Source organism: Streptomyces sp. HNM0574, from assembly GCF_012726235.1.
Taxonomy (GTDB): Bacteria; Actinomycetota; Actinomycetes; order Streptomycetales; family Streptomycetaceae; genus Streptomyces.
In genome coordinates this window covers 288,358-402,737 of the sequence record NZ_JAASAH010000003.1, presented here as the reverse complement: position 1 = coordinate 402,737, position 114,380 = coordinate 288,358, and the positions used below count along the sequence as shown (strand labels likewise).

Genomic DNA, 114,380 nt, shown 5'->3' with positions numbered 1-114,380 from the left:
GCCCGTCCCGTCCCCGGCGGCTGAAACGTCACATCGCCGCGCCAGCAGCGACGTTGATCGTCGCCGCCGCGGAACCGTCACCGGGCCGCAGATCTGATCGTGCGACGGAACAGCTCCCTCTCCGGGGGGAGTTGTCGCACGGCTGCCCGGACGGGCCGGTCCTTGCCGACGCCTCCGGCGCGGCCGCCCGAACCGGGCCGACGGGGTGAACTCGACCTGCCGCACGCGCTGTTGGCGAGCCTTCGCCCGTCAGCGCTCCTCGTTGCCCGTCGAGAGGCGTATCGAGACGGTGTTCCCCGAGCCGCCGTCCTCCGTCGTACGCCAGCCCTCCTCCGAACGGGCCGAACTCCAGACGCGGTTGCGGTACGACACCTCGGCTATGCCGAGCTCCGAGGCGTGCGCCACCGACCAGTGCGCCAACTCCCAGCCGCGCTGCTGCGGTTGGGCCGGCAGCAGCACCTCGGCCGTCGGCTTGCTCCGGCGGCCGCTGCCGCCGCCCGTGCCGAGCGCGGTGCCGTCCCCGTCGCCGCTCGCCAGGACGTCGCTGCCGAACTCCCGCTCCAGGCGCTCGCGCACCTTCGCCGGGTCGCCCGCCTTGACCGGCTGGCCCTCCTGGCCGGTGGTGCAGGTGAAGGCGGCGCCGCGGCGGCCGGTCAGCGCCGCGGTGAGCAGCGAGGCGTTCGCCTCGTGCTTCGCGTACGCCTGCGGGAAGCCGCTGCGCTGCACGCGCTGCGCGGCGACCGTCAGCGGCAGCCGCGAATAGCCCGGGATCTCGACGAGGTGGTCGTAGAACTTGCCCGTCGCGTACACCGGGTCGAGGATCTGGGCCTCCGTGCCCCAGCCCTGGGAGGGGCGCTGCTGGAAGAGGCCGACCGAATCCCGGTCGCCGTGCTCGATGTTCCGCAGCGCCGACTCCTGCATCGCCGTCGCCAGGGCTATCGTCACGGCCCGTTCCGGCAGCTTGCGCTGCGAGGCGACGGCGGTGATCGTCGCCGCGTTGGACGCCTGCTGGGGTTCGATCTCGTAGTCCTCGGCGTCCTCGCCGTCGGCCCGGATCACGCAGCGCGGCGGGCCGGAACTGCTCGTGACGTACTGCGTCACGGCGTAACCGGCGATGCCGAGCAGGACGGCGAACGCGGCGAACCGCAGAGTCCTCGCGCGGCCGGCGCGGGGAGCGGTGCCGGGGGCGTTGTCGGGTGAGGATCGGGACACGGGCACAAAGGTAGCCGGTGGGAATGACGGCCGGGTGCCCCCTCGGTGCCGGCCTGTGGACAACCGGCTGCGGAGCGCGTGCGGGCACCCTCACGGGTGTCCGTGGTGTCCACAGAAGCGAGGTTTTCCACAGGTCTGGCGGCTGAGGCCGGCGGCCGCCGCCGTGGCCGTAGGCTGGGTGGCATGCCGCACCATGGACTCGACCTCGAACTGGACGCCGCCCGGCTCACCGCGCAGCTCGTCGACTTCCCCTCGGAGAGCGGGAAGGAGGAGCGGCTCGCCGACGCCGTGGAGGCCGCGCTCCGCGCCCTCCCGCACCTCACCGTCGACCGGTACGGCAACAACGTCGTCGCGCGCACGAACCTCGGCCGCGGCGAACGCGTGATCCTCGCCGGCCACATCGACACCGTGCCCATCGCCGACAACGTCCCCTCCCGCCTCGACGAGGACGGCGTGCTGTGGGGCTGCGGCACGAGCGACATGAAGGCCGGCGTCGCGGTCCAGCTGCGCATCGCCGCGACGGTGCCCGAGCCCAACCGCGACATCACCTTCGTCTTCTACGACAACGAAGAGGTCGCCGCGCACCTGAACGGCCTCGGCCACGTCGCCGAGGCCCATCCCGACTGGCTGGCGGGCGACTTCGCCGTTCTCCTGGAGCCCTCCTCCGGCCAGGTCGAGGGCGGCTGCCAGGGCTCGCTCCGGGTCCTGCTGCGGACGACGGGCCAGCGCGCGCACTCCGCCCGCGCCTGGATGGGGGCCAACGCGGTGCACGCGGCGGCGCCGATCCTGGAGCGCCTCGCCTCGTACCAGCCGAGGAAGGCGGTCATCGACGGACTGGAGTACCGCGAGGGCCTGAACGCCGTCCGCGTCGAGGCCGGCGTCGCGAACAACGTCATCCCCGACGAGTGCACCGTCACCGTCAACTACCGCTACGCGCCCGACAAGAGCGAGGAGGAGGCCCTGGCACACGTCCGCGAGGTCTTCGCCGGATGCGGCGACTGGGAACTGACCGTCGACGACAGCTGCGGCCCGGCCCGCCCCGGCCTCTCGCACCCGGCGGCCAAGGCGTTCATCGACGCGGTGGGCGGCGAACCGCAGCCCAAGTTCGGCTGGACGGACGTCTCCCGCTTCAGCGCGCTCGGCGTCCCGGCCGTGAACTACGGCCCCGGCGACCCGAATCTGGCCCACAAGCGCGACGAGCGCGTCGAGACGGCCAAGATCCTGCACTGCGAGGAGCGGCTCCGCGCCTGGCTCACGTCCTGAAGCGGACCGCCGGTGACGGCCACCCGGCGCCGGGGAGCCGGGAGGCGTCGGAGAGAGGGACAGTGCCCGAATTCCGTCGTACGTGATCTGCGTCTGCGTACGCTGAATCCGGAAAGATCGCAGCAGGAGGGAGCACTGTATGAGCAGCCTCGAGGAGCCGCGGGAGCCGCAGGAGCAGCGGCTGGGCCCGGTGGTGCGCCGTCGCGGGCAGGTGCAGTCCGGAACGACCGACCAGCGGCTGCTGGACAGTACCGGACCCTCCGACTGGGTTCACCGGGAACCCTGGCGAGTGATGCGTATCCAGTCGGAGTTCGTGGAGGGCTTCGGCGCGCTCACCGAACTCGGGCCCGCCGTCAGCGTGTTCGGCTCGGCCCGCACCCCGGTGGACTCCCCCGAGTACGAGGCCGGCATCCGGATCGGACGGGCGCTGGTCGAGGAGGGCTTCGCCGTCATCACCGGCGGCGGCCCCGGAGCCATGGAGGCGGCGAACCGCGGAGCGCTCGACGCGGGCGGCACCTCCGTCGGCCTCGGCATCGAGCTCCCCTTCGAGCAGGGGCTGAACCCGTACGTCGACATCGGCGTGAACTTCCGCTACTTCTTCGTGCGGAAGACCATGTTCGTGAAGTACGCGCAGGGCTTCGTGGTGCTGCCGGGCGGGCTCGGCACGCTCGACGAACTCTTCGAGGCCCTCACCCTCGTGCAGACGCAGAAGGTCACGCGCTTCCCGATCGTCCTCTTCGGCACCGCGTACTGGAAGGGCCTCGTGGACTGGGTGAAGCAGACGGTCGTCGCCGAGGGCAAGGCCTCGTCCCGCGACCTCTCGCTGTTCCACCTCACGGACGACGTCGACGAGGCCGTCGCCCTGGTCACCAAGGAAGCCGGCTGATCCGGCCCCAACCGCCCGCGGCGCACGGGGACTTCCTCCGCCGTGCCGCGCCCGCCGTGTGACGCGTCCCCCGCCGCGACGCCCCGGCGTCGCGGCGGAGGGCCCGCGCGCTAGGCCAGACCCCGGCGGGAGACGGCCGGTTCGCGGTGGCCCGCGATGGCGGCGACCATGTCCAGGACCTCCTTCGTCTCCGCCACCTCGTGCACCCGGTACACCTGGGCGCCCAGCCAGGCCGAGATCGCCGTCGTCGCGAGCGTGCCCGTGAGCCGCTCCTTGACGGGCTTGTCGAGCGTCTCGCCGACGAAGTCCTTGTTGGACAGCGAGACCAGCACCGGCCAGCCCGTCTCGCGCATCCGCCCCAGTTCGCGGGTGGCCTCCAGCGAGTGGCGGGAGTTCTTGCCGAAGTCGTGGCCCGGGTCGATGAGGATGCCGTCCCGGCGCACCCCCAGCTCCACCGCGCGCCGGGCCAGCCCCTCGGTGACGCGCAGGATGTCCCCCATCACGCCGCCCTCGCCGTCGTACGTCACCCGGTGCGGGCGGGTACGCGGCTGCACCCCGCCCGCGTGCGTGCACACCAGCCCGGCGCCGTACTCGGCCGCGACCTCGGCCAGCCGCGGATCGACCCCGCCCCAGGCGTCGTTGAGCAGATCGGCGCCGGCGCGGCAGACCTCGGCGCCGACCTCGTGCCGCCAGGTGTCCACGCTGATCACGACCTCCGGGTGGCGGCGCCTGACCTCGGTGACGAAGCTCACCGTGCGCCGCGCCTCCTCCTCGGCGGTCACCTCCTCGCCGGGACCGGCCTTCACACCGCCGATGTCGATGATCGCGGCGCCCTCCGCCACGGCCTGATCGACGCGTTCCAGGGCCGGTTCGTCCCTGAAGGTGGCGCCGCGGTCGTAAAAGGAATCGGGCGTCCGGTTCACGATCGCCATGATCACGGGTTCGTCGGGGCCGAACTCGCGAGTTCCCAGGCGCAGCATTTCCGTTGTCTCTCCGATCCTGATGAGGCCGCGCGACTGTGCGTGGCGGCCACACGGGGTTCCGCCGCCGACCTTAACCGTCAGTGCTCCATGACACGATCGGAGGCCGCAGACATGCTTCGCACCGGGGAGTTGGCCGTTGTTCTGGTTCCTGCTGATTTCGCTCGTCGTGGTCGTCGCCGCGGTGACGCTCGCCGTCATGGGCAGCTCGGACGGGCCGGGCAGAACGGCCGAGGGCGGCCTCGCCGACGCGCCGCCCGACCTGCTCGACGAACCGCTGCCCGCCGACCGCCCGGTCGCCCGCGCCGATCTGGACGGCCTGCGGCTGCCCGTCGCCGCGCGCGGCTACCGCATGCGCCAGGTCGACGACGTCCTCGACCGGCTCGGCGCCGAACTGGCCGAGCGGGACGCACGGATCGCCGAACTCGAATCGGCCCTGGCCGGCGCCCGGGCCACCGCCTCGGGCCGCACCGCCGTGCTCGGCACACCGGAACCGGAACCCGAACCGGAAGCCCCGCAGGAACCCGGCGCGGACGCCGAAGGGGAGGCCGGCCGGTGAGCGGCGCGGAGAGCGGGGCGCTGCCGGGCACGGACGGGCTGCCGCGCTGCCCCTGGGGGCTGTCGCCCGAGGACTACACGGCGTACCACGACACCGAGTGGGGCCGCCCGGTGCACGGGGACGACGCCCTGTACGAGCGGCTGTGCCTGGAGGCCTTCCAGTCCGGCCTGTCCTGGCTGACGATCCTGCGCCGCAGGGAGGGCTTCCGCGCCGCGTTCGCCGGGTTCCGGATCGCCGAGGTCGCCCGGTTCACCGAGGCCGACGAGGAGCGCCTGCTGACCGACACCGGGATCATCCGCAACCGCGCCAAGATCCGCGCGACGGTGGCGAACGCCCGCGCCGCGGAGTCCTTCGGCGAGGGCGAACTGGACGCGCTGATCTGGTCGTACGCGCCGGACGCCGCCTCACGCCCGGCGCCGCGGGCGCTCGGCGACGTCCCCGCGATCACGCCCGAATCGACGGCGCTCGCGAAGGAGTTGAAGAGGCGCGGCTTCCGCTTCGTCGGCCCGACGACGGCGTACGCGCTGATGCAGGCCTGCGGCCTGGTCAACGACCACCTCGCCGACTGCTGCGCCCGTCACGGCGCGTAACGGCACGGAGCGTCACCGCTGCGGTGTGACGCGGCGCAGCCGTCGGCGCGGGATCAACGTCCCGTGTACCGGGGCGTCTCCTTGTTGACGAAGGCCTCGACGGCGGTCCGGTGATCGTCCGACGCGCCCGCCGCGAGCTGGAGTTCGGACTCCTTCGCCAGGGTCTCCGCGAGCGAGTGGGAGGCTCCGTAGGCCATCGCCTGCTTCATCGAGGCGTACGCCAGGGTCGGGCCGGCGGCCAGAGTGCGGGCCACCTTCTCGGCCTCGGCCGCGAGTTCGCCGGCCGGGACCACCGTGTTGGTCAGGCCGAGCTCCAGCGCCTCGGGGGCCTTCACGCTGCGCGGGAAGTAGAGCAGGTCCGTCGCCCTGCCGTGCCCGACGAGACGGGGGAGGGTCCAGGCGACGCCGGAGTCGGTGCTGAGCGCGACCCCGGCGAAGGAGGTGGTGAAGGCGGCGGTGTCCGCGGTGACCCGGTAGTCGGCGGCGAAGGCGAATCCGGCGCCCGCCCCCGCGGCGACGCCGTTGACGCCCGCGACGACCGGCTTCGGCATGCCCGCGATGGCCAGGGTGATGGGGTTGTAGTGCTCGTCGACGGTGTTCAGCGCGCTGCCGCCCGCCTCCCGCACGGCATTGGTGTGCTCCTTCAGGTCCTGCCCCACGCAGAACGCCCGGCCCCGGCCCGTCAGCAGTACGGCACGCACCGTGTCGTCCTCGGCTGCCTGTCGCAGGGTGTCGCGGAGGGCGACCTTCAGTTCGGTGTTGAGCGAGTTCATCGCGTCGGGGCGGTTGAGGGTGATCGTCGCGAGACCCTCGGTCACGTCGTACAGCACGGTGTCGGACATGGGCTCAGCATCTCGTGGATCACCGGGCGCCGACAGAGTGCGCGGCGGGCTCTTCGGGGCCCGGGCGTGTGAGCTGCGTCAAGCTGTGAGCGTACGGAGGGCTGCCGAGGGCGGGGCAGTATCGCAGGCTGCTCAACGGATTGGGTGGTTTTGTGTAAGAGGTGAGGCCAAGAGATGGCCCCTGTTGTTGGTCATCGGGTCCTGGCATGCGGGATAATGACTGGGAAGCAATGTGTTCGATGCCGCTGACACCTGGGTTGTCGGCTGCGCTCAGCTGGTTTCAGGAAGGGGAACGAGCATGGCGGCCATGAAGCCGCGGACGGGTGACGGCCCGCTCGAGGTGACCAAGGAGGGGCGGGGCATCATCATGCGCGTTCCGCTCGAAGGCGGCGGGCGACTCGTCGTCGAGCTGACCCCCGACGAGGCGACTGCCCTCAGTGAAGAGCTGAAGAAGACCGTCGGCTGAAGAGCTGAAGAAGGCGGTCGACCGAGGCCGGCGGCTCCGGCCGCCAGGCCCGACGGCCGGGTTCCGGCGGAGGCTTGGCGCCGGAACGGCTCGTCCCGCTGAACCTGTTCTGCCCCGGGGTGCGCGCACGCGCACCCCGGGGCAGCTGCGTACGCGGCCGGTCCGGCCATGGTCACTGTCCGCGTTTGACCGCGCACAACAGGCCGTCGCCGACGGGCAGTAGCGAGGGGGTGAGCGCCTCGCTCTCCCGCACGGTGCGCAGCAGCTCGCGCAGCGTGCGCACTTCGGCCGGCTGCGCCGCGTCGTCGACGGTGCGTCCGTCCGCGAAGACGCCCTCGAAGCAGACGAGTCCGCCGGGCCGCAGCAGACGCAACGATTCGGCGAGGTAGTCGAGATACTCGCCGCGGTCGCCGTCGCAGAAGACGAGGTCGTAGCCGCCGTCGGCCAGCCGCGGCAGGACGTCCAGGGCGCCGCCGGGGATGAAGCGCGCCCGGTTGCCGGCGAACCCGGCACCGCGGAAGGCCTGTCGGGCGAACTGCTGCCATTCCGGCTCGATGTCGACGGTGGTCAGCACGCCGTCGGGGCGCATTCCGTCCAGCAGATGAATGCCGGAGGCGCCCGTTCCGGTGCCGATCTCGGCGACCGCCTTCGCGTCGACCGTGGCGGCCAGCAGGCGCAGCGTGGTGCCGGTGACGGGGGAGACGGCGGTCAGTCCGGATTCCCTGGCCCGCTCGCGGGCCCAGTCCAGCGCCGCGTACTCGGCGTTCTCGACGAGCTCGGCGCTGTAGGCGTCGGCGAACGCCCAGCTCGTCTGCCGGTTGGCGGTAATGGCCCTCTCCTGTCCCCGTCGTCTGCGCAACCGAGACTGTATCCGTTGGTCCGGGAACCCGCAGATGGGACTGGGCGTTGGGAGGGGAGGAAGGTGCCGGGGGGACCGCGATGGTGTCAAGCAAGCAAGAGGCACAGCCGGACCAAGAGCTGGTCAAAAGTGTTTATCCGGAGCTAACGGGTGAGGTGGCTATGGTAGGGACTCCACTGGACACCACCAGAGCCGACAGGGGAGGTGCGGCGGCCCGCGATCGCGGAATGCTGAGGCGTTTCCGCCGGTCGGCAGGCACGCCGAAATCCGTGACCGACACAGCTGACAAGGTCCACACCGCCGATTCCGCGACCACGGCGACTTTCGACACCGATGCGGACGTGCAGGCGTGGACTCCTCCCTCCTGGGAGGAGATCGTCAGCACCCACAGTGCCCGCGTCTACCGCCTCTCGTACCGGCTCACGGGCAACCAGCACGACGCCGAGGACCTCACGCAGGAGGTCTTCGTCCGGGTGTTCCGTTCGCTGTCGACGTACACGCCGGGAACGTTCGAGGGGTGGCTGCACCGCATCACCACCAACCTCTTCCTGGACACCGTGCGCCGGAAGCAGCGCATCCGCTTCGACGCGCTCGCGGACGACGCGGCGGAACGGCTCCCGAGCCGTGAGCCCACCCCCCAGCAGTACTTCAACGACACGCACTTCGACGCGGACGTGCAGCAGGCGCTGGACACCCTCGCGCCCGAGTTCCGCGCCGCGGTCGTGCTCTGCGACATCGAGGGCCTGAGCTACGAGGAGATCGCGGCCACGCTGGGCGTCAAGCTCGGCACCGTCCGCAGCCGCATCCACCGCGGCCGCTCGCACCTGCGCAAGGCGCTCCAGCACCGTTCCCCCGAGGCGCGCGCCGAAGCACAGCGGGCGCTGAGCGCGGCGGTCCCGGCCGCCAGGAGCGCGGAGGTGGGTGCTGAGTGAGCGGCCTGAGCGGTACGGGCGGCGCCGGTGGCGGCAGGAGCCAGCGTCCGGCGCAGCGGAGCGACGCCCCGACACCCGCGGAAGCGCACCTCGGTGACCGCCTCGCGGCCCTGGTGGACGGCGAGTTGGGGCACGACGCGCGCGAGCGGGTCCTGGCCCATCTGGCGACGTGCCACAGCTGCAAGGCCGAGGCCGACGCGCAGCGCAGCCTGAAGAGCGTCTTCGCGGACGCGGCGCCCCCGCCCCCGTCCGACGGCCTGCTGGCCCGCCTCCAGGGGCTCCCGGCCGGTGGCCCCGAGGGCCCACCGGGGCCCGGCGGGCCCGGGCTGCCGCACCACGGGAGCGCCAACGCCCCGGGCGGGTACGGAAGTTCACCCCTCCCGCACCACGAGCGTGACGTCCGCCGGAACGGCGCCCGCCGTGGCGGCTTCGCGCCGGCGGCCGCCGGTTCGCCCTTCGCCGGGCTCCCCGTCACCTCCCCCGGCTGGCCCGCCGGAGGACTGCCCGGCGGGCGGGACGGCGGCAGCGCACTCACCCCCGGCCGTGGCTTCCGCGTGCACGAAGGGACGGAGCGCTCCTCCTCGCGCGGCCGCCGCTTCGCGTTCGCGGCCGCCGGGGCCTTCTCGCTCGCGGCGATCGCGCTCGGCGGAGCGCTGACCTCGGGCGGGAGCGTCGGCGGCGCGGTCGCCGGAGGTGACGGCGGCGGCGCGTCCGTCGGCCCGGCCCGTACGGCGGCCTCCGGCGCGGGCGCCGACCGGGACGGACGCCGCCGCGGCGGCGAGCGCGGCGACCGGACGGCACCCGCCACCACCCCCGCGGCCGGGCGCACCGGCGCGAGCGCGGCGGCGAAGAGCACCTCGGGTTCGCTGCTGCGGACCACGGCGGCCGGCCCCGTCCAGCGGCTGAACGCGATCCCGGCCTCGTCCGGCGTCTCGCGGACGTTCCTGCCGCAGGGCACGGTCTATCCGCTGCTGCGGGACTCGGTGCTGGCACCGCCGCTGGTCCACTCCGCGCTCACCTCGGCCTCGTCCGTCCGCGCGCAGGGCTCCGGCGGGAGCGGCGCGGCGGACGGCCTGTCCGGGCGTACGCCGGTGACCAGCGCGCTCTCCCAGGCCGGCACCCCGGGCACCCCCGCACCACGCTGACCGGCGCCGGCCGCGCCCGGGAGACCGGGCGCGGGGGCGTCCCGGCGCCCGTGTTCAGGGTCCGCTGCGGGCGCCCGGGGCGACCTGGTTGAATTCTTGGTGAGACACCGCCGGTTGCCCGGTGCCGGGAAGAGTGGGGAGAGCATGGACGAGGGGAACGACGCCGGGCAGAAGCCGAAGTGGTGGAGCCGCCCCCGCAGATTCTCCCCTCTCCGCGCCGCAGCCCCCGCCCCGTCGGACACCTCGCCCGACGAGACGCAGCCGCCGCGGACCGACCCCGCGGAGGCGCCCGGGGGCGACGCCGCGCTCCCCACCCCGCGCGAGCCCGCCGAGCAGCCCGAGCCACCGGCTTCCGCCCCGGCCGAGGCCCCGCCGGCGGACGCAGCCCCCGCGCCCGAGCGGCAGGCCGCCGTCCCCCTGCACGGCGCCGACCCCTACGGCACGCCCCCGTACGGCGGGCCGGGCCCCTGGGCGCCCGCGCCGCTGGTGCAGCGCCCGTCCGCGACGCCCCCGCACGGCACCCCCGCCGGCCCCGTGACCACCCCGGCGTACGGCACACCCACCGGCGGCGGCCCGGCGGGCCCGGTGCCGCAGCGGCAGACCGACGTGCCCCAACAGGCCGCCCCGGCGCGGGACTTCACGGTTCCGGGCCCGGCCGTTCCCCCGGCCCCGGGCTCGGCGGGCGCCACCGACCCGGGCCCGCTGCGCTACGACCCGTGGGCGCCGCCCGGCGGCCGTTCCCCGTACGACACCGCGCCGCCCGCCGCCGAGCAGCCGCGCGGCGGGCGACGGCGCAAGGCCGTGACGGGCGCCGCGCTGCTGGCGCTGGTGGCGGGGCTGGCCGGCGGCGTCGTCGGGACGTACGCGGAGCGGCACGGCGGTCTGACGCGGGTGAGCCTGCCGCAGGCGCCCGCCGAGAAGGGCGGCCGCTCCTCGGGGCTCGCCGGTGTGGCCGCTGGCGTGCTGCCCGGCGTGGTCACGATCCACACCAGCGGCCGGGACGGCGAGGGCACCGGCACCGGCTTCGTGCTCGACGACCGCGGGCACATCCTCACCAACAACCACGTGGTCGGCCCCGCCGGCGAGGGCGGCCTCGTCGACGTCACCTTCCAGGGCGGGCAGACCGTCCAGGCCGAGGTCCTCGGGCAGGACCAGGGGTACGACCTGGCCGTCGTGAAGGTGTCCGGGGTGTCCGGCCTGACGCCGCTGCCGCTGGGCAACTCCGACTCCGTGCGGGTCGGCGACCCGGCCGTCGCGGTCGGCGCGCCCTTCGGCCTGGAGGGCACGGTCACCACCGGCATCATCAGCGCCAAGGGCCGCCCCATCACCGCGGGCGGCGAACAGGTCGGCGACGAGACGAGCTACGTCGACGCGTTGCAGACCGACGCCCCGATCAACCCGGGCAACTCCGGCGGCCCGCTCGTCGACACCGGCGGCCGGGTGATCGGCGTGAACAGCGCGATCCGCGCCGCCGGCGGCGAGAGCACCGACGAGTTCGGCCTGCCCAAGGAGGGCGAGGGGGAGGGCGGCAGCGTCGGCCTCGGCTTCGCCATACCGGTCAACCAGGCCAAGCGCGTCGCCGAGGAGCTGATCAACGACGGCGAGGCCCGGCACCCCGTGCTCGGCGTCACCCTCGACCCGGCGTACGAGGGCGACGGCGCCAGGATCGGCGGCCCGTCCGGCGCGGGCGGCGCCGTGGAACCGGACAGTCCGGCCGACGAGGCGGGCCTGAAGGCGGGCGACGTGGTCACCGCCGTCGACGGCGAGCGGGTGCACAGCGCGGAGGAGCTCACCGTCCGGGTCCGCAGTCATCTCCCGGGCGAGAAGGTCTCGTTGACGCTGCGGCGAGGCGAATCGGAGAAGTCCGTCCGGTTGACACTGGGGTCGGTGTCCGGAGGATGACGAGGCGGGCTCCCACCTCGGGAGCGTCTCCGGGTACCGTGACTTCTGGCCGTTCGGGCCGGATGCGTAGTAATGAGCGATGAGGGAGCCGCCAGGTGTTCTTCGACATAGGACCACTGGAGCTGATCGCGCTCATCATTCTGGCGGTTCTCATCTTCGGGCCGGACAAGCTGCCCAAGGTGATCCAGGACGTCTCCAGCTTCATCCGCAAGGTCCGGGCCTTCTCCGACAACGCGCGTGACGACATCCGCTCCGAGCTCGGCCCCGAGTTCAAGGACTTCGACTTCGAGGACCTGAACCCCAAGACCTTCGCCCGCAAGCACCTCCTCGAGGGCGACGACATGGGCATGAAGGACATCCGGGAGAGCTTCGACCTCCGGAACGAGCTGAACGAGGTCACCGACGCCGTGAACGGCACCGAGAGCCGCTCCGGCACCAACGGCACCAACGGCTCCGGGACCAACGGCGCGATCAGCCTGAACAAGGACGGCGGCGGCCGCGCGGCGAAGAACGCACCGCTCGCCAAGGGAGAGCCGCCTCCCTTCGACGCTGACGCCACCTGAGTCACATCTCACGCCCTTCGGCGGGCCCGATCCTCCGGCATTCCCAACACGGCGCGTGCGGATAGCTATCCTCCCTGTGTCCGGGGCCGCCGTCCGTGGGGGGTGGCAGCCCATGGCACAGGGCAACGAGGAGGCGTTCGCAGTGGAGACGACGAGTCGGGCTTCCGGTGAATCCGGGCCCGCCGCGCAGAGCGTTCCGGATGAGCGGCGGGCCGTAGACGGCTATCTGCTGGCGGCATTCCCCTGGTACGGCCTGGACGAGGCGTACACGGGTCCGCGCTGGCTGATGCAGGTGGGTACGGCGGCCGACGGCACGGTCGAGCACGGCTCGACGGGCCACGGCGACGAACCGTCCATCAAGAACGAGTCCCTTCCCGACAGCCAGCGGTTCGCCGTGGTCGTGACGGTCGCCAGCCGCCCGGTGCGGAGCAGCGCGGACGGCACCGGCGTACTGGAGGCGACCTCGGTGTCCACGGCCGCGTGGCTGGCGGGCTCGGGGCTGCTGTCGTGCACCTGGCCGCAGGAGATGGAGCGCGCGCTGCGCCAGGACTGGCTCGACCAGCAGACCGGTGTGGCCTGGGAGCTGGCCGACGACCTGGACGGCCCCGGCTGGTCGGGCCTGACCCTCCCGGTGGACGGGGTGCCGACCGAGTTCCACTACCGCGAGTCCGAGTACGGCTGGGTCCTCGCCGGGTCGGCGCAGGAGGGCGTGCACATCGGCGCGTACGGGCGCGGCCTCAGCGCGTACGGGCTGGGCTTCTCGGTGGTCAAGGACATCGCCGGCTACGCGCACTAGGCCGGGCCGGACCGGAGCACGCCCGCCGGGGAGCGCCGCAGGGGCACTCCCCGGCGCGGGTCAGAACTTGTTGCTCGGGGTGAGGCCCAGCGACATGCCCTGAAGGCCGCGCTCGCGCGCCCCGAGCTTGCCCGCGATCCCGCGCAGCGCCGCGCCCGCGGGGGAGTCCGGGTCGGAGAGAACGACGGGCTTGCCGTCGTCGCCGCCCTCGCGGAGCCGGATGTCGATGGGGATGCCGCCGAGCACGGGCACCTGCGCACCGGTGGTCTTCGTCAGGCCCTCGGCGACCTTGGCGCCGCCGCCGGTGCCGAAGACGTCGACCATCTCGTCGCAGTGCGGGCAGGGCATCCCGGACATGTTCTCGATCACGCCGACGATCTTCTGGTGCGTCTGCACCGCGATCGACCCGGCGCGCTCGGCGACCTCGGCCGCCGCCTGCTGCGGGGTGGTGACGACGAGGATCTCGGCGTTCGGCACCAGCTGGGCCACGGAGATCGCGATGTCGCCGGTGCCGGGCGGCAGGTCGAGCAGCAGGACGTCGAGGTCGCCCCAGTACACGTCGGCGAGGAACTGCTGGAGCGCGCGGTGCAGCATCGGGCCGCGCCAGACGACGGGGGCGTTGCCCGGGGTGAACATGCCGATCGAGATGACCTTCACGCCGTTCGCCGACGGCGGCATGATCATGTCCTCGACCTGGGTGGGACGCCCCTCGGCGCCCAGCATGCGCGGCACGGAGTGGCCGTAGATGTCGGCGTCCACGACACCGACCTTGAGGCCGTCGGCCGCCATCGCCGCCGCCAGGTTCACGGTGACGGAGGACTTGCCGACGCCGCCCTTGCCGGAGGCCACGCAGTAGACCCGGGTGAGGGAGCCGGGCTGCGCGAACGGCACCTCCCGCTCGGCCTTCCCGCCGCGCAGCGAGGACGCGAGCTCGCGCCGCTGCTCGTCGCTCATCACGTCCAGTTCGACGCTCACCCGCGTGACGCCCTCGACGGCCTGCACGGCCTCGGTGACGTTCGAGGTGATGGTGTCGCGCAGCGGACAGCCCGAAACGGTGAGATAGACCCCGACGTCGACGGCGCCGTCGGGCGCGATGTCGATGGATTTGACCATCCCCAGGTCGGTGATCGGCCGGTGGATCTCCGGGTCGTTCACCGTCGCGAGCGCGGCCCGCACCGCGTCTTCGGTGGGGGAGTTGTACGTGTCGGTAGCCATGCGGAAATGGTACGGCGGGCGCGCGCCGCTGCCGAAGGGCCGGGGTCAGCGGTCTTGGTCACTCCGCGGTGCCGCCGCGGCCGCCGTGGCCGTCGGGGTCCGCCTGCTGTTCCTGGAGCTCCTTGAGCAGGTCCTGGAGTTCGTCGCGGATCCAGTCCCGGGTGGCGACCTCGCCGAGGCCCATGCGGAGCGCGGCGACCTCGCGGGTGAGGAACTCGGTGTCGGCGATGGTGCGTTCGCCCTGCTTCCGGTCCTGTTCGAGGTTGACCCGGTCGCGGTCGTCCTGCCGGTTCTGCGCGAGCAGGATCAGCGGCGCCGCGTACGAGGCCTGGAGGGACAGGGCGAGGGTGAGGAAGATGAACGGGTACTCGTCGAAGCGCCAGGCCTGAGGCATCACCACGTTCCAGGCGATCCAGACGATGATGACGCCGGTCATCCAGACGATGAAGCGGCCGGTGCCGAGGAAGCGGGCGATCTCCTCGGAGAGCCGCCCGAAGGCGTCGGGGTCGTACTCGGGGAGCAGCCGGCGGCGCCGGACCAGCGGCACGTCCAGGCGAACCCGCGGGCCGCGCTCCTTCTCCCGCTCGCGCTCCCGTTCCCGTTCGCGCTCCTTCTCGCGCTCGCGCTCGCGGTCCCGCTCCTCGCGTTCCCGTTCCCGCTCTCTGTCGCGCTCGCGGTCAGCCACGCCGGACGACCTCCTCGGCTCCGTCGGTGCCGTGCAGGGGGAGGCCCTCGGCGGCGGTTTCGCGCCAGTCGTCGGGCAGCAGGTGGTCGAGGACGTCGTCGACGGTGACGGCGCCCAGCAGGTGACGGTCCTCGTCGACGACGGGGGCGGCGACGATGTTGTAGATCGCCATGTAGCTGCTGATCGCCGCCAGCGGCGTCTGGGGCGGCAGCGGCCGCAGACCGGTGTCGACGGCCGAGCCGACCAGCGCGAACGGCGGCTCGCGCAGCAGCCGCTGGAAGTGGATGACGCCCAGGTACTTGCCCGTCGGCGTCTGGTCCGGCGGGCGGCAGACGTACACCTGCGCGGCCAGCGGCGCGGGCAGGTCCTCGCTGCGGACGCGGGCGAGCGCGTCGGCGACGGTCGCGTCGGGGGAGAGGACGATCGGCTCGGTGGTCATGATGTTGCCCGCCGTGCCCTCCTCGTAGGACAGCAGCCGGCGCACCGGGTCGGCGTCCTGCGGGCGCATCAGCTCCAGCAGCCGGTCCTTCTCGCTCTCGGGCAGCTCGGAGAGGAGGTCGGCGGCGTCGTCCGGGTCCATGGCCTCCAGGACGTCGGCCGCGCGCTCGTCGTGCAGCTTGCCGAGGATCTCCACCTGGTCGTCCTCGGGCAGCTCCTCCAGGACGTCCGCGAGCCGGCTGTCGTCGAGGGCGGCGGCGACCTCGGAGCGGCGTTTGGCGGAGAGGTGGTGCAGCACATTGGCCAGATCCGGCGGGCGCAGCTGTTCGAAGGTGGCCAGCAGGTTGGCCGCGCCCTGCCCCTTCTCCTCCCGCGCGAAGCCGGTGACGGCCGACCACTCGACGGTCAGCGTCTCGCCGCGCCTGCGCAGCTTGCCGCCCCGGCCCTGCCGCGCCCGGCGCACGAAGACCTTGGCGATCTCCCAGTCCCGGCGCGCGGGCAGCTGCTGGAGCCCCACGTCCAGGACGGTGACCTCCTCGCCGGTCTCGACGAGCGTGACCCGCCGGTCCAGCAGCTCGCCGAGCACCAGGGTCTCGGCCGGACGCTGCTCGAAGCGCCGCATGTTGACGACGCCGGTGGTGATGACCTGGCCGGATTCCACCCCCGTCACGCGGGTCATGGGCAGGAACACCCGCCGCCTGCTGGCGACTTCGACGACGAGCCCGAGCACCCCGGGCGGCCGCCCCGGCCTGCCCTCGTGCTCCCGCGGCCGGTTGCGCAGCATGACGACGACGTCGCGCACGCGGCCGACCTGGTCGCCGTTGGGGTCGAAGACAGCGACCCCGGAGAAGTGGGACACGAAGACCCGGGAGGCGCCTGCCGGCATCATCCGCCCCTTCCGTCGCCGCGTTTGACGGTGCTTATGCACCCTTTGCCGGTTTCAGGCTAGCCTGATCGGCTCCGTCGGGGCCCCGTGGCGTGGTCCGGACGGCTCCCTTCCGACGGCGGGCAGGTGCAGGGGTAGGGTGCGGTCCAACCCCGGCTCACCCCCGGTGCCGCTTCCCGGAATCACCCGTGTCTCCCGGGCTTCCCCGGGTCGCCCCGGGCCCGCTCCCGGCCGCCGGCCGGGGACGTCCCGGCCCGCGGCCCAGGCCACCGTGCCCGGGCCCCCGACTCCTGGAGGACACCCGACGTGACTGGATGCGCCCGCACGCGACGGAGCAGGACTGTGGCGGCGGCCGTCTGCGGAGGACTCGTCGCGACGCTGACCGCCTGCGCGAGCGAGGACCCGGACGCGGGGACGAACGGCGTCGGCAAGCTGTCGGCGGCCAAGATCGAGACGAAGTCCCGCAAGGCGGCGGAGCAGGCCGACGCCGTCCGCCTCTCGGGCGACGTCATCAGCCAGGGCCGCACCTACTCCCTGGAGATGCGGCTCAAGCGGGACGACGGCGGAACGGGCAAGGTCTCCTCGAAGGGCGGCTCGACCTTCGAACTGCTCCGCACCGGCAAGGACCTGTACCTCAAGGCGGACACCGACTTCTGGGCGAAGCAGGAGAAGGGCGGCGGCGAACCGTCCGAGTCGGACGTCGACGCCGCCAGGAAGCTCCAGAACAAGTACGTGAAGGTCCCGCACGGCGACCCCGCCTACCAGCAGTTCAGCGGCTTCACCGACATGAGCGTGATGCTCGACGGCCTGCTGACCCTGAACGGCAAGCGCGCCACCGGCGAACGCGGCACCGTACGCGGCACCAAGACGATCCGGGTGGTCGCCGGGAAGGGCGGCGGCGGCATCGTCGACGTCTCGCTGATGGGGACGCCGTACCCGCTGCGCGTCGAGCGCGGCGGACAGGCCGGGGTCCTCCAACTGGAGGACTGGAACAAGGACTTCGACCTGGAGCCGCCGGAGAAGAACGAGATCGTCGACTACGGCAAGAGCATCTCGGCCGACTGACCCCGGGGTTACTTCCCGCGGCGCCGGAACAGCAGCTTCGGCAGCCCGGCGGGCGCCTGCCGCCGGGTCGTGGCCGGGGTCGGCAGCGGGGCCCGCGCGTGCGAGCCCTCCGGCATGCCGCCGGGCTTCTCCGACGGGCCGCCCGTCGGCTCCAGCCGCAGCACCCGGCACTCGCGGGCCCAGCGCTCGGGGACCGTCTCCGCGTCCGGCGCGTTCAGCCGCTTGCCCTTGAGCTCGCCGACGGCCTCGTCCCACTGCTCCGTCCCGGGCCGCAACTCCCGTACCCGCGCGGGCCAGGCGACGAGCCGGCCGCCCTTGTCCTTGCTGCGGACGCTGACCGTGGCGCTGCCGCCGTCCGCCAGCCCGAGGCCCTCCAGCGGCTGCTCCTGCGGGCCGTCGCCGACGAGGCAGACGGCACCGTCGTGCCACACGTGCCAGAGCGAACGCGAGGGCCCTTCGGGGCCCCGCACCCAGATGAGGCCGGACTTCTTGGTGGCCTCCTCGACGAGGGCCTGATCGAGCAGCGTCATACGGGCAGGCTACCGCCCGGCCCGACGGCTCCACGCTGCCCGTGCCCCGCTACAGCCAGCCGTTGCGCTTGAAGCCGCGGTGGATGCCGAAGCAGATGCCGACGATGACGCCCATCACCACCGGATAGCCGTACTTCCAGTGCAGTTCGGGCATGTAGTCGAAGTTCATGCCGTAGATGCCCGCGATCATCGTCGGCACCGCGAAGATCGCCGCCCACGAGGTGATCTTGCGCATGTCCTCGTTCTGCGCGACCGTCGCCTGCGCGAGATTGGCCTGGAGGATGGAGTTCAGCAGGTCGTCGAAGCCGAGGACCTGCTCGTTCACCCGCGTCAGATGGTCGGCGACGTCCCGGAAGTACTTCTGGATGTCCGGGTCGATCAGCCGCATCGGGCGCTCGCTCAGCTGCTGCAGCGGCCGCATCAGCGGCGAGACCGCGCGCTTGAACTCCAGCACCTCGCGCTTGAGTTGGTAGATCCGCCCCGCGTCGCCGCCGCGCCGCCCGTTGCCCGCCGTGTGCGAGAAGACCTCGATCTCGACCTCGTCGATGTCGTCCTGCACCGCGTCCGCGACGGCGAGATACCCGTCGACGGTCTGGTCGGCGATGGCGTGCAGCACCGAGGACGGGCCCTTGGCTAGCAGCTCCGGGTCGTCCTCCAGCCGGTGGCGCAGCGCCCGCAGCGAGCCCTGGCCGCCGTGCCGGACGGTGATGATGTAGTCCCGGCCGGTGAAGCACATCACCTCGCCCGTCTCCACCACCTCGCTGCTGGCGGTGAGTTCGGCGTGCTCCACGTAGTGGATGGTCTTGAAGACGGTGAAGACGCTGTCGTCGTACCGCTCCAGCTTGGGCCGCTGGTGCGCGTGCACCGCGTCCTCCACGGCGAGCGGGTGCAGCCCGAACTCCGTGGCGATGCCGGAGAATTCCTCCTCCGTCGGCTCGTGCAGCCCGATCCATACGAAGCCGCCGCGCTCGCCCGAGCGGACGGCGCGCAGCGCCTCGGCCGGGCTGGGACAGCCGCTGACGCGGGCGCCGTCGCGGTAGACGCCGCAGTCGACGACGGCGCTGCTGGCGGTCTCGTCGCGGCAGGAGTCGTAGGAGGAGGGGCCGCCGCCCTTGCGGAGGGCGGGGCGGACGGCTGCGCGCAGTTCGCGGATCATCGACATGCCGGAGCTCCTTGTCGGTGCCGTGCCGTCGGGCGAGGCGCAGTGCTGCCCGGAATGGGGACCTACGGTGGGGGAGGCCCTTCGGGCCTGCCGGAGGTCTGCAAAGCGGGCACCACGCGTGCCGCGTGACGGCGTTCGCTGGGGTCGCTGTCGTTGCGGGGGCGAGCGGGGCTCGTGCGTGAGCGGGACTCGACGGTGAGCCCGGCCCATGCGCTCTTCAGGCTGCGAACCCGGGGTGAAGACAAGGCCCTTCGGAGGTTTCCCCGGAATGACGCCGGGAAAGAAGGGGCTCAGGAGTGGGGCCGCGAGGTGCCGGAAGAGCGGCTGGTACTGCACGGTCGACTCGGATCCATGTTCAGTCCCACCTCCTCCGGCCGGGCCCCAGAGGGGCGATGCGGGGCATGCTCCCGCGCGGGACGGAAACCGCCCTGCCGGGTATGCGCTGACCAGCAGCCCACGGTAGCACCAGGAAATCGCGCACGTGCCCGTTTCGGCCAGTACGGACCGCCGTGGGTCCGCACGTCGTCCCCGAGTTCGCGAGATCTATGCTCGCGGCATGTCTGACGTTCTCTCACTGGTCGAGGCCCGGCTGCGCACGGCACTGGGCGAGCCCGACGCCAGGGCCTCGGTGACCTTCCTCGGCACCGACCGCATCGAGGTGCTGCGCTGGGCCCCGGGCGCCGCCCCGTCCGGCGAGAAGGCGGGGCCGGACGACGGCATCGTGAGATACGCGACACTCGGTATGTCGGCCGCGCCGATGGCCGACCCCACGGCCGCGCTGGCCGACCCCGAGAAGGGCCCGCGCGCCGAACTGCTGCTGTCCGTACGGGCGGGCCTGGCCGATACGGACAAGGTGCTGCGGCCGCTGGCGGTACTCGCGGCGACCCCGCAGGTCGAGGGCGTCGTCGTGGCGCCCGGCGCCTCGCTGGACGTGGGGGAGCCGCTGTGGCCCGAGGCGCCGTTCAGCTCGGTGCTGGTGGCTGAATCCGGCGGTCTGGTCGAGGACTTGGAGCTGGGGGAGCCGCGCGACCCGGTGCGGTTCCTGCCGCTGCTGCCGATGCGCCCCAACGAGGCCGCGTGGAAGCGGGTGCACGGCGCCGCCGCCCTGGAGGAGCGCTGGCTGCGGCACGGCACCGACCTGCGCGACCCGCGTCGCTCCGCCGTCCCGCTCGACGACTGAGCCCGGCCAACGCGAAGGCCCCGCCCGGCGGTTGGGAGAACCGCGGGACGGGGCCGGTGCGCCGCGGCGGTCAGCCGGCGGTGACGGGGCTGGGGCCGTCGCCCGCGGCGTCCTCGCGGGCGTGCTCCGGAAGCAGCTCCTCCGCGTCGTGCCGCAGGGACGTACGGCGGACGCCGACGATCGCGGCGCCGATCGCGGCCGCGACGGCGGCGACGACGAAGGGCATGTGGACATCCGTCCACTCCTCGATCTTCGGGGCCAGGAACGGCGCGGCCGCGGCGGCGAACCAGCGGACGAAGTTGTACCCGGCGCTGGCCACGGGGCGCGGCGCGTCCGAGACGCCGAGGGCGAGTTCGGTGAAGACCGTGTTGTTGATGCCGATGAGGGCGCCGGAGAGCACGGTGCACACGATGGCGACGGTGTGATTCCCGTACCCGAGGACCAGCAGGTCGACGGCCATCAGCACGAGCGAGCCGCCCAGCACCTTCAGCGAGCCGAACCGTTCCTGGAGCCGCGGTGCGACGAGGACGGAGAAGACGGCCAGCAGCACGCCCCAGGCGAAGAAGACGGCGCCCGAGCGGTACGGCGACATGTTCAGCACGAACGGCGTGAAGGCCAGCACCGTGAAGAACGCGTAGTTGTAGAAGAAGGCGGAGGCGGCCGCCGAGGCGAGCCCGCCGTGCCCCAGCGCCTTGACCGGGTCGAGCAGTGACGTCTTCCGCGCGGGCCTGGGCTGTTCCTTGAGGAAGACGGTGATCGCGACGAAGCCGATGGCCATCAGGATCGCGGTGCCGAAGAACGGGTAGCGCCACTCCATGTCGCCGAGGACGGCGCCGAGCAGCGGGCCGCAGGCCATGCCGAGGCCGAGGGCCGACTCGTAGAGCAGGATCGCGGCCGCGCTGCCGCCGGCCGCGGCGCCGACGATCACCGCGAGGGACGTCGAGACGAACAGCGCGTTGCCCAGGCCCCAGCCGGCGCGGAAGCCGACGAGTTCGCCGACCGAGCCGGACATCCCGGACAGTGCCGCGAAGACCACGACCAGCGCGAGTCCGGCGAGCAGGGTCTTCCGGCCGCCGATCCGGCTGGAGATGAAGCCGGTGACGAGCATGGCCACGGCCGTGATCAGGAAGTACGAGGTGAACAGCAGGGAGACCTGACTGGGTGACGCCTGCAGTCCCTTGGCGATCGACGGCAGGATCGGGTCGACCAGGCCGATGCCCATGAAGGCGACGACGGCCGCTCCCGCCGTCGCCCACACCGCCTTGGGCTGGCGGAGGATGCTGCCCCCGCCTTCGTCGAATGGATCACCGCTCATGCTCTCGCGCTCCTTCGCTGCGCAATTTTGATTGATGTGTACACAGGATAAGTTAGGCAAGCTAATTAATGCAAGCTGCATCTATCTTTCGAGGTCACGGCCTGGACCGGACCGGCGCGGGTCCCGTCCGCCGCCTCGACGGCGTCCCCGCTGGTGGTCCGTGCCCCCGCCGCGCCGCTGCCGACGGAGGCTGATCTTCCGCTCCGTGGCGGGGTGCGGAGCCGGAACGGACCGCTCCGCGACGGGCCCCGGGCGGCCCGGTGCGGACCCCGTGATCGTCCTTGACGCGGCGGCGGCCGGGGAGGACCGTTGTGCCCCATGAGGGGCGAACCCAGTTGCCCGAAGTGCGGTGGCCGGGTCCGAGCGCCCGGCCTCTTCGCCGACTCCTGGCAGTGCGACGTGCACGGCACCGTCCACCCGCTGCAGCCCGTCGTCCCGCCCAGCGTCGAGGCGCTCTCCGTGGTCGTCGGCCGTACCGAGGTCCCGGTCTGGATGCCCTGGCCGCTGCCCGTCGGCTGGCTGTTCACCGGGGTGGCGTGCGCGGGGGACGACCGGAGCGGCGGCCGCGCCACCGCCGTCGCCTGCTCCGGGCCCGGGCCGCTCGGCGGCCCCGGCGAACTCCTCCTCGTCGCCGAGGAACTGGGCGTCGGACTCGGCGCGCGCTACGCCGGCCTGGCGGGCCCCGACCCCGGCCCGCGGCTGTCCGTCGACCGGCCACCGGAGGCCAAGGTGCTGGCCGCCGGCCGCCCCACTCCGCTGTGGCACGTCCGCGAATCCGCCGACGACCGCGCCGTGTTCGCCGGCGAGGCACGGGGGCTGTGGCTGTGGGCGATCGTCTGGCCGCAGCAGTCCGGATTCCTGATGTACGACGAACTCGTGCTCACCGACCTGCGGGACGCCGGCGCCGAGGTCGACCTCGTCCCCTGCGGCGCGCTCTCGCCGCGCATCATGTCCCAGGGCCCGTACGAGGGGCCCTGAGCCGGTCGCGTCGGCGGTTATTCTGGGACGGCAACGTCCCGATCGAACACCCGCCCGTCCCCGCTGGAGCCCGTACCGTGCGCATCGACCTGCACACCCACTCCACCGCATCGGACGGCACCGACACCCCCGCCGAGCTCGTCCGCAACGCACGGGCCGCCGGGCTGGACGTCGTCGCGCTCACCGATCACGACACCGTCTCCGGGCACGCGGAGGCGCTGCGCGCGCTGCCCGCCGGGCTGACCCTCGTCACCGGCGCCGAACTCTCCTGCCGCCTCGACGGCATCGGCCTGCACATGCTCGCCTACCTCTTCGACCCCGAGGAGCCCGAGCTGGCCCGCGAGCGCGAACTCGTCCGCGACGACCGCGTCCCCCGCGCCCGCGGCATGGTCGCCAAGCTGCGCGAGCTGGGCGTGCCCGTGACCTGGGAGCGGGTCGCGGAGATCGCCGGGGACGGGGCGGTCGGACGCCCGCACATCGCCTCGGCCATGGTCGAGGCCGGAGTGATCGGCTCCGTCTCGGACGCGTTCACCGAGGAGTGGATCGCGAACGACGGCCGGGCCTACGTCGACAAGCACGAACTCGACCCCTTCGAGGCGCTGCGGCTCATCAAGGGCGCGGGCGGCGTCGCCGTCTTCGCGCACCCGATGGCCGTCAAGCGCGGCCACTGCGTCCCCGAGAGCGCGATAGCCGACCTCGCCGCCGCCGGGCTCGACGGCCTCGAGGCCGACCACATGGACCACGACCCCGCCACCCGCAGGCGGCTGCACGGCATGGCCGCCGACCTCGGCCTCCTCGCCACCGGCTCCAGCGACTACCACGGCAGCCGCAAGACCTGCGTCCTCGGCGAGCACCTGACGATCCCCGACGTCTACGAGGAGATCGCGGACCGCGGCTCCGGAGCCTCGCCCGTCACCGGCTGACGCCGCGTCCACCACCGGCTCACGGGCGCCGCGTCGCGCCCCGCCGGGCTTCCCCCTTTCCTCCCTCTCTCCCTTTCCGGGTCCCGGGCTTGTTGTGAAGCCGGGCCCGTGCCGTCTGCCGGCACCGGCCGTCGTGCGCGCCGGTGCGGCGGTACGTCCTGATATCCACCAGACCCTCCCCACCAGCAAGGCAGCACCACCGTGTTCGACTTCGCCGTCTTCGGCTCCGTATTCCTCACCCTGTTCGTCATCATGGACCCGCCCGGCATCACGCCGATCTTCCTCGGGCTGACCTCGGGACGCCCCGCCAAGATGCAGCGCAAGATGGCGCTCCAGGCGACGGCCGTGGCCTTCGGCGTGATCACCGTCTTCGGGATCTGCGGCAAGCAGGTCCTCGACTACCTGCACGTCTCCGTGCCCGCGCTGATGGTCGCGGGCGGACTGCTGCTCCTGCTCGTCGCGCTGTCCCTGCTCACCGGCAAGACCGACGAGCCCTCGCAGACGAAGGACGTCAACGTCGCCCTCGTCCCGCTCGGGATGCCGCTGCTCGCGGGACCCGGCGCGATCGTCTCCGTCATCCTCGCCGTGCAGCACGCGGACGGCTTCGGCGGCCAGCTGTCGGTGTGGTCGGCGATCATCGCCATGCACGTGGTGCTGTGGCTGGTGATGCGCTACTCGCTGCTGATCATCCGGGTCATCAAGGACGGCGGCGTCGTCCTCGTCACCCGCCTCTCCGGGATGCTGCTCTCCGCGATCGCGGTCCAGCAGATCGCCAACGGCGTCACGCAGTTCGTCCAGGGCCACGGCTGAGCGGCCCCGCTCCCGGCGTCAGCCCGCGTCACGCCCGTGCCAGAACGCGGCGAGGGCGCGGGCCGTCTCCGCCGGGCGGTCGGCGTTGGGGGAGTGGCCCGCCCCGGCGACGACCGAGCGGCGGGCGCCCAGCCGTTCCGCCATCGCGTCGAGCAGCGGGACGGGCCAGGCGTCGTCCGTCGCGCCGGAGACGACGTGCACCGGCAGCGGGACCCCGGCCAGTTCGGCCACCCGGTCCGGCTCCGAGGCCAGCTGACGCCCCGTGACGGCCAGTTGCTCGGGCACGTTCGCCATCCAGCGGCGCTCCAGGAACGCGGCCGTCGCGCGCGAGGCGTCCGCCTCGGCCACCGGGAACGGCGCGTCCCCCTCGGAGCCCGGCGCCGGGTCCAGCTTCCGGATCTCCTGCCAGATGTCGTCCATCGGCATCGCCGAGAGCGCGGCCAGCAGCAGTTCCAGGCGCTGCCGCTGGGACGGCGCGACCTCGGCCGGGCCGCTGCTCAGCAGCGTCAGCGAAGCGAAGGGCGCCGCGTCCGCCAGGACGGCGGCCCGCGCGATCAGGCCGCCCAGCGAGTGCCCGAGCAGATGGACGCGCCCGCCGCCGCCCACGGTCCGCGCCAACGCCAGGACGTCCCGGGCGAGTTCCGGCTGCGCGTAGGCCGCCTCGGCGCGCGGGCCGCCGGACTCGAACTGGCCGCGCCCGTCCACCGCCACCACCCGGAACCCGGCACGGGCCAGTGGCTCCAGCAGCCCGATGAAGTCCTCCTTGCTGCCGGTGAACCCGGGGACCAGCAGCACCGTGCCCTCGTCCCCCGGCGCGTCCGGCGGGTCGATGACGTGCGCCGCGAAGGAGCCGCGGGCGGTGCTCAGCCGGACGGCCCGGGCGGCCGCGGGGAGGTCGAGGAAGGGAGGCACGCTCATGCCGAGACGCTATCGCCCGCCCACGACCTCCCCGCGAACCGCCCGCGGCCTCCCCGTGAACCCGCCCCGCCCCGAACGCACAGCGGCCCGGCACCCCGTGACGGGGGCCGGGCCACAGCGTGTGGAACCGGGGCGGCGCGAGGCTCAGCCCTCGGCGGACGCCTGCTGCTTGGCGGCGGAACCGGAACGCGTACGACGACGGCGGCGCGGCTTGGCGGCCCCCTCGCCCTCAGCGGAAGCGGAAGCCGGACCGGAACCCGAACCCCCGGCCTGCTCGGCGGACTTCGCCGCCCCGCCGGAGCCCGAACCGGAACGCGTACGACGGCGACGGCGCGGCTTCCGCGCCTCACCCGACTCCGCGTCCGGCCCCGGAGCGGAACCCGCCTCCGAGGCACCGGACGCGCTCTCGCCGTCCACCGGGCTGCCGCCCCGCGTACGGCGGCGCTGACGCTGCGTCCGGGTGCGCTTCGGGCGCTCCTCGGCCTCGTCGCGCGCGCCGGAGCGCCCGCCGCCGCGGCCACCGCGGCCGGTCTCGCCCAGGTCCTCGACCTTCTCGGCCGACAGCCCCTCACGCGTCCGCTCGGCACGCGGCAGCACACCCTTGGTGCCCTGCGGAATGCCCAGCTCCTCGTAGAGGTGCGGGGAGGTCGAGTACGTCTCGGGCGGGTCCGGGTGCTCCAGCTCCAGCGCCTTGTTGATCAGCTGCCAGCGCGGGATGTCGTCCCAGTCGACGAGCGTGACGGCCGTACCCGAGGCGCCCGCGCGGCCGGTGCGGCCGATGCGGTGCAGGTAGGTCTTCTCGTCCTCGGGCGTCTGGTAGTTGATGACATGCGTCACACCGTCGACGTCGATGCCGCGCGCGGCCACGTCGGTGCAGACCAGCACGTCGACCTTGCCGTTGCGGAAGGCGCGCAGCGCCTGCTCGCGGGCGCCCTGGCCCAGGTCGCCGTGGACGGCGCCGGAGGCGAAGCCGCGGCGGGTCAGCTGCTCGGAGACGTCGGCGGCGGTGCGCTTCGTACGGCAGAAGATCATCGCCAGGCCGCGGCTCTCGGCCTGCAGGATGCGGGCGACCATCTCCGGCTTGTCCATGGAGTGGGCGCGGTAGACGTGCTGCGTGGTGTTGGCGACGGTGTGGCCCGCGTCGTCCGGCTCGGAGGCGCGGATGTGCGTGGGCTGGCTCATGTAGCGGCGGGCCAGCGAGATGACCTGGCCCGGCATCGTCGCGGAGAACAGCATGGTCTGCCGCTTCGCCGGAAGCATCTGGATGATCTTCTCGACGTCCGGCAGGAAGCCCAGGTCGAGCATCTCGTCGGCCTCGTCCAGGACGAGGGCGCGGACCTCGGACAGGCGGAGCTTCTTCTGCCCCGCGAGGTCCAGCAGCCGGCCCGGCGTGCCCACGACGATGTCGACGCCCTTGTTCAGCGCCTCGACCTGCGGCTCGTAGGCCCGGCCGCCGTAGATGGACAGCACCCGGACGTTACGGACCTTGCCCGCCGTCTGAAGATCGTTGGTGACCTGCTGGCACAGCTCGCGGGTGGGGACGACCACGAGGGCCTGCGGTGCGTCGGACAGCTCCTCGGGCTGCGCCCGGCCGGTCTCGACGTCGGCGGGGACGGTGACGGTCTCCAGCAGCGGCAGGCCGAACCCGAGCGTCTTGCCCGTACCGGTCTTCGCCTGGCCGATGACGTCGTTGCCCGCGAGTGCGACGGGAAGCGTCAGCTCCTGGATGGGAAAGGGGGACGTGATGCCGACGGCTTCGAGGGCCTCGGCCGTCTCGGAGAGAATCCCGAGATCGCGAAACGTGGTGGACAGGATGCTTGCCTCTTCTGTGTGACGCGAGGTGAGGAGGCGAGGAGGGTCGCACCGCACCGAAGGCGGCGCCTTGCCGGCCCGCCGGTCGGTGCGGGACCACTGGCTCTCGCTCAAGCGCTCTTCCCGCGCGAGCGGTCCCTCATGCCGCGGTGCGTGCCTCTGCACGGCCCACGCGGTCGAGGGCTTGTCGGGTCGGAGCCGATCGGGCCACCGACCGGGCATCCGCAGTCATGCGTACATGCGGCCCGCCGATTCCGGCGGGCGCCAATATCACTGTACCCCGGATCCGCGCATGTGTACCGGGGCGATTGTTGTGTACGAAGTCCACCGGGGCGTCACGACCTCGGGACGGGCCGCTTCCCGGGCAGGTGGGGCGGGCTATCGTGCAGGCCATGGAGACGTCTGACAACACCACTGCCGCAGGGGCCGGCGACACCGCCGAGGAGGCCGCGGGCAGCGAGCCCCGGACCGGGATCGCCGCCCAGTCCTGGGCGGAGGCTTCCGCCGAGCCGACCTACCGCGCGGCGGTCGTGGACCTGCTGGGAGCCCTGGCGTACGGCGAGCTGGCCGCCTTCGAGCGCCTGGCCGAGGACGCGAAGCTGGCACCCTCGCTGGCCGACAAGGCGGCGCTGGCCTCGATGGCCTCCGCCGAGTTCGGCCACTTCGAGCGGCTGCGGCGGCGGCTGGCGGAGATCGACGAGGAGCCGACCGAGGCGATGGAGCCGTTCGCGGCCGCGCTGGACGAGTTCCACCGCCAGACCGCGCCCTCGGACTGGCTGGAGGGCCTGATCAAGGCGTACGTCGGCGACTCGATCGCGTCCGACTTCTACCGCGAGGTCGCCGAGCGGCTCGACGCCGACACCCGCGCCCTCGTCCTCGGTGTGCTGGACGACACCGGCCACTCGAACTTCGCCGTGGACCGGGTACGGGCCGCCATCGAGGCCGACCACCGGGTCAGCGGCCGGCTGGCGCTGTGGGCACGGCGGCTGATGGGTGAGGCGCTCTCGCAGGCGCAGCGGGTGGTCGCCGAGCGGGACGCGCTGTCCACGATGCTGGTGGGCGGGATCGCCGACGGCTTCGACCTCGCGGAGGTCGGCAAGATGTTCAACCGGATCACCGAGGCGCACACCAAGCGGATGGCCGCCCTGGGCCTCGCGGCCTGACCTGCGCTTTCGTCGTACCCGGCGCCGGTTCCGCCCCGGCGTCGGGCGGGCCAGCGCCCCGGTCGGGTCAGACGGGCGGGGTGCCCGGGATGTCCGCGGTGGGCGGCAGGCCGGGGGAGCGCACGTTCTCGCTCAGCAGGAGTGAGAGGAGTGCCACACTCACCGCGGCGGCGGCGACCAGCGTCAGGGCCGTGTGCCCCGGGCCGAGGACGACGCGGGTGACGATGCCGCCGAGCAGCGCGGCGACGGGTCCTGTGGCGAAGACCAGCGCCTGGTTGGGGAACCGTCCGGGCAGGCGGGCGGCGGCCGCGTACGCGACGGCGAGTCCGAGCACGACGGAGCCGAGTGCCTCCCAGATCATGGGGACCTCCTCGGGGGATACGGCCTGGGCGGGCCGGTGGCGCAAAACGGTCGTTCCGGTCCTCCCCTGCGGGGACGCACGCGAAACGGCGGCCCTTCGAGCAATTCGAAGAGCCGCCGCAGGGGTTGTGGTGCCCCGCTCCGCCGGTGCCGGAGCCCCGCACTCAGAGTGTGCCGAAGCCCACCTTGCGTCCGGCCTGCTCGCCGATCTCGACGTAGGCGATCCGGTCGGACGGGACGAGGATCTTCTTGCCGTGCTCGTCCTCCAGGTTGAGCACGTTCGCGCCGCTGTCAGCGAGCGCAGCGGAAACCGCCTTCTCGATCTCTTCGGGGTTCAGCTTGCTCTCGAAGACGATCTCGCGGGGCGCGTGCTGCACGCCGATCTTGACCTCCACGGCTATGTCCCTCCGACAGTCAGTTGGGTACGCGGCCAGCCGCGCTGTACGCAGGACACATTAGTCCGGTGCGGACATCCCGGAGCGGCGAGCCCGCACGCCCGCAGCGAACACGCGCCCCGCGGAGCCGCTCACTGCATCGGGAAACCGGCGATACCGCGCCACGACAGCGACGAGATCAGCTTGGCCGCCGCGTCCCGCGGGATCTGCCGGCCCGAGCTGAGCCAGAAGCGCGCGGTGATCTGCGCCATGCCGCACAGGCCCATCGCCAGCAGCATGGACTGCTCGCGCGGCAGCTTGGTGTCCTCGGCGATGACCTCGCTCACGGCCTCCGCACAGTCGACGCTGACCTTCTCCACGCGCTCGCGCACGGCCGGCTCGTTGGTGAGGTCCGACTCGAAGACGAGCCGGAAGGCACCGCCCTCGTCCTCGACGTAGGCGAAGTACGCGTCCATCGTGGCCGCGACCCGGTGCTTGTTGTCCGAGGTCGACTCCAGCGCCGCGCGCACGGACTGCAGCAGTGCGTCGCAGTGCTGGTCCAGCAGGGCCAGGTAGAGGTCGAGCTTGCCCGGGAAGTGCTGGTACAGCACGGGCTTGCTGACGCCCGCCCGGTCGGCGATGTCGTCCATGGCCGCCGCGTGGTAGCCCTGTGCGACGAAGACCTCCTGGGCAGCGCCCAGCAGCTGGTTGCGCCGGGCCCGGCGCGGCAGGCGTGTGCCGCGAGGGCGCGCCTCTGTCCGCTCGATGGCTGTCACGCCGCCTCCCTGATGTGTTTCCGCGCGCGGTGTGCGCTGCGCCGCCATCGTACTTTTGGGTAACAGGCGTGTGCGCGGTGCGGAGCGAGAATTTCACCGACTGGAACGCGCGAGTGGGCGGTTTATCGGTACTCGTCCTCGTTCATCTCCACGACACGTGCCTGATCCGCGGCGTCCGCCGGGTCGACCTCGGCGGCCGGGTACTCGTCACGGCCGGTCATCGGCTCGTCGCGCTGACGGAGCAGGTCGGCCTGCTGCTCGGCGGCGTCGGCGGACGACGCCTCGAAATCCCCGAGTGCTCCGGATTCCTCCGGCTCTTCCTCGTACGCGTCCTCGAAGGTGTCGGGATCGGTCGGGTCGACAGGCATGCGGGCTCCCCTTTCGCAGGCAGTCGCGCTCTCTCCCGAGCGTAGGCCCCGGATGCGGGTTTCCGCCCGGCCCGCCCCGGTGCGGGGAGGGGTGGTACGGGTGCCCGTGCTGTGAGTGCGAACACATCATTCCGGGCGTGATCGTCTCGTAATATTGCTGCATGTCCCCTGTCGAGAAGCCCCGTCCCGCCGCCGCGTCCGGTGCCGGTGCCGCGGTGCCGCGTGCCGTGCCGTCGTCGACCGGGCCCCTCCTCGGGGAGGGCGAGCGGGTGCGCTCCGTCGAGCTGGGCCGGCTCACGCTGACGGTCCGCTCCCGGGAGCCGGCCCGCGAGGGGCTGCCGCCCGCGCTGTTCGTGCACGGGCTGGGCGGCTCCTCGCAGAACTGGACGGCGCTGATGGCGGAGCTGGCGGACACCGTCGACGGCGAGGCCGTCGACCTCCCCGGCTTCGGCGACTCCCCGCCGCCCGACAGCGGTGACTACTCCGTCACCGGACACACCCGCGCCGTCATCCGCTACCTCGACGCGTGCGGCCGGGCGCCCGTGCACCTCTTCGGCAACTCCATGGGCGGCGCCGTCGCCACCCGCATCGCCGCCGTCCGCCCCGACCTGGTGCGGACGCTCACGCTGGTCTCCCCGGCGCTGCCCGAGCGGCTGCCGCAGCGCACCGCCGTGCCGACGGCGCTGCTCGCGGTGCCCGGCGTGGCCCGGCTGTTCGGCAGGCTGACGCAGGACTGGACCGCCGAGCGGCGCACCGGCGAGGTGCTCGCGCTCTGCTACGGCGACCCCGCACGCGTCACACCCGAGGGATTCGCGGCCGCCGTCGAGGAGTACGAACGGCGGCTGCGGCTGCCGTACTTCTGGGACGCGCTTTCTCGCTCGGCTCGTGGGATCGTGGACGCGTACACGCTGGGCGGCCAGCATTCGCTCTGGCGGCAGGCGGAGCGGGTACTCGCTCCGACACTCCTCGTGTACGGCGGGCGCGACCAGTTGGTCGGCTTCCGCATGGCGCGCCGCGCATCCGCGGCTTTCCGGGAATCCCGGCTGCTCGCCCTGCTCGAGGCGGGGCACGTGGCGATGATGGAGTACCCGGAGGCCGTCGGGGGCGCGTTCCGGGAACTCCTCTCGGACAGCGGCCGGTTGACCCACGGGGTTGACGACCGGAACGCTGCGCACACGACTCCCGTATCCGTGAAAGGTGACTAGTGGGACGTCATAGCCGCAGAGGCCGCGGGGACTCCGCCGACACCTCCGGGATATCCGCCGGGCACGGGGCGGTTCCGCGGCCGTACGCCACGGAGCAGCAGGACTTCCCCGAACCCCGGCAGTACCGGGGGCCGCAGCAGCACGGCGTGCCGCGTCCCGCGGCGCGGCCGGAGCGGGGCGCGCCCGCCGGTGGTCACGAGGCGTCGCCGGACGGAGGCGCTCCGCGCATCCCCGAGACTCGCGGCGGTCATCCCGAACACCGTGAGCCGGGCGGGAGTTGGGGCCGCGGCCCCGGGCGGGCCGGGCCGATGCGCGGGCCGCGCGGCCCGCGTCCCGAGTACGTCGAGGCCTTCGACGACGGAGTCTTCCCGGCCGAGCCGCGCGCGGCGGGCCGCTACCACCGGCCCGGCGACGGCGCGGCCACGCCCGCCGCGCCCCACGCGCCCGGTGCCCCGGCGTCCGGTGACGGCGGCGGCAGCGGGCAGGCACCGCCGGACGGTGAGCAGGGCGTGCCCGAGGGTGAGCAATCGGACGGCGGCGAGGAGGAGTTCGCGCCGCTCGGCACCACCGCCGCGACCGGGGTCCAGCGCCGTGGCGTGAGCGGGGCGAAGCGTACGGCCGCGGGGATCGGCGCGGCCGCGGTGACGACCGTGCTGGCCGTGGTGGTGGCCGGGCAGGCCGCCTCCGGCGAGCACCGGGACGGCGACCGCGCGGCGGGCGCCGGTGTCGTCGGGCGCGCGGGCGCCGACGCCGACCCGGCCTCGCGCTCGGAGAGCGGCGGCCGGGGCGCACCGGCACAGCCGTCGGCCAAACCCACCAAGAAGCCGCTGAGTTACGACCAGAAGCTCGCGAAGCCGTACCCGATGGACGCCGATCTGAAGGGCTCGGGCACGTTCCGGACGGTGGGCGGCGCCGACAAGGGTCCGGGCGAGGGGCAGAAGCTGCGCTACCGGGTCGACGTCGAGCGGAAGATCGGGCTGGACGGCGACCTGTTCGCGAAGGCCGTGCACAAGACGCTGAACGACCAGCGCAGTTGGGCGCACAACGGCGAACGCAGCTTCGAGCGCGTCTCCAAGGGCCACGCCGACTTCGTGATCACCCTGGCGAGCCCCGGCACGACCGACGTGTGGTGCATGAAGTCCGGGCTGGACACCAGCGAGCAGAAGGTCTCCTGCGACTCCGCCGCGACGGAGCGGGTGATGATCAACGGCTACCGCTGGGCGCAGGGTTCGAAGACCTTCGGCGACGACCGGATGCGCTCCTACCGGGAGATGCTCATCAACCACGAGGTCGGCCACCGGATCGGCTTCGGCCACGTCGGCTGCCCCAAGGACGGTGAGCGGGCGCCGGTGATGATGCAGCAGACCAAGTCGCTGAACATCGGCGGCGCCACCTGCAAGCCCAACGCCTGGCCCCACCCCGACGCCTGACGTCACCCCGGCGCCGTCCCCGGTGACCCTTTCGCGGTAGCCGATCGCAACGCCCGCCTTCCGGGAAAGTCACGTTCGTTCACCCCTTCCGGTGGCGCGATGGACAACCGTCCAGCGGGCCCGGGGGGCGCGCGCATACCGTCTTCCGCGTCACGCCACCGCGCCGCCCCCGAGCGGACGGCCGGTGGCCCATACGGAAAAGCGATCCGGGGGTGCTGCCGTGCGCATCGCACTGCTTACGGAGGGTGGTTATCCCTTTGCGCGGGGTGAGTCCGTGCTCTGGTGCGACCGCCTGCTGCGCGGGCTGCAGGGGCACGAGTTCGAGGTCTACGCGCTGAGCCGGAGCGAGCGCCAGGAGCACGCCGGATGGTGCCTGCTGCCGCCCAACGTCCGGCGCGTGTGCACCGCCCCGCTCTGGGGCCCGGCCCCCGGAACCCAGGGCGACCCCGCCGGCCCGGGAGCCGGGTACGTCTCCGCGTACGGGAGGCGTGAACGGCAGCGCTTCGAGCGGCACTTCGGGCAGCTGGCCGAGGCCGTGTGCACCGCGGTGCCGGACGAACTGGGCTGGACCTCCGACGCCGCCGACCTCGGTGACAGCCCCGTGGCGGACCGTTTCACCGCAGGTCTGTACGGGCTCGCCGAACTGGCACGCGACCACGGCGGCCTCGCCCTCGCCCTCCGCTCCGAACAGGCCCTGCGCATCCTGGAGTCGGCCTGCCGCGCCCCCGGCGCGCTCCGCGCCGCCCAGGCCGCACGCGTCGCCGACTTCCTCGCCGTCGCCGACCGGCTGGAGCGGGCGCTGCGCCCGCTCTCCCTCGACTGGTACGGGCCGCGCCCCGCCGGGGCGGGGCAGGCGCACGGCCACGGCCCCAGCCACGACGCCAACTGCCGCTCCGGGCAGGGGACCGCGGGCGCCGACCTGTGCCACGCGGTCGGCGCCGGCCCGGCGGCCCTGCCCGGGCTGCTGGCCAAGCGGTTCTTCGGGACGCCGATGCTGCTCACCGAGTACGGCGTACGCCTGCGCGAGCACTACCTCGGCAGCGCCCCGGCCGTCGCGGGCGCCCCCGTACGCGCCCTGCTCGCGTCCTTCCAGCGGCTGCTCGCGCGCGAGGCGTACGCGCAGGCGCACGTCATCACGCCGGGCAACACGCACGCGCGCCGCTGGCAGCAGCGCTGCGGCGCCCGGCGGGAGCAACTGCGCACCGTGTACCCGGGGATGGACGCCAGGCCCTTCGCCGAGGTCGGCGAGGTGGGGGAGCACCCGGAGGCGGCCCGGCCGCGGCCCGGACGCACGGGAGCACGGCCCGCCACCCGTACCGGATCGGGGGCGGGGCCGCCCGCGCACCGGGGGCGGCGGGCCGCGCCGACCGTCGTCTGGGTGGGCCGCGTCGAACCGTCGAAGGACCTCATCGGGCTGCTGCACGCCTTCGCCCGCATCCGCACGTCGGTGCCCCGCGCCCGGCTGCGCGTCATCGCCACCCGGCGGCCCAGGGGGCGCGAGGGCGCCGACTACGGGGCCCGCTGCTGGGCCCTGGCCGCGCAGCTCTTCCCGGACGAGGCGGCCGACGCGCGCACCGCGGGCGAGAGCCCCGTCTCCTTCGAGGAGGTGGGCAGCCCGGGCGCCCCGACGCTCGCCGACGCGTACGGCGGCGGGGACGTCGTCGTCCTGCCGAGCGCCGTCGAGGGATTCCCGGTGCCGCTGGTGGAGGCGATGTTCTGCGGGCGCGCGACGGTCTCGACGGACGTCGGCGCCGTCTGCGAGGTGATCGGCGGCACCGGACTCGTCGTCCCCTCCCGCAACCCCAGGGCGCTCGCCGACTCCTGCGTGACGCTGCTGCGCGACCCGGAACGGCGTGCGCGGCTGGGCGCGGCGGCGCGCGCGAGGGCGCTCGAACTCTTCACCGTGGAACAGAACATCGCGGCATTTCGTGGCATCTATCTTGAGCTGATGTCGCACTGTCCGGTACGGACCGACGAGGGGCCGACGCTCTCCGAGGACGGTGATCCGCTGCCGTTCGCGCGCCCCGCCGAGTCCCACGTGCCGGGCGGCTGGGCCCGTACGACCCGGGGCGCGGTGGCCGCCGCGGCGGGCGGGCGCAGGCCCGGCGGGCGGCTCGCGCAGTGGCCGCCCGGGACGCGCCCGCACGCCCCCGCGCTCCCGCCCGCCGGGGCCGGCCGTCCCACCGCGCCGGGCGGGGGGAAGCGGGAGGAGGGGACGCGATGAGCACCCGGAACGGAGAACAGGCGGAACCCCGGGCACAGGACGCGACGCCGCCCGCCGGGGAACCGGAGCAGGAGACCGCCGCGCCGGAGGCCGGGCGTCCGGTCACCGCCGAGGGCTGGGACACCCGCTCCTGCGCCCTCCTCGGACAGGGACGGGACGGCGACGAGCCCGAACCGGAAGCCGCGGACCCCGAGGACCCCGAGGACCCCGAGGACAGCGCCGAGGCCGTCGGCGGGAGCGCCCTGCCAGGCCCTGCCGACCCGGTGCGGGACCTGATGCACCGGCACCGCGCCCTGTGCGAACGCGCCGTGGACCCGCTGGAGATCGCGGCCGGACTGGAGGCGCACGGCGTCACCGACCGCACGGCCGCGCGCTTCCGGCACCGGGACGTGTTCTCGCTCGCCGAGGAGCTCTACGCCCGCGTCCCCAGAGCGGGGGCGCACGCGCGCCCCGACGAACCGCACCGCACGGCCGGCGAACGGCCCGGGCGGGTGGCGCGTACCGCGGGCGGAGTCTGCGTCCACCTGCTGCCCGGCGTCCTGTGCGCCGCGACCGCGGCGGCGACGGCGCTCACCGACGGGCTGGACCTCTCGGCCCGGATCGCGCTGGGCGTGGCGGGCGCCGCCGCCGTCGGCGTGGCCGTGCGGATCTCGCTGCGCCGCCTCGCGCCGTCCGCGCCCGCCGTGCTGCTGGCCCTGTCCGCGTACTGGCTGCTCGCCTACGCCCTGTTCGGCGACTGGCTGCTCGCGGAACTCCTGGGCGGCCGCGCCGCCGGCCCCGCCGCCGCGGACGGCGGTCCGCTGCTGTCCGGCGCGGACCCCTCGGGCCTGGCCGCCGCCTCACCGGCCGCGGTGCTCGGCCGGATGCCGGTCCCGCTGAGCCTCACCCTGGCGCTCGCCCCGGCGGCGCTGTGCGTGCGCTGGTTCGCCGGCCGCGCCCGGCGGGCCCTGGAGACCAGCCGCGGACTGGACGAATTCGCCTCCGCCGTACGCCCGTTGCTCGCCGCGACGGTGGCGCTCTTCACCGTGGCGCTGCTCGCGGCCCAGGCCCTGACCGGGCAGGCGCCCGGCGTGCCGGGGCCCACGGCCGCGACGGTCGCGGACACCACGGCACTCGGCCTGCTGCTCTTCGTCGCCCTGCTGCTGACCGCGCACGGCTTCCCCGCCGTGGCCTCCGTCGCGCTCGGCGTGGCCTCGCTGTCCGAAGCGGCGGTGCTGGCCTGGGCGTTGGCGGTGCGCCGCTCCGGCGGCGCCGGGTCCGGGGAGCTGTGGGCGCGGATCAGCGGGTACGGGTCCGGCACGGTGCCGTTCGTGGTGTGCGGCTGCGCGGCACTGGTGCTCCTCGCGTACGCCTTCCGCACCCTCACCGGCGCCTCCGCGCACCGCCCCGCGCACGCCCGCGCGGACGCCGCGTACGGCGGCCCGGACGGGCACGGGAGCCCGGGCCGGCCGGCCGCGGGCGCGCACGGCGGGCCGGCGGCGCGCCCCCGGGCCCGTACGCCCTGCGGACCCGCCCCCTTCCGCGGGTCCCCGGCTCCCTGACGTCCGGGAGGCCCGGACCGGCCGCCGGCCACCGGGCCCGGCACGGGAGTTGCCGCACGCGCCCGGCGCACGACCGACTGACCTACCGACCGACGACCGAGACGACCGACTGGCGACCGCCTCGCGACGCGCACCGCGCCCGGCACCGGGCACGGCGCCCGGCCGACGCGGCGCACGACCGACAAGGAGCACCCCCGAGATGACCACCGCCCAGCCGTATTCCGGCGCACTGCTCGACCCGAAGGGTGCGCGATGAGAGTCCTGCTGCTCGGAGCCAGCGGCTACCTCGGCCGCTTCGTCGCCGACCGCCTGCTCGCCGACCCCGCCGTCCAGCTCACCGCGCTCGGCCGGGGCGACGAGGCGGACGTCCGCTTCGACCTGTCCACCGGCAGCCCCGGCGCGCTCACCCGCTTCCTGGACGCGGTGCACCCCGGCGTCGTCATCAACTGCGCCGGGGCCACCCGGGGCGGCGCGCGCGACCTGACCCGGCACAACACCGTCTCCACGGCGACCGTCTGCGAGTCGCTGCGCCGCAGCGCCTGCGGCGCACGGCTGGTGCACGTGGGCTGCGCCGCCGAGTACGGCCCCTCGCCCGCCGGTTCGTCCACCGGCGAGGACGCGGTGCCCCGGCCCGGCGGCCCGTACGGGGTGAGCAAGCTCGCCGCCACCGAACTCGTCCTCGCCTCCGGGCTGGACGCCGTCGTGCTGCGGGTGTTCTCGCCCGTCGGCCCGGGGACGCCCGCAGGTTCGCCGCTCGGCAGGCTGGCGGAGGCGATGCGCCGCGCCATGCAGCAGAACGACAGCGAACTCAAGCTGGGCGGCCTGGGCGTGCAGCGCGACTTCGTGGACGTACGGGACGTGGCGCGGGCCGTGCACGCGGCCTCGCTGTCCGCCGCGCAGGGCGTCGTCAACATCGGCACCGGACGCGCGGTGCGGCTGCGGGACGCGGCGTCCGTGCTGGCCCGCGTCGCCGGGTACACCGGGCCGGTGCACGAGGTGGACCCGCCGCTGCTCCCGTCCCAGGCGGGCGCGGGCGCGCACCACGGGCCCGGGCAGCACACCCAGCAGCCCGCCGCGCAGCACCCGTTGGCGCACCACGGCGGTCCCGGGCACGGGCCGCCCGGTCCGGGCAACCCGCCGGTGCCCTCGCCCGACGGGTGCGGCAGCTGGCAGCAGGCGGACGTCCGCACGGCACGTGACCGGCTCGGCTGGCGGCCCCGCATCGGACTGGAGGAGTCACTGGCCGACATCTGGATGGAGGCCGCATGCCGCATCTGACGACGCCGGGAGGATTCCCGAGCGTCGCCGCGGCCGAGGACGGGCGCCCCGGCCTCGGCGTACCGGGGTGGGCGCACCCCGTGCTGGCGCCGCTGGAGTGGGCCGAACTCGCCCGCCCCGGGCTGCCGTTGCACTGGGCGGTGCTCGACGTCTCCTCGGGTCCCGGGTCGCGGCCCGACGCGTACTGCCTGGCGGCGGCGGCCAGGCTGCACGCTTCGGGCACCGGACTCCTGGGCTGTCTCGACATGTGGGACGGCGACCGCTCCTTCGGCGAGCTGGTGTCCGACGCGCACCGCTATCTGGACTGGTACGGCGTCGACGGGTTCTACCTCGCGCACTGCCCGGCCGGCGCGGAGCACCTGCCCGAGACCCGGCGCACCGCGACCACCCTGCGCGCCCTGTGTGACGGAGGACACGTGGTCGCCGGGCACGGGGTCCATCCGCATCCCGGATACGCGGACGTCGCCGACCAGTTGGTGACCTTCCGCGGCGGCTGGACGGCGTACCGCTGGTCCCAGGCCGCGCCCTGGACGGCCGACCATCCCCCGGGCCGCTTCTGCCACTTGGTGCACGGCGTCCCGCGCACCCACCTCGACGAGGCGCTGCGGGTGGCCCGCTGGCAGGGGGCCGGAACCGTGTACTTCACCGACCGCACGGACCGGAGCGGCCGGAACCCCTGGGGAGCGCTGCCCGGTTACTGGGACGAAATCGTCTCGCGCATCGGACCTGGTGTCTCGGAATGAGATCGGGCGTGGCAGTGTTACGGAAAGAACGACCGTACGTCCCACCGACCAACGGAGCCCCCTGTGTCGCTGCCACCCCTGGTCGAGCCGGCTGCCGAGCTCACCGTCGACGAGGTCCGCAGGTACTCCCGCCACCTGATCATCCCGGACGTCGGGATGACCGGGCAGAAGCGGCTGAAGAACGCCAAGGTGCTCTGTGTGGGCGCGGGCGGACTGGGATCGCCCGCGCTCATGTACCTCGCCGCCGCCGGCGTCGGCACCCTCGGCATCGTCGAGTTCGACGAGGTCGACGAGTCGAACCTGCAGCGCCAGATCATCCACAGCCAGGCGGACATCGGCCGCCCCAAGGCCGAGTCCGCGAAGGACTCGGTGCTCGGGATCAACCCGTACACCAAGGTCAACATCCACGAGGGCCGGCTGGACTCCTCGAACGTGATGGAGATCTTCGCCGACTACGACCTCATCGTGGACGGCACCGACAACTTCGCCACCCGGTACCTCGTCAACGACGCCTGCGTACTGCTCGGCAAGCCCTACGTCTGGGGCTCCATCTACCGCTTCGACGGACAGGCGTCCGTCTTCTGGAGCGAGCACGGCCCCTGCTACCGCTGCCTCTACCCGGAGCCCCCGCCGCCCGGCATGGTCCCGAGCTGCGCCGAGGGCGGCGTGCTCGGCGTGCTCTGCGCGTCCGTCGGCTCGATCCAGGTCAACGAGGCCATCAAGCTGCTCGCCGGCATCGGCGACCCGCTCGTCGGCCGCCTGATGATCTACGACGCGCTGGAGATGAACTACCGCCAGGTCAAGGTCCGCAAGGACCCCGACTGCGCGGTCTGCGGCCCCAACGCCACCGTCACCGAACTGATCGACTACGAGGCGTTCTGCGGCGTCGTCTCCGACGAGGCCCAGCAGGCCGCCACCGGCTCGACCATCACCCCGAAGCAGCTCAAGGAGTGGATGGACGACGGCGAGGGCATCGAGGTCATCGACGTCCGCGAGCCGAACGAGTTCGAGATCGTGCAGATCCCCGGCGCGAAGCTGATCCCCAAGGACGAGTTCCTGATGGGCAACGCGCTCCAGGACATGCCGCAGGACAAGAAGATCGTCCTGCACTGCAAGACGGGTGTCCGCTCCGCGGAAGTCCTCGCCGTGCTGAAGAACGCGGGCTTCGCCGACGCGGTCCACGTCGGCGGCGGCGTCATCGGCTGGGTCCACCAGATCGAGCCGGAGAAGCCCGTCTACTGACGGACACCCACCGGCAACGACGGGCCCCCGCCGCGCGCGACGCGGCGGGGGCCCGTCCCCGTACCGTCCCGGGGACCGCTCACCGGCCGCCGGTGCAGGTCGAACCGTCCTTCGGCGCCTCGCCCTTGAGCAGATACGCGTCCACCTTCTGCCGCACACAGCGGTTCCCGGTGTCGTACGCGCCGTGCCCCTCGCCCCGGTACGTCACCTCCACGGCGACGTCCTCACCCAGCTGCTCCTTCATCCGCCGGGTCCCCTCGTACGGGGTGGCCGGGTCGCCGGTCGTGCCGACCAGCAGGATCGGGTCCGAACCCTTCGCGCTCACATCCGGATTCTCCGCCTTTCCCCGCACCGGCCAGCCGTCGCACTGCGTCAGCCCCCAGGCCGCCGACGGGCCGAACAGCGGCGAGGCCGCCGTGAAGTCCGGCAGCGCCTCGCGGACGTCGCCGGTGTCGTAGCGGGCCTTGGAGTCCGCGCAGCTGATCGCCGTCAGCGAGGACTGGAGCGTGCTGTAACTGCCGTCCTGATTACGGCCGTTGAGCGCGTCCGCGAGCACCAGCAGCGTCGTGCCGTCCTTCTTGTCCATCGCGTCGCGCAGCCCCTCGGTCAGATAGCGCCACAGCTCCTTCGAGTACAGGGCCTGCGCCATCCCGTTCGTCGCCAGCGACTCCGTCAGCTCACGGCCGGCGCCGGCCGGAATCGGCTTCCGGTCCAGACCGTCCAGCAGCTTCCCGATCCGCTTCTCGCCCTCCTGCGGGCTCTTCCCCAGCGGACAGCCGTCCTTGCCCACACAGTCCTGCAGATAGTTCCGCAGCGCCCGCTGGAAACCCCGCGCCTGATTCGACGAACCCGCCTTCGCACTCGCCGTCGGGTCGACGACCGCGTCGAACACCGCCCGCCCCACCTTCTGCGGGAACAGGTGCGCATACACCCCGCCCAGCTCCGTGCCGTAACTGAAGCCGAAGTAGTGCAGCTTGTCGTCGCCCAGCACCTGCCGCATCAGATCCATGTCCCGCGCGGTGTTCTCCGTCGTCAGATGCGGCAGCAACTCCCCGGAACGCGCGTCGCAGCCGCGGGCGAAGCCGCCCTGCCGCTCGGTGAGCGCCTTCTCCTCCTTGCCGCTGTCCGGCGTCCAGTCCGCGGCGAAGTACGCGTCCAGCTCCGGACCGTCCCCGCACTCGACGCCCTCGCTGCGGCCGACCCCGCGCGGATCGAAGCTGACCAGGTCGTACTGGCCGCGGAGCTTGCCGTAGCCCTCCCCGAAGGACGGCAGCGAGGCGACGCCCGAGCTGCCCGGGCCACCGAAATTGAAGAGGAGCGACCCGAGCCGCGGCCGGTCGTTGTCGGCCTTCTTCGCGCGGATCATCTCCGTCCGGATCGTCTTGCCGTCCGGCTCCGCGTAGTCCAGCGGAACGGTCAGCGACGCGCACTCCCACTTCGTGCCGTCCGGCAGCGGCGCGGGCTTCCCGCTGCTCGTGCCCTGCGCCGCGTCCGGCGCGGGACACGGCGACCAGTCCGGACGCTGCCCCGTCAGCGAGTTCGGCAGCGAGGACGAGGGCGAACCCGTCGGCGCTTCCCGCGGACTCGCGCCCGTCCCGTCCTCCGCCGCCGGGGTCCTCGCAGCCGTGCGTATCCCGGAACCCCCGTCACCCTCCCCGTCCCCGCCGCAGCCCGCGGCGGCCAGCGCGGACAGGGTGACGGCGCAGGCCAGCGCCGCCGCGCCCCGGCGACGGGAACGCGGCCCGAAGCGGCGGCGACGGGCGGGCGGGGGCGGCCGGAGCTGTACGGTGCGCTGCATCGGATGTCCTCCCGGAGCGGCCTTGCGTCCGTACCCGCGGTGCGATCCGGGTACGGACGTCATCCTCCGGGCGTGTCGCGCCCCGGGCGCGCTGCGTGCCGCGGACGGGTGGAATCCGGCCGCCCCGCCCGGGGTGCGCCCACGCGGGTCACCGCCTCAGAGGGCGCCCTTGCGGGTCAGCTGGGTGAACGACAGCCAGCCCGGCAGCACCGGCAGCCACAGCGTCAGCAGCCGGAACAGCAGCACCGCCGGCGTCGCGACCTCCTTCGGCACCCCGAACGTGACCAGACCCGCGAACAGCGCCGCGTCCACCGCGCCCAGACCACCCGGCGTCGGCGCCGCCGAACCGAGCGCGTTGCCCGCGAGGAAGACCACCGCGATGCTCGCGTAGCTCGCCTCGTAGCCGAACGCCCGCACACACGCGTCCAGACACATCACGAACAGCAGCGTCAGCAGCAGCATCCCGCCGATGCCGGTGGCCAGCTTCTGCGGACGCTGCACCACGTCCAGCATCCGCGGCACCACCCCCGCGAACAGCCCGCGCAGCCGGTTCACCACGAACCGGCGCAGCGCCGGGATCGCCGTCACGATCAGCGTCAGCACCGCCGCCGTCAGCAGTCCCGCGATGACCGTGCGGGACGGCGACAGCGTCGGCGTGTGCTCCGTCCCCGTCAGATAACCGAAGATCATCAGCAGCACGATGTGACTGCCCAGACCGAACAGCTGGGACGCGCCCACACTCGCCACCGCGTGCCCCGGACGCACCCCCGCACGCTGCAGGAACCGGGTGTTCAGCGCCACCCCGCCCACCGCGGCCGGCGCCACCAGCTTCACGAACGAACCCGCCACCTGCGCGAACACCGTCCGCACGAACGGCACCTTCTCCGGCACGAAACCCAGCAGCGACATCGCCGCCGCCACGTACGTCGCCCCGGAGAACAGCACCGCGCCGCCGACCCACGCCCAGTTCGCCTCCCCGATGACCTTGCTGAACTCGACCTGGCTCAGCTGCGTCATCAGGAAGTACGCCGCCAGCACACCCGCGATCAGCGACACCAGGGTGCGCGGCTTGATCCGCTCCAGCCGGGCCGGCTCTATCGGCGCCTGCGGCCTGATCAGCAGCACCTGCCCGCGGATCTGCGCCAGCAGATCCTCCTCCCGGGCCTCCTCCAGCGCCTCGTCCACGGCCCGCTTCTCGGCCGCCTTGCCGGCCCTGGCCGACTTGCGGTCCTCCCGGTGCGTCTGCCCGCGCGCGTCCTTGTGCGCCTCCTTGTGGGCCTCCCGGTTCGCGCGGGACGCCTCGATCACGGCCTCCCGCTCCCGCTGCGCCCGCTCCTTCGCGAGCCTGCGCAGCGTCGTCCGGGTACTGCGGCTCAGCGCGATCGGCTGCAGCAGCGGCAGACTGTCCGCCACCGCGTCCGGGCCGAGCACCTCCACCGCCGCGGCCACCGCGCGCTCCGCGCCGACCCGCAGCCCGAACGTCGTCATCAGCTGCGCCACGTCCATCCGCAGCACCACGTCACCCGCCGCGATCTCACCGCCACGCAGATCCGTCAGATAGACGTTGCCGGAACGATCCGCCAACAGGGCCTCGCCCACCAGCCTGCGGTGCGCGATCCGCCGCGCCTGCAACGTCGCCACCTGCTGCCAGGCCGTGCGCATCAGCTCGTCCGTGACCGCCTCGTCCGGCAGCGCATCCAGACTGCGGCCGTCGATGTGCTCGTAGACCAGCATCACCGCGTCCGGACCCAGCTCCGCCGTCGCGATCAGCCGGGGCGCGTTCGCACCCGCCGCGATCGCCGCGTACGCCAGCAGCGCCTCCTGCTCCAGGGCCTGCCGCAACGACTGCAGATTCCGGCGCTGCGTGATGCCGCGCAGCGTCAGCCGGCGCCACACCCGGTAGAAGAAACCGTGCGCCTGCAACTCCCGGTCGACGACCGTCACGTCGATCGGCGGGCCGTCCTCCAGCGTCACCCGGTACCGGCGGCCCCGCTCCCGCTCACCCGGATCGTGCCCCTCGGCCTCCGGCCCGTCCGGCTCCTCCACCCGCATCGCGCTCACCGGACGGAAACCCACGTGCCGCAGCCCGGCCAGCAGGTTCTGCCCCGTCGGGCGCACATTCGGCGCACCCACCGCGTACAGCGTGCCGTACGCCACCGACCAGCCGATCAGCACCGTCACCACGATGGAGAACGGCGTCGAATAGCCCGGAATCAGCACCGCGAACGCGTTCAGCAGCAGCACCGCCCACAGCAGCACCCGCCACCGCGGCCTGCGCGCCATCCCGACAGCCGTCATGTAGGCGATGACCGGCGCCAGATAGCTGTGCACGGGAGCGGTGATGTCCGTATTGGTGATCTGCTTCGTCAGCGCGTCCCGCACCGAATCCGGCGCCGCCTCCGCCACCCACAGATCCGTCGCCAGGGACGCGCCGTGCGCCAGGACGGCCGCCAGCACCCCGTCCGCGATACGCAGCCCGTCCCGCTTGATCAGCCGCTCGATCGCGAACGCCACCGGGACCAGCAGCACCGCGATGCTCGACGCCAGCCCCGTCAGACTGATCAGCAGCGGCGGGGCCTGCTGGGTGCCCTTGTCGATGTCCTGCTCAAGACCCGCCGTCGTGCCGTGCGCGAAGTTCGCCACCACCAGCACCACACCGATGCCCAGCAGACCCAGCACCATCCGCATCAGATCGGACGGGCGGTGCACCCGCGCCGACAGCAGCGGCTCGTCGCTCTCGACCCACTCGGCCTCGGCCGTCGCACCGCCGGAGACCTTCGCCTCCGCCGCGGCCCCCGCCTCCCGCGGGCGCGCCTCGGAGCCGGGCACGCCCGTGTCGTGCCCGGAACCGTCCCGGTGCCCTCCAGAACCCGGAGTCACCGGACTGCCGCCGCTGTCGTCACTGTCGCCCCGTCCGGCCGGCCGCGCGGGATCGTCCGCGGCCGGGCCCGTCCCCCGCGAGGGTTCGTCGCCCGGCCGCCGTCCCGCACTCGTCCCGGAACTGTCTCGTTGGTCTCGTATCACTCGTCACCGCCCGCACGATGGTGGCATGACGGAGAGGCACAAGGGGGCACGAGGGGGTATCGATGGGGCGCGAGATACGCAACACCGCGCAGACGGCGATGTCGGCGGCATGCGGCAGCATGACCCGCATGCATGCGAGTGAACCGGGAGACCCCCCGGAGCTTCCCGACTACGCGGAACGCGTCCTCGACGTCGCCGAACTCATCCCCCCGGGCCGCGTCATGACCTACGGCGACATCGCCGAATGGCTCGGCGACGGCGGCCCCCGCCAAGTCGGCCGCGCCATGGCGCTGTACGGGGGAGCGGTGCCCTGGTGGCGCGTCGTCCGCGCCGACGGCAAGCCGCTGCCAGGACAGGAAACCCGCGCCCTGGAGCACTACCGCACCGAAGGCACCCCGCTCCGCGACACCACCCGCACCGGACGCGACACACCCCGCATCGACATGCGCCGGGCCCGATGGGACGGCCGCACCGCCCCCCACTGACCCGACGTCCCGCGCCCGCCCCGCCGGCGCACCGCTCCCGTACCTCACAGCCACCACCCTGACCCCCTCGACCGGCTTCCGCTCCCCGCACCCCGCCCGGGGACGACGGCATCGCCCTGCGGCCCGCGAGCCCACTGGCGTACCGTCTGCACCGTTCAGCACAGCCCCTCCCCAAGGCGAAGCACGTGACCTCCTCCATCCCCTCCGGTGTGCGCACCCCCTCCCCGGGCGGCGGCGCGTACCGCCTGGTGCGCACCCCGCCGGAGCCGGTGGATCCTCCTGCCTTGGACGCACGGCAGCGCGCCGTGGTTGACCACGACGGCGGCCCCCTCCTCGTCCTCGCCGGACCCGGAACGGGCAAGACCACCACCCTCGTCGAAGCCGTCACCGCACGCGTACGCGCCGGCACCGACCCCGAACGCATCCTCGTCCTCACCTTCAGCCGCAAAGCCGCCGCCGACCTCAGACACCGGATGGCCACCCGGCTCGCCGGCACCGGCCCCGTCGCCACACCGCCCCAGGCCACCACCTTCCACGCCTACTGCTACGCCCTCGTCCGCGCCCACCAGGAAAGCGACCGGTCCGCCGAACCACTTCGCCTGCTCTCCGGCCCCGAACAGGACCTCTACATCCGCGAACTCCTCGAAGGCCAGCTCGACCTCGCACACGAGAACCGCAGCGGCACCGCCTGGCCCGACGAACTCCGCGCCTGCCTCACCACCCGCGGCTTCGCCGACGAAGTACGCGCCGTCCTCGCCCGCAGCCGCGAACTCGGCCTCGGCCCCGACGAACTCGGCACCTTCGCCCGCCGCAGCGGACGCCCCGACTGGACCGCCGCCGCCGACTTCCTCGCCGAATACCTCGACGTCATCGACGCCCAAGGCGTCCTCGACTACGCCGAACTCGTCCACCGCGCCGTCCTCCTCGCCGAACACGAACCGACCGCCGCCCGACTGCGCGAAAGCTACGACGCCGTGTACGTCGACGAGTACCAGGACACCGACCCCTCCCAGGTCCGCCTGCTCCGCGCACTCGCCGGACACGACCCCACAGGCCCCGCACGCCGCGGCGCCGGCGCCCGCACCCTCGTCGCCTTCGGCGACCCCGACCAGTCCATCTACGCCTTCCGCGGCGCCGACGTGAACGGCATCCTCGACTTCCCCCACCGCTTCCCCCGCCCCACCGGCGAACCCGCACCCGTCGAAGTGCTCCGCACCAACCGCCGCTCCCGCGCCGCACTCCTCGCCGCCGGCCGCGAACTCACCCGCCGCATGCCCCTCACCCGGCTCCCCGCCGACGCCGTACGCGCCCACCGCGAACTCACCGCCACCCGCCCCGGCGGCCGCGTCGAGGCGTACACCTATCCCACCGCCGGCGCCGAACTCGACAACATCGCCGACACCCTCCGCCGCGCCCACCTGGAGGACGACGTCCCCTGGGGCGACATGGCCGTCCTCGTCCGCGCCGGCGGCCGCACCATCCCCTCCGTCCGCCGCGCCCTCACCTCCGCCGGAGTCCCCGTCGACGTCGACGGCGACGACGTCCCCCTCCGCCACGAACCCGCCGTCGCCCCCCTCCTCACCGCCCTCAAGTACGCGGCCGGAGCCGCCGCCGACACCCGCCCCGGGAACGACACCGACGCACCCGCCCCACCCGACGCCGAAACCGCCCTCACCCTCCTCGCCTCCCCCCTCGGCGGCATGGACGCCACCGACCTCAGACGCCTCGGACGCGCCCTCCGCGACGAACAGCGCGCCGCCGGAACACCCGTCCCCGAACCCTCCGACACCCTCCTCGCCCGCGCCCTCGCCGAACCCGGACGCCTCGTCGCCCACGACCCCGCCTACGCGCGCGGCGCCCAGCAACTCGCCACCCTGCTGCGGAAAACCCGCGAACTCCTCGACGGAGGCGGCACCGCCGAAGAAGCACTCTGGCTCCTGTGGGACGGCACCGGCTGGCCCCAACGCCTCGAACGCGCCGCCCTCCGCGGCGGCGCCGCCGGACGCAACGCCGACCGCGACCTCGACGCCGTCCTCGCCCTCTTCGCCGCCGCCGCCAGAGCCGAGGAACGAGGCGGCGGCCGCGGCGTCCTCAACTTCCTCGAAGAAGTCGACGCACAGGACATCGCCGCCGACACCCGCACCGCCCGCGCCCCACGCCCCGACGCCGTCCGGCTCATGACCGCACACCGCGCGAAAGGCCTCGAATGGCGGCTCGTCGTCGTCGCCGGAGTGCAAGAGGGCCTCTGGCCCGACCTGCGGCGCCGCGGCTCCCTCCTGGAAGCCGACCGCATCGGACGCGACGGCCTCGCCGAACCCCTCCCGCCCGGCGCGCTCCTCACCGAGGAACGCCGGCTGTTCTACGTCGCCGTCACCCGCGCCGCCGAACGGCTCGTCGTCACCGCCGTCCAGGCCCAGGCCGACGACGGCGACCAGCCCTCCCGCTTCCTCACCGAACTCGGCATCACCCCCCGCGCCGTCAGCTCCCGCCCCGCCCGCCCCCTGTCCGTCGCCGCACTCGTCGCCGAACTCCGCGCCACCACCGTCGACCCCGCGGCCACCCCCGCACTGCGCACCGCCGCCGCCCAACGCCTCGCCCGCCTCGCCGCACTCCGCGACGACGAAGGCCACCCCCTCGTCCCCGCCGCCCACCCCCAGCGCTGGTGGGGCCTGAACGAACCCACCAGATCCGAAATGCCGCTCCGGGACCGCGACCGGCCCGTCACCCTCTCCGGCAGCGCCCTCGACCAGCTCGCCCGCACCTGCTCCCTCCAGTGGTTCCTGGCCCGCGAAGTGAAGGCCGACACCCCCGCCACCGCCGCCCAGGGCTTCGGCAACGTCGTCCACGTCCTCGCCGACGAAGTCGCCTCCGGCAGCACCCCCGCCGACCTGTCCGTCCTCATGGAACGCCTCGACGCCGTCTGGGACGGCCTCGCCTTCGACGCCCCCTGGAAATCCCGCCAGGAGAAGGACAGCGCCCGCGCCGCCCTGGAACGCTTCCTGCGCTGGCACGTCATGGAACGCGACGGCCGCCGGGCCGTCGGCAGCGAGCACGAGTTCGACGTCACCCTCGACGCGGGCGAACACCAGGTCCGCATCCGCGGCAGCGTCGACCGCATCGAAACCGACACCCAGGGCCGCGCGTACGTCGTCGACTTCAAGACCGGACGGAACAAACCCACCGCCGCCGACGTCGCCCACCACCCCCAGCTCGCCGTCTACCAGCTCGCCCTCCGCGAAGGCGCCGCCGACGGCCTCTTCGACGGCCACCGCCCCGAACCCGGCGGCGCCGAACTCGTCCACCTCCGCCTCGGCGCCCCCCGCCGCGACGGCGGCGAAACCCTCCCCGCCGTACAGCGACAGGAACCCTGGCAGGAAACGGGAGAGGGGGAGACCCCGCCCCCCGACGGGCCCGACGACGGCGCCTGGGTCGGCGACCTGCTGGCCGACGCCGCCACCCGCGTCCTCGACGAACGCTTCACCCCCTCACCCGGCCAGCACTGCACCCACTGCACCTTCCGCGCCGCCTGCAGCGCCCTCCCCGAAGGCCGCCACGTCGTCGAGTGACCCCGACCCCGGCGCCCGCTGTCAGAGGCGGCCGCTAGCGTCATGGGTGTGCCGGCCCTCAACCACCCCGAAGAGCTCAAAGCGCTCCTCGGCATCCCCTTCACCCCGGAGCAGCTGGCGTGCGCCACCGCACCGCCCGCTCCGCAAGCCGTCGTGGCCGGAGCCGGATCCGGCAAAACCACCGTCATGGCCGCCCGCGTCGTCTGGCTCGTCGGCACCGGCCAGGTCGCACCCGGCGAAGTCCTCGGCCTGACCTTCACCAACAAAGCCGCCGGAGAACTCGCCGAACGCGTCCGCAAAGCCCTCGTCCAGGCAGGCGTCACCGACCCCGACCCCGCCGACCCCGACGACACCCCCGGCGAACCCCAGATCTCCACCTACCACGCCTTCGCCGGACGCCTCCTCACCGACCACGGCCTCCGCCTCGGCATCGAACCCGGCGCCCGCCTCCTCGCCGACGCCACCCGGTACCAGCTCGCCGCCGCCGTCCTCCGCACCGCCCCCGGCCCCTACACCGGCCTCACCAAAACCGTCAGCGCCCTCGTCGAAGACCTCCTCGCCCTCGACGGCGAACTCGCCGAACACCTCGTCCCGCCCCACACCCTCCGCGCACACGACCAGGACCTCCGCACCACCCTCGAAACCGCCCGCCTCAGCAACGCCGCCCTGCGGAAAATCCCCCGCACCGCCGAAGCACGACAGGAACTCCTCGGCCTCGTCGAGGAATACCGCGACCGCAAACACCGCCGCGACCTCCTCGACTTCGGCGACCAGATCGCCGCCGCCGCCCGCCTCGCCCGCGACGTCCCCGAAACCGGCCGCCTCCTCCGCGAGCAGTACCGCGTCGTCCTCCTCGACGAATACCAGGACACCTCCGTCGCCCAGCGCGTCATGCTCGCCGGCCTCTTCGGCGGCGGCACCGGCCACGCCGTCACCGCCGTCGGCGACCCCTGCCAGGCCATCTACGGCTGGCGCGGCGCCTCCGTCGCCAACCTCGACGACTTCCCCCACCACTTCCCCCACGCCGACGGCACCCCCGCCGCCCGCCGCTCCCTCAGCGAGAACCGCCGCAGCGGCGGCCGCCTCCTCCACCTCGCCAACACCCTCGCCGCCCCCCTCCGCGAACGGCACGAAGGCGTCGAAGCCCTCCGCCCCGCCCCCGGCGCCGAACACGACGGACGCGTCCGCTGCGCCCTCCTCCCCACCCACGCCGAAGAACTCGACTGGCTCGCCGACTCCCTCGCCCACCTCGTCCGCACCGGAACCCCACCCGGCGAAATCGCCGTACTCTGCCGCAGCGCCACCCACTTCGCCGAAATCCAGGGCGCCCTCGTCGCCCGCGACATCCCCGTCGAAGTCGTCGGCCTCTCCGGACTCCTCCACCTCCCCGAGATCGCCGACCTCGTCGCCACCTGCGAAGTCCTCCAGGACCCCACCGCCAACGCCGCCCTCGTCCGCCTCCTCACCGGCCCCCGCTGGCGCATCGGCCCCCGCGACCTCGCCCTCCTCGGCCGCCGCGCCCGCCTCCTCGTCGCCCACCACGAAGGCCGCACCGACACCGGCACCGACGAACGCCTCGCCGCCGCCGTCGAAGGCGTCGACCCCACCGAGATCACCTCACTCGCCGACGCCCTCGACACCTTCCTCGCCTCCGACGGCCACAACGACGACCTGCCCTTCTCCGCCGAAGCCCGGGTCCGCTTCGCCCAGCTCGCCGCCGAAATCCGCGACCTCCGCCGCTCCCTCGCCGACCCGCTCATGGACGTCCTGCACCGCGTCCTCACCGTCACCGGCCTCGAAGTCGAACTCTCCGCCTCCCCGCACGCCCTCGCCGCCCGCCGCCGCGAAACCCTCGGCAACTTCCTCGACGTCGCCGCCGGATTCGCCTCCCTCGACGGCGAAGTCACCCTCCTCGCCTTCCTCGGCTTCCTGCGCACCGCCGCCCAGTACGAAAAGGGCCTCGACAACTCCCTCCCCGGCGGCGAGAACACCGTCAAGGTCCTCACCGCACACAAGGCCAAGGGCCTCGAATGGGACGTCGTCGCCGTCCCCGGACTCGTCACCAAACAGTTCCCCAGCGAACAGGCCCGCGAGACCTGGCTCGCCCAGCCCAAGGTCCTCCCGCACCCCCTCCGCGGCGACGCCGCCACCCTGCCCCACATCACCGAATGGACCGCCAAGGGCATCAAGGACTACGACACCGCCCTCCGCGACCACCAGTCCACCGAAGAACTCCGCCTCGGATACGTCACCTTCACCCGCCCCCGCTCCCTGCTCCTCGGCTCCGGCCACTGGTGGGGCCCGGAACAGAAACGGCCCCGCGGCCCCTCCGCCTTCCTCGAAGCCCTCCGCGCCCACTGCGAGGAAACCCCCTCACACGGCGACGTCGAACACTGGGCCCCCGGCCCCGCCGAGGACGACGAGAACCCCGCCCTCACCACCCGCACCGAAGAACACGCCTGGCCGCTCCCCCTCGACACCGCCGCCCTCACCCGCCGCCGCACCGCAGCCGCCGCCGTCCTCGACCACCTCGAAGGCCGCACACCCGCCACCACCGTCCCCCGACAGCCCGACGACGCCCGCCCCGACGAGGACGAACAGCCGACGCGACCCGTCCCCGGGCCCCGCACCACACCCGACGACGACACCCTCACCCCCGAAGAAACCCGGCTCACCGCCTCCTGGGACCGGGACCTCGAAGCCCTCGCCGGAGAACTCCGCCGCTCCCGCGCCACCGTCCGCGACGTCCCCCTCCCCACCACCCTCACCGCGTCCCAGCTCCTGCGCATGGCCGCCGACCCCGACACCTTCGCCCGCGACCTCGCCCGCCCCATGCCCCGGCCCCCGCAACAAGCAGCCGCCCGCCTCGGCACCCGCTTCCACACCTGGGCCGAATCCCGCTTCGAAGAACTCCCCCTGCCCCTCCTCGACCCCGAAGAACTCCCCGGCTCCCGCACCGACGACGACGAACCCCACGACATCGCCGACGAACGCGACCTCGAAACCCTCAAGGCCGCCTTCCGCCGCACCCCCTACGCCGACCGCGTCCCCCACCGCGTCGAAGCCCCCTTCCAGCTGATGCTCGCCGGCCGTCTCATCAGCGGCCGCATCGACGCCGTCTACCGCCACGACCACACCGACTGCAGCACCACCTACGAGATCGTCGACTGGAAAACCGGACACGGCCGCCACGCCGACCCCCTCCAGCTCGCCGTCTACCGCCTCGCCTGGGCCGAACAGCACGGCGTACCCGTGACGTCCGTCACCGCCGCATTCCTCCACGTACGCTCCGGCGACATCGTCCGCCCCCCACACCTCCCCGACCGCGCCGAACTCGAACAACTCCTGCTCGGCGACTGACCCGCGCCCCCACCCCGCACGCCCCGGAACCCGCCCCACGGCTGGCGGGAGTCACCCGTACGCCCGATAGGCTTCATGCCATGAGCACCATCCCGGCAGCCCAGGACAGCGCGGTCCGGGCCCACATCCAGGACCGGCGTGCCGCCTTCCTCGACGACCTCGTCGAATGGCTGCGCATCCCCTCCGTCTCCGCCGACCCGGAGCACGCCGACGACGTCCGGCGCAGCGCCGCATGGCTCGCCGACAAGCTGAAGGCCACCGGCTTCCCCGTCGCCGAGATCTGGGAGACACCCGGCCACCCCGCCGTCTTCGCCGAATGGCCCTCCGGCGACCCCGACGCCCCCACCGTCCTCGTCTACGGACACCACGACGTCCAGCCCGCCGCCCGCGACGACGGCTGGCACACCGACCCCTTCGAGCCCGTCGAACACGACGGCCGCCTCTACGCGCGCGGCGCCGCCGACGACAAGGGCCAGGTCTTCTTCCACACCCTCGGCGTCAGCGCCCACCTCGCCGCCACCGGCCGCACCGCACCCGCCGTCAACCTCAAACTCCTCATCGAGGGCGAAGAGGAATCCGGCTCCCCGCACTTCCCCGACCTCGTCCACCGCCAGGCCGAACGCCTCGCCTGCGACGCCGTGATCGTCTCCGACACCGGCATGTGGTCCGCCGACACCCCCACCGTCTGCACCGGCATGCGCGGACTCACCGACTGCCAGATCGACCTGCACGGACCGGACCAGGACATCCACTCCGGCTCCTTCGGCGGCGCCGTACCCAACCCCGCCACCGAAGCCGCCCGCCTCGCGGCCGCACTCCACGACGACGAACGCCGCGTCACCGTCCCCGGCTTCTACGACGGCGTCATCGAACTCACCGAACGCGAACGCGCCCTCTTCGCCGAACTCCCCTTCGACGAAACCGCCTGGCTGCACACCGCCCACTCGCACGCCGCACTCGGCGAACACGGCTACACCACACTCGAACGCGTCTGGGCCCGCCCCACCGCCGAGGTCAACGGCATCAGCGGCGGCTACCAGGGCCCCGGCGGCAAAACCATCGTCCCCTCCACCGCCCAGCTCAAGCTTTCCTTCCGCCTCGTCGCCGGACAGGACGCCGACGCCGTACAGCAGTCCGTACGCGACTGGGTCGCCCAGCGCCTCCCGCACGGCATCCGGCACGACATCACCTTCTGGGGCGCCACCCGCCCCTGCCTCACCCCCCTCGGCCACCCCGCGCTCCAATCCCTCGCGCGCGCCATGGAACGGGCCTTCGGACAGACCGTCCGCTTCACCCGCGAAGGCGGCTCCGGACCCGCCGCCGACCTCCAGGACGCCCTCGACGTGCCCGTCCTCTTCCTCGGCATCTCCATCCCGTCCGACGGCTGGCACGCACCGAACGAGAAAGTCGAACTCGACCTGCTGGAAAAGGGCGTGGAAACCGCCGCGCACCTGTGGGGCGACCTGGCCGAAAACTGGCACGGCGCCTGACCCGCCCCCGGCAGACTCGACACACGCACCCAACCACCGCTGTCACAGGGGGAGTAGGAAGCCGCAGTGACCACCCGGACCGACCACACCGACCACACCGACCACGCCGCCACGGGAACACCGGGACCGAGGGAAACCCCCATCACCCTCACCGGCACGGGAGGCATCGACCGGGCCGCCCACCACCGGCTCGACGAAGCCTGGCTCGCGGCAGCCTGGAGCCACCCGACGACACGGGTGTTCGTGGTCTCCGGCGGACAGGCCCTCATCGAGGACAAGGGCAACGGCACCGAACTGGTGACCATGCCGTCCTTCGACGCGCCCTTCACCGAATCGCACCGCTACTTCCTCGGCATCGACGAGGACGGCGTCCGCTACTTCGCCCTCCAGAAGGACGCCCTCCCCGGACGCATGGACGACGTGGCACGCGCCGCGGGACTCCGCGAAGCGGGCGTCCTGCTGTCCGAACGCGACGCCGAACTCATGACCCACGCCATCGGCCTGGAGAACTGGCAGCGCACCCATCGCTTCTGCTCCCGCTGCGGCGAACGCACCAACATCGCGGCAGCGGGCCACATCCGCCGCTGCTCCGCCTGCGGCGCCGAGCACTACCCGCGCACCGACCCGGCCGTGATCATGCTCGTCACGGACGAACAGGACCGCGCGCTGCTCGGCCGCCAGGTGCACTGGCCCGAAGGGCGCTTCTCCACCCTCGCCGGGTTCGTCGAGCCCGGCGAGTCCCTGGAGGCGGCCGTCGTCCGCGAGGTCGCCGAGGAAGCGGGCGTCACCGTCGGCGGCGTCGACTACGTCGGCAGCCAGCCCTGGCCCTTCCCCTCCAGCCTCATGCTCGGCTTCACCGCCCGCGCCACCTCGGACGAGATCCAGGTCGACGGCGAGGAGATCGACGAAGCCCGCTGGTTCTCCCGCGAAGAACTCCGGGCCGCGATCGAGAAGGGGGAGGTCCTGCCTCCGTCCGGCATCTCCATCGCGGCCCGGCTGATCGAACGCTGGTACGGGGCCCCGCTGCCGAAGCCCGCACCCGCACTCTGAACCCTGCGGCGGGTCAGGCGCCCGCCTTCTCCTTCACCTGCGCCAGGGAAGGGTTGGTGAGCGTCGACCCGTCGGCGAAGAGCAGCGTCGGAACCGTCTGGTTGCCGCCGTTCGCCTTCTCCACGAACGCCGCCGACTCCGGGTCGTGCTCGATGTTGACCTCGGTGTAGGCGATGCCCTCGCGGTCCATCTGGCCCTTCAGACGGCGGCAGTAGCCGCACCAGGTGGTGCTGTACATCGTCACGGTTCCCGCCATGGGTCCTCGCGCTCCTTCGCGTTGCTGTCGGATCTGTGCGGTTGGGGCTCGGGACGCAGCCCCGGGGCCACGGCTCGGAGCCGCGGGGCCTGGGGGTGCGAGCGCCTCGGGGGAGGCCCGGGGTGCTGTGGTGCCGCAACCGCAGAGGCAGAACGAACTGGGAGGGCGGGGCATTCCCGGGGGTGGGTGCACGTTGGGGTGGGGCTCCCCCCCCGCCCCCCACCCCACACCCGTCCGGCGGCCGGTGCCGGTGTCTGCCCTGTGGGGTGTCTGCCGGCCCGGGTGCCTGCCGGGCTGTGCCCAGTCTCTCGTGGGTGGGTGCGGGCTGCTTCGGGTTATGCACAGGGTGTGGTGGTTTGTATGAGGAGTCGCTCCGGGCTGTGGACAACGGTCCGGGCCTGGCTGTGGGACCTGGCAGCATGGCGGGGTGACAGCAGCAACGGACTCCACTCTCTTCCCTCCGGTACCCGACTCCGCCGACGCGGTGCTGGAGGGGCTCGACCCGGAGCAGCGTGAGGTCGCGACGTCGCTGCACGGTCCGGTCTGTGTGCTGGCGGGCGCGGGTACGGGCAAGACCCGCGCGATCACGCACCGGATCGCGTACGGCGTGCGCGCCGGCGTCCTGCCGCCCGCCGGGGTCCTGGCCGTCACGTTCACCAGCCGCGCGGCGGGGGAGATGCGGGGCCGGCTGCGGCAGCTGGGGGCGAGTGGCGTCCAGGCGCGTACGTTCCACGCGGCTGCTCTGCGTCAGTTGCAGTTCTTCTGGCCTCGTGCGGTCGGTGGTGAGCTGCCGCGGCTGCTGGAGCGCAAGGTGCAGCTGGTCGCAGAGGCGGCCGCGCGCTGCCGGCTCCGGCTCGACCGCAACGAGCTGCGGGACATGACGGGTGAGATCGAGTGGTCGAAGGTCACCCAGACCGTTCCGGACGATTATCCGGCCGCTGTAGCGAAGGCCGGGCGGGACGCTCCGCGTGACCCGGCGGAGATCAGCAAGGTCTTCGCCGCGTACGAGCAGCTGAAGCGCGACAACTCCGTGATCGACTTCGAGGACGTTCTGCTCCTCACCGTGGGTGTGCTGCAGGACCGTCCGGACATCGCCGAGACGGTCCGCGGCCAGTACCAGCATTTCGTCGTCGACGAGTACCAGGACGTCAGCCCGCTCCAGCAGCGGCTGCTGGAGCTGTGGGACGGCGGCCGGGAGAGTCTCTGCGTGGTGGGTGACGCCAGCCAGACGATTTACTCCTTCACCGGCGCCACCCCCGACCACCTGCTGAACTTCCGTACGCGCCATCCCGACGCCACGGTGATCAAGCTCGTCCGTGACTACCGCTCGACACCCCAGGTGGTGGGCCTGGCCAACGGTCTGCTCTCGCAGGCCAGGGGTCGTGCGGCGGAGCACCGGCTGGAGCTGGTCTCGCAGCGCGAGGCCGGCCCGGCGCCGGTGTACACGGAGTACGCGGACGAGCCGACCGAGGCCGAGGGCGTCGCGAAGCGGGCCCGTGAGCTCATCGACGCGGGGCGGCCCGCGAGTGAGATCGCGGTGCTGTACCGGATCAACGCCCAGTCGGAGATCTACGAGCAGGCGCTGGTCGACGCGGGTGTGCCCTACCAACTGCGGGGCGCGGAGCGGTTCTTCGAGCGTGCCGAGATCCGGGAGGCCGGGGTCGCTCTGCGGGGCGCGGCCCGTTTCGGTGAGAACGACAGTCTGCTGGACGGGGCTGCCGATCTGCCCTCGCAGGTGCGTGCCGTCCTCAGCGGCAAGGGCTGGACGCCGGAGCCGCCGGCCGGGTCCGGTGCGGTGCGTGACCGCTGGGAGTCGTTGGCCGCGCTGGTCCGGCTCGCGGAGGCCCTCGCCGAGGGCCGCGCGGCGGCGGGCGGGGCGCCGCCCACACTTGCCGAATTCGTCGCGGAGCTGGACGAGCGCGCGAACGCGCAGCACGCGCCCACCGTCGAGGGCGTCACGTTGGCTTCCCTGCATTCGGCGAAGGGCCTGGAGTGGGACGCGGTTTTCCTGGTGGGTCTCACCGAGGGCATGCTGCCGATCACCTACGCGAAGACGGACGAGCAGGTCGAGGAGGAGCGGCGGCTGCTCTATGTCGGGGTCACGCGTGCCCGGGAGCACTTGTCGCTGTCGTGGTCGCTGTCCCGTTCTCCGGGGGGACGTCCGAACCGGCGCCCGAGCCGTTTCCTCGACGGTCTCCGTCCCGGTTCGGGTTCGCCTGCTGCCCGGACTGCGGGTGGGGCGGGTGGTATTCAGCGCGGAGGGCGCGGTGACTTCGGTGCGGGGGGCCAGGGCGGGGCGTCCGGTCCTCGGGCGCGCAAGCAGCGGGGGCCTGCGCAGTGCCGGGTGTGCGGCCGTTCGCTGACCGATCCGGGTGAGTTGAAGCTGTCGCGCTGCGAGGGCTGTCCTTCGGATCTTGACGAGGTGCTGTACGAGCGGCTGCGTGACTGGCGGGCGGATCAGGCCCGTCAGCTGGGTCAGCCCGCCTACTGTGTTTTCACGGACAAGACGCTGCTGGCCATCGCCGAGGCGGTGCCGGACGATGCGGGTGCGCTGGCCCGGATCCCGGGTGTGGGCCGCCGGAAGCTCGACCGGTACGGCGGGGATGTGCTGGCTCTGTGCGCGGGGGAGGAGCTGGGCGCCGAGGAGCCGGAGGATGCGTCGGGTCCGGGCGGTCCTGTGGAGTCCGGGGAGGTCGCGGGGTCTCCCGCGGAGGACAGCTGAGCCTCGTCGTGTACCCACCGACCGGTAGCGGAACGCTCCGCTCCGGCCAATGTCACAGAACCTGTTACGGATACGGCGGAAAAATAGTTTGCGCCCGCCGTCTCGCCCCCCATAGCCTGCGAGATGTGGAGAGAGCAGGAGGCTTTCGCTTCCTTCTCCCCATGCTGTACTGACCCCTGAACATTTCGGGACGGGCCCCGGCCAGTCCCCTGAGTCGCCGAGAGGAGGCGTTTCCAGTGATCGACTTCATTACCACCATCAAAATGACCGACCGCTCGGTCAATGCCTCCTGCCTGCTCGGCGCTCGCTCTGAGGCCACCCGTTTCGACGTGACCCGTGTCAACGGCGTCAGCCTGTCCGGCACGAGTGTCCTCCTTGGCGGCAGTGAGCGACCGATCAAGGCACCCGCGGCAGCGATGGTAAAGGCGCACACGTATGCCTTTGCCCCCGTCGCCAACGGTGCCGGTGTCGGACGCGAGCGGACGCAGCACCAGATGTGGGCCTTCCGTGGCCTCGAACCCTGGAGAGATCCAGCCTGATCGGCGAGATCAGGTCGGCACCTTCCAGGGCCGCGGAACCCACACCGGGATCCGCGGCCCTTCTGTTTGCCACACGACCGGCCACCAGCCGGAGCGATCCGACAACAGACATCAACAGACGAGGAAGAACCGACAGTGCACCTCAACGCGCACGCCACGTCACCGACGACCGACCTGATTCCGCCACTCGAAGACAACGCCGCCACGGAGGACCCCTTGACTGCCCCGCTGATCACCCTCACCGAGCTCGATGACGCCATCGAGCGCCTGGGTGTCACCGTTCCCTGCCGCTCGTACGACCCGGAGGTCTTCTTCGCCGAAGCTCCGGCCGACGTCGAGTACGCCAAGTCGCTCTGCCAGACCTGTCCGCTGCGCGAGGCATGTCTCGCCGGCGCCAAGGACCGGCGCGAGCCGTGGGGCGTCTGGGGCGGTGAGCTCTTCGTCCAGGGCGTGGTCGTACCCCGCAAGCGCCCGCGCGGCCGTCCCCGCAAGAACCCGGTCGCGGCGTGATCACCATGGCCACGAACACGACCCACCGCAGCACGGTCCAGGACGGCACGGTTTCGCTCGGCGGAGCCACCGGCCCCCGGCGGACAGGCACCCTCGACCGCCCGGCGACGCACGACCCGATGCTGCGTGATCTTCAGAAGCAGGACCCGACCATGACCACCCATCTCGAACGCCGCACACCCTCCCGCAGGGAAGCGAATTCGGGTACAGACAACAGGAACCGAGAAATGCAACTCATGCCAGAATCCCTGGCCCGTGCACATATGCAACAGCGGCTACGGGACGCCGAGTCCGACAACCGGGCGGCGCGCGTCGTCACCGCCCGCCGCCTCCAGCGCCGTGCGGGCCGTATGACGCTGCGTGCCCGCCGTGCTCTCGCCATGGCGGTCATGCAGTAAGTCATCCGGAGAACCGGGGTGTTGCGCCCCGGTTCTCCGCTGCCCGCGGGGATACCGTCGACTGGTGGAAGAGAAGGAATCCGACCGGACCGCGGACGCCGCCATCACGTGCGCGGCCTGCGGCAGGACAGCCGACGGGAACCCTGTCACCTGGGTCTGTTCGGTGGAGAACGGCGAGCGCCGTTACTTCTGCGATGCCTGTTCGCGTCTCCACATCCGAGCCATCGAGGGCCGTCTCGACTCGTCCTGGTGGTGACCCTTCCCGTTCGGAACGACGTCAGCTCTCCTGGGGCGGAATGGACTTGGGTTCCTCCCCTTGCTCAGGCGCTGTCTTCTCCTCTTCCTGGGGCAGTTCGTCTTCCTCTCCGTTGCTGGTGCATTCCTCGGCCACGGTGAACCCCGGTAGCCAGTCCGCCATTTCGTGACGCATGCGCACGCGGGCTCCCAGCTGGCACAGGACGCCGATGGTGCTGAGCGTCACTCGATGTATCAGCAAGTACGACGGCGGCAGATTCAGCTGCTTGCCCAACTGGTGCGCGGGGGAACGGGGATCGGCGATCCGTGCGGCCTGCTCGCGCATCCACCCGCGGCTGAACGGGAAGTCGTACACCCGCGCGGGCTCGATGATCGGCACGAGGTAGTCGAGCACGGCGCCGGGGTCGAGATCGACGGTCTCCTTGACGAAGCCCTCGTCGCACAGCAGGCCGTACACCGCGTCCGCTTCACCGTTCAGCGCCATGCCGAGTGCGGTGCCTATCGTCGGGGGAAGACCCTCGGGCAGGCGGTTGACCGTCCCGAAGTCCATGACGCCCAAGCGCCACTGTTCCGTTCCGGAGGACGAGTCCTTCCCGGGCACCAGCCGGAAGTTCCCCGGATGCGGGTCGGCGTGCAGCAAACCTGTCCGGGCCGGGCCGGAGAAGAGGAAGCGGGCCAGGAGCTGGCCGGCCCGGTCTCGTTCCTCCTGCGTGCCGTCGGCGATGACCTCGGCGAGGGGTATGCCGTCGAGCCATTCCGTCACCAGTATCCGGTCGCACTGGTGGACCACGTCGGGGACGAGGACGTCGGTGTCGCCGGCGAACTCCGCCGCGTAGGCCCGCTGGGCCTCCGCCTCCAGCGTGTAGTCCAGCTCTTCCGCCACCCGGTCGTGCATCTCCTTGATCAGGGGCTTGATGTCCATTCCGGGGATGAGCGGGCCCAGGAGCCGTGCGAACCGGCCGAGTTCGGCGAGATCGGAGATCAGCGCCTCGCCCGCGCCCGGGTACTGCACCTTGACCGCCACGGGACGGCCGTCGTGCCACACGGCGCGGTGCACCTGACCGATCGACGCCGCCGCGGCCGGAGTCTCGTCGAACTCCTCGAAACAGTCCCTCCACTCCTCGCCCAGCTGCTCCGCGAGCACCGTCCGTACCGTGCTCGCGGGCATGGGCGGGGCAGCGTCCTGCAGTTTCGTGAGGGTCGCGCGGTAGGGCCCGGCGAGCTCCTCGGGGAGGGCCGACTCGAAGACGGACAGCGCCTGCCCGAACTTCATGGCCCCGCCCTTCAGCTCCCCGAGGACCTTGAACAGCTGCTCTGCCGTGCGCTGTTGCAGCTCGTGGCCGACGAGGTCCGCGGAGTACCCGCCGATCCGCTTCCCCAGCCCCCATGCGGAACGACCCGCGAACCCGAGAGGCAGGGCGGTCAGCTTGGCGGTACGTGCGACCGCTTTACGCGGAAGATCAGACATGCGCCCCTCCAACTTCCGTACGGACACCCGGCAACCGGGAACGACAGCCGTCACGCCATTGTGGCCCCCTCCAGCTTCCCTTCGGACTGTGCGTGACCGGCCTTTGCCGAAGCAGCACCGCAGGGGCATTCGCTGTGTGCCGCGAACCGCTGCGTCTCGGGCAGCAGATGGGGGAGGGTGAGCCGGAGGCGGTAGCCCGCCCCGCAGTTGCCGTCCCCGTCCAGGAAGCTCAGCGCGTACGAGGCGGTGGCACCGGCCACCATCGTCGCCAGGGCCGTGTCGCAGGCGGCAACGCCCGCGCGCCGGCGCCCTGACGAGCGCCACTGCCCCAGCACCAGGGGCCAGGTCGGTTCACGCTCGGCCCGCACGCGCAGCATGCACTCGGCGCAGGGCGTCTGCCCGGGCAGGACGAGGGGGCCCACCACTCCGGTGCCCTCCACCAGGCCGCCGTACAGGTGCGGGGTGCCGGAGGCGACGAAGCCCTCGGAGGCGGCCGGGTCGGGCGCGTAGGCGTCGAGCCCGTCCCGCGGGGTGAGGATGACGAGTCCCAGCCGGGGGCGTGGATGACCACGTCGGGGCCGGGACTGGCGTACGGCCCGGCGTGCGGCCGTATCGCGCCGTTCTCCGGTTTCCGACGCGGGGACTCCGCCGGGCATCGTCTCCCACGGCTCGACGCGGCCCCCGTCGACCACATCGACCTTCCCGACTCCGGCCGCCGCCAGCGTCGTCGCCACGAGCGTCCCCACCCGGCCGGCGCCCCGTACTTGTACGGCGAGGCTCGCGCGGGCGGCCAGTCTGCCCAGTCCTGCTCCTGGCTCGCGGTGGCGGACGCTCAGCGAGGCCAGGTCGGGCCGGAGGCTGTCGCTGACCTCTGCCGACGCCGCGCGGTCGGCCGTCGAGTCGTCCAGCACGCCGGCGGCAGCGAGGCGGGTCACCAGCCGGGGGACGGTGTCCGCGGGGAGGCCCAAGGAGACTGCTTCCGCGCTCAGTTGGGGCATCCCGCGGGTGCCGTCCATGCGGTTGATCAGGCTCGCGGTCGCGTCGTCGACGGGGCCCACCAGGACCGCGTGCGCGGGGGTGACCCCGTATTGCAGGGTCTCCCGGTCCCGCCAGCCGCGACGGAGAGCGGGCTTGATCATCGGATGCATGGATCCCCCTTGGTCGTGCGCGTGCTGCGCCGGCTGCTCGTGTGCCGGGCAGTTGCTCGTACGAAGGGCAGCATGCGCGATGTACCGGGAATTCTGCTGAGAGTTATCCACAGGCATCGCGATAAGTCGTACAAGGAGTGGGCACCTGTGGATAACCAGATCGCCGGACCTTCCGTCCCTGCCACGCTTCTGGCATGAACGAGACCTGGAGCGGGACTTCCCCGGCCGACAGCGGGTACGGTCGGGGCGTGTCCGTCGACCCGCTGAAGGGCGCCAGCCCGAGCGTCAGCCGCAGCGAGATCGAAGTGCGCCGCAGCGCCCGACGCCGACGCACAGTCTCCGCATACCGCGAGGGCGACCGCACCATCGTCCTCATTCCCGCCCGGATGACCGCCGACGAAGAACAGCGCTGGGTCGGAGTCATGCTGGACAAACTGGCGGCCCAGGAAAGCAAACGGATGCTGGGCGACAGCGACCTCGCGGAACGCGCCGCGACGCTGTCCGAGCAGTACTTCGAAGGCAGAGCACGCCCCACATCCGTGCGCTGGGTGACGAACCAGAACACCCGCTGGGGCTCCTGCACCCCGGCCGAAGGCAGCATCCGGCTGTCGCACCGGCTCCAGGGAATGCCCGAATACGTCGTGGACTACGTGCTGCTGCACGAACTGGCCCACCTGCTCGTCCCCGGACACGGCCAACGCTTCTGGGACCTGCTGAAGTCCTACCCCCGCACGGAACGGGCCCGGGGCTATCTCGAAGGTGTCGCGGCCTCCGGCCGGCTGCCACACGTCAGACCGTCACGGAGCGACTGACGCGGGATCGGGGTGGAACGGGGTGATGCCACCTCGTTGATGGGTGGCGAACTGGCAGCCGCCTGAGGAGAGTTCGGGTGCGGTCGTGCTCGGCGGCGTGCGGGGGTGACTGCTGCTGTCCGGCAGGGGCGAAGCCGGGGCCTGCGCAGGGGGACCCCGCGCAGCGGGCCGGGGGGGGGGGGGGGGGAAGGGGGGGGGGGGGGGGGGGGGGGGGAGGGCCCCCAATGGAAGAACCCACCACAAGCCCCCAACCACCCCACCCCGCTCCCCCAACCCAACCCTCACACCACCCCCCGGCACCCCTCCACAAGCCGTGTCACCGACGCGTCAGCCACGGCCGGCACCTCGTCGTAGTCGTACCACCGGAGGTCCAGGGACTCGTCGCTGATGGTTTCGAGGGCGCCCTTCGGGGCGAGGGCCGCGTACTGGACGTCCAGGTGCCAGGCGCACGGGGTGTGGTGGCGGTCGAGACGGACGGGGCCGCCGGGGAGCAGGGTCAGGCCCTCGATGCCGGATTCCTCGGTGGCTTCGCGCAGTGCGGCGCCCGCGAGGGTGGTGTCCTCGGGCTCGCAGTGGCCGCCCATCTGCAGCCACATCCGGAGCTTCCGGTGGAGGGTGAGGAGGACGCGTCCGCCTGCCGGGTCGATCACGAGGGCGCTGGCGGTGAGGTGCCCGTCGCCGCAGGCTTTCCACATGCCGTCCGGGTAGGTCCGCAGGTGCGCCAGGTAGTCGGCTCGCAGCTGTTCCTGGCCGGGGTCCGGCGCGGTCCAGCCGGTGAGGACGCGTTGGGCGTCCCCGTGGAGGGTGCCGGACGGGTCCGGCACCCCGGGGGCCTGCTGCGGCTGCGCCGTCACCGGGGGCCGGTGCTTCCGTCGCCTTCGCTGCCGGTCTCGCCGTCGGCGTCGCCCGCCCCGGTGTCCTTGCCGCCCTCGCCCGTCTCGCTGTCGCCGCGGGCGGCGTCGCCGAGCATCTTGTCGAGTTCGGAGAGGTCCAGCTGTTCGCGGTGCACGAAGCCGTCGGGGTCGTCGAGGTCCTCGGCGGTGGGCAGCATGTCGGGGTGCTCCCACAGGCCGTCGCGGCCGTCGGCGCCGCGCGCGTCGGCGAGGGAGGCCCACAGCCGGGAGGCGTCGCGCAGCCTGCGCGGGCGGAGTTCCAGGCCGATCAGGGTGGCGAAGGTCTGCTCGGCGGGGCCGCCGGTCGCGCGGCGCCGCCGCAGGGTTTCGCGGAGTGCCGAGGCGGAGGGCAGGTGGGGTTCGGCCGCGGCGTGGACCACGGCGTCGACCCAGCCCTCGACCAGGGCGAGGGCGGTCTCCAGCCGGGCGAGCGCGGCCTTCTGCTCCGGGGTGTCCTCGGGCTGGAACATGCCCTGCTGCAGTGCTTCCTGCAGTTCCTCGGGCCGCTGCGGGTCGAGCTGTCCGACGACGTCCTCGAGCTTGGAGGTGTCGACCTTGATGCCGCGTGCGTAGCCGTCGACGGCGCCGAAGAGGTGCGAGCGCAGCCACGGCACGTGGACGAAGAGCCGCTGGTGGGCGGCTTCGCGCAGGGCGAGGTACAGCCGGACCTCTTCCTGCGGTACGCCGAGGCCGTCGCCGAAGGCGGCGATGTTGCGGGGCAGCAGCGCGGCCTTGCCGGCGGGGCCGAGCGGGAGGCCGATGTCGGTGGAGCCGAGGACCTCTCCGGCGAGGACGCCGAGGGCCTGGCCGATCTGGGTGCCGAACATGGCGCCGCCCATGGAGCGCATCATGCCGAGCAGCGGCCCGGCCATGGCCTGCATCTCCTCGGGGAGGACGTCGCCCATGGCGGTGCCGACGCGTTCGGCGACCGGGTCGACGAGGTCCTTCCACACCGGCAGGGTCTGCTCGACCCACTCCGCGCGGCTCCAGGCTTCGGTGGTTCCGGCGCCGGAGGGCAGGGAGGTGACGCCGTCGAGCCAGAGGTCGGCGAGGCGTACGGCTTCTTCGACGGCGGCGCGGTCGTTGGGGCCGACGCTGGCGTCCTTGGAGCCGTCCTGGGCGCCGGAGGCGACGGTCTGGCGGGCGATGTCCTTGGCCATGTCCCAGTTCACGGGGCCGCCCTCGTAGGACAGCATCTGGCCGAGCTTCTGGAACGCGGCGCCGAGGTCGCCCGGGTCCATGCCGCCCTGTCCGCCGCCCAGCGAGCCGAACATCGCGGCGAGGGGGTTGTCGGCGCCGCCCTGGCCGCCGAAGCCGAACGGTCCGGGCATGCCGCCCTCGCCGCCCTGCTTCTTCTTGTTCTCGTCCCCGTCCTCAGGCTCTTCGGGAGGTACGCCGAATCCGAATGGGATGTCACTCACGGGTTTCCTCGGCTCTTCTCGTCGATTTCGTCGGACGGTCTGCTGAAGCAGCTGGATCAACTGCGGATTCTGCATCGTTCCGGTGGGCTCTGCCTCCAGCCTAGACACCCGTCAGGCAGGATGGAGTCCTCGCACCTCGTACCAGAAACAACCGCTGGAGACGCCCGGTGAGTTCCTCCGAGACCCACGTTCGCGCAGCGCGAACCCCCTCCGTCGCTGTCACCGGTGCCGCCTCCGGTGTCGGGGCGCTGTTGACCGAGCGGCTTGCGGCGTCCGAGGACATCAAGCGGGTGATGGCTCTGGACGAGCGCACCGGCGATGTGAGTGAGGCGCAGTGGCACGCGCTCGACATCCGGGATCCGGCGCTCGCCGATCACCTGCGGGGTGACGGGGACCCGGTGGATGTGGTGGTGCACCTGGCCGTCGATCTCGATCTGGAGACGGATCCCTCGGCCCGTACGGCGTACAACGTGCGCGGGACGCAGACGGTGCTGACGGCCGCCGCGGCGGCGGGTGTGCGCCGGGTTGTGCTGTGCACCTCGGCGATGGTGTACGGCGCGTTCGCCGACAACGACGTGCCGTTGGCGGAGGACGCGGAGGTCCGGGCGACGGCGGAGGCGACGGGTGTCGGTGATCTGCTGGAGATCGAGCGGCTGGCGCGGCGGGCGCCGCGTGCGCATCCGGGGCTGAATGTGACGGTGGTGCGTCCGGCGGTGCTGGTGGGCGCGGGGATGGACACGGCGCTGACGCGGCATTTCGAGTCGCCGCGGCTGCTGGTGGTGGACGGTTCGCGGCCGTGCTGGCAGTTCTGTCATGTCGAGGATCTGGTGAGCGCGCTGGAGTACGCGGTGCTGGAGAAGGTCGACGGGGAGGTGGCGGTCGGCTGTGACGGCTGGCTGGAGCAGGAGGACGTCGAGGAGCTGAGCGGTATCCGCCGGATGGAGCTTCCTTCGGCGGTCGCGCTGGGTGCGGCTTCGCGGTTGCACCGTCTCGGTCTGACGCCTTCGCCGGCGGGGGACCTGGCGTACACGATGCATCCGTGGGTGGTGAGCGGGTCCCGGCTGCACGATGCGGGGTGGCGTCCGGCGTGGACGAACGAGGAGGTTCTGGCGGAGCTGCTGGAGGAGGTCGCGGGCAAGCACACCGTGGCGGGCCGCCGTCTGGGCCGGACGGAGGCGGCGACGGCCGCGGGTGCGGCGGGTGCGACGGTGGCGCTGCTGGGTACGGCCGCGCTGGTCCGGCGGGCCCGTAAACGCCGGGGGCTGTGACGCGGGGCGGTCGTCGGCCGGGCGGGTCCGGGTGCCGGGTGCGGTGTGCGGATCCGCTTCCGCAAAGTGTTCCGGGCGGGCAAACGGTTCCGTTGCCCGCGTCGGTACGGCAGCATGAGCGTCATGGCACACACGTACGACCATCCTGGTGAGCTCGCGGCGGACGATCCGATCCGGCTGCTGGGTATCCGAGAGGCGCCGCTTTCCGTCGACGAGGTTTTCGCGGCGGTGGGTGATGACGCGGCGGGCGGTACCGCGCTGTTCGTCGGGACCGTGCGTGATCATGACGGGGGTGTGGACGTCGCCCGGCTGGGCTATTCCTCGCATCCGACGGCGGAGGCCGAGCTGCGCCGGGTCGCCGAGAAGGTGGCGGCGGATTTCCCGGTGCGGGCGCTGGCTGCGGTGCACCGGGTGGGGGATCTGGCGGTCGGTGACCTGGCGGTGGTCGTGGCGGTGTCCTGTCCGCACCGTGCGGAGGCGTTCGACGCCTGCCGGAGGCTGATCGACGACCTGAAGCACGAGGTGCCGATCTGGAAGCATCAGACGTTCTCGGACGGTTCCGAGGAGTGGGTCGGCGCCTGCTGAGGCGGCGCGTGGCGAGGCGTCGTACCCTCTGTTCGCGCTCCGTGCGCGGGGGTCAACTCGCCCTGGGGGAGGGGGAGATCCGGGGCGGGTGGGTGATCGCGTAACCGAACCCCGGCCCGGCGCGTTCTCTCTCCGAGGGTTAATCTGCTCATCAGCCGGTTACCCGGCAGATGACGGCACAGTCAAGGCTCCGGAGGTCTCCGTGGCGGCTCTCTCCTGGTTGCTGATCCCATTTCTCGCTGCTGTGGCGGCGGGTGTCTGGGGAAGCTGGGCTGCTCGTCGAAAGTCCACGACACCGGATGCGGCGGGCGTTGCGGGTTACGAACGTTTCCGTGCGGCGATGGAACGGTCCCGGCAGGAGGCGGACGGGCAGTCCGCGGCCGGCGCTGACGCCGCCGGTGAGGGCGACCGGGCGGCGCGTGCCGTTCCGGCGGTGGCGGGTTCGGCCTCTGGCCCGGACGGACCGGCCCGGACGGCCGACTGACAGACGTCTCCCGTACTGTCGTGGCATGCCACGCCGCACCGCAACGATGCTCGCTTCCATGCTGGTCCTCATAGCGCTGCTCTGCGCGGGTGTTCTGATCAAGGTGCCGTACGCGGAGATGTCCCCGGGGCCGACGGTGAACACCCTCGGCGACCACGGCGGCGAGCCCGTGCTGAACATCAAGGGCCACAAGACGTACGAACCGTCGGGCGGGCACCTGAACATGACGACGGTGCGCGTCACCAGTGCCGACTACAAGATGAATCTGGTCAGTGCGGTGTCGGGCTGGCTGAAGCACGACAGCGCGGTGGTGCCGCACAAGACGCTGTATCCGGACGACAAGTCGGCCGAGGAGGTCGACGAGCAGAACGCCGAGGAGTTCAGCGCCTCGCAGGAGAGCGCGAAGGTGGCGGCGCTGCGGGAGATCGACGCCCCGGTCACCGCGCACACGATCGTCTCGTCGGTGGTGAAGGGCGGCCCGTCGGAGGGCGAGCTGCACGCGGGGGACGTGGTGCGGGCGGTCGACGGCAAGCGGGTCGGTGAGGATCCGCAGGAGGTCGCCGATCTGGTGACGGAGCACGAGCCGGGTGAGCGGGTCACGTTCTCGGTGGTGCCGAAGAGCAAGGCGGACGCGGCGGCGAAGGCGCACCGGAAGCTCACCGACCGGGACGCGCGGGAGATCACGCTGCGGACGGAGAAGGCGCCGGAGGACGGCCGGGCGATCGTCGGTATCCAGCCGGGTGTCGGGCACACGTTCCCCTTCGACATCGACATCAAGCTGGCGGATGTGGGAGGTCCGAGCGCGGGGCTGATGTTCGCGCTGGGCATTGTGGACAAGCTGACGCCGGGTGATCTCACGGGCGGGCAGTTCATCGCGGGGACGGGCACGATCGACGACAAGGGCGAGGTCGGTCCGATCGGCGGCATACAGATGAAGACGGTCGCGGCCCGTGCGCAGGGCGCGAAGTTCTTCTTCACTCCGGAGGGCAACTGCGCTTCGGCGGCGAAGGACAAGCCGGACGGTCTGACGCTGGTGAAGACGGGCACGATGGACGAGGCGATGGACGCGCTGGGGAAGATCCGCAAGGGGGACACGGGCGCGCTGCGGGAGTGCGAGGCGAACTGACTCCGCTGCGGCGCCCGTCGGCGCACCGCCCGGGTGCTGCGGGCTGAGACGACGGCGGCCCCGCGTCCCGGGTGCGGAATCCGCCCGGGGCGCGGGGCCGCCGTCTCGCGTCCGCCCGCTCGCCGTTGCCGGGGTCAGTCCTCGAAGGTGGCGGCCAGGGCCTGGGCCAGGCCGGGGACGAGTCCCTCGCCGGTGAGCACCTCGGTCTTGCTGTCCTTCTCCCGCAGCCGGACGGCGGCTTCGCGCTTGCCGTCGCGCAGGACGGCGACGGTCATCCGTACTTCCTGGCGCTCGGGGTGTTCGGCGACCCAGCGGGCCAGCCGGTCCTCGGCGCCTTCGTGCTGGAGCTCTTCCGGAACGGACGCCTCCGCCGACGGGGGGAGCATCTGCCGCTCGACGGTGAGGGCGCAGCCGGTCACCGCGTCGGGCCAGGCGATGGTGGCGAGGAACTCGTCCAGCGGCGTGCCGGGCGGGAGCTCGTCCTGCTCCACGGGGGTGAGCGAGGCGGCCTTGGCGTCCTCGCTCTCCTCGTCCATGCCGAGCTGGCCGGCGAGTTCGGGCTGCTGGGCGCGGAGTTGCGCGGTGTCGACGAGGGCGAAGAGCCGGGCGGGCTGGTCCCAGCCCATTCCCGCCGCGTACTCGTCGATTTCGAGTACGGCGCGGGTCAGCGGGTCGGCGGCGATCGGTGTTCCGTCAGTGGGGAGGTTGTCCATCCCCATATCGTGCCGCCTCGTACCCCGGAAACGGGAACTGGGTAAAGCTTCGTTAAGTTGCATGAGTGGGCCTACGATGCGGGGCCCAGCTTGCGAGCGGTTGAGCTTGTCGACTGAGCTTGTCGCTGTCTTTCATCCATAGCGAATCTTCGAGGTGCGCACCTTGGCTTTCCAGATGCCGGACCGGGGCTCGTCAGGCCCGTCCGGGCCACGGATCAGAGTGGGCCGGCCATCGCGGCGGGCCCGGACGGGCTTGCTGACGGTTGGTGTGCTGGCCGTCCTCGCCATGCTGTTCGTCATGTTCGCCGGGTTCTGGACCGATTGGCTCTGGTACCGCTCGGTCGACTACAGCTCGGTCTTCACCAAGACCCTGTGGACCAAGATCGGCATGTTCGCCGTCTTCGGTCTGCTGATGGCCGGGGCGGTCGGTTTCAACGTGTGGCTGGCGCACCGGCTCCGGCCGCCGCTCAGCGCGATGTCGATGGAGCAGCAGAGCCTCGACCGCTACCGCATGGGCATCGCGCCGTACAAGAAGTGGGTGCTGCTGGGCGTCACGGCGCTCATCGGTCTGGTTTCGGGTGCTTCGGCGTCCGGGCAGTGGCGCACCTGGCTGATGTGGATCAACGGTGTCCCGTTCGGCGAGAAGGACCCGCAGTTCGGCAAGGACGTGGCGTTCTACGCGTTCGATCTGCCGTGGTACCGCTTCCTGCTGAGCTTCGGTTTCGCCGCGGCGGTGCTGTCGCTGCTGGCGGCCGCGCTGGTGCACTACCTGTACGGCGGCCTGCGGGTGACGACGCCGGGCGCGCGGGCGACGGCGCAGGCGACGGGCCATCTGTCGGTGCTGCTGGGTATCTTCGTCGCGCTGAAGGCGGTGGCGTACTGGCTGGACCGGTACGGTCTGGCGGTCAAGTCGGGTGACTTCAAGGCGACGGACAACTGGACGGGTCTGAAGTTCGTCGACGCGAACGCGTATCTCCCGGCGAAGACGATTCTGTTCTGCATCGCCATCATCTGCGCGGTGCTGTTCTTCGCCACGATCTGGCGGCGTACGTGGCAGCTGCCGGTGATCGGCTTCGGTCTGATGGTGCTCTCGGCGATCCTGATCGGCGGTCTGTACCCGGCGATCGTGCAGAAGTTCCAGGTCCAGCCGAACGAGCAGGCCAAGGAGACGCCGTACATCAAGAAGAACATCGAGGCGACGCGGAACGCGTACGACATCGATGACGCGAAGGTGACGGACTACTCGGGCACCAGCAAGGCCGACAACGAGAAGCTGCGGGACGCGGCGGACACCACGGCCAGCATGCGGCTGCTCGACCCGAACGTCGTCTCGCCGACGTACCAGCAGAAGCAGCAGGTCCGCGGGTACTACCAGTTCCCGGCGACGCTGGATGTGGACCGGTACAAGGACGACGAGGGGAACGACCAGGACACGGTCGTCGGTCTCCGTGAGATCAACACGGACGGCATCCCCGAGAAGAACTGGATCAACGAGCACTTCAAGTACACCCACGGCTACGGCATGGTCGCGGCCAAGGGCACCACGACGGACAAGGACGGCGCGCCGGCCTTCACGGAGAAGGACCTTCCGCCCAAGGGCGAGATGGGCAAGTACCAGCCGCGCATCTACTACGGCGAGAAGACGACGCAGTACTCGATCGTCGGTGGTCCGCAGAAGGAGCTGGACTACGCGGACGACGAGGGCGAGAAGACGTACACGTACACCGGCAAGAGCGGTGTGAATCTCGCCAATCCGGTCAACCGGGCGGCGTACGCGGTGAGTTTCGGTGAGCCCCAGATCCTGTACTCGGGTGCGATCGGCGAGGGTTCGCGCATCCTGTACAACCGGACGCCGAAGGAGCGCGTGGAGTCGGTCGCCCCGTGGCTGACGATCGACGGCGACCCGTACCCGGCGGTCGTGGACGGCCGGATCAAGTGGATCGTGGACGCCTACACGACGTCGAACGGCTACCCGTACTCGTCCCGTACGACGCTGGGCGACACGACGGCGGATTCGCTCACCGACGGTCAGCGCGCGGTCGTCGCGCAGCAGAACCGGGTCAACTACATCCGGAACTCGGTCAAGGCGACGGTCGACGCGTACTCCGGTGACGTCGAGATGTACCAGTGGGACACCAAGGACCCGGTGCTGAAGACGTGGATGAAGGCGTTCCCGGACACGGTGCAGCCGAAGAGCGAGATCAGCGACCAGCTGATGGATCATCTGCGCTACCCGCAGGACCTGTTCAAGGTGCAGCGGGAGCTGCTGACCCGCTACCACGTGACCTCGCCGGCGCAGTTCTACAGCGGCAGTGAGCGCTGGCAGGTGCCGAACGATCCGACGCATCAGGGCAGTGGTTCGGTGCCGCCGTACTACCTGAGTCTGAAGATGCCGGATCAGGACAAGCAGAAGTTCTCGCTGACGACGACGTTCACGCCGAACAAGCGGGACACGCTCGGTGCGTTCATGGCGATCGACGCGGATGCGCGCAGCGACGAGTTCGGGAAGATCAGAATCCTGAAGCTGCCGTCCAACACGACGGTCTCGGGCCCGAAGCAGGTGCAGAGCAAGTTCAACTCCGATCCGGAGATCGCTGAGTCGCTGAACCTGCTCAAGAGAGGCGACTCGGAGATCGAGTACGGCAACCTGATGACGGTTCCGGTGGAGGGCGGTCTGCTCTACGTCGAGCCGGTGTACGTCCGTGGTGCGGGCACCAACTACCCGCGCATGCGGAAGGTTCTGGTGACGTACGGCGAGCAGATCGCGTTCGAGAACACGCTCGGGGAGGCGCTGGACAAGGTCTTCGACACCGAGGGCAGAACCGATCCGGGCGACGGCGATCAGGGTCAGGACCAGGGCCAGGATCAGGATCAGGGTCAGACGCCGCCGGACAACCCGACGGCCCGTGAGGCGCTGAAGGACGCGCAGGAGGCGTACGACGCGGGCCAGAAGGCGCTGGAGAACGGCGACTGGGAGGCGTACGGCAAGGCGCAGAAGGATCTGGACGCCGCGCTCAAGGAGGCGGCGGAGGCCGAGGAGCAGGGCGGTGGCTCGGGCGGTGGCGGCCAGTAGGCGGTCATCGGCATCCCGCGCCGTGGTGTAGGGTTGAACTCACAACGGCGCGGGGTGGAGCAGCTCGGTAGCTCGCTGGGCTCATAACCCAGAGGTCGCAGGTTCAAATCCTGTCCCCGCTACTGCGAGAGAAGGGCCCGGAGTCTCGGACTCCGGGCCCTTCTCGTGCGTGGGGTGCGCCGTGGTCGCAGTGCGGCGACGAAATGACAAGTCCTCTGAGCGGTCACCGGTTTGAGGCATCTCTGTGTCGGGAAGTCGACAAACCGCTGAAGTGACCTCACTGGCTGCGGTATACCAGGTGTACGCGGGTTGCAGGTGGTGCGACGATGGGGCTTATGGGGGACAACGTGAGGCTCAACGGTCCACCGCGGGCCGGTGAGAGCCGGAGTGGGACGAACGAGGCGGCGGCCGACGTCGCCGCCGTCAGCGCGCTCGGTGCTCAACTCCTGCGCCGCGGCGACCTGGACGAGGCCGAGAGGTACCTGCGCGCCGCCACCGCGGCCGGGGACCGTGCCGCGGCCAACAACCTCGGCGTGCTGCTGCATCAGCGCGGCTACGCGGACGAGGCCGCCGGCTGGTGGCGCATCGCGGCCGTCGCGGGGTCGGCCGCGGCGGCGCACGCGCTCGGCAGACACCACCGTGAACGCGGCGACGAGCCGGCGGCGCACTACTGGCTGCGCCAGTCCGCCGAATCCGGCCATGTGCTGGGCGCGTTCGGGCTCGGCGACCTGCTGGAGCACCGGGGCGAGGACGGCGCCGAGGAGTGGTTCCGCGCCGCCGCCGAGCGGGGGCACCGCGAGGCCGCGTACCGGGTGGCGCAGATCATCAGCGCCCGCGAGGAGCGGGCGGAGAGCGAAAGCGCCCGCCGTGCGGGGGAGTTCGCCGAGTCGGCGGTGACGAGGAGCGTCACGGAGCCGGTCACGACGAGCCGCCGTCTGGTGCCGAAGGAGCTGCTGGAGTCCCCCGAGGCGACGGGCGAGGCGCGAAGTGGCGTCCCGCGCGGCCCCGTTGACGACGGTATCGACGACGGCGGTGACGGCGCCCCGGTCAGCGGGCTGGCGGAGTTCGAGGCGGTGGCCGGGCGCGAGGCCGAGCAGTGGTACCGGCAGGCGGCGGCCCGCGGGCACAGCAAGGCCGCGCTGCGGCTGGGCACGCTGCTGGAGCGGCGCGGCGAGCTGAAGGAGGCCGGGCGCTGGTATCTGACGGCGGCGAAGGAGGGCGAGGCCCGCGCCGCGTGCGCGCTCGGTTTCCTGCTGCGGGACGCGGGCGACGAGGACAGTGCCGTCGTCTGGTGGCGCCGTGCCGCCGAGGACGGTGACGGGAACGCGGCCAACGCCCTGGGTGCGCTGCACGCGGACCGGGGCGAGCGGCAGGCCGCCGAGCGCTGGTACCGGGTGGCGCTCGACGCGGGCAGCGACAACGGCGCCTTCAACCTGGGGCTGCTGTGCGCGGCGCAGGGGCGTACGGCGCAGGCCGAGCAGTGGTACCGCCGGGCCGCGTACGCGGGGCACCGGGAGGCGGCGAACGCGCTCGCGGTGCTGCTGCTGCAGCGCGGCGACGCGGACGGCGCGGAGCCGTGGTTCTCGAAGGCGGCGGAGGCGGGCAGCGTCGACGCCGCGTTCAACCTGGGCATCCTGCACGTCGGCCGGGGCGACGACGGTACGGCGCGTGAGTGGTACGAGCGTGCGGCCGGTGCCGGGCATGCGGAGGCGGCGCTTCAGGTCGGCATCGCCTTGCTGCGGGAGGGCGACGAGCACGGCGCGGAGCGGCAGTTGAGGTGCGCGGCGGGCGGCGGGAGCGTCGAGGGCGCGTTCCGGCTGGGCACGCTGCTGGAGCGCAGGCATCCGCGGGAGGACGCGACGGGCGCCTCGGGCGCGGGCGATGTCGTGGGGGCGCGCGCGGAGCACGAGGAGTGGTACGAGCGCGCCGCCGAGCGCGGTCACCGCCGTGCGCAGGTGCGGCTGGGGATGTGCGCGGCGGAGCGCGGCGAGGTCGTGGACGCGGCGCGCTGGTACCGCGCGGCCGCCGAGGCGGGCAGCCCCAACGGGGCGTTCAACCTGGGCCTGTTGCTGGCCCGCGAGGGCAGCGAGCCGGAGGCGGCGCTGTGGTGGACCCGTGCGGCGGAGGCGGGGCACGGGCGCGCGGCGCTGCGCCTGGCGCTGCTCAACGCGCGCCGGGGTGAGCTCGCCGAGGGGCAGTACTGGTGCACGCGGGCCATGGAGCTGGGTTCGGCCGAGGTGGCTGAGCGGGCGGCCAAGCTGCACGACGCGCTGCGGTCCGAGCTGTCGGCGTAGCGGTGCTTTCGCGCGTACCGGCGGGTGACCGCCGGCGCGCGGAGGCCGGTGCGCGGGCGGGTTTCCGGGGCGGGTGGGACGCGATTTGCACCTGGCGTTCGCAGCGGGTTAAAGTAAATGCACAACGGCGCGGGGTGGAGCAGCTCGGTAGCTCGCTGGGCTCATAACCCAGAGGTCGCAGGTTCAAATCCTGTCCCCGCTACTGAAAACGAAGGCCCGGATCCTCGGATCCGGGCCTTCGTTCTTTTCGCGTGCGCGGTGACCCGCCACGTCAATCACGTTGCGCAGTACGTCAGTTACCACGCGTGAGACGTCACAGCTTGTGGCCCACCGCTTCCGCGTACAGCCGCCGGTCGACGAGGCGTTCCTCGGGCAGTGGCGGGCCCTTCGTCACCCCGGCGTCCCGGTAGGCGCGTTGCAGCCGGTCCGTCGTGCCCTTGCGGATCTCCCAGTCCATGCGGAGCGACGGGACGGAGGTCAGGGTCCTGGTGTCCTGCCGCAGCGCCTTGGAGAGTTGGGCGACGAACTCCGGGTTCTTCTTGTAGTCCCCGGCGAAGTGGGTGTTGATGGTGCGGATGTACGCGCGCAGCAGGGCGACGCCCGCGTCGACGTCCTCGCTCAGCAGGTTCGGCCCGTACAGCGCCCCGCCCAGGGGTTCGCCCACGGGCTGGCCGCCGAGGAAGGCGTAGCGCTTGTTCCCGTCGACCTTGCGCCACACCGGGTCGAGCAGCCAGGCGGAGTCGGCGCCTCCGCTGGTGAGCGCGGTGAGGACGTCGGCGGAGCCGAGCTGCTGGAAGGTGACGGAGTCCATGGAGGCGCGGTGCCGGGCGAAGATCGAGTCCATCGGGTAGGCGATCACGGAGCCCTTGCCGATCATCGTGCCGATCTTCCGGCCCTTGAGGTTCACCGACTCCGCCGCGCCGCTTCCCCGCTGTTCGCCCTTCTTCAGCCTGACCCACAGCCCGCTCTTGGAGGACGGGTCGGGGGAGAAGTTGCCCGCGACCCAGCGGATGTCGAAGCCGCCGTTGATGCCGTTGACGACGGCCGCCTCCGGCGCGGCCCACAGCGCGTCGATCTCGCCCTTGGCCAGCAGCGGCAGCGCCTCGGGGGTGGGCAGCACCTTGAGGTCGACGTCCAGGCCCTCCTTCGCGAACTCGCCCTCGGCCAGGGCGATCCGGAGCGGCCCGACGTATTCGGCGCTGAGGGTTCCGGTGGCGATGGTCAGCTTCCGCTTCTTCTTCAGCGGGCGGGGCGCGGGCGCGCCCGGCTCGCAGCGTGCGGGCGTGCGGTCCTCGGCGAGGTCGGACGGCGGGGTCCAGGACTTCTCGCCGCAGCCGCGTACCGGTGTGATGTCGCGGGGCGCGGTGTCGATGGCGCCGCCGTCCTGCGCGGTGCAGCCGGCGAGGGCGAGCGCGGTGGCGGTGAGCGCGCCGACGAGGGCGGCGGGGGTGCGGGTGCGCAAGGGGGCCTCCGGGGAGAGCGGGACGTCGGGGGACCTGCGTCAGGACTGGCCGCGTCCGCGGTCGCGGGGTGCCCAGGGGGTGACCAGGCGGCCGAGGAACCGGACCAGTTCGGAGAAGGCGACGCCGAGGACCGCGACGCAGAGGATGCCGACGAACATCACGTCGTTCTGGAACAGCGCGCGGGAGTCGAAGATCAGGTGGCCGAGCCCGTCCGTCGCGGCGATGGACTCGGACGCGACGATCACCAGCACCGCGACGCCCGCCGCGATCCTGGCCCCCACCAGTACGGACGGCAGCGAGGCGGGCAGCAGGACGTGGCGGAACATCTGCCAGGGCCCGGCGCCGAAGACGTGCCCGGCGTCGCGGTGTCCCGCGGGGACGGCGAGCACGGCGGCCATGGTCGAGATCCAGACGAAGAAGAAGACCGTGGCCGCGACCAGCGCGATCTGCGGCCCCTCGCCGAGCCCGAACATGTTGAGGAACACGGGCAGCAGGGCCAGCTTCGGCACCACGTACAGGGCGTCCAGCATCGGCTCCAGCGCGGCCCTGACCAGCGGGAGCGAGCCCATCAGCAGGCCCAGCAGGTAGCCGGAGACGGTGCCGATGAGGTAGCCGGCGAGGACCCGCTTGAGGGTGGCCCAGGTGTCGGGCCGCAGCTCCCCGTCGAGGGCGCGCTGCCAGCCGTCGGCGAGGATCGCGGAGGGCGCGGGGTAGATCCGGTCGTCGATCCACCGCTGGTCGGCGGCGAGTTGCCACAGCAGGACGAGGGCGAGCGGCACGGCCGCCGCCAGGGTGATCTCCAGGGTGCGGCGTCTGCGGTGGGTGCCCGCCGGGTCGGTCTCGCGCGGTCCGGGGCGGCGTCTGAGGACGCCGGGGGAGTCGTCGGCGGGGGCGGTGGCCTCCGCCGGGTCCGTGGTGTTGTCGCTGAGGGTGCTCACGGTGTGGCCGCCTCCTGCCGTTCGTGGTCGACCTCGCCGCGCAGCAGGTCCCACAACTCGTCCTTGAGCGCGGTGAATTCCGGTGCGGAGCGGACCTCGCCCGTCCGGGGCCTGCCGAAGGGCGGGCGGCGTTCGGCGATGATCCGTCCGGGGCGCGCGGACATCACCAGCACCCGGTCGCCGAGCACCAGTGCCTCTTCGAGGCTGTGCGTGATGAACAGCGTGGTGGTGCGGGTGGACTGGGTGAGCGCGAGCAGTTCGTCCTGCAGGATGGTGCGCAGCTGGGCGTCGAGCGCGGCGAACGGCTCGTCCATGAGCAGGATTTCGGGCTCGACGGCGAGGGCGCGGGCGATGGCGACGCGCTGCCGCATGCCGCCGGAGAGCGCGGCCGGGTAGGCGTCCGCGAAGTCGGCGAGGCCCATGCGCGCGAGCCAGCCGCGGGCGCGTTCGTCCGCGTCCCGGCGGGGGACGCGCTGGACGTCGAGGCCGAAGCGGACGTTGGCCAGGACGGTCTTCCAGTCGTAGATCCCGTAGTCCTGGAAGATCATCGCCGCGGGCCGGTCGTGGTGGGTGTGGATGTCCAGGCCGCCGGCGGAGGGGCGGAGCAGCCCGGCGGCGACGCGCAGCAGGGTGGACTTGCCGCAGCCGGACGGGCCGACGATGCAGACGAACTCGCCGGTGGCCACGTCGAGTTCGACCGGCCCGAGCGCGGTGAGCCGTCGCGCGCCCCGTCCGAAGGAGCGGGTGAGCGCGTGGGCACGGATTTTCGGGGAAGCGTCCATCGCCGGTGACGATATGACGGGTCGTCAGATCACGGCAAGGGTCGTGCCGTGGCGGGGAGCGGGCGCGCACGCGAACGAGCCCGCCCCGGTGCGGGGGACGGGCTCGGTGCTGAAGGGTGGCTTCCGGTCGGTGCCGGTCAGCCGCCGGAGCAGTTGGGGCAGGTGCCGCGGTACGTCACCGTGGCGTCCGAGATGGTGAAGCCGTAGCGCTCCGTCTCGGGGAGGGCGGCCAGCGGGTCGCCGCTCGGGTGGACGTCGCGGATGGTGCCGCACCCGGAGCAGACCAGGTGCTGGTGCGTGTGGCGCGCGTTCGGGTCGTAGCGTTTCGCGCGGCCGTCGGTGCTGACCTCGATGACCTCGCCGAGGGCGACGAGTTCGCTCAGCGTGTTGTAGACGGTGGCCCGCGCGATCTCCGGCAGGCGGTCCGCCGCGCGTGCGTGCACCTCGTCGGCGGTGAAGTGCACATGGTCGCCCTCGAGCACCTCGGCGACGACCCTCCGCTGCGCGGTGAGGCGCCAGCCGCGGTCCCGGAGCCGTTCCAGCAGGTCACTCATGCGCCCAGACTAGCAGCAGCCGGTCCATGAAAAGAACCCGTACGGGGTTGGCAATTATCTTGACTTGGACAAAGTCCAATGTAGGATCGCTTTCGGCGTGACCACAGCACAGCGACAGGAGACGTGACGTGACGGTTGCAGACAAGACCCCCGGGCCGCTGACCACGGAGGCCGGTGCTCCGGTGGCGGACAACCAGCAGAGCCAGACCGCTGGTCCTGGCGGTCCCACCCTGGTCCAGGACCAGCTGCTGCTGGAGAAACTCGCCCACTTCAACCGCGAGCGCATCCCGGAGCGGATCGTGCACGCGCGCGGCGCCGGCGCGTACGGAACGTTCACCGTCACCGCCGACGTGACGCGGTACACCCGCGCCGCCTTCCTCTCCGAGGTCGGCAAGCAGACGGAGACCTTCCTCCGCTTCTCCACGGTCGCGGGCAACCTCGGCGCGGCCGACGCGGTGCGTGACCCCCGCGGCTTCGCGCTGAAGTTCTACACCGAGGAGGGCAACTACGACCTCGTCGGCAACAACACGCCGGTGTTCTTCATCAAGGACGCCATCAAGTTCCCCGACTTCATCCACACCCAGAAGCGCGACCCGTACACCGGCTCGCAGGAGGCGGACAACGTCTGGGACTTCTGGGGTCTGTCGCCCGAGTCGACGCACCAGGTGACCTGGCTCTTCGGTGACCGCGGCATCCCCGCGTCCTACCGCCACATGAACGGCTACGGCTCGCACACCTTCCAGTGGACTAACGCCGACGGCGAGGTCTTCTGGGTCAAGTACCACTTCAAGACCGACCAGGGCATCAAGAACCTGCCCGCCGACGAGGCCGACGTCCTCGCGGGCAAGGACCCCGACAGCCACCAGCGGGACCTGCGTGAGTCCATCGAGCGCGGCGAGTACCCGACCTGGACGGTGCAGGTGCAGGTCATGCCCGCGGCCGACGCGTCGAACTACCGCTTCAACCCGTTCGACCTGACCAAGGTCTGGCCGCACGAGGACTACCCGCCGATCGAGATCGGCAAGCTGGAGCTCAACCGCAACCCGGAGAACATCTTCGCCGAGGTCGAGCAGTCCGTCTTCTCGCCGCACCACTTCGTGCCGGGCATCGGCCCGTCGCCGGACAAGATGCTCCAGGGCCGTCTCTTCGCGTACGGCGACGCGCACCGCTACCGCGTCGGCATCAACGCCGACCACCTGCCGGTCAACCGCCCGCACGCCACGGAGGCCCGTACGCACGGCCGGGACGGCGTGATGTACGACGGCCGGCACGGCGGCGCGAAGAATTACGAGCCGAACAGCTTCGGCGGCCCGGTGCAGACCAACGCGCCGCTGTGGGAGCCCACCGCGGTCTCCGGCGTCACCGCCGACCACGAGGCCCCCTCGCACGCCGAGGACGACGACTTCGTCCAGGCCGGCAACCTCTACCGCCTGATGTCGGAGGACGAGAAGTCCCGTCTGATCGACAACCTCGCGGGCTTCATCTCGCAGGTCTCGCGGGACGACATCGCCCAGCGCGCGATCGAGAACTTCCGCAAGGCGGACGCGGACTACGGCAAGCGGCTGGAGGCCGCGGTCCAGGCCCTGCGCGGCTGACAGACCCGCCTGCCGTACAAAACGGAGGGACCGGACGCCAAGGGGCTCCGGTCCCTCCGCTGTTGTGCCGGGTCAGGCGGGTACGGGCCGGCCGCGGGCGGCGGCCCCGCCCTCCTCGCGGGTGGTCCAGCAGCGCACGATGTCGCGTACCGAGACCACGCCGACCGGCTCCCGTTCGTCGAGCACGATCAGGTGCCGGAAGCCGCCGCGGGTCATCGTGGCGGCCGCCTCGGTCAGCGTCCACGAGGGTGCGGCGAAGACGACGGCGGTGGTGGTGTGCGACTGCGCGGTCTCCCGGTCCGGGTCCTGGGCGGCGCCGAGGGAGTTGAGGATGTCGCGCTCGGTGAGGATGCCGAGCCCGCAGGTGTCGGGGTCGAGGACGACGGCCGCGCCGACGCGTCGCGTCGACATCAGTTCGGCGGCCTGCCGGAGGGTGTGTGCCGGGCCGATGGTGAGGACGACCCGGCTCATGGCGTCGTGGACGAGGGTGGGCATGTCGGTGAGCCACCTTCCTTGGCGGAACCGCGTCCCCTTCGAGAAGCGATTCACAAGGGCACAAGCCTTTCGGCTCACATGCTCACATGCCGTGACGGGCCGTCACAAGAGCCTCGTACGGGTGGATGACGCCGCCCCGCTCAGCTCGTCAGGTAGCGCAGCAGCTCGCCGTGCAGCCGCCCGTTGGACGCCGCCGCGTTGCCGCTGTGCGGGCCGGGGTTGCCGTCGAGCCCGGTGAAGGAGCCGCCCGCCTCCTGCACGATCACGGCGTTCGCGGCCATGTCCCACACCGACAGCTCCGGCTCGGCGCACATGTCGACCGAACCCTCGGCCACCATCATGTACGGCCAGAAGTCGCCGTAGCCGCGGGTGCGCCAGCAGTCCCGCGTCAGCTGAAGGAAGCCGTCCATCATGCCGCGCTCCTCCCAGCCGTGCAGCGAGGAGTACGCGAACGAGGCGTCCTGCACGCGCTCCACGCGGGACACCTCCAGCCGGGACGCCTGGGCCAGACTCCGGCCGGTGTACGCGCCGCCGTCCTTCATCGCCCACCAGCGGCGGTTGAGCGCGGGGGCCGAGACGAGGCCGACGACGGGCTCGTCACCCTTCTCGGTCAGCTCCGTGAGCGCGATCAGGGTCGCCCACACGGGTACTCCGCGCACGTAGTTCTTGGTGCCGTCGATCGGGTCGATGATCCAGCGGCGGGGGGCGTTGCCCTCGGTGCCGAACTCCTCGCCGACCACGGCGTCCCGCGGGCGCGTGCGCTGGAGCGACGTGCGGATCAGCTCCTCGGCGGCCTTGTCGGCCTCGGTCACCGGCGTCATGTCGGGTTTCGTCTCGACCTGCAGGTCGAGGGCCTTGAACCGCTCCATGGTGGCGGCGTCGGCGGTGTCGGCCAGTACGTGGGCGAGGCGCAGATCATCGTGGTAGTCCGGCATGTGCGAACAGTATCGACCGACCCCGTGGCCAGCCACAGCGCCCGGGCCGGGGCCGCCGGCGGGCGGGCGCGCGGGGCCCGGTTCCTCCCGCGCGGGGTGTCTTGACAGCTTCTGCCGGCCCGTCAATTCTGTCCGGCACCCCAGCTGTCGGGCACGGGAGGACAACGATGCCCACCGCACGCGAGGCACTGCTGGCGGCCGCCGCACGGGCCGTCTCGGTTCAGCCGTGGACGGGGGTGCGCATGGTCGACGTCGCCGCGGCAGCGGGGGTGTCCCGGCAGACCCTCTACAACGAATTCGGGAGCAAGGAGGGGCTCGGCGCCGCGCTGGTGGAGCGCTGCGTGGAGACCTTCCTCGACGGCGCGGTACGGGCCGCCGCCGACGCCGGCCGCCGCGGAGCGGACCCGGCCGGCTGCTGCGCGGCCTCGGCGGCCTGGATGCTCCGCGCCGCGCGGGACGAGCCCGTCGTGCACGCCGCGCTCACCGGGAGCTGGGACAGCGCGATGCCGGTGCCCGGCGGCGGCCCGGCGCCAGGCGGCGGCCGCTCCTGCCGCGAGCCCGGCGGCCTGGCCTCGGTGCTGCGCGACCGCATGATCGCCGGGATGGGGGCCTCGGGCCGCCCCGCGGCGCAGCCCTCGCGGATCCCGCAGCAGCAACGGCTGGGCCGGGCCTGCGAGGTGGGGCTGCGGATGGCGCTGAGCTACGTCGTGGCACCGGTGGAGGCCCCGGACGACGAGACCTGCGCGGGCATCGGCGACGTCGTCCGCTCCCTGCTGCCGGAGCGCTGACGGCGGGCGGCGCGCGCTCGGATCAGTGCGCCCCGCCCGAGAGTTGGAGTCCGACGACGCCGATGATGACGAGCGTGATGGAGACCAGCTTCAGCGCGGAGACGACGTCACCGAGGAAGACCATCCCGTAGATCGCGGTGCCGGCCGCGCCGATGCCGGTCCACACCGCGTAGGCCGGGCCGACGTCGAGCCGCTTGAGGGCGAGGGTCAGCAGGCCGAAGCTGGCGAGTGCGAAGACGCAGAACGCGACCGTCGGCCACAGCCGGGTGAAGCCGTGCGACAGCTTCAGGCAGACAGCGAACCCCGTCTCCAGCAGACCGGCCACGACGACCAGTAGCCACGGCATATGGAAGGCCCTCCGTTGTCCCCGCCGCGCGTGCGGCCGCGAGCTCCCGCTCGTGCGGCCGTGCGGATTGTCGGTGCGATGATCGCACGCGAACCGGGACGAACCGGATCAATCTCCCTCGTGCTGCTCGCGCGTCGCCAGGAGCCGGCGCAGCGAGTACAGCCGCTCCGGGTCGGCGTGGCCGTCCGCGACCCACGGGTCCAGGGCGCAGTCCGGCTCGTCGTGGCCGCACGCGCGGGGGCACTCGGCGGTGCCGGGCTCCAGGTCCGGGAAGGCGTGGATGACGCGGGACGGGTCGATGTGGTGCAGCCCGAACGACCGGACGCCCGGGGTGTCGATGACCCAGCCGTCGTTGCCCGGCAGGGGCAGTGCCAGGGCCGAGGTGGTGGTGTGCCGTCCGCGGCCGGTGACCTCGTTGACGTGCCCGGTCGCCCGCTGCCGGTCCGGCACCAGGGCGTTCACCAGGGTCGTCTTGCCGACGCCGCTGTGCCCGACGAACACGGTGCTCAGCCCGTACAGCTGGGTGCGCACCTGCTCGGCGGCCTCGCCGGCGGCGAGTTCCTCGCGGCTGGTGACCGCGTACCGGATGCCGAGCGGCGCGTACTTCTCCAGCAGGGGTCCGGCGGGGGAGAGGTCCGACTTGGTGAGGACGAGCAGCGGGTCGAGTCCGGCGTCGAAGGCGGCGACCAGGCAGCGGTCGATGAGCCGCGGTCTGGGCTCGGGGTCGGCGAGCGCGGTGACGATGGCGAGCTGGTCCGCGTTGGCGACGATCACCCGCTCGTAGGGGTCGTTGTCGTCGGCGGTGCGCCGCAGCACCGAGGTGCGGGGGTGGACGCGGACGATGCGGGCGAGCGTGTCCTTCGCCCCGGACAGGTCGCCGACGAGCGCGACCCGGTCGCCCACCACGACGCCCTTGCGGCCCAGTTCGCGGGCCTTCATCGCGGTGACGGTACGGCCCTCGACGAGGCAGGTGATCCGCCCCCGGTCGACCGTCAGGACCTGGCCCTCGGCGGCGTCCTCGTGCTTCGGACGGGTGTGCGTGCGCGGGCGGCTGCCGCGGCGTCCGGGGCGTACGCGGATGTCGTCCTCGTCGGTGTGCTTGCCGTAGCGGCGCATCGCGGCGTACCCCTCAGCCTCGCCCTCCGTCGGGTTCGCCGAGCATGGCGGCCCACATGGCGGGGAAGTCGGGGAGGGTCTTGCCGGTGGTGGCGATGTTCTCCACCTCGACGCCCTCGACGGCGAGGCCGAGCAGCGCGCCGGCGGTGGCCAGCCGGTGGTCGTCGTAGGTGTGGAAGACGCCGCCGTGCAGCGGGCGGGGGCGGATGCGCAGGCCGTCCTCGGTCTCGGTGACGTCGCCGCCGAGGCCGTTGATCTCCTTGGTGAGCGCGGCCAGCCGGTCCGTCTCGTGCAGCCGGAGGTGGGCGACGCCGCGCAGCACGGACTCGCCCTCGGCGAGCGCGGCGACGGCGGCGATGCCCGGGGTCAGCTCGCCGACCTCGCTCAGGTCGACGTCGATGCCGTGGATCCGGCCGCTGCCGGTGAACGTCAGCCCGCGCTCGGTGAGTTCGCAGGAGCCGCCCATCGCGGTGAAGATCTCGCGCAGCGCGTCGCCGGGCTGCGCGGTGTGCGCGGGCCAGTCCGGGACGGTGACGGTGCCGCCGGTGACGAGCGCGGCGGCCAGGAACGGCTGCGCGTTCGACAGGTCGGGCTCGACGACCAGGTCACGGCCGAGCAGCGCGCCGGGGGTGACGCGCCAGACGTCGGCCTCGCCGCCGTCCTCGGGGGAGTCGACCTTGACGCCGGCCTGGCGCAGCATCTCGATCGTCATCCGGATGTGCGGCATCGACGGCAGCGCGCCGCCGGTGTGCCGGACCTCCACGCCCTGGTTGAACCGGGCGCCGGAGAGCAGCAGGGCGCTGACGAACTGGCTGGAGGAGGACGCGTCGATCTCGACCGTCCCGCCCTCGACCGAGCCGCCGCCGTGCACGGTGAGGGGGAGCGCGCCGCGCTTGTCGTCGTCGATGCGGGCGCCGAGGGCGCGCAGCGCGTCGATCACGCCGTGCAGCGGGCGCTCGTAGCTGCGCGGGTCGCCGTCGAACCGGACCGGGCCGTCGGCCAGCGCGGCGACGGGCGGCAGGAAGCGCATGACCGTGCCCGCGTTGCCGACGTCGACGGTGGCCGGGCCGTGCAGGCCGGCCGGGATGATCCGCCAGGCCTCGCCGCCGCCGGTGGCCGGGGCGCCGGTGGCGGACGAGCTGGAGGAGACCGTTTCCTCGATGTGCACGCCCATGGCCCGCAGCGCCCCGGCCATCAGCAGGGTGTCGCGGGAGCGGAGCGGGCGGCGCAGCCAGCCCGGCTCGGTGGAGAGCGCGGCCAGGACCAGGCCGCGGTTGGTGACCGATTTGGAACCGGGCACGGTGACGGTCGCGTCGATCGGGCCGGACGCGAGCGGCGCGCGCCAGTGAGCAGCGGCTTCAGTGGAATCGGTCATGGCCCACACTTTAGTGCGTTCGTGGAAGGCCGACGAAAACTGAAGTACCCCGTCCGACCTCCCCGTCGGGCCCCGCTCACAGCCTGAGGAGCCACCGTCCGCCGCCGATGAGGGCGCACAGGGACACCGCGTGGAAGAGCACCAGCCACACGGCGGCCGGGAGGTGGGTGAGCCGGGCGAGCTGGTCGGCGTCCGAGTCGGGGGCGCCTCCGCGGCGCCGCTTCCCCTGGAGCTCGAACACCGGCCGTACGCCGCCCAGCAGCAGGAACCACACGACGCCGTACGCGAAGGCGGCCTGGACGTGCGGTCCGGTCAGCCAGGAGACGAGGACGAAGGCGCCGCCGGAGAGGAAGACGGTGAGCACGCCGTACGCGTTGCGGATCATCACGAGCATGGCGAGGAGCAGCGCGGTGGCGAGCCAGAGCAGCAGCGTGATGTGGTTCGCGGCGAGCAGCCAGGCGCCGCCGAGGCCGAGCAGGGGCGGGGCGGTGTAGCCGGAGGCGGCGGTGAGCACCATGCCGATGCCGGTGGGCTTGCCGCGCGAGACGGTGAGGCCCGAGGTGTCGGAGTGCAGCCTGATGCCGTCGAGGCGGCGCCCGGAGAGCAGCGCGACGAGGCCGTGGCCGCCCTCGTGCGCGATGGTCACGGCGTTGCGCGATATCCGCCAGACGTTGTGCGGGGTGACGGCGGCCAGCGCGACGAGCCCGGTGACGATGACCAGCCACTGGTCCGGGTCGGGCTGGCTGCCGAAGACCCGGTCCCAGATCTCGGTGAAGCTCGCGGTGTCCATCTCTCCTCTTTCTCGTCCTTCTCGCTCGGGCCCCCGCTGGTTCGGTCGTCCGGGGGCCCGGCGGCGGTTCCCCCGCGTCCGGGTCCGGGGCGGCCTTGTGACACTCGGCCCGCGCCCCACGTGCGGCGTGGCAGTCTGGCACGTATGTGCGGTCGGTATGCAGCGAGCCGGAGGCCCGAGGATCTGGTGGGCCTGTTCGGGGTGGAGAAGTGGGACCCGGAGGAGACTCTGGAGCCGGACTGGAACGTCGCGCCGACGAAACAGGTGCACGCCGTCCTCGACCGCCCGCTCAAGGGCGCGGACGTGCCGGACCCGGTGCGGCAGCTGCGGGTGCTGAAGTGGGGCCTCGTCCCGTCCTGGGCGAAGGACCCCGGCAGCGGGCCGAAGATGATCAACGCGCGGGCCGAGACGGTGCACGAGAAGCCCGCCTACCGCCGTGCCTTCGCCTCCCGCCGCTGCCTGCTCCCGGCCGACGGCTACTTCGAGTGGGTCACCGCCGATACGGAACTGCGCCTGGAGCAGGAGGGGAAGCGGAAACGGGCCATGAAGCAGCCCTACTTCGTGACCCCGGCGGACGGCTCCGTGATGGCGATGGCCGGACTGTACGAGTTCTGGCGGGACCGGACGCTGCCCGGCGAGCACCCCATGGCCTGGTGGGTCACCTGCGCGGTGATCACCACCGAGGCCGAGACGGCGCCGCTGGCCGGGGACAGCGGCGAGGACGGACCGCGCTCGCTGTCGGACATCCACCCGCGGATGCCGCTGATGCTCACCGAGGACCGCTGGGACGCCTGGCTCGACCCCGCCCGCACCGAGGACGAGCAGCTGCGCGGCCTGCTGGCGCCGCCCCCGCCCGGGCTGATGCGCGCCTACCCGGTCTCCACCGACGTCAGCAACGTCCGCAACAACAGCCCCGACCTGCTCAAGCCGCTGGACGGCCCGGAGGTCGGCACCCTGTTCTGAGGGCGCCGTGCGGCAGGATGCCCCCATGAACGCCCCGAAGACCCAGACCGTCACCACCCCGGCGGGCGACGCCCGCATCACCTGGCACCACGCGGAGCACCCCCGCGCCGTGCTGGCCCTCGGCCACGGCGCGGGCGGCGGGATCGAGGCCCGGGACCTGCGGGCGCTGGCGGCGGCGCTGCCCGGTACGGGCGTGACCGTCGCGCTGGTCGAACAGCCCTGGCGGGTCGCGGGCAAGAAGGTCGCGCCCGCGCCGAAGACCCTCGACGCCGCCTGGACGGCGCTCTGGCCGGCCCTGGCCGCCGCCGGACCGCCGGTGATCGCGGGCGGGCGCAGCGCGGGCGCGCGGGTGGCCTGCCGTACGGGCCGTGAGCTGGGCGCCGTCGCGGTGCTCGCGCTGTCGTTCCCGCTGCACCCGCCGGGCAGGCCGGAGAAGTCGCGGGCCGAGGAGCTGACGGGCGCGGGGCTCCCGACGCTGGTCGTGCAGGGCGGCCGGGACCCGTTCGGGCGCCCCGGGGAGTTCCCCGCCGGGGCCCGGGTGGCCGAGGTGGCCTCGGCGGATCACGGGTTCGCGGTGCCGAAGCGGGCGGAGAGCGCGCGGGAGGGGATGGACGCGCAGGAGGCGGCGCTGGCCGTGATCACCGAGACGGTCGCCGGGTGGTGCGCGGAGATCTCCGGGGGCGGCCGGGAATGAGGCGCGGGGGCCGTGTGTTGTACGGCCCGTCGGAACGTTTCGATCGTCACGTCGAGAAAGGGAGCCGCCCGTATGGGTTCAGTCGCTTGCCCGCAGCGTCCCCAGGCCGTCGACCTGGACTGGGCCACGGTGGCGCTGTCCGGTGGTGCGGGGATTCCGGCGGCGGGGGGAGTCGAACGTCGTCTATTCTCCGATTCGAGTGGGTCCGCGTTCGGGCTCGCCGCGGCATCGGAGGAGGTGGGTCCGGTCACCGGGACCGAGAACGGCGGGAGTGACGGGCACGAGACCGAGGCGGCGCGCAGCGCGCGCTTCGAGCGGGACGCCCTCAACTACCTCGACCAGATGTATTCGGCAGCGCTCCGTATGACCCGGAACCCGGCCGACGCCGAGGACCTGGTGCAGGAGACCTACGCGAAGGCGTACGCGTCCTTCCACCAGTTCCGCGAGGGCACGAACCTCAAGGCGTGGCTGTACCGGATTCTGACCAACACCTTCATCAACTCGTACCGGAAGAAGCAGCGCGAACCCCAGCGCAGTGCCGCCGAGGAGATCGAGGACTGGCAGCTGGCGCGCGCCGAGTCGCACATGTCGACCGGGCTGCGCTCCGCCGAGGCCCAGGCGCTCGACCACCTCCCGGACTCGGACGTGAAGGAGGCCCTCCAGGCCATCCCGGAGGAGTTCCGGATCGCGGTGTACCTCGCGGACGTGGAGGGCTTTGCGTACAAGGAGATCGCGGACATCATGGGGACCCCCATCGGGACCGTGATGTCGCGTCTGCACCGCGGACGGCGGCAGCTTCGCGGCATGCTGGAGGACTACGCGCGGGGCCGCGGGCTGGTCCCGGCCGGTGCCGCGGCCGTCGGGGCATCGCCGGCTGAGCCGGGTGACGAGTCGCACGACCGGAAGGGCTCGGGCTCATGAGTTGCGGAGAGCCGCACGAAACGGACTGCTCTGAGGTCCTGGACCATCTCTACGAGTACCTCGACAAGGAGATGCCGGACCAGGACTCGGAGAAGTTCAAGGAGCATTTCGACGAATGCTCCCCCTGCTTCGAGAAGTACGGCCTCGAACAGGAGGTCAAGAAGCTGGTCAAGCGCTGCTGCGGACACGACGACGTCCCCGCGGACCTGCGGTCCAAGGTGATGGGACGGATCGAGGTGATCCGCGCCGGCGAGACGGCCGGTGAGCCCGCGGACGAGGCGGAGGGTTCCGGCGGCGACGCCGCCTCCGCCGGTCCGTCCGGGAAGCTCAGCGCGGCCGAGCAGGACGAGCTGGCCGAGCGGACGGTCCGGGAGGAGAACCGGGCCGAGCAGTCCGCGCACCCCTCGCCGCTGCGCAACAAGCCCGCCTGAACGGGCAGTTCGCCGCCCGCCACCCCCAAGTGCGCCCCTGACGGGGCCTGTCGGGCCGCATCTCACCCGAAGGTGTGAGCGGCTGCGGTGCGTTGCGGGACAATCCGGAAATCGCTCCGCGCCGCCCCGTCCCGTCGTCCTATCCTCCCCAACCGTCCCGGCAGGGGAGGAGGCGCGGTATGCGGACCCGGACGGCACGGCTGCCCCGGGCGGCCGTGGCGGGCATCGGCGCCGCCGTGCTCGCGGCCGCCGTCGCCGTGGCGCCCGCCCTGCGGGAGGCCGGCGAGGTCCGGTGGCCGGTGCTGCTGCCGCTGGCCGCGCTGTACGCCGCCGCCGAGTACGCCCTGCGCTGCCCGCGGCTGAGCCCCTGGCTGCCCCGGGACACGGGGCCGTTCACCCCGCTCTTCCCGGTGCTGCTCGCCGGGGTCTTCCTGCTGCCGCCCGCCGCGGCCGCGCTGGTGCCGGTCCCCGGTGCGCTGCTCGGCCGGGCCGAGCCGCGGCACGCCGGCGCCCGCCGTGTCTGGCACGCCGCCCAACTCGCCCTGGCGGCCTGGGCGGCGGCCGCCGCCGCGCGCGCGACCGCCCCGCACCTCCCGCAGGCGCTGCTGCCCGCGGCCGTCGCCGGGCTCGCCTTCTGCCTGGTGCTGACCGCGCTCGACGGGGCCGTCCTGGTCCTGGCCGAGCGCCGGCCCGTACGGGCCGCGTGGCGCGGGCGGTTGCCGTACGCGGTGGTGCCGCATCTGCTGTACGCGGGCACCGGGCTGATGGCGGCGGTGCTGTGGGAGAGCCGGTACGGGCCGGTGGCCGCGCTGCTGGTGCTGCTGCCCGGGTGCCTCGGCTTCCGGGTCTTCGCGCACGGTGACCGGGAGCGCGGCGCGCACCGTGCCGCCGTCCGCGCCCTCCTGCGGGCCGTGGACATCAAGGACCGCTACACCTGCGGGCACGGCGAACGGGTCGGCGAGGCGTCCGTCCTCATCGCGCGGGAGCTCGGGATGGACGCCTCGCGGACGGAGGCGGTGCGCCTGGCGGGCACCCTGCACGACGTCGGCAAGCTGGGCGTGCCCACCCGGCTGCTGTGCAAGGACGGCCCGCTCACCCCCGAGGAGCGCCGGGTGATCGAACTGCACCCGGAGTACGGGCACGAGATGGTGCGCGGCATCGGCTTCCTGGACGAGGCGCGCGCCGCGATCCTGCACCACCACGAACGGCTGGACGGCTCCGGCTACCCCTACGGCCTCTCCGGCGACGGGATTCCCGAGTTCGCCCGGCTCGTCGCCGTCGCCGACGCCTTCGACGCCATGACGTCGACCCGCAGCTACCGCCGGGCCCGCCCCGTGAAGACGGCGCTGCGGGAGCTGCGGCGGTGCGCGGGCACCCAGTTCGACCCCCGCATGGTGGCCGCCCTGACCCGCGCGCTGGCCCGCGAGGAGTGGACCCCGGCGGCGGACGTCACCGCGCACGCGCCGCTGAGCGGTGGGGCCGCGCGGTGAGCCGTCCGGCGGGGGCGCTGTACGTCGGCGCGGGGGTGCTGGTCGTCGTCGCGCTCGGTTCGGTGCTGCTCGCCGGGCTCGAACAGCCCGGTGTGGCCCTCGCGTTCGGCCTCCTCGTCGCCGTGGGCGAGGCCGTACGGGTACGGCTCCCGGACGCGGACACCGGCGTGCGGGCCCGGACGGGGGCGCCGTTGAGCGCCGCCGCGGCGCTCGGGTACGCGCTGCTCGGCGAGGTCGGCGGGCGGCCCGCGACGCACGGGGTGCTGCAGTGCGTCGCCGTCGTCGTGCTGGCGGGGCTGCTCGGGGCGGCGCCGCAGCTGGCGCTCGGCCGGGCGCCCTCGGCGGACTACGCGGTGCGGAGCGTGCTGGCCACCGCGTTCGCCGCCGTCTGCTGCCAACCGCTGTACGGCGCGGGCGCGTTCGGGCCCGGCACGGGCCAGGTGCTGGTCCTGCTCGGCGTCGCCCTGCTCACCGGCCTGTGCGACGCGGTGCTCGCCGCCGTTCTCGCCGCCGGCCGTACGGGACGGCCCGTCGGGCCGCTGCTGCGGGAGCGGGCGCGGGCCCGGCCCGGCGTGGTGTGCGCCGTCGCGGCGACCGGCACGGTGCTCGCGCCGGGGGTGGCGGCGGCCGGGCTGTGGGCGCTGCCGGTGCTGTGCGCGCCGCTGCTGCTCACCCGGTTCGCGTCCCGCCGCCGCGCGGCCGTGCACACCACCCGCCGGCAGACCGTCGCGGCGCTGGCCCGCGCCGCCGAGGTCGCGGGCTGCGCCCCGCGCGGGCACGCGCGCCGGGTCGCCGCGCTGAGCCGGGCCGTGGGCCGCGAGCTGGGGCTGCGGGAGCCGGAACTCACCGTGCTGGAGTACGCGGCGCTGCTGCACGACGTCGGACGGCTGTCGCTGCCCGACCCGGTGCCGGGCGGCGCCGCCGAACCCCCGGCCCTGGCCCGCCGGATCGCCGCGCTGGGCGGCGCCGTCGCGCGGGAGACGGGGGTGCCGGCGGCGGTCGCCTCCGCCGTCGAGCGGCAGGCGGACCCCTACCGTGAACAGCCCTTCACCGCACGTATCGTTCGCACGTCCAACGCCTATGCGGACATGGTGTCGCGGGCAGTGGGGAAGGAGGCCGTCGAGCGGGGGAACGGGACCGTCGACGGCTCCCTCCGGGCCCTGGAACGCCTGCGGCTCGGCAGCGCGTACGACTACGAACCACGGGTCGTGGAGGCGCTGGCGCGGGTCGTCTCCCGGGGGCCTGCTGCGTGACTCCCGGGTAGTGAGCGCGCACCCGGGTGGGCATGGTTGGATGCGAAGAGGGGCAACCGCGGAAAAGGCACACACGGGTTCAGACGGCGCATACGGCCGGTACGGCCGACGAGACGGTGCGCGGGAGGCGTGGCCGTACGGGGTGAGGACCGGCCGGGAGGCGGCCGGGAATCCAGCAACAGGCGGGAATCAGGCGGGAACATCGTGAGGATCTTCGGCAAGGCGCGGCATCGGCCCTCCACGTCCTGGAGGAAGGCGACCGACCGCGCGTTCACCCTCATCGGAGACGGGCGCTACGAGGACGCGGGCGCCCTGCTCACCCGTGCCGCTGATCTGGAGCCGTGGCTGTCCGAGTCGTGGTTCAACCTCGCGCTGCTGCACAAGTTCCGGCACGACTGGGAGCAGGCGCGGGCCGCGGGGCTGCGCGCCGTCGCGCTGCTGGAGCGCGAGTCCGGCGCCCCGGACTGGTGGAACGTCGGCATCGCCGCGACGGCCCTGCAGGACTGGCCGCTGGCGCGGCGCGCGTGGCAGGCGTACGGGCTGCGCGTCCCCGGGCAGACGCAGCCGGCCGTCGCGGGGGACGAGCCGACGGGCATGCAGCTGGGCAGCGCGGCCGTGCGGCTGTCGCCGGAGGGCGAGGCCGAGGTGGTGTGGGGCCGCCGGATCGACCCGGCCCGGCTGGAGGTGCACAGCATTCCGCTGCCGTCCTCGGGCCGCCGCTGGGGCGAGGTGGTGCTGCACGACGGTGTCCCGCACGGCGAGCGGACGACGTCGGCCGGGCCCTCGTACCCGGTCTTCGACGAGATCGAGCTGTGGGCGCCCTCGCCGGTTCCGACCTGGGTGGTGCTGCTGGAGGCGGCCACCGAGGCCGACCGGGACGCGCTGGAGCGGCTCGCGGCCGACGCCGGTTTCGCCGCCGAGGACTGGTCGTCCTCGGTGCGGCTGCTGTGCCGCTCCTGCTCGGAGAGCAGCATGCCCACGGACGAGGGCGACGGCTCGGTGCACCTGGACCCGCACGACCACAGCTCCCCCGGGCATCCCGGTCCGCTGGGCTACCTGCCCTCGGGCGGTCCCGGTGAGCTGTGGGTGCCGGAGCGCGAGTGCGGGCTGGCGGCCCCGGCGCAGCTGGTGCGCGGGCTGCTCGACGGATGGGTCGCGGACAGCCCGGACACCCGGGAATGGCGGGATCTTGAGGAGGTCTGCTGAGGCATTCCCGCGCGCCCCGTACCCTGTAGGGCGATTGTTTTTCGGGCCGGCCCCTCGGCGGCGGCCCTTCGGCGGTGAGGAAGGCGTACGGCGGCATGGCGGAGCAGCGGACCAGTGAGTTCATCGACGACACGCAGGACTGCGAGGCCCGCGAGACCGCGCACCGGGAGCGCGGCACGGCCCGTCCGGTCACCGTCGTCGGCAATCCGGTGCTGCACAGCGAGTGCAAGGACGTCACCGAGTACGGGGACGAGCTCGCCGCGCTGATCGACGACATGTTCGCCAGCCAGCGCGCGGCGGAGGGCGTCGGCCTCGCCGCGAACCAGATCGGTGTCGACCTGAAGGTCTTCGTCTACGACTGCATGGACGACGAGGGCGTGCGGCACGTCGGCGCCGTCTGCAACCCCGTGCTGGACGAACTCCCGGCGGGCGAGCGGGTGCTGGACGACTCCAACGAGGGCTGCCTCTCCGTGCCCGGCGCGTACGCCCCGCTCGCGCGCCCCGACTACGCGGTGGTGCGCGGCACGGACGCGAAGGGCGAGCCGATCGCCGTCCGGGGCACCGGCTACTTCGCGCGCTGCCTCCAGCACGAGACGGACCACCTGTACGGCTACCTCTACATCGACCGCCTGGCGAAGCGTGAACGCAAGGACGTCATGCGGCAGATGGGCGAGAGCACCCCGCGCTACGAGGTCGTGCCGAACGACTGATCCGCGGGGACGGAACACACGACGGCGGGCGGCTCGCGTTTTCGCGGGCCGCCCGCCGTCGTCGCGGTGTCAGAACTCGTCGTCGAAGGAGACGGAGCCCTCGACGGCGACCTGGTAGGCGGAGGCGCGCCGTTCGAAGAAGTTGGTGAGCTCCTGGACGTTCTGGAGCTCCATGAAGGAGAACGGGTTGGCCGAGCCGTACCGCTGCGGGAAGCCGAGGCGGGCCAGCCGCTGGTCGGCCACGGCCTGGAGGTACTCGCGCATGGAGTCGGTGTTCATGCCGGGCAGGCCCTCGCCGCACAGGTCGCGGGCGAACTGGAGCTCGGCCTCGACGGCCTCCTCCAGCATGGCCGTCACCTGCTTCTCCAACTCGTCGTCGAACAGGTCGGGTTCCTCCTGGCGGACGGTGTCGACCACGTCGAAGGCGAAGGACATGTGCATCGACTCGTCGCGGAACACCCAGTTGGTGCCGGTGGCCAGGCCGTGCAGCAGGCCGCGGGAGCGGAACCAGTAGACGTAGGCGAAGGCGCCGTAGAAGAACAGGCCCTCGATGCAGGCCGCGAAGCAGATCAGGTTCAGCAGGAAGCGGCGGCGGTCGGCCTTGCTCTCCAGCTGGTCCATCTCCTCCACGTGGTCCATCCACCGGAAGCAGAACTGGGCCTTCTCGCGGATGGAGGGGATGTTCTCCACCGCGGCGAACGCCTCCACACGCTCGTCCATGTCCGGGAGATAGGTGTCGAGCAGCGTCAGATAGAACTGGACGTGCACGGCCTCCTCGAACAGCTGGCGGGACAGATAGAGGCGCGCCTCGGGCGAGTTGATGTGCTTGTAGAGGGTCAGCACCAGGTTGTTCGCGACGATCGAGTCACCGGTGGCGAAGAAGGCCACCAGGCGGCTGATCATGTGCTGTTCGCCCTCGGACAGTTTGGCGAGGTCCGCCACGTCCGAGTGCAGGTCGACCTCCTCGACCGTCCATGTGTTCTTGATGGCGTCGCGGTACCGCTCGTAGAAGTGCGGGTAGCGCATGGGCCGCAGGGTCAGCTCGAAGCCGGGGTCGAGCAGGTTCTTCGCGGCGCCGTCGTGGCCGGCGGTCGTGGTGTGCTGGGTTGCCGTGGTCATTACTGGCAGGCCTCGCAGGACTCGGGGTTTTCCAGGGAGCAGGCGACGGCGTCCTCGGCCGGGGCCGGGGAGGTGTCCGTCGCGTCGGTGGTGCCCGTCTGCTGTGCGGGCAGGGCGGAACCGGAACCGGCGGCGCGCGCGATCCGGGTCGCGGGGCGCGACCTGAGGTAGTAGGTGGTCTTGATGCCGCGCTTCCAGGCGTACGCGTACATCGAGCTGAGCTTGCCGATCGTCGGCGAGGCCATGAACAGGTTCAGCGACTGGCTCTGGTCGAGGTACGGAGTACGCGCCGCGGCCATGTCGATCAGCGCGCGCTGCGGGATCTCCCAGGCGGTGCGGTACAGCCGCTGGACGTCGGCGGGGACCCAGTCGAGGTCCTGCACCGAGCCGTTGGTCTCGCGCAGCGCCTCGCGGGCCCGGTCGTCCCACAGCCCGCGCGCCTTGAGCTCCTCGACCAGGTACGCGTTGACCTGGAGGAACTCGCCGCTCAGCGTCTCGCGTTTGAACAGGTTCGACACCTGCGGCTCGATGCACTCGTACACCCCGGCGATGGCCGCGATGGTGGCCGTCGGCGCGATGGCGAGCAGCAGCGAGTTGCGCATGCCGGTCCGCGCGATCCGCTCCCGCAGCCGCTCCCAGCGCTCGGGCCAGGCGCGGTCGCCGGCGGTCTCCGGGTAGTGGTCGGGGTGCAGCACGCCGCGAGCCGTGCGGGTGCCGGACCAGGCGGGCAGCGGACCGTGCTGCTCGGCGAGCGCGGCGGACGCCTCGTACGCGGCGAGCATGATGCGTTCGGAGATGCGGGTCGACAGCGCGCGCGCCTCGTCGGAGTCGAAGGGCAGCCCGAGCCGGAAGAACACGTCCTGGAGGCCCATCAGGCCCAGACCGACCGGGCGCCAGCGGGAGTTGGAGGCGGCGGCCTGCTCGGTCGGGTAGAAGTTGATGTCCACGACGCGGTCGAGGAAGGTCACCGCCGTACGGACGGTGCGGTCGAGTTCCTCCCAGTCCATCCGGCCGTCCCCGCCGAGGTGCGCGGCGAGGTTGACGGAGCCGAGGTTGCAGACGGCGGTCTCGCCGTCGTCGGTGACCTCCAGGATCTCCGTGCACAGGTTGGAGGAGTGGACGACGCGGCCCGGTTCGGCGGTCTGGTTGGCGGTGCGGTTGGCCGCGTCCTTGAAGGTCATCCAGCCGTTGCCGGTCTGCGCGAGGGTGCGCATCATCCGCGAGTACAGCTGCCGCGCGGGCACCTGCTTGACGTACCGGCCCTCGGCCTCGGCCCTGCGGTAGGCGGCGTCGAACTCCTCGCCCCACAGGTCGACGAGTTCGGGCACGTCGACGGGGGAGAACAGCGACCAGTCGGCGTCGGCCTCGACGCGGCGCATGAACTCGTCCGGGATCCAGTGCGCGATGTTCAGGTTGTGCGTGCGCCGCGCGTCCTCACCGGTGTTGTCCCGCAGCTCCAGGAACTCCTCCAGGTCCGCGTGCCACGACTCCAGGTAGACGCAGGCGGCGCCCTTGCGGCGGCCGCCCTGGTTCACCGCGGCCACCGAGGAGTCGAGGGTGCGCAGGAACGGGACGATGCCGTTGGAGTGCCCGTTCGTGCCCCGGATCAGCGAACCGCGGGCGCGGATGCGGGAGTACGAGAGCCCGATGCCGCCCGCGTGCTTCGAGAGCCGGGCGACCTCGTGGTACCGGCCGTAGATCGAGTCCAGCTGGTCCAGCGGGGAGTCCAGCAGGTAGCAGGACGACATCTGGGGGTGCCGCGTACCGGAGTTGAACAGCGTGGGGGAGGAGGGCAGGTAGGACAGCGTGCTGGTCAGCCGGTACAGCTCGGCCACCTGCTCGACGGCCCGCTCCGAGTCGTCCTCGGCGAGGCCGCAGGCCACCCGCAGCAGGAAGTGCTGCGGGGTCTCGATCACCCGGCGGGTGTGCGGGTGCCGCAACAGGTAGCGGGAGTGGACGGTGCGCAGCCCGAAGTAGCCGAAGCGGTCGTCGGCGCCGTCGGCGACGGCATTTTCGGCGAGGGCGTCGAGCCGCCGCGCGTGCCGGGCGACGAACGCGGCCGTGCGGTCCTCGATCAGGCCCTCGCGGTGCCCGGTCGCCACCGAGGCGGAGAACGAGGTCGCGCCCTGGCCCGCCGCCTCGTCCCGGACGGCGAGTGTCAGCAGCCGGGCGGCGAGCCGCGAGTACGCGGGCTCCTCGCCGATCAGCCCGGCCGCCGACTCGGCCGCCAGGTCCCGCAACTCGGCCTCGTCGGAGCCCGGGTGGCGGCCGCGGAGCGCGGCCCGCGCGACGCGTTCGGCGTCGGTGGCGGGCAGTCCGGCGGTCAGCTCGGTCAGCGTGCGCCGCAGCGCGGCCGCCAGGGGGTCGGGCTCACCGGCTGCCGCGGAAACGGTGCCGGATTCGGCTGGTGCGATGGTCACTGGGCGCGCTCTCCCTCGCTCGGCTGGGGCCTGCGAGGGGCGTGGCACGACGGGGCGCCCGCAGTCGCGCCGGATCTGGGCGGCACGCGCTGCGCGACGTCCGTCGGCCCATCCCACGGGGCCCGGACGATCAGTACGGACAACCGGCAGGTACTCGGACTCGCGAGGGCGGCGGCACCGTGGGATCACGGAGATGACCTGCTCTCGCACACCGTTGCGGGACAGTTCCGGACTTGCACCGGATTCCCCTGCTGCGGTTGCGGAGCACGAGCATACATCTTGTGCTGAGTCTCCGTGTCAGCCCCATATCTTGTGTCGCCGTGCTGCGGGGCCGGTGCGGCGGACGGCCGGAAACGCCGCACGCCGCCGCCCCGTGCGGGGCGGCGGCGTGCGGGGACGCGAGGGCGAGCGGCCCGGTCCTACCGTTCCGCTTCGCCGTCCGCGCGCGGCTTCCCGTCCTCCGGTCCTGCGGCCGCGAGCGCGAGTTCGGCCTTCTCCTCCTTGGTGGCGAACAGCCCGGCCGGGGCGGTCAGTTGTGAGGCGGTGTGCGGCACCTCGCGCAGCCGCGCGGATTCCGGATCGCGCACGGCCCGGACGCAGACCCGGGCCGCGTCGGCGAGGACGAGGACCACCAGCAGGGCGAAGAGGATGGAGAGGACGCCGTCCACCGTGGCGTTCGTCACGACGGTGTGCATGTCGTCCATGGTCTTCGCCGGGGGCCGCACCTCGCCCCGTTCGATCGCCTCCCGGTACACGGCGCGCTGCTCGAAGAAGCCGACGGCCGGGTCGGTGGAGAAGACCTTCTGCCAGCTCGCGGTGAGGGTGACCACCGCGTCCCAGACGAGCGGAACGCCCGTCACCCAGGCCCACTTGAGCCTGCCGGACTTGATCAGCAGCGTGGTCGCGACGGCCAGCGCGACGGCGGCCAGCAGCTGGTTCGCGATGCCGAACAGGGGGAACAGCTGGTTGATGCCGCCCAGCGGGTCGTGCACGCCGACCCACAGGAAGTAGCCCCACAGGGCGACCACGACGGCGCTGCTGAACCACAGCCCGGGCAGCCAGCTGACGTTGCGGAACGGCTTGTAGACGTTGCCGAGGGTGTCCTGGAGCATGAAGCGGCCCACGCGGGTGCCGGCGTCGAGCGCGGTCAGGATGAACAGCGCCTCGAACATGATGGCGAAGTGGTACCAGAACGCCTTCATCCCGGCGCCGCCCAGGACTTGGGAGAAGATCTCCGAGACGCCGACCGCGAGCGTCGGCGCCCCGCCCGTACGCGAGAGCAGGCTGCTCTCCTCGACTCCCTTGGCCGCGGCGGCCAGTTGCTCGGGCGAGATCGTGTAGCCGAGGTTGGCGACGGCCTCGGAGGCCGCCTGGACGTTGTCCCCGATGACGCCGGCCGGCGCGTTCATCGCGAAGTAGAGCCCCGGGTCGATGATTCCGGCGGCGACCATCGCCATCACGGCGACGAAGGACTCCATCAGCATGGAGCCGTAGCCGATCATCCGGATCTGCGTCTCCTTCTGGATCATCTTCGGGGTGGTGCCCGAGGAGATCAGCGCGTGGAAGCCGGAGAGCGCGCCGCAGGCGATGGTGATGAAGACGAACGGGAAGAGCGATCCGGCGAACACCGGCCCGTCGCCGCGCGTCGCGAAGTCCGTGACGGCGTCCATCTTCATCGTCGGCAGGGCCACCACCACACCGACCGCGAGCAGCCCGATGGTGCCCACCTTCATGAACGTGGACAGGTAGTCGCGCGGCGCGAGGAGCATCCACACCGGCAGGACGGACGCGATGAACCCGTAGGCCACCATCCACACCACGAGGGTGGCCGGTTCCAGCGTGAAGGTCTCCGCCCAGGAGGACTCGGCGACCCAGCTGCCCGAGACGATGGCCAGCAGCAGGAGCACCACCCCGATCAGCGAGACCTCGCTGACCCGTCCCGGCCGCAGCACGCGCAGATAGAGGCCCATGAACAGCGCGATGGGGATCGTCATCGCGATGGAGAAGGTGCCCCAGGGCGACTCGGCCAGCGCGTTCACGACGACCAGGGCCAGCACCGCGAGCAGGATGATCATGATGGCGAACACGGCGAGCAGCGCGGCCGCGCCGCCGACGGGGCCGATCTCCTCCCGTGCCATCTGCCCCAGCGACTTGCCGTCCCGCCGCATGGAGAAGAACAGCACCACCATGTCCTGCACCGCGCCCGCGAAGATCACGCCCGCGATGATCCAGATGGTGCCCGGCAAGTACCCCATCTGCGCGGCGAGTACGGGCCCGACGAGCGGCCCCGCGCCGGCGATGGCGGCGAAGTGGTGGCCGAGCAGCACGCGCCGGTCGGTGGGCTGGAAGTCGATGCCGTTGTCGAGCCGTTCGGCGGGCGTGGCCCGCGTCCGGTCGACCTTGAGCACCCGGCGCGCGATGAACCGCGCGTAGAAGCGGTACGCGATGGCGTAGCTGCCGAGCGCCGCGGCCACCATCCAGGCGGCCGACACCTCCTCGCCCCGGGAGAGCGCGAGCACGGACCAGGCCGCGGCGCCGATGAGCGCGACGGCGGTCCAGATGACGATGGTTCGAGGTCTGACGCTGCGCACCGCTCGCCCCTTCAGTCGGCGTGATCCCTCACGACGACTCGGACCGTAGAGCACGAACGTGATCCGCGCTACACCGTCGGCACGGACGGCCCCCGGCGAACTCCCCCGCTACCGGGCCTCGTCCGGCGCCCCGGGGTGCGGCCGCCGGAGGCTGGCGACGAACTTGTACCGGTCGCCGCGGTAGACCGAGCGCACCCACTCCACGGGCTCGCCCGCGGTGTCGCGCGAGTGCCGGGAGAGCATCAGCATCGGCAGGCCCACGTCCGTCCCCAGCAGGCCGGCCTCGCGCGGGGTGGCGAGGGAGGTCTCGATCGTCTCCTCGGCCTCCGCCAGGTGGACGCCGTACACCTCGGCGAGCGCCGTGTAGAGCGAGGTGTACTTCACCAGGCTCTTGCGCAGCGCGGGGAAGCGCTTCTGGGAGAGGTGCGTGGTCTCTATGGCCATCGGCTCGCCGCTGGCCAGCCGGAGCCGTTCGATCCGCAGGACGCGTCCGCCGGGCCGGATGTCGAGCAGCCCGGCGAGCCGGTCGTCGGCGGTGACGTAGCCGATGTCCAGCAGCTGCGAGGCGGGCTCCAGGCCCTGGGCCCGCATGTCCTCGGTGTAGGAGGTGAGTTGGAGCGCCTGGGAGACCTTGGGCTTGGCGACGAAGGTGCCCTTGCCCTGGATGCGCTCCAGCCGCCCCTCCACGACCAGCTCCTGGAGCGCCTGCCGGACGGTCGTACGGGAGGTGTCGAACTCGCCGGCGAGGGTCCGCTCGGGCGGGACGGGCGTGCCGGGCGGCAGCGTCTCGGTCATCTCCAGCAAGTGACGCTTCAGCCGGTAGTACTTGGGCACGCGCGCCGTGCGCGCCCCGCTGCCGTTCGCGGAGTCAGCCTCTGCGGCGCCGGCGGCCGTGCCCGCGCCCCCGTCCGTACCCATGACGCGCCTTCCCGAGTCGTGTCCTGCTGCCGTCACCGGCTTCCTCCGTCCGCGTCGGCCGGCCCCTCGCGGAGCCCGGCCCCGTGCCCATGACCGGGACAGCCGCGCGACGCGGTCCACATCGTGGCACGGGGCCACGACGGCGAGCATTCCGTACGGGGGGCCGCACGGGAACCCGGTTGGTGGTCTGTACCAGTAAACGGCATCGGGCCCCCGGCGTCTCCCCGTGTCCACGGGATGGTCCGGCTTCCGGGTGCCCCCGCGCGGTACGGGAGGGTTCCGGTGCTTCCGGCAGGGGGCGCGGCCAGGGCCCAACTCGCCCCGGACTGTGGTGGATCGGGCCGCGGATGTCGGTCCGGTAACGGAAGGGGGAGCCCCTGTCGGACCCATTGACACCCCTATAGGTCTAGGCCAAGCTGCCCGCACTGGTCTAAACCAATAGCGCACCGCGGATCTGCGCGGTCGTGTGCCGGGCCGCCGCGTACGCCGTCGGCCCGGGCCGGACGGCGGCACACCGCGCATGGCACGACAGGGAGGGTGGCGTGAAGCGCAGGCTCACAGCGGCAGTTGGTGCGGCGATCACGATGGCGATGGTCTCGGGATTGTCGGCGTGCGGGTCGGGCGGGGGCGACAACTCGGACAAGGCGCCGAAGGACCGCACCGAGACGCTCACCGTGTGGCTGATGAACGACGCGGAGAGCACCTGGCCCGAACTGGTCGAGGACGTCAACGCGCAGTTCAAGAAGAAGTACCCGAAGGTCAAGGTCAACGTCCAGTTCCAGCAGTGGGGCGACAAGACCAAGAAGCTGGACGCGGCCCTGGGCGGCGACAAGTTCCCCGACGTCGTCGAGCTCGGCAACACCGAGACCCAGACGTACATCCTCAACGGCGCGCTCGCCGAGGTGGACGCCAAGGACTACGACAACAGCGACAGCTGGATCAAGGGCCTGGAGGACACCTGCACCTTCGAGGGCAAGCTCTACTGCGTCCCGTACTACGCGGCCGCACGCGTCGCGATCGCGAACAACGCGATGTTCGAGAAGGCCACGGGCAGCGGGAAGGTCCCCGCCACCGAGGCCGGGCTCCGGGACGCGCTGAAGAAGCTGGAGCAGGAGTACGGCTCCGACAAGGCGTTCTCCCCGCTCTACCTGCCCGGCAAGTACTGGTACGCCGCGATGTCCTACGTCACGGCCTACGGCGGCGAGATCGCCACGTACGACGAGGGCGCCAAGAAGTGGAAGGCGTCGCTGAGTTCGCCCGAAGCACGCAAGGGCGTCAAGCACTTCACCGACCTGGTCACCACGTGGAACAACGCGGACAAGACCAAGGACGAGCTCGACCACGCCAACGTCATGGCGAACAAGAAGGCCGCCATGCTCTACGGCAACACCTTCGAGGTCGACCGGGTCATCGGCGGCGAGCAGGGCAACCCGGAGCTCAAGGGCGACGTCGGCACCGCCGTCATGCCGGGCCCCGGTGGCAAGCCGCTGCCGTCCCTCGTCGGCGGCTCCGACCTGGGCGTGATCGAGAAGTCCGAGGCCAAGGACCTGGCCGAGGACTGGATCGCGATGTTCACGAGTGAGAAGTCCCAGCAGGTGCTCGCGGAGAAGAACATCCTCCCGAACAACACGAAGCAGCTGGAGCCCCTGAAGAAGAACCCGGAGACGGCGGCGGCCGCCAAGGCCGTGCCGGACGCCTGGTTCACGCCCATCGCACCGGGCTGGGCCGCGGTCGAGAAGCAGGGGGTCATCACCACCATGCTCGTCGACATCATCAAGGGCGAATCCGTCGCCGCGGCCACCGCGAAGGCCGACAAGAAGATCGACTCCCTCATCAACAACGAGGCGTGAGCTGCCCGCCGGACAGGAACCTGCCCCCTGTCCGGCGGGCCCCTGTCCCGGGCGCGCGCCCGGGACACGCATCTCCCCACCGGAAGGTCTGCACAGTGAGTGCCGCTGACACAGCAAGCACCGGTGTGGCCGACGCCCCGCACCCCGAAGCACCGGGGGAGCGGGGCAGCCCGCCACGCGAGGGCCCGCGCGCGCCGCGCTCCGGCGGCCGCGCCCCCGGGCGCCGCCTCCCCGGCCGCCGCGTCCCGCTGCCGTACCTGCTGATCGCCCCGGCGATCGTCGCGATCGCCGCCGTCTTCGGCTGGCCGCTCGTGCAGACGGTCACCATGTCCTTCCAGGACCTGGGACGGCGCGAGCTGTGGAGCGGCGACTCCGCGCCCTGGGTCGGCCTCGACCAGTTCACCGCCGTGTTCTCGGACCCGCAGTTCTGGCTCGTCACCGGGCGCACCGTGCTGTTCATGGCCGTCTGCGTCACGGCCACCATGGGCTTCGGGCTGCTGCTCGCGCTGCTGATGCAGCGCCTGTCCACCTGGGTGCGGCTGCTGCTGACGGGCGCGCTCGTCGCGGCCTGGTCGATGCCGCTGCTGGTCGCCACGTCCGTCTTCCGCTGGTTCGCCGACACCGACTACGGCGTCGTCAACAGCCTGCTCAGCAAGCTGCCCGGGATCGACCTCCAGGGCCACAACTGGTTCGTGAACCCGTGGCAGGGCTTCACCGTCATCGGCGCCGTCGTCGTCTGGGGCGCGGTGCCCTTCGTCGCCGTCACGCTGTACGCGGCGCTCACCCAGGTCCCCCGGGAGCTGGAGGAGGCGGCGCAGCTGGACGGGGCCGGGCCGCTCGGCGTCTTCCGCGCGGTCGTCTTCCCCGTCATCAAGCCGGTGTTCCAGATGGTGGCGACGCTCTCGGTGATCTGGGACTTCAACGTCTTCGGCCAGGTCTTCCTGATGCGGAGCAACAAGCCGGAGCCGGAGTACGAACTGCTCGGCATCTACTCCTTCCAGAAGGCGTTCGCCAGCTCCTCCTTCAGCCAGGGCACCGCGATCGCCCTGATCACCGTGCTGCTGCTGTCCGGCGTCGCCGTGTACTACCTCCGCCAGCTGCTCAAGGCGGGAGAGGTCGAATGAGCACGCACACCCCCACCCGCGCCCGCCGCACGGTCTACGACCTGCTCGGGCTGCTCGCCTTCCTCGTCATGGCCTTCCCGGTCTACTGGCTGCTGGTCAGCGCCTTCCGCCCGAACCGCGAGATCCGCTCCTACGACCAGTCGCTGTGGCCCACCTCGCTCACCCTGGACAACTTCGTCCGCGCCACGGAGACCCGGTTCTTCTGGACGGCCATCCAGTCCAGCCTCGTCATCTGCGTCACCTCGGTGCTCGGGGCGCTGCTGCTCGGCACCGTCGCCGCGTTCGCCATCGGCCGCTTCCGCTTCACCGGGCGCAAGGCGTTCATGACGGTCCTCGTCCTCGTCCAGCTGCTGCCGCCGACGGCGATGCTGATCCCCATCTACGTGCAGCTGAACGCGCTGGGCGCACTCAACGAGTACTGGGGCGTCATCGTCGTCTACCTGGTGACCGTGCTCCCGTTCGTGACGTGGATGGTGCGCGGTTTCGTCGTCAACGTGCCCGTGGAGCTGGAGGAGTCGGCGATGGTCGACGGCTGCACCCGGCTGGGCGCCTTCCGCCGGGTCGTCCTCCCGCTGCTCGCGCCCGGACTGGCGGCGTCCTCGGTGTTCGCGCTCATCACGGCGTGGAACGAGTACCTCTTCGCCTACGTCCTGATGCAGGACAACGACAAGTACACGCTCAACGTGTGGCTGATGAACTTCACCACCGACCGCGGCACCGACTACGGCGGCCTGATGGCCGGCTCCGTGATCGTCGCCGTGCCCGTGGTCGTCTTCTTCCTGCTCGTCCAGAAGAAGATGGCCGCCGGCCTGACCTCCGGCGCAGTGAAGGGATAGGGCTCGACATGACCAGCACCTCCGTACGCGCGACCGGCACCCTCACCCGGGACGCCCTCACGGTCCTCCAGCCGGGCTTCACCGGCACCACGGCCCCCGACTGGCTGCTGCGCCGGCTCGACGAAGGACTCGCCTCCGTCGGCCTGTTCGGCCGCAACATCGCCTCCCGTGACCAGCTCGCGGCCCTCACCGCCCGGCTGCGGGAGATCAGTCCCGACGTCCTGGTCGCCATCGACGAGGAGGGCGGCGACGTGACCCGGCTGGAGGCGCGCACCGGCTCGTCCTTCCCCGGCAACCTCGCCCTCGGCCACGTCGACGACCCGGAGCTGACCCGCGCCGTCGCGCACGCCCTCGGCCGCCGCCTCGCCGAGTGCGGCGTCAACCTCAACTGGGCGCCCTCGGCCGACGTCAACTCCAACCCGGACAACCCCGTCATCGGCGTCCGCTCCTTCGGCGAGGACCCGGAGCTGGTGGCCCGGCACACCGTCGCCTACATCGACGGGCTCCAGGCCGCCGGGGTCGCCGCCTGCGTCAAGCACTTCCCCGGCCACGGCGACACCGCCGTCGACTCGCACCACTCGCTGCCCCGCATCGACGCGGACCTGGCCACCCTCCACGCACGCGAACTGGTGCCCTTCCGCGCCGCCGTCGCCGCGGGCAGCAAGTGCGTGATGAGCGCGCACATCGTGCTGCCCGCACTCGACGGCGAACGCCCCGGCACCCTCAGCCCGGCCGCCCTCACCGGCCTGCTGCGCGCACCGGAGAGCGAGGGCGGCCTGGGGCACCAGGGACTGATCGTCACCGACGGAATGGAGATGCAGGCCATCTCCGCCACCTACGGACTGGAGCGAGGCAGCGTCCTCGCCCTGGCCGCCGGGGCCGACGCCATCTGCGTCGGCGGCGGACTGGCCGACGAGGACACCGTGCTGCGGCTGCGCGACGCGCTGGTGAGGGCCGTTCGCGAGGGCGAGCTGACGGAGGAGCGGCTCGCCGAGGCCGCGGCACGGGTAAGGGGCCTCGCGGAATGGACGCGCGAGGCCCGCCGCACCGCCGCCGGCAGCACCGCGGCCGCCGGCGGTGCGGCCCCCACGGCCCCCACCGGGGACGGGCGCCCCGACGTCGGCCTCGCCGCCGCCCGCCGCGCCCTGTGCGTCACCCCGTCCGGACCGTACGAGCCGCCCGCCGGGCCCGCGTTCGTCGCGGCGCTCACGCCGCTGGCGAACATCGCGGTCGGCGACGAGACGCCCTGGGGCGTGGCCGCCGAGCTGTCCCGGCTGCTGCCCGGCACCGAGACCGCCTCGTACGCCGGTCAGGACGCCGCCGAGGAGGGCACCGAGGCGCTGGTCGCGAGTGTGCTCGGGCAGGCCGGTGACCGTAGGATCGTCGCAGTGGTGCGCGACGTGCACCGGCACTACTGGATGGCGGACGTCCTGGACACCCTGCTCGCCGCACGGCCCGACACGGTCGTCGTCGAGATGGGAGTGCCCCGGGCCACGCCCTCCGGAGCGCTGCACATCGCGACCCACGGCGCCGCCCGCGTCTGCGGCCGGGCCGCTGCGGAAGCCATCGTCGGGAACCTCCCGGACGCCCTCGGGGAGGCGTCCTCGCCGGGGCCCCGCAGTCCACGCACGTGAAAAGCCACTTGGAGGCACTCAGCATGTCCGCCCCGTCAGCTCCGAACTCCACCGCTGCGGGGGCGCTCCCCGACGTGCCGGGCCGGATCATGTCCGGCGAGATGGCGGAGCAGCCCGCGGTGCTGCGCCGCATCCTCGAACAGGGTGCGCCCGCGATCCGCGAGGTCGCCGAGAAGATCGCCGAACGCAACCCGCGCTTCGTCCTGCTGACCGCCCGCGGCACCTCGGACAACGCGGCGCTCTACGCGAAGTACCTGCTGGAGATCCAGCTGGGCAAGCCGGTCGGCCTGACCTCCATGTCGACGACCACCGCGTACGGGGCGCAGCCCGACCTCACCGACTGCCTGGTGATCACCGTCAGCCAGTCCGGCGGTTCGCCCGACCTCGTCGCCTCCACCAAGGCCGCGCGCGAGGCCGGCGCCGTCACCCTCGCGGTGACGAACAACGCGGGCTCGCCGCTCGCCGAGGTCAGCGAGTTCCACATCGACGTCCTCGCCGGCGAGGAGAAGGCTCTCCCCGCCACGAAGACGTACACCGCCGAACTGCTCGCGCTGTACCTCTTCGTGGACGGCATGCGCGGCGGCGACGGCGCCTCCAGCGCCAAGGCCCTGCCCGAGCTGGCCGAGGCCGTCCTCGCCCGCCAGGACGAGGTCAAGGCCCTCGCCGCGCGCTACCGCTTCGCCGAGCGGATGGTCCTCACCTCGCGGGGCTACGGCTACCCGACGGCGAAGGAAGCCGCGCTGAAGCTGATGGAGACCAGCTACATCCCGGCGCTGTCCTACTCGGGCGCCGACCTGCTGCACGGCCCGCTCGCCATGGTCGACAACATCTCGCCGGTCATCGCGGTCGTCACCGACGGCAAGGGCGGCGAGGCGCTCCAGCCCGTCCTGGACCGGCTCAAGGACCGGGGCGCCGACCTCGTCGTCATCGGCAACGAGGCGGCCGTGGCCGACGCGACGGCCGGTTTCGCGCTGCCCACCGAGGGCCTGGCGGAGGAGCTCCAGCCCGTCCTGGAGATCATCCCGTTGCAGATGCTGGCCTACGAGGTCACCATCGCCCGCGGCCAGGACCCGGACTCCCCGCGCGCCCTCGCGAAGGTCACCCAGACCCGCTGACGGCGCCCCGCACCACCCGTGGGCCCCGCGCCCGGCTCCCGCAGCCGGCCGCGGGGCCCACGTGCGTACAAGGGGGTACGGGCGACCGGGCCCGGAAAGCACTTCGGGCCGCGGCGCGCGAGCGGGACCCTCAGCCCGCCCGGCACCGCAGCCCGGAGCTCTAAGGCCCGGGCGCGGTCAGGGCAGAGGGCGCCGCGAGCCTCAATCTGCTCTCCTGTGCGGGGAGAACAGAAGTGTGTGGAGTTCTTTACACCAGCATTCTGGACTAGACCACTCGGGGCTGTCCATGCCTGGGACGGATTTCGTCGGGCGAGTGCGCGCGGGGCCGCCGAGCCCCGGAATCCCGGGGAACACCGCCCGTACGCACGCTGCCGGACGACCATCCCACAACCGCCGGTAGGCTCGCACATGTGCCCTCCATGAACGACCTCGTACGGCAGCACACCGCTCTCTCGGACGCCGAGCTGGAGTGGCTGCACCTGCTGATCTCCGAGTGGCAGCTGCTCTCGGACCTCTCCTTCGCCGACCTCGTGCTGTGGGTCCCCACCCGGGACGGCACGCGGTACGTCTCCGTGGCGCAGATGCGGCCCAACACCGGGCCCACCTCGTACCAGGACGACATGGTCGGCCACCTCGTGCCCCGCGGCCGCCGCCCGCTGCTGGACGCCGCGCTGGACGAGGGCCGGATCGTGCGCGAGGGCGACCCGGAGTGGCGCGAGGAGGTGCCGGTCCGCGTCGAGTCGATCCCGGTCCGCCGGGAGGGCCGGGTGCTGGGCGTCATCGCCCGCAACACCAACCTGCTGACGGTGCGCACCCCCAGCCGCCTCGAACTCACCTACCTCCAGAGCGCGTCGGACCTCGCGCAGATGATCGCCGCCGGGTCCTTCCCCTTCCCCGGCCAGCAGCTCGACATCGACCACATACCGCGCGCCGGCGACGGCCTGATCCGCCTCGACGCCGACGGCATCGTCCAGTACGCCAGCCCCAACGCGCTCTCCGCGTACCACCACCTCGGGCTCGCCACCGACCTCGTCGGCGTCCACCTCGGCCAGGCGACCACCGAACTCGCCCCGTCCCGCGCCCCCGTGGACGAGGCGATGGTGAAGCTGGCGAGCGGCTGGGCGCCGCGCGGCGCCGAGATCGAGGCCAACGACTGCGTCGTCCAGCTGCGCACGATCCCGCTCAACCCCAAGGGCACCCGCATCGGTTCGCTGATCCTGCTGCGCGACATCACCGAGGTCCGGCGGCGCGAGCGCGAGCTGATGACGAAGGACGCCACCATCCGGGAAATCCACCACCGGGTGAAGAACAACCTTCAGACCGTCGCGGCCCTGCTCCGCCTCCAGGCCCGCAGGATGGACTCCGACCGCGGCCGCGAGGCGCTCAACGAGGCGGTGCGCAGGGTCGGTTCGATCGCCATCGTGCACGAGACGCTCTCGCAGACCCTCGACGAGCGGGTCGAGTTCGACGAGATCGCCGACCGGGTGCTGTCGATGGTCGCCGAGATCTCCCCCGGCCGCGTGACCGGCCGCCGCACGGGCCACTTCGGCGTCCTCGGCGCCGAGGTCGCCACACCCCTGTCGATGGTCCTCACCGAGGTCCTGCAGAACGCCCTGGAGCACGGCTTCGGCCCCGGCGAACAGGGCACCGTCGAGGTCCGCGCCGTACGCAGCACGGTGTACGGGCAGGACCTCGGCGAACGCCGCGCCGAGCAGCGGCTGTTGGTGACCGTCCAGGACGACGGGCGGGGCCTGCCCGAGGGGTTCGACTCCAAGAGCGCCGGCAACCTCGGTCTCCAGATCGTCCGCACCCTGGTGGAGGGCGAGTTGGGCGGCACCTTCGACATGGTCCCCGCACCCGAACGCGGCACCCGGGTCCTGTTCGACCTGCCCGTCGCGGCGGAGAAGCGGGACAAGAGCTGACGCCGGGGGCGCACCCGGCCGCGCACAGCGCTGAGCCCCGGTCCGCTTCGATGCGGACCGGGGCTCAGCGGCGCTATGAATGTGCTGTGCGTATCAGGGCACTGCGCGCTGCGGCTCGGGGTGCAGCTGGTGGCAGGGCGTGGGTGTCAGTCGTCAGGCGGACGCGGCGTTGTTCCGCGCCCGGTTACGCGCGGCACGGCGCTTCATCGCGCGGCGCTCGTCCTCACTGAGGCCACCCCACACACCGGAGTCCTGACCGGACTCCAGGGCCCACTGCAGGCACTGCTCCATGACGGGGCAGCGGCGGCAGACAGCCTTGGCTTCCTCGATCTGCAGCAGCGCAGGACCGGTGTTGCCGATGGGGAAGAACAGCTCGGGGTCTTCCTCGCGGCAAACGGCGTGGTGACGCCAGTCCATGGCTGCTACCTCTCTCGTGCTTGAGCTCTGCTTGTGAATGTGAACGCTTTCACGAATCCCTCCGCAAGGGAAGGGGGGCCGCTCGGATGTGATGCGGGTCCCACTGGAGTTGAGGAGGGGGTTTCGGGCTCTCAAGGGGGCCGCCTGAGGGGCCGTCCCGATCGCCATGAAGAGACTCGCAAACCTCGGCGGCGGATACAACCCCTTCCGCGAAGTTTTTTTGGAATCCACGGTGTCGCCTAGCTCACAGCCGTACTTCCAGGGGGTGGATCCTGGCCTAAACGTTCGAGTGGAAGGACTTTCGGCCCTTCGACTTACACAATCACACGCAGTGCACGGCGTACGCCTGTGAAATTCACGTCCGTACGGACTCCCAGGTGGTCACCGTCCATCTGAAAGGGCAGCGGAACCTGCGAATGCAAGGTGAAGTCCGTGACGTCGTGCAGGTTGACGGCGTGCTTGCCGTGCGGCCCGCGTTCGGGCGAGGAGGTCAGCAGCTGGGTCGCGTAACGGCTCAGCGCACCGGAGGTCAGACGGGACAGTCCGAGCACGTCGAGCGCGGTGTCGAAGGAGGCGCCCGGGGTCGCGTAGACGGGGCGATTGCCCAGGTAGGTCCACGGAGAGGTGTTGCAGACTATCGACAGCACCAGGTCCTCGACGGGGTCCTCGCCCGGGCGCTCCAGCGTGATCGTTCCCCGGCTCCGGTGCTGTTCCTTCAGCAGCTGCCGGACGACCTGGCGTACGTACAGCGCGTGGGTCGAACGTTTGCCGCGTTCCCGCTGCTGTTCGACCCGGCCGACGACTCCCGCGTCGAACCCCAGTCCCGCGGTGAAGGTGAACCAGCGCGGCGGCACCTCCGCGTCGTCCGTTCCCGGAACGCCGCTCGCGCGGCCGAGGCCGACGACGCGTTCGCTGCGCTCCTGGAGCGCGTCCAGCAGCGCGCCGGTGGCCTCCACGACGTCGTTCGGCATCCCCAGGGCGCGCGCGAAGACGTTCGTCGAGCCGCCGGGGACGACGGCGATACGCGGCAGGCGGTCGGGGTCGGGGCCTTCGTGCAGCAGGCCGTTCACGATCTCGTTGACGGTGCCGTCGCCGCCGAGCGCGATGACGAGCTCCGTCTCGCCGCCCTCGGCGGCCTCCCGTGCCAGGTCGCGGGCGTGGCCGCGGTACTGCGTCGTGGCCACCTCCAGCTTGAGGTCGCTGGCGAGCGCGTGGGCCAGGACGTCACGGGTGCGGGCACTGGTGGTGGTGGCTGCCGGGTTGACCACGAGGAGCGCGCGCATGCTGAGCAGCGTACCCACCGCCGGACGGCGGCCTCACCCCCGCCCGCGATGCGGACCCCGGGGCGGGAGGAGGCCGGTGGGCGGTTCCGGGCGCGGGGCTACCCTTGCTGCTGTGTCATCGAAGAGTGCGAACGCCGAGTCGAATCCCGAGCCGGAGACCCAGCCGGAGACCGCGCCGGAGGCCGAGGGCCCGGAGGCCGAGGGGCGCCCGCGCCGGCTCGCCGCCGCTGCCGTGCTGACGGGCATCGAGGGCGTCGTCGTCGCCGCCTTCGGCGTCGTCTCGCTGGTGATGCTGGTGACGAGCACGCCGGACGACATGACCCAGGCGCTCACCATGGCGCTGACCGTGCTGGCGCTCGCCGTGCTGCCGCTGGCCGCGGCGCGCGGGCTGTGGCGGCAGCAGCGGTGGGGGCGCGGGCCCTCGATGATCGTGCAGCTGATGGCGCTGCCGATCGGCTGGCAGATGGCGCAGAACGGCGGGGTGTGGACGGCGGCCGGGGCCGCCATCGCGCTCGCCGGCGTCGCGGTGCTGTGCTGCCTGGTGAACCCGACGGCCACGCTGGCCCTCGGGGTCGGCCCGCGCGACGGCGGGGCCACGAAGGACGCGTGAGCGCGCGTGACCGCCGCCGCGGGGAGCGGCGGCGGATGCGCGCACGGAGCCCGAGGCCCGGTTACTCCTCGACCAGGAGCCGGGAGCGGAGCTGGGCCAGGGTGCGGGCCAGCAGCCGGGAGACGTGCATCTGCGAGATGCCGACCTCCTCGGCGATCTGCGACTGCGTCATGTTGCCGAAGAAGCGCAGCAGCAGGATCTTCTTCTCGCGCGGCGGGAGTTCCTCCAGCAGCGGCTTGAGGGACTCGCGGTACTCCACGCCCTCCAGCGCGTCGTCCTCGGCGCCGAGGGTGTCGGCCACCGCGGGGGACTCGTCGTCGGTGTCGGGGACGTCCAGCGACAGGGTGCTGTAGGCGTTCGCGGACTCGAGGCCCTCCAGGACCTCCTCCTCCGAGATCGACAGCCGCTGGGCCAGCTCGTGCACGGTCGGCGCGCGGCCGTGCAGCTGGGACAGCTCGGCCGTCGCCGACGTCAGCGACAGGCGCAGCTCCTGGAGCCTGCGCGGCACGCGGACCGCCCAGCCCTTGTCCCGGAAGTGCCGCTTGATCTCCCCGACGACGGTGGGTGTCGCGTACGTGGAGAACTCCACGCCGCGTTCCGGGTCGAAGCGGTCGACGGACTTGATCAGACCGATCGTCGCGACCTGGGTGAGGTCGTCGAGCGGTTCGCCGCGGTTCCGGAAGCGCCGGGCGAGGTGCTCCACCAGCGGCAGATGCATCCGCACCAGATGGTTGCGCAGCTCCGCGCGCCGGGGCGAGTCGACGGGCAGTTTCCGCAGCTCCGTGAACAGGTCACGGGCTCCGCTGCGGTCGTGCGGGTCGAGGTGCCTGGGCGCGCGGTCGCCGTTCCCCTGCGTCTCGTGCTGCTGGTCCATCGCGTCCGCCCGCTCCGCCTGCTCAGGTCGCTGCCGTGGGGGGCCGTCGGGATGCGGCCGCGCCTGCTCAGGGATGTCCGGGCCGGCCGCCGTGCCGTGGCGGCCGCCCGTCATCTCCCTCGCCTCGCGCTCAGTCACGACGCTCCAGGGCCGGCACCGCGCTTCTTGTGCAGGCTGATGCTGACCGTACGGTCGTCAGACACGGTGGAATCGACCTCGCCGGCCAGTGCGGAGAGCACCGTCCAGGCGAAGGTGTCGCGCTCGGGGGCCCGTCCGTCGGTCGTCGGTGCCGACACGGTGACGCGCAGCGAATCGCCCACGAGCTTGAAGACACAGCTGAGGACGGAGCCGGGCACGGCCTGCTGCAGCAGGATCGCGCAGGCCTCGTCCACGGCGATCCGCAGATCCTCGATCTCGTCGAGGGTGAAGTCCAAGCGGGCCGCGAGACCGGCTGTGGCGGTACGCAGCACCGACAGATAGGCGCCCGCTGCGGGCAGCCGGACCTCCACGAAGTCCTGGCTGTCCTGCTCCGCGGGCTCACCTGCGATCTGGGACACCCTCACCTCCAAGGTGGCACAAGCCTCTTCGGCTCGTTCGCTGTTCTGAGTGCGCTGGTTCGGCAGTGCTCCGGCGGGGATTCCGCATTCCCGCACCGACACCGACGAACCTGCGCGGTAGATGGTTCGCTTGCGACGCTATCGCGATCCAAGTCGTCATGTCGCCCGCTTGGATCTCCGCGACCCTCATCCCGAAAGTGTCACTGATAGTAAATCCGCGGGCACTGTCGGTTGGCTAGGGGTCGGGTGGATCAATTCTCTTGCGATTACGCTGCGTTGGCGTGGGTGAGCGTGTTCCACGGTTCCCCCGGTATCCGGAACGCCGTCCGCCCGCCGGTGCTTCCCGGTGAGGGTCCGTCCCCGGCGACCGGTTGCGGTCGACGGACGGCTTGTTCCAGTCCAATACCCACCACTCAAGGCGTTCATAGCCCCGCTCGGCACAGATTCGGGCAAGGGCCGAAAGCAGTGCCCCGCCGGGCCCCGCGCCGCGTGCGGCGGGCCGGACGTACGGGAGTTCCGGATACGCACCGTGAGTGCCGGTCCGGGTGGAGAGGTTCCGGAACCACCCGGAGCGCAACCAACTGTTTCACTCTGGGTGATGGTGGTGGTGCTGTCCGTTCCCCCGTCGATTCCGTGTGCGGGCGCGCGGGCTAGCCGGTCACCACGGCGGTGACGGTGCTGCCCTCCGGGAAGGCGCCCTCCGCGGCGAGTGTGGTGAGCGCGTGCAGCAGCTTGGCCACGTACACGCGGTCCAGCTGCGGGAGGGCGTGGCGGGCGGCGAAGGCGGCGGCGAACTCCTCCAGTTCCGGGGTGGTGCGGGCGTAACCGCCGCCGTGGAAGCGGTCGTCCAGCGTCCAGTCGCCGCGTACCGCGCCGAAGGCCGCGTGCTGGAGGCGGGTCACCTCGTCACCGAGGAAGCCGCCCCGCAGCACCGGGACGCCCAGGGCCCGCTGGCCGGGCGCGAGTCCGGCGGCGAGCCCGGCGAGGGTGCCGCCCGTGCCGCAGGCGACGGCGGCCACGTCGGTGACGCCGCGCAGTTCCTCGCCGAGCGCGGTGCAGCCCTCGACGGCGAGCGCGTTGCTGCCGCCCTCGGGGACGAGGTACGGGCCGCCGAAGCGGGCGCGCAGCTCGTCCAGGTAGCCGGGGTCGGCGCGGCGGCGGTACTCGGAGCGGGGGACGAAGTGCAGCCGCATGCCGTCGGCGGCGCAGCGCGCGAGCGAGGGGTTCAGCGGTTTGCGGGCCAGCTCGTCGCCGCGTACGACGCCGACGGTGGCGAGGCCGAGGAGGCGTCCGGCGGCGGCGGTGGCGCGCAGATGGTTGGAGTAGGCGCCGCCGAAAGTGAGCAGTGCGCGGTGCCCCGAGGCGGTCGCGGACCGCAGATTAGGGGCGAGTTTGCGCCATTTGTTGCCGGGGAGCGCGGGGTGGATGAGGTCGTCCCGCTTGAGCAGCAGCCGTACGCCCCGCTCGGTGAACGCGGGCTCGTCCACCTCCCGGAGCGGGGAGGGGAGCCGGGGGCCGAGCGCCTGGCCGAGGACGTCGCTGCTCATGCCCGCATTCTCGCGCGGGCGCCCGGACGGTGCCGGGGGAGGGGCGGCGGCGTGCGGTTCCCGGGGGCTGGGGGCTCCCCGGGAACCGCACGCGGGCACCGTGGCCGCGGGGCTACTTCAGCCGGGCGGCGATGCGCTCGCGGAGCGCGTCCATGGTGAAGCCCCTGGGGTCGGACTTCTGTTCCGTCCACTGAAGATGGCCGATGACCGACATCTCGTTCCAGCCGTGGTGCCGGCACAGGGCCGCCGCGGCCTTCTCGATGGCCTCCAGCTGCTCGGCGGGCCAGGGGTCCTCGCCGTTGCCGAGGTTCTCGCACTCGAAGCCGTAGAAGTGCCGGTTGCCGTCGGTGTTGACCTGGTTCGG

The 114,380-nt window shown here is 72.5% G+C and carries 100 protein-coding genes, 2 tRNA genes, 1 pseudogene and 1 riboswitch (1 of these 104 running past the window's edge); of the genes and pseudogenes, 58 read left to right on the top strand and 45 right to left on the bottom strand.

The annotated features are described in order from the left end of the window. Window positions 1-249: 249 nt before the first annotated feature. The gene (locus HCC30_RS08540) at window positions 250-1,212 is read right to left on the bottom strand and encodes a hypothetical protein (protein WP_169441712.1); all 963 of its coding nucleotides are present in this window, start codon (window positions 1,210-1,212) and stop codon (window positions 250-252) included. 183 nt (window positions 1,213-1,395) lie between these two features. On the opposite strand from HCC30_RS08540, the gene dapE reads away from it, so the two are divergent. Together dapE and HCC30_RS08530 are read left to right on the top strand one after the other, a co-directional pair. Beyond that, a complete protein-coding gene (dapE, locus tag HCC30_RS08535) occupies window positions 1,396-2,475 on the top strand; it encodes a succinyl-diaminopimelate desuccinylase (protein WP_169441711.1) in 1,080 nt (359 codons plus the stop codon). 139 nt (window positions 2,476-2,614) lie between these two features. Continuing rightward, complete coding sequence (locus HCC30_RS08530; protein WP_169441710.1) at window positions 2,615-3,361, top strand: TIGR00730 family Rossman fold protein; 747 nt, start codon at window positions 2,615-2,617, stop codon at window positions 3,359-3,361. A gap of 110 nt (window positions 3,362-3,471) precedes the next feature. Here the strand turns inward: HCC30_RS08530 and folP are convergent, their stop codons facing one another. Beyond that, complete coding sequence (gene folP / locus HCC30_RS08525; protein ID WP_169441709.1) at window positions 3,472-4,341, bottom strand: dihydropteroate synthase; 870 nt, start codon at window positions 4,339-4,341, stop codon at window positions 3,472-3,474. Between the two features lie 139 nt (window positions 4,342-4,480). On the opposite strand from folP, the gene HCC30_RS08520 reads away from it, so the two are divergent. Beyond that, on the top strand, window positions 4,481-4,900 hold the full coding sequence (locus HCC30_RS08520; RefSeq protein WP_169441708.1) for a cell division protein DivIVA: 420 nt from the start codon (window positions 4,481-4,483) through the stop codon (window positions 4,898-4,900). Further along, window positions 4,897-5,490, top strand: a complete 594-nt coding sequence (locus HCC30_RS08515; protein ID WP_169441707.1) for a DNA-3-methyladenine glycosylase I — start codon at window positions 4,897-4,899, stop codon at window positions 5,488-5,490. The genes HCC30_RS08520 and HCC30_RS08515 overlap by 4 nt, the downstream gene beginning before the upstream one ends. A gap of 53 nt (window positions 5,491-5,543) precedes the next feature. Here the strand turns inward: HCC30_RS08515 and HCC30_RS08510 are convergent, their stop codons facing one another. Further along, on the bottom strand, window positions 5,544-6,332 hold the full coding sequence (locus HCC30_RS08510; protein WP_169441706.1) for an enoyl-CoA hydratase-related protein: 789 nt from the start codon (window positions 6,330-6,332) through the stop codon (window positions 5,544-5,546). 298 nt (window positions 6,333-6,630) lie between these two features. On the opposite strand from HCC30_RS08510, the gene HCC30_RS08505 reads away from it, so the two are divergent. Beyond that, window positions 6,631-6,798 (top strand): DUF3117 domain-containing protein, encoded by a 168-nt coding sequence (locus tag HCC30_RS08505; RefSeq protein ID WP_206323515.1) that lies wholly within the window; start codon window positions 6,631-6,633, stop codon window positions 6,796-6,798. Window positions 6,799-6,970: 172 nt separating this feature from the next. Here the strand turns inward: HCC30_RS08505 and HCC30_RS08500 are convergent, their stop codons facing one another. Continuing rightward, on the bottom strand, window positions 6,971-7,657 hold the full coding sequence (locus tag HCC30_RS08500; RefSeq protein WP_169441704.1) for an O-methyltransferase: 687 nt from the start codon (window positions 7,655-7,657) through the stop codon (window positions 6,971-6,973). 161 nt (window positions 7,658-7,818) lie between these two features. Between HCC30_RS08500 and sigE the strand changes: the two genes are divergently transcribed. The 5 genes from sigE to HCC30_RS08475 all read left to right on the top strand — a co-directional run bounded on the left by sigE (window position 7,819) and on the right by HCC30_RS08475 (window position 12,995). Next, entirely contained in the window at window positions 7,819-8,589 is a 771-nt protein-coding gene (gene sigE / locus HCC30_RS08495) for an RNA polymerase sigma factor SigE (protein WP_206323514.1), read from the top strand. Window positions 8,590-8,594: 5 nt separating this feature from the next. Further along, the gene (locus HCC30_RS08490) at window positions 8,595-9,734 is read left to right on the top strand and encodes a zf-HC2 domain-containing protein (RefSeq protein WP_169441885.1); all 1,140 of its coding nucleotides are present in this window, start codon (window positions 8,595-8,597) and stop codon (window positions 9,732-9,734) included. A gap of 144 nt (window positions 9,735-9,878) precedes the next feature. Beyond that, a complete protein-coding gene (locus tag HCC30_RS08485; protein ID WP_169441703.1) occupies window positions 9,879-11,636 on the top strand; it encodes a trypsin-like peptidase domain-containing protein in 1,758 nt (585 codons plus the stop codon). Window positions 11,637-11,731: 95 nt separating this feature from the next. Further along, window positions 11,732-12,199 carry a sec-independent translocase gene (locus tag HCC30_RS08480; protein WP_169441702.1) on the top strand — a complete coding sequence of 156 codons (468 nt, stop codon included), beginning with the start codon at window positions 11,732-11,734 and terminating at the stop codon, window positions 12,197-12,199. Window positions 12,200-12,341: 142 nt separating this feature from the next. Continuing rightward, on the top strand, window positions 12,342-12,995 hold the full coding sequence (locus HCC30_RS08475; protein ID WP_169441884.1) for a hypothetical protein: 654 nt from the start codon (window positions 12,342-12,344) through the stop codon (window positions 12,993-12,995). 60 nt (window positions 12,996-13,055) lie between these two features. Here HCC30_RS08475 and HCC30_RS08470 read toward each other — a convergent pair whose 3' ends face one another. Genes HCC30_RS08470 through HCC30_RS08460 form a run of 3 tightly spaced genes read right to left on the bottom strand, consistent with a single transcriptional unit; the run spans window position 13,056 to window position 16,219 of the window. Then, entirely contained in the window at window positions 13,056-14,210 is a 1,155-nt protein-coding gene (locus HCC30_RS08470) for an Mrp/NBP35 family ATP-binding protein (protein ID WP_169441701.1), read from the bottom strand. 58 nt (window positions 14,211-14,268) lie between these two features. Continuing rightward, window positions 14,269-14,895, bottom strand: coding sequence for a DUF1003 domain-containing protein (locus HCC30_RS08465; protein WP_169441700.1), 627 nt, complete (start codon window positions 14,893-14,895; stop codon window positions 14,269-14,271). After that, window positions 14,888-16,219 carry a CBS domain-containing protein gene (locus HCC30_RS08460; protein WP_169441883.1) on the bottom strand — a complete coding sequence of 444 codons (1,332 nt, stop codon included), beginning with the start codon at window positions 16,217-16,219 and terminating at the stop codon, window positions 14,888-14,890. Before HCC30_RS08460 ends, HCC30_RS08465 begins: the two co-directional genes overlap by 8 nt. A gap of 342 nt (window positions 16,220-16,561) precedes the next feature. On the opposite strand from HCC30_RS08460, the gene HCC30_RS08455 reads away from it, so the two are divergent. Continuing rightward, window positions 16,562-17,284: a hypothetical protein gene (locus HCC30_RS08455; protein ID WP_169441699.1), complete on the top strand. Its 723-nt coding sequence runs from the start codon at window positions 16,562-16,564 to the stop codon at window positions 17,282-17,284. Between the two features lie 8 nt (window positions 17,285-17,292). Here the strand turns inward: HCC30_RS08455 and HCC30_RS08450 are convergent, their stop codons facing one another. Further along, entirely contained in the window at window positions 17,293-17,814 is a 522-nt protein-coding gene (locus HCC30_RS08450) for a hypothetical protein (protein ID WP_169441698.1), read from the bottom strand. Between the two features lie 49 nt (window positions 17,815-17,863). Beyond that, a complete protein-coding gene (locus tag HCC30_RS08445; RefSeq protein ID WP_169441697.1) occupies window positions 17,864-18,976 on the bottom strand; it encodes a magnesium and cobalt transport protein CorA in 1,113 nt (370 codons plus the stop codon). 556 nt (window positions 18,977-19,532) lie between these two features. Between HCC30_RS08445 and HCC30_RS08440 the strand changes: the two genes are divergently transcribed. Further along, window positions 19,533-20,156 carry a suppressor of fused domain protein gene (locus HCC30_RS08440; protein WP_169441696.1) on the top strand — a complete coding sequence of 208 codons (624 nt, stop codon included), beginning with the start codon at window positions 19,533-19,535 and terminating at the stop codon, window positions 20,154-20,156. Between the two features lie 70 nt (window positions 20,157-20,226). Here the strand turns inward: HCC30_RS08440 and HCC30_RS08435 are convergent, their stop codons facing one another. Then, window positions 20,227-21,471, bottom strand: coding sequence for an MFS transporter (locus HCC30_RS08435; RefSeq protein ID WP_169441695.1), 1,245 nt, complete (start codon window positions 21,469-21,471; stop codon window positions 20,227-20,229). 318 nt (window positions 21,472-21,789) lie between these two features. On the opposite strand from HCC30_RS08435, the gene HCC30_RS08430 reads away from it, so the two are divergent. The 3 genes from HCC30_RS08430 (at window position 21,790) to HCC30_RS08420 (ending at window position 24,182) form a co-directional block, all read left to right on the top strand. Beyond that, window positions 21,790-22,449: a DUF6758 family protein gene (locus HCC30_RS08430; protein WP_169441694.1), complete on the top strand. Its 660-nt coding sequence runs from the start codon at window positions 21,790-21,792 to the stop codon at window positions 22,447-22,449. A 77-nt stretch (window positions 22,450-22,526) separates the two neighbouring features. Next, entirely contained in the window at window positions 22,527-23,372 is an 846-nt protein-coding gene (locus HCC30_RS08425) for a PHP domain-containing protein (protein WP_169441693.1), read from the top strand. A 201-nt stretch (window positions 23,373-23,573) separates the two neighbouring features. Then, window positions 23,574-24,182 (top strand): MarC family protein, encoded by a 609-nt coding sequence (locus tag HCC30_RS08420; protein WP_169441692.1) that lies wholly within the window; start codon window positions 23,574-23,576, stop codon window positions 24,180-24,182. 18 nt (window positions 24,183-24,200) lie between these two features. Here HCC30_RS08420 and HCC30_RS08415 read toward each other — a convergent pair whose 3' ends face one another. Further along, window positions 24,201-25,100 (bottom strand): alpha/beta fold hydrolase, encoded by a 900-nt coding sequence (locus HCC30_RS08415; protein ID WP_169441691.1) that lies wholly within the window; start codon window positions 25,098-25,100, stop codon window positions 24,201-24,203. A 144-nt stretch (window positions 25,101-25,244) separates the two neighbouring features. Then, the gene (locus HCC30_RS08410) at window positions 25,245-27,134 is read right to left on the bottom strand and encodes a DEAD/DEAH box helicase (protein WP_240979401.1); all 1,890 of its coding nucleotides are present in this window, start codon (window positions 27,132-27,134) and stop codon (window positions 25,245-25,247) included. Window positions 27,135-27,304: 170 nt separating this feature from the next. Between HCC30_RS08410 and HCC30_RS08405 the strand changes: the two genes are divergently transcribed. Then, on the top strand, window positions 27,305-28,075 hold the full coding sequence (locus HCC30_RS08405) for a ferritin-like fold-containing protein (RefSeq protein ID WP_169441690.1): 771 nt from the start codon (window positions 27,305-27,307) through the stop codon (window positions 28,073-28,075). A 67-nt stretch (window positions 28,076-28,142) separates the two neighbouring features. On the opposite strand, the gene HCC30_RS08400 is transcribed toward HCC30_RS08405, so the two are convergent. The 4 genes from HCC30_RS08400 to HCC30_RS08385 form a co-directional block, all read right to left on the bottom strand. After that, entirely contained in the window at window positions 28,143-28,436 is a 294-nt protein-coding gene (locus HCC30_RS08400; protein ID WP_169441689.1) for a hypothetical protein, read from the bottom strand. Window positions 28,437-28,599: 163 nt separating this feature from the next. Next, complete coding sequence (locus HCC30_RS08395; RefSeq protein WP_169441688.1) at window positions 28,600-28,830, bottom strand: DUF3107 domain-containing protein; 231 nt, start codon at window positions 28,828-28,830, stop codon at window positions 28,600-28,602. 131 nt (window positions 28,831-28,961) lie between these two features. Continuing rightward, a complete protein-coding gene (locus HCC30_RS08390) occupies window positions 28,962-29,585 on the bottom strand; it encodes a TetR/AcrR family transcriptional regulator (RefSeq protein WP_346776549.1) in 624 nt (207 codons plus the stop codon). A 122-nt stretch (window positions 29,586-29,707) separates the two neighbouring features. Then, the gene (locus tag HCC30_RS08385; protein ID WP_169441687.1) at window positions 29,708-29,953 is read right to left on the bottom strand and encodes a hypothetical protein; all 246 of its coding nucleotides are present in this window, start codon (window positions 29,951-29,953) and stop codon (window positions 29,708-29,710) included. A 161-nt stretch (window positions 29,954-30,114) separates the two neighbouring features. Here HCC30_RS08385 and HCC30_RS08380 point away from each other — a divergent pair, with 161 nt between their 5' ends. The 7 genes from HCC30_RS08380 to moeZ all read left to right on the top strand — a co-directional run bounded on the left by HCC30_RS08380 (window position 30,115) and on the right by moeZ (window position 39,616). Next, window positions 30,115-31,158 (top strand): alpha/beta hydrolase, encoded by a 1,044-nt coding sequence (locus HCC30_RS08380; protein ID WP_169441686.1) that lies wholly within the window; start codon window positions 30,115-30,117, stop codon window positions 31,156-31,158. After that, entirely contained in the window at window positions 31,158-32,588 is a 1,431-nt protein-coding gene (locus HCC30_RS29140; RefSeq protein WP_169441685.1) for a DUF3152 domain-containing protein, read from the top strand. The genes HCC30_RS08380 and HCC30_RS29140 overlap by 1 nt, the downstream gene beginning before the upstream one ends. Before the next feature lie 220 nt (window positions 32,589-32,808). Beyond that, window positions 32,809-34,812, top strand: a complete 2,004-nt coding sequence (locus tag HCC30_RS08370; protein WP_169441684.1) for a DUF3492 domain-containing protein — start codon at window positions 32,809-32,811, stop codon at window positions 34,810-34,812. Then, entirely contained in the window at window positions 34,809-36,353 is a 1,545-nt protein-coding gene (locus HCC30_RS08365) for a hypothetical protein (RefSeq protein ID WP_206323510.1), read from the top strand. The genes HCC30_RS08370 and HCC30_RS08365 overlap by 4 nt, the downstream gene beginning before the upstream one ends. A gap of 252 nt (window positions 36,354-36,605) precedes the next feature. Beyond that, a complete protein-coding gene (locus HCC30_RS08360; RefSeq protein ID WP_169441683.1) occupies window positions 36,606-37,631 on the top strand; it encodes an NAD-dependent epimerase/dehydratase family protein in 1,026 nt (341 codons plus the stop codon). Then, window positions 37,619-38,374 (top strand): spherulation-specific family 4 protein, encoded by a 756-nt coding sequence (locus HCC30_RS08355; protein ID WP_169441682.1) that lies wholly within the window; start codon window positions 37,619-37,621, stop codon window positions 38,372-38,374. The genes HCC30_RS08360 and HCC30_RS08355 overlap by 13 nt, the downstream gene beginning before the upstream one ends. A gap of 63 nt (window positions 38,375-38,437) precedes the next feature. After that, window positions 38,438-39,616, top strand: coding sequence for an adenylyltransferase/sulfurtransferase MoeZ (gene moeZ, locus HCC30_RS08350; protein WP_169441681.1), 1,179 nt, complete (start codon window positions 38,438-38,440; stop codon window positions 39,614-39,616). 79 nt (window positions 39,617-39,695) lie between these two features. Here moeZ and HCC30_RS08345 read toward each other — a convergent pair whose 3' ends face one another. After that, window positions 39,696-41,414 carry an alpha/beta hydrolase gene (locus HCC30_RS08345; protein WP_169441680.1) on the bottom strand — a complete coding sequence of 573 codons (1,719 nt, stop codon included), beginning with the start codon at window positions 41,412-41,414 and terminating at the stop codon, window positions 39,696-39,698. Window positions 41,415-41,570: 156 nt separating this feature from the next. Continuing rightward, complete coding sequence (locus HCC30_RS08340; protein WP_346776548.1) at window positions 41,571-44,243, bottom strand: lysylphosphatidylglycerol synthase domain-containing protein; 2,673 nt, start codon at window positions 44,241-44,243, stop codon at window positions 41,571-41,573. Window positions 44,244-44,557: 314 nt separating this feature from the next. Between HCC30_RS08340 and HCC30_RS08335 the strand changes: the two genes are divergently transcribed. The 5 genes from HCC30_RS08335 (at window position 44,558) to nudC (ending at window position 54,389) form a co-directional block, all read left to right on the top strand. Next, window positions 44,558-44,923 (top strand): MGMT family protein, encoded by a 366-nt coding sequence (locus tag HCC30_RS08335; RefSeq protein ID WP_240979438.1) that lies wholly within the window; start codon window positions 44,558-44,560, stop codon window positions 44,921-44,923. A gap of 185 nt (window positions 44,924-45,108) precedes the next feature. Beyond that, window positions 45,109-48,489, top strand: coding sequence for an ATP-dependent DNA helicase (locus HCC30_RS08330; protein WP_169441678.1), 3,381 nt, complete (start codon window positions 45,109-45,111; stop codon window positions 48,487-48,489). 42 nt (window positions 48,490-48,531) lie between these two features. Further along, window positions 48,532-51,849: an ATP-dependent DNA helicase gene (locus HCC30_RS08325; protein WP_206323509.1), complete on the top strand. Its 3,318-nt coding sequence runs from the start codon at window positions 48,532-48,534 to the stop codon at window positions 51,847-51,849. An 80-nt stretch (window positions 51,850-51,929) separates the two neighbouring features. Continuing rightward, the gene (locus tag HCC30_RS08320; RefSeq protein ID WP_169441676.1) at window positions 51,930-53,339 is read left to right on the top strand and encodes a dipeptidase; all 1,410 of its coding nucleotides are present in this window, start codon (window positions 51,930-51,932) and stop codon (window positions 53,337-53,339) included. 141 nt (window positions 53,340-53,480) lie between these two features. After that, a complete protein-coding gene (gene nudC, locus HCC30_RS08315) occupies window positions 53,481-54,389 on the top strand; it encodes an NAD(+) diphosphatase (protein ID WP_169441879.1) in 909 nt (302 codons plus the stop codon). A 13-nt stretch (window positions 54,390-54,402) separates the two neighbouring features. Here nudC and HCC30_RS08310 read toward each other — a convergent pair whose 3' ends face one another. Continuing rightward, complete coding sequence (locus tag HCC30_RS08310; protein ID WP_169441675.1) at window positions 54,403-54,645, bottom strand: mycoredoxin; 243 nt, start codon at window positions 54,643-54,645, stop codon at window positions 54,403-54,405. Window positions 54,646-55,072: 427 nt separating this feature from the next. On the opposite strand from HCC30_RS08310, the gene HCC30_RS08305 reads away from it, so the two are divergent. The 5 genes from HCC30_RS08305 to HCC30_RS08285 all read left to right on the top strand — a co-directional run bounded on the left by HCC30_RS08305 (window position 55,073) and on the right by HCC30_RS08285 (window position 59,070). Beyond that, entirely contained in the window at window positions 55,073-57,367 is a 2,295-nt protein-coding gene (locus HCC30_RS08305) for an ATP-dependent DNA helicase UvrD2 (protein WP_169441674.1), read from the top strand. Window positions 57,368-57,603: 236 nt separating this feature from the next. Then, window positions 57,604-57,906: a hypothetical protein gene (locus HCC30_RS08300; RefSeq protein WP_169441673.1), complete on the top strand. Its 303-nt coding sequence runs from the start codon at window positions 57,604-57,606 to the stop codon at window positions 57,904-57,906. A 135-nt stretch (window positions 57,907-58,041) separates the two neighbouring features. Beyond that, window positions 58,042-58,416 (top strand): WhiB family transcriptional regulator, encoded by a 375-nt coding sequence (locus HCC30_RS08295; protein WP_169441672.1) that lies wholly within the window; start codon window positions 58,042-58,044, stop codon window positions 58,414-58,416. A gap of 119 nt (window positions 58,417-58,535) precedes the next feature. Beyond that, on the top strand, window positions 58,536-58,814 hold the full coding sequence (locus HCC30_RS08290; protein WP_169441878.1) for a hypothetical protein: 279 nt from the start codon (window positions 58,536-58,538) through the stop codon (window positions 58,812-58,814). Window positions 58,815-58,875: 61 nt separating this feature from the next. Beyond that, window positions 58,876-59,070 (top strand): hypothetical protein, encoded by a 195-nt coding sequence (locus HCC30_RS08285; RefSeq protein WP_169441877.1) that lies wholly within the window; start codon window positions 58,876-58,878, stop codon window positions 59,068-59,070. Window positions 59,071-59,091: 21 nt separating this feature from the next. On the opposite strand, the gene HCC30_RS08280 is transcribed toward HCC30_RS08285, so the two are convergent. After that, window positions 59,092-60,537 (bottom strand): AarF/ABC1/UbiB kinase family protein, encoded by a 1,446-nt coding sequence (locus HCC30_RS08280; protein WP_169441671.1) that lies wholly within the window; start codon window positions 60,535-60,537, stop codon window positions 59,092-59,094. Window positions 60,538-60,587: 50 nt separating this feature from the next. Then, the gene (locus HCC30_RS08275; RefSeq protein WP_169441670.1) at window positions 60,588-61,685 is read right to left on the bottom strand and encodes a ThiF family adenylyltransferase; all 1,098 of its coding nucleotides are present in this window, start codon (window positions 61,683-61,685) and stop codon (window positions 60,588-60,590) included. 194 nt (window positions 61,686-61,879) lie between these two features. Here HCC30_RS08275 and HCC30_RS08270 point away from each other — a divergent pair, with 194 nt between their 5' ends. Continuing rightward, window positions 61,880-62,497, top strand: a complete 618-nt coding sequence (locus tag HCC30_RS08270; RefSeq protein ID WP_169441669.1) for a M48 family metallopeptidase — start codon at window positions 61,880-61,882, stop codon at window positions 62,495-62,497. A 281-nt stretch (window positions 62,498-62,778) separates the two neighbouring features. Here the strand turns inward: HCC30_RS08270 and HCC30_RS08265 are convergent, their stop codons facing one another. Further along, window positions 62,779-63,351, bottom strand: a complete 573-nt coding sequence (locus HCC30_RS08265) for an NUDIX hydrolase (RefSeq protein WP_346776547.1) — start codon at window positions 63,349-63,351, stop codon at window positions 62,779-62,781. Further along, the gene (locus tag HCC30_RS08260; RefSeq protein WP_169441668.1) at window positions 63,348-64,811 is read right to left on the bottom strand and encodes a zinc-dependent metalloprotease; all 1,464 of its coding nucleotides are present in this window, start codon (window positions 64,809-64,811) and stop codon (window positions 63,348-63,350) included. The genes HCC30_RS08265 and HCC30_RS08260 overlap by 4 nt, the downstream gene beginning before the upstream one ends. A gap of 167 nt (window positions 64,812-64,978) precedes the next feature. Here HCC30_RS08260 and HCC30_RS08255 point away from each other — a divergent pair, with 167 nt between their 5' ends. The 3 genes from HCC30_RS08255 (at window position 64,979) to HCC30_RS08245 (ending at window position 68,274) form a co-directional block, all read left to right on the top strand. Further along, on the top strand, window positions 64,979-66,079 hold the full coding sequence (locus HCC30_RS08255; protein WP_169441667.1) for an SDR family oxidoreductase: 1,101 nt from the start codon (window positions 64,979-64,981) through the stop codon (window positions 66,077-66,079). Window positions 66,080-66,202: 123 nt separating this feature from the next. Beyond that, window positions 66,203-66,664, top strand: a complete 462-nt coding sequence (locus tag HCC30_RS08250; RefSeq protein ID WP_169441666.1) for a molybdenum cofactor biosynthesis protein MoaE — start codon at window positions 66,203-66,205, stop codon at window positions 66,662-66,664. A gap of 509 nt (window positions 66,665-67,173) precedes the next feature. Next, window positions 67,174-68,274 (top strand): PDZ domain-containing protein, encoded by a 1,101-nt coding sequence (locus HCC30_RS08245; RefSeq protein ID WP_169441665.1) that lies wholly within the window; start codon window positions 67,174-67,176, stop codon window positions 68,272-68,274. Window positions 68,275-68,408: 134 nt separating this feature from the next. Here HCC30_RS08245 and HCC30_RS08240 read toward each other — a convergent pair whose 3' ends face one another. Further along, complete coding sequence (locus HCC30_RS08240; RefSeq protein ID WP_206323507.1) at window positions 68,409-68,987, bottom strand: PPA1309 family protein; 579 nt, start codon at window positions 68,985-68,987, stop codon at window positions 68,409-68,411. Between the two features lie 175 nt (window positions 68,988-69,162). Here HCC30_RS08240 and HCC30_RS08235 point away from each other — a divergent pair, with 175 nt between their 5' ends. The 4 genes from HCC30_RS08235 to HCC30_RS08220 all read left to right on the top strand — a co-directional run bounded on the left by HCC30_RS08235 (window position 69,163) and on the right by HCC30_RS08220 (window position 74,556). Then, window positions 69,163-72,060, top strand: a complete 2,898-nt coding sequence (locus tag HCC30_RS08235; protein WP_169441875.1) for a UPF0182 family protein — start codon at window positions 69,163-69,165, stop codon at window positions 72,058-72,060. A gap of 48 nt (window positions 72,061-72,108) precedes the next feature. Next, window positions 72,109-72,182 (top strand) — tRNA-Met (locus tag HCC30_RS08230). Between the two features lie 213 nt (window positions 72,183-72,395). After that, complete coding sequence (locus HCC30_RS08225; protein ID WP_240979399.1) at window positions 72,396-74,354, top strand: tetratricopeptide repeat protein; 1,959 nt, start codon at window positions 72,396-72,398, stop codon at window positions 74,352-74,354. Window positions 74,355-74,482: 128 nt separating this feature from the next. Then, window positions 74,483-74,556: transfer RNA gene (locus HCC30_RS08220), tRNA-Met, on the top strand. Window positions 74,557-74,667: 111 nt separating this feature from the next. On the opposite strand, the gene HCC30_RS08215 is transcribed toward HCC30_RS08220, so the two are convergent. The 4 genes from HCC30_RS08215 to HCC30_RS08200 all read right to left on the bottom strand — a co-directional run bounded on the left by HCC30_RS08215 (window position 74,668) and on the right by HCC30_RS08200 (window position 78,091). Next, window positions 74,668-75,816, bottom strand: coding sequence for an ABC transporter substrate-binding protein (locus tag HCC30_RS08215; protein WP_169441662.1), 1,149 nt, complete (start codon window positions 75,814-75,816; stop codon window positions 74,668-74,670). A gap of 39 nt (window positions 75,817-75,855) precedes the next feature. Continuing rightward, entirely contained in the window at window positions 75,856-76,755 is a 900-nt protein-coding gene (locus HCC30_RS08210) for an ABC transporter permease (RefSeq protein ID WP_169441661.1), read from the bottom strand. Beyond that, window positions 76,752-77,537 (bottom strand): ABC transporter ATP-binding protein, encoded by a 786-nt coding sequence (locus HCC30_RS08205; RefSeq protein WP_169441660.1) that lies wholly within the window; start codon window positions 77,535-77,537, stop codon window positions 76,752-76,754. Before HCC30_RS08205 ends, HCC30_RS08210 begins: the two co-directional genes overlap by 4 nt. A 137-nt stretch (window positions 77,538-77,674) precedes the next feature. Further along, window positions 77,675-78,091: a Fur family transcriptional regulator gene (locus HCC30_RS08200; RefSeq protein WP_169441659.1), complete on the bottom strand. Its 417-nt coding sequence runs from the start codon at window positions 78,089-78,091 to the stop codon at window positions 77,675-77,677. Between the two features lie 128 nt (window positions 78,092-78,219). Here HCC30_RS08200 and HCC30_RS08195 point away from each other — a divergent pair, with 128 nt between their 5' ends. Further along, complete coding sequence (locus HCC30_RS08195; RefSeq protein ID WP_169441658.1) at window positions 78,220-79,686, top strand: catalase; 1,467 nt, start codon at window positions 78,220-78,222, stop codon at window positions 79,684-79,686. A gap of 72 nt (window positions 79,687-79,758) precedes the next feature. Here the strand turns inward: HCC30_RS08195 and HCC30_RS08190 are convergent, their stop codons facing one another. Beyond that, complete coding sequence (locus tag HCC30_RS08190) at window positions 79,759-80,181, bottom strand: CBS domain-containing protein (RefSeq protein WP_169441657.1); 423 nt, start codon at window positions 80,179-80,181, stop codon at window positions 79,759-79,761. 140 nt (window positions 80,182-80,321) lie between these two features. Beyond that, complete coding sequence (gene hisN / locus HCC30_RS08185) at window positions 80,322-81,116, bottom strand: histidinol-phosphatase (RefSeq protein ID WP_169441656.1); 795 nt, start codon at window positions 81,114-81,116, stop codon at window positions 80,322-80,324. 167 nt (window positions 81,117-81,283) lie between these two features. On the opposite strand from hisN, the gene HCC30_RS08180 reads away from it, so the two are divergent. Then, complete coding sequence (locus HCC30_RS08180; RefSeq protein ID WP_169441655.1) at window positions 81,284-81,904, top strand: TetR/AcrR family transcriptional regulator; 621 nt, start codon at window positions 81,284-81,286, stop codon at window positions 81,902-81,904. A gap of 22 nt (window positions 81,905-81,926) precedes the next feature. On the opposite strand, the gene HCC30_RS08175 is transcribed toward HCC30_RS08180, so the two are convergent. The 4 genes from HCC30_RS08175 to HCC30_RS08160 all read right to left on the bottom strand — a co-directional run bounded on the left by HCC30_RS08175 (window position 81,927) and on the right by HCC30_RS08160 (window position 85,531). Next, complete coding sequence (locus HCC30_RS08175; protein WP_169441654.1) at window positions 81,927-82,250, bottom strand: multidrug efflux SMR transporter; 324 nt, start codon at window positions 82,248-82,250, stop codon at window positions 81,927-81,929. A 108-nt stretch (window positions 82,251-82,358) separates the two neighbouring features. Next, on the bottom strand, window positions 82,359-83,366 hold the full coding sequence (gene rsgA / locus HCC30_RS08170) for a ribosome small subunit-dependent GTPase A (RefSeq protein WP_169441653.1): 1,008 nt from the start codon (window positions 83,364-83,366) through the stop codon (window positions 82,359-82,361). Window positions 83,367-83,379: 13 nt separating this feature from the next. Continuing rightward, window positions 83,380-84,741, bottom strand: coding sequence for a 3-phosphoshikimate 1-carboxyvinyltransferase (gene aroA, locus HCC30_RS08165; RefSeq protein ID WP_169441652.1), 1,362 nt, complete (start codon window positions 84,739-84,741; stop codon window positions 83,380-83,382). A 76-nt stretch (window positions 84,742-84,817) separates the two neighbouring features. Further along, the gene (locus tag HCC30_RS08160) at window positions 84,818-85,531 is read right to left on the bottom strand and encodes a M50 family metallopeptidase (RefSeq protein WP_169441651.1); all 714 of its coding nucleotides are present in this window, start codon (window positions 85,529-85,531) and stop codon (window positions 84,818-84,820) included. 144 nt (window positions 85,532-85,675) lie between these two features. Here HCC30_RS08160 and HCC30_RS08155 point away from each other — a divergent pair, with 144 nt between their 5' ends. The 8 genes from HCC30_RS08155 (at window position 85,676) to def (ending at window position 93,199) form a co-directional block, all read left to right on the top strand. After that, the gene (locus HCC30_RS08155) at window positions 85,676-86,494 is read left to right on the top strand and encodes an SOS response-associated peptidase (protein WP_169441650.1); all 819 of its coding nucleotides are present in this window, start codon (window positions 85,676-85,678) and stop codon (window positions 86,492-86,494) included. 25 nt (window positions 86,495-86,519) lie between these two features. Continuing rightward, window positions 86,520-87,188: an alpha/beta family hydrolase gene (locus tag HCC30_RS08150; RefSeq protein ID WP_169441649.1), complete on the top strand. Its 669-nt coding sequence runs from the start codon at window positions 86,520-86,522 to the stop codon at window positions 87,186-87,188. 72 nt (window positions 87,189-87,260) lie between these two features. Further along, the gene (locus HCC30_RS08145) at window positions 87,261-88,109 is read left to right on the top strand and encodes a sigma-70 family RNA polymerase sigma factor (RefSeq protein WP_169441648.1); all 849 of its coding nucleotides are present in this window, start codon (window positions 87,261-87,263) and stop codon (window positions 88,107-88,109) included. Next, window positions 88,106-88,540 carry a mycothiol system anti-sigma-R factor gene (rsrA, locus tag HCC30_RS08140; protein ID WP_169441647.1) on the top strand — a complete coding sequence of 145 codons (435 nt, stop codon included), beginning with the start codon at window positions 88,106-88,108 and terminating at the stop codon, window positions 88,538-88,540. The genes HCC30_RS08145 and rsrA overlap by 4 nt, the downstream gene beginning before the upstream one ends. Before the next feature lie 179 nt (window positions 88,541-88,719). Further along, complete coding sequence (locus HCC30_RS08135; protein ID WP_169441646.1) at window positions 88,720-90,030, top strand: HD-GYP domain-containing protein; 1,311 nt, start codon at window positions 88,720-88,722, stop codon at window positions 90,028-90,030. Further along, window positions 90,027-91,283, top strand: a complete 1,257-nt coding sequence (locus HCC30_RS08130) for an HD domain-containing phosphohydrolase (protein WP_346776546.1) — start codon at window positions 90,027-90,029, stop codon at window positions 91,281-91,283. Before HCC30_RS08135 ends, HCC30_RS08130 begins: the two co-directional genes overlap by 4 nt. A 204-nt stretch (window positions 91,284-91,487) precedes the next feature. Continuing rightward, window positions 91,488-92,489, top strand: coding sequence for a hypothetical protein (locus HCC30_RS08125; RefSeq protein ID WP_169441645.1), 1,002 nt, complete (start codon window positions 91,488-91,490; stop codon window positions 92,487-92,489). 95 nt (window positions 92,490-92,584) lie between these two features. Then, window positions 92,585-93,199, top strand: a complete 615-nt coding sequence (def, locus tag HCC30_RS08120; RefSeq protein WP_169441644.1) for a peptide deformylase — start codon at window positions 92,585-92,587, stop codon at window positions 93,197-93,199. A gap of 69 nt (window positions 93,200-93,268) precedes the next feature. On the opposite strand, the gene HCC30_RS08115 is transcribed toward def, so the two are convergent. From HCC30_RS08115 to HCC30_RS08100, 4 genes are all read right to left on the bottom strand, one after another. Then, window positions 93,269-94,318 (bottom strand): ribonucleotide-diphosphate reductase subunit beta, encoded by a 1,050-nt coding sequence (locus HCC30_RS08115; protein ID WP_169441643.1) that lies wholly within the window; start codon window positions 94,316-94,318, stop codon window positions 93,269-93,271. Beyond that, complete coding sequence (locus HCC30_RS08110; RefSeq protein ID WP_206323561.1) at window positions 94,318-96,678, bottom strand: ribonucleoside-diphosphate reductase subunit alpha; 2,361 nt, start codon at window positions 96,676-96,678, stop codon at window positions 94,318-94,320. Before HCC30_RS08110 ends, HCC30_RS08115 begins: the two co-directional genes overlap by 1 nt. Before the next feature lie 187 nt (window positions 96,679-96,865). After that, window positions 96,866-97,025: riboswitch (cobalamin riboswitch) on the bottom strand. Between the two features lie 132 nt (window positions 97,026-97,157). Beyond that, the gene (locus tag HCC30_RS08105; RefSeq protein ID WP_346776545.1) at window positions 97,158-99,329 is read right to left on the bottom strand and encodes a carbon starvation CstA family protein; all 2,172 of its coding nucleotides are present in this window, start codon (window positions 99,327-99,329) and stop codon (window positions 97,158-97,160) included. A gap of 108 nt (window positions 99,330-99,437) precedes the next feature. Beyond that, window positions 99,438-100,247, bottom strand: a complete 810-nt coding sequence (locus HCC30_RS08100; RefSeq protein WP_169441641.1) for a GntR family transcriptional regulator — start codon at window positions 100,245-100,247, stop codon at window positions 99,438-99,440. 542 nt (window positions 100,248-100,789) lie between these two features. Between HCC30_RS08100 and HCC30_RS08095 the strand changes: the two genes are divergently transcribed. The 6 genes from HCC30_RS08095 to HCC30_RS08070 all read left to right on the top strand — a co-directional run bounded on the left by HCC30_RS08095 (window position 100,790) and on the right by HCC30_RS08070 (window position 108,728). Continuing rightward, window positions 100,790-102,097, top strand: a complete 1,308-nt coding sequence (locus tag HCC30_RS08095) for an extracellular solute-binding protein (protein ID WP_169441640.1) — start codon at window positions 100,790-100,792, stop codon at window positions 102,095-102,097. A gap of 95 nt (window positions 102,098-102,192) precedes the next feature. Next, window positions 102,193-103,221, top strand: a complete 1,029-nt coding sequence (locus HCC30_RS08090; RefSeq protein ID WP_346776544.1) for a sugar ABC transporter permease — start codon at window positions 102,193-102,195, stop codon at window positions 103,219-103,221. Next, window positions 103,218-104,057: a carbohydrate ABC transporter permease gene (locus HCC30_RS08085; RefSeq protein WP_169441639.1), complete on the top strand. Its 840-nt coding sequence runs from the start codon at window positions 103,218-103,220 to the stop codon at window positions 104,055-104,057. Before HCC30_RS08090 ends, HCC30_RS08085 begins: the two co-directional genes overlap by 4 nt. 8 nt (window positions 104,058-104,065) lie before the next feature. Continuing rightward, window positions 104,066-105,691, top strand: coding sequence for a glycoside hydrolase family 3 protein (locus HCC30_RS08080; protein WP_169441638.1), 1,626 nt, complete (start codon window positions 104,066-104,068; stop codon window positions 105,689-105,691). A gap of 23 nt (window positions 105,692-105,714) precedes the next feature. After that, window positions 105,715-106,806, top strand: a complete 1,092-nt coding sequence (locus HCC30_RS08075) for an SIS domain-containing protein (RefSeq protein ID WP_169441637.1) — start codon at window positions 105,715-105,717, stop codon at window positions 106,804-106,806. A 419-nt stretch (window positions 106,807-107,225) separates the two neighbouring features. Continuing rightward, window positions 107,226-108,728, top strand: a complete 1,503-nt coding sequence (locus tag HCC30_RS08070; protein ID WP_169441871.1) for a PAS domain-containing sensor histidine kinase — start codon at window positions 107,226-107,228, stop codon at window positions 108,726-108,728. Between the two features lie 153 nt (window positions 108,729-108,881). Here the strand turns inward: HCC30_RS08070 and HCC30_RS08065 are convergent, their stop codons facing one another. Both HCC30_RS08065 and HCC30_RS08060 read right to left on the bottom strand, forming a co-directional pair. Then, window positions 108,882-109,145 (bottom strand): WhiB family transcriptional regulator, encoded by a 264-nt coding sequence (locus HCC30_RS08065; RefSeq protein ID WP_169441636.1) that lies wholly within the window; start codon window positions 109,143-109,145, stop codon window positions 108,882-108,884. Between the two features lie 314 nt (window positions 109,146-109,459). Next, complete coding sequence (locus HCC30_RS08060) at window positions 109,460-110,428, bottom strand: diacylglycerol kinase family protein (RefSeq protein WP_169441635.1); 969 nt, start codon at window positions 110,426-110,428, stop codon at window positions 109,460-109,462. 112 nt (window positions 110,429-110,540) lie between these two features. Between HCC30_RS08060 and HCC30_RS28235 the strand changes: the two genes are divergently transcribed. Continuing rightward, entirely contained in the window at window positions 110,541-111,038 is a 498-nt protein-coding gene (locus tag HCC30_RS28235; protein WP_346776543.1) for a hypothetical protein, read from the top strand. Window positions 111,039-111,099: 61 nt separating this feature from the next. On the opposite strand, the gene HCC30_RS08050 is transcribed toward HCC30_RS28235, so the two are convergent. The 5 genes and pseudogenes from HCC30_RS08050 to HCC30_RS08030 all read right to left on the bottom strand — a co-directional run. Beyond that, a complete protein-coding gene (locus HCC30_RS08050; protein ID WP_169441869.1) occupies window positions 111,100-112,026 on the bottom strand; it encodes a SigB/SigF/SigG family RNA polymerase sigma factor in 927 nt (308 codons plus the stop codon). Window positions 112,027-112,046: 20 nt separating this feature from the next. Further along, window positions 112,047-112,469 (bottom strand): anti-sigma regulatory factor, encoded by a 423-nt coding sequence (locus tag HCC30_RS08045; protein ID WP_169441634.1) that lies wholly within the window; start codon window positions 112,467-112,469, stop codon window positions 112,047-112,049. 235 nt (window positions 112,470-112,704) lie between these two features. Next, a pseudogene (locus HCC30_RS08040) lies at window positions 112,705-113,034 on the bottom strand (GNAT family N-acetyltransferase); the annotation flags it as partial. A gap of 85 nt (window positions 113,035-113,119) precedes the next feature. Further along, window positions 113,120-114,016, bottom strand: coding sequence for a pyridoxal-phosphate dependent enzyme (locus HCC30_RS08035; RefSeq protein WP_169441632.1), 897 nt, complete (start codon window positions 114,014-114,016; stop codon window positions 113,120-113,122). A gap of 112 nt (window positions 114,017-114,128) precedes the next feature. Then, window positions 114,129-114,380, bottom strand: the 3' end of a protein-coding gene (locus HCC30_RS08030) for a peptidoglycan recognition family protein (RefSeq protein WP_169441631.1). The gene runs 339 nt beyond the window's last position; 252 of the gene's 591 nt are visible here — the last part of the coding sequence; its start codon lies beyond the right edge, outside the window — the gene reads right to left on this strand; the stop codon is at window positions 114,129-114,131.

Coding starts and splice junctions, on each gene's coding strand:
- dapE (WP_169441711.1), top strand. CDS start 1,396: ATGCCGCACCATGGACTCGACCTCGAACTGGACGCCGCCCGGCTCACC.
- HCC30_RS08530 (WP_169441710.1), top strand. CDS start 2,615: ATGAGCAGCCTCGAGGAGCCGCGGGAGCCGCAGGAGCAGCGGCTGGGC.
- folP (WP_169441709.1), bottom strand. CDS start 4,341: ATGCTGCGCCTGGGAACTCGCGAGTTCGGCCCCGACGAACCCGTGATC.
- HCC30_RS08510 (WP_169441706.1), bottom strand. CDS start 6,332: ATGTCCGACACCGTGCTGTACGACGTGACCGAGGGTCTCGCGACGATC.
- HCC30_RS08505 (WP_206323515.1), top strand. CDS start 6,631: ATGGCGGCCATGAAGCCGCGGACGGGTGACGGCCCGCTCGAGGTGACC.
- sigE (WP_206323514.1), top strand. CDS start 7,819: ATGGTAGGGACTCCACTGGACACCACCAGAGCCGACAGGGGAGGTGCG.
- HCC30_RS08485 (WP_169441703.1), top strand. CDS start 9,879: ATGGACGAGGGGAACGACGCCGGGCAGAAGCCGAAGTGGTGGAGCCGC.
- HCC30_RS08470 (WP_169441701.1), bottom strand. CDS start 14,210: ATGGCTACCGACACGTACAACTCCCCCACCGAAGACGCGGTGCGGGCC.
- HCC30_RS08460 (WP_169441883.1), bottom strand. CDS start 16,219: ATGCCGGCAGGCGCCTCCCGGGTCTTCGTGTCCCACTTCTCCGGGGTC.
- HCC30_RS08450 (WP_169441698.1), bottom strand. CDS start 17,814: ATGACGCTGCTCGATCAGGCCCTCGTCGAGGAGGCCACCAAGAAGTCC.
- HCC30_RS08445 (WP_169441697.1), bottom strand. CDS start 18,976: ATGTCGATGATCCGCGAACTGCGCGCAGCCGTCCGCCCCGCCCTCCGC.
- HCC30_RS08440 (WP_169441696.1), top strand. CDS start 19,533: ATGTCTGACGTTCTCTCACTGGTCGAGGCCCGGCTGCGCACGGCACTG.
- HCC30_RS08435 (WP_169441695.1), bottom strand. CDS start 21,471: ATGAGCGGTGATCCATTCGACGAAGGCGGGGGCAGCATCCTCCGCCAG.
- HCC30_RS08430 (WP_169441694.1), top strand. CDS start 21,790: ATGAGGGGCGAACCCAGTTGCCCGAAGTGCGGTGGCCGGGTCCGAGCG.
- HCC30_RS08415 (WP_169441691.1), bottom strand. CDS start 25,100: ATGAGCGTGCCTCCCTTCCTCGACCTCCCCGCGGCCGCCCGGGCCGTC.
- HCC30_RS08410 (WP_240979401.1), bottom strand. CDS start 27,134: ATGCCCGGTCGGTGGCCCGATCGGCTCCGACCCGACAAGCCCTCGACC.
- HCC30_RS08405 (WP_169441690.1), top strand. CDS start 27,305: ATGGAGACGTCTGACAACACCACTGCCGCAGGGGCCGGCGACACCGCC.
- HCC30_RS08400 (WP_169441689.1), bottom strand. CDS start 28,436: ATGATCTGGGAGGCACTCGGCTCCGTCGTGCTCGGACTCGCCGTCGCG.
- HCC30_RS08385 (WP_169441687.1), bottom strand. CDS start 29,953: ATGCCTGTCGACCCGACCGATCCCGACACCTTCGAGGACGCGTACGAG.
- HCC30_RS08380 (WP_169441686.1), top strand. CDS start 30,115: ATGTCCCCTGTCGAGAAGCCCCGTCCCGCCGCCGCGTCCGGTGCCGGT.
- HCC30_RS08365 (WP_206323510.1), top strand. CDS start 34,809: ATGAGCACCCGGAACGGAGAACAGGCGGAACCCCGGGCACAGGACGCG.
- HCC30_RS08360 (WP_169441683.1), top strand. CDS start 36,606: ATGAGAGTCCTGCTGCTCGGAGCCAGCGGCTACCTCGGCCGCTTCGTC.
- HCC30_RS08355 (WP_169441682.1), top strand. CDS start 37,619: ATGCCGCATCTGACGACGCCGGGAGGATTCCCGAGCGTCGCCGCGGCC.
- HCC30_RS08345 (WP_169441680.1), bottom strand. CDS start 41,414: ATGCAGCGCACCGTACAGCTCCGGCCGCCCCCGCCCGCCCGTCGCCGC.
- HCC30_RS08335 (WP_240979438.1), top strand. CDS start 44,558: ATGACCCGCATGCATGCGAGTGAACCGGGAGACCCCCCGGAGCTTCCC.
- HCC30_RS08325 (WP_206323509.1), top strand. CDS start 48,532: ATGGGTGTGCCGGCCCTCAACCACCCCGAAGAGCTCAAAGCGCTCCTC.
- HCC30_RS08320 (WP_169441676.1), top strand. CDS start 51,930: ATGAGCACCATCCCGGCAGCCCAGGACAGCGCGGTCCGGGCCCACATC.
- HCC30_RS08310 (WP_169441675.1), bottom strand. CDS start 54,645: ATGGCGGGAACCGTGACGATGTACAGCACCACCTGGTGCGGCTACTGC.
- HCC30_RS08290 (WP_169441878.1), top strand. CDS start 58,536: ATGCTGCGTGATCTTCAGAAGCAGGACCCGACCATGACCACCCATCTC.
- HCC30_RS08280 (WP_169441671.1), bottom strand. CDS start 60,537: ATGTCTGATCTTCCGCGTAAAGCGGTCGCACGTACCGCCAAGCTGACC.
- HCC30_RS08275 (WP_169441670.1), bottom strand. CDS start 61,685: ATGCATCCGATGATCAAGCCCGCTCTCCGTCGCGGCTGGCGGGACCGG.
- HCC30_RS08270 (WP_169441669.1), top strand. CDS start 61,880: ATGAACGAGACCTGGAGCGGGACTTCCCCGGCCGACAGCGGGTACGGT.
- HCC30_RS08250 (WP_169441666.1), top strand. CDS start 66,203: ATGGCACACACGTACGACCATCCTGGTGAGCTCGCGGCGGACGATCCG.
- HCC30_RS08245 (WP_169441665.1), top strand. CDS start 67,174: ATGCCACGCCGCACCGCAACGATGCTCGCTTCCATGCTGGTCCTCATA.
- HCC30_RS08240 (WP_206323507.1), bottom strand. CDS start 68,987: ATGGACAACCTCCCCACTGACGGAACACCGATCGCCGCCGACCCGCTG.
- HCC30_RS08235 (WP_169441875.1), top strand. CDS start 69,163: ATGCCGGACCGGGGCTCGTCAGGCCCGTCCGGGCCACGGATCAGAGTG.
- HCC30_RS08225 (WP_240979399.1), top strand. CDS start 72,396: ATGGGGGACAACGTGAGGCTCAACGGTCCACCGCGGGCCGGTGAGAGC.
- HCC30_RS08205 (WP_169441660.1), bottom strand. CDS start 77,537: ATGGACGCTTCCCCGAAAATCCGTGCCCACGCGCTCACCCGCTCCTTC.
- HCC30_RS08200 (WP_169441659.1), bottom strand. CDS start 78,091: ATGAGTGACCTGCTGGAACGGCTCCGGGACCGCGGCTGGCGCCTCACC.
- HCC30_RS08190 (WP_169441657.1), bottom strand. CDS start 80,181: ATGCCCACCCTCGTCCACGACGCCATGAGCCGGGTCGTCCTCACCATC.
- hisN (WP_169441656.1), bottom strand. CDS start 81,116: ATGCCGGACTACCACGATGATCTGCGCCTCGCCCACGTACTGGCCGAC.
- HCC30_RS08180 (WP_169441655.1), top strand. CDS start 81,284: ATGCCCACCGCACGCGAGGCACTGCTGGCGGCCGCCGCACGGGCCGTC.
- HCC30_RS08175 (WP_169441654.1), bottom strand. CDS start 82,250: ATGCCGTGGCTACTGGTCGTCGTGGCCGGTCTGCTGGAGACGGGGTTC.
- rsgA (WP_169441653.1), bottom strand. CDS start 83,366: ATGCGCCGCTACGGCAAGCACACCGACGAGGACGACATCCGCGTACGC.
- aroA (WP_169441652.1), bottom strand. CDS start 84,741: ATGACCGATTCCACTGAAGCCGCTGCTCACTGGCGCGCGCCGCTCGCG.
- HCC30_RS08160 (WP_169441651.1), bottom strand. CDS start 85,531: ATGGACACCGCGAGCTTCACCGAGATCTGGGACCGGGTCTTCGGCAGC.
- HCC30_RS08155 (WP_169441650.1), top strand. CDS start 85,676: ATGTGCGGTCGGTATGCAGCGAGCCGGAGGCCCGAGGATCTGGTGGGC.
- HCC30_RS08150 (WP_169441649.1), top strand. CDS start 86,520: ATGAACGCCCCGAAGACCCAGACCGTCACCACCCCGGCGGGCGACGCC.
- HCC30_RS08145 (WP_169441648.1), top strand. CDS start 87,261: ATGGGTTCAGTCGCTTGCCCGCAGCGTCCCCAGGCCGTCGACCTGGAC.
- rsrA (WP_169441647.1), top strand. CDS start 88,106: ATGAGTTGCGGAGAGCCGCACGAAACGGACTGCTCTGAGGTCCTGGAC.
- HCC30_RS08135 (WP_169441646.1), top strand. CDS start 88,720: ATGCGGACCCGGACGGCACGGCTGCCCCGGGCGGCCGTGGCGGGCATC.
- def (WP_169441644.1), top strand. CDS start 92,585: ATGGCGGAGCAGCGGACCAGTGAGTTCATCGACGACACGCAGGACTGC.
- HCC30_RS08115 (WP_169441643.1), bottom strand. CDS start 94,318: ATGACCACGGCAACCCAGCACACCACGACCGCCGGCCACGACGGCGCC.
- HCC30_RS08100 (WP_169441641.1), bottom strand. CDS start 100,247: ATGGGTACGGACGGGGGCGCGGGCACGGCCGCCGGCGCCGCAGAGGCT.
- HCC30_RS08085 (WP_169441639.1), top strand. CDS start 103,218: ATGAGCACGCACACCCCCACCCGCGCCCGCCGCACGGTCTACGACCTG.
- HCC30_RS08080 (WP_169441638.1), top strand. CDS start 104,066: ATGACCAGCACCTCCGTACGCGCGACCGGCACCCTCACCCGGGACGCC.
- HCC30_RS08075 (WP_169441637.1), top strand. CDS start 105,715: ATGTCCGCCCCGTCAGCTCCGAACTCCACCGCTGCGGGGGCGCTCCCC.
- HCC30_RS08070 (WP_169441871.1), top strand. CDS start 107,226: ATGAACGACCTCGTACGGCAGCACACCGCTCTCTCGGACGCCGAGCTG.
- HCC30_RS08065 (WP_169441636.1), bottom strand. CDS start 109,145: ATGGACTGGCGTCACCACGCCGTTTGCCGCGAGGAAGACCCCGAGCTG.
- HCC30_RS08060 (WP_169441635.1), bottom strand. CDS start 110,428: ATGCGCGCGCTCCTCGTGGTCAACCCGGCAGCCACCACCACCAGTGCC.
- HCC30_RS08050 (WP_169441869.1), bottom strand. CDS start 112,026: ATGACGGGCGGCCGCCACGGCACGGCGGCCGGCCCGGACATCCCTGAG.
- HCC30_RS08035 (WP_169441632.1), bottom strand. CDS start 114,016: ATGAGCAGCGACGTCCTCGGCCAGGCGCTCGGCCCCCGGCTCCCCTCC.